Genomic DNA, 91,733 nt, shown 5'->3' on the forward strand with positions numbered 1-91,733 from the left:
AAATAGCTGAAAAAGCTGAACCCACACTGACTCCCCCTCTATACATTTTTTTACAAATCCTTATCATTCAATCTACCTTTTTCCCTCTTATACTCACTAACAAACAATTGTCACTATATCATTCCTTATGTTCTTCCCCAAAAAAACAATACAATACATTTGCCATAAACAGCTCATTAAATGCACTAAAACGCTACTTTTCAAGCAAAGTTATTCTTCTAAAAGTCTATTTTTATATAAAAACTCCCATTATGGAATCGGTGACTAAAAATGGAAATTCATGTTAGGGCTATAATAATAGTATAATTTCTATTGTTCGTTCAAATACAGAGACAGGTGGAAATATTATGAAAAAAGTAACCCATAATGACGTACTGGCGCAAATTGATACTGTGACCAGTCCAGAACAACAACTGAACGCAGGAATAGCACAAGAGCAAGTCAGTTCTGTAAGACAATCAAATTCAACAAAAACAGACGAATCCGCGAGCACAGCAAGCATTTTATTCGGTATGCTCACTCTTTCTAAACGTAAATAACATCCGCTCCAAACAGAGTAGATGTTATCTGTTTCCGTTGACTATCCTAGTTATTTTTGCTATATTTTAATTATAAATCGGAATGTTACCGACGCAAGCCGGGCATAACCAAATATTTTTCTAAGTACAATGTTTCTCTGCATTTATTTAGAAAAGTATTTGGTTTTTTTTTATAGATACTTTAAAATGTAGAAAAGGAGTTTTTAACATGCATACAAATACTGGATTTCCAGCCAACTTTTTATGGGGTGGAGCTGCTGCCGCAAATCAATTCGAAGGCGCTTACAACGTTGATGGAAAAGGACTTTCCGTTCAAGATGTTACTCCAAAAGGCGGATTCGGTCAAATTACTGACGGTCCAACACCAGATAACTTAAAATTAGAAGGAATCGACTTTTATCATCGTTACAAAGACGACGTGAAACTTTTTGCTGAAATGGGCTTCAAGGTTTTCCGTACTTCCATCGCTTGGTCCCGTATCTTCCCAAATGGTGATGAAACTGAGCCAAACGAAGCAGGACTACAATTTTACGATGATTTATTCGACGAACTTCTAGCACATAATATTGAACCGCTAATCACTTTATCTCACTATGAAACACCACTTCACTTATCGAAAACTTACGACGGCTGGGTAAATAGAAAAATGATCGACTTCTATGAAAACTATGTCCGCACTGTATTTAATCGCTACAAAGGCAAAGTAAAATATTGGCTCACTTTTAATGAAATCAACTCGATTTTACACGCACCATTCATGAGTGGCGGTATTTCTACAAGCCCAGATAAATTATCACAAAAAGACCTATACCAAGCTGTCCACCACGAACTTGTGGCGAGCGCGCTGGCTACAAAAATTGGTCACGAAATCATGCCAGAAGCTCAAATCGGCTGTATGGTTCTAGCAATGCCAACTTATCCGCTAACTTCCAACCCAGATGATATTATCGCTGTTATGGAAGCAGAGCGCAAAAACTACTTCTTCTCCGATGTTCATGTTCGCGGCGCTTATCCTGGCTACATGAAACGCTATTTCAGAGAAAATAATATTGAATTAGACGTAACAGAAGAAGACTTAGAAATCCTTAAAAACACTGTAGATTTCATTTCCTTCAGCTATTACATGAGCACAACTGAAACAGCTGACGAGTCGAAACGCAAAGCTGGCGCAGGAAACATCCTAGGAGGCGTGCAAAACCCTTACCTAGAAGCATCCGAATGGGGTTGGCAAATCGACCCTAAAGGTTTACGCGTTGTCCTAAACGAATTCTGGGATAGATACCAAAAACCACTTTTCATCGTAGAAAACGGTCTTGGCGCTATCGACCAACTAGAACAAGACGAAAACGGCAATTACACAGTAAATGACGACTATCGTATTAACTATTTGAGCGCCCATTTATCGCAAGTAAAAGAAGCGATTAAAGACGGCGTTGAGCTGATGGGTTACACTTCATGGGGCTGTATCGACCTTGTTAGTGCCTCCACTGCTGAAATGAAGAAACGTTACGGCTTTATCTATGTCGATCGCAACAACGACGGCACAGGTACGCTAAATCGTTATAAGAAGAAAAGTTTTGATTGGTACAAGAACGTTATTGCTACCAATGGTGAAGATTTATAAAAATGAGAAACCCAGGTTTGCCCTTTTAGGAGGGGGAACCTGGGTTTTTTAATTGCTTGATAACCGATTGGCAATCTTCCGACCGAGTAATCGCTGAAATAACCGATACCCCATCCGCACCTGCTGTGAGAACCTCGGCTGAATTTGTTTCATTAATTCCGCCAATCCCGACAATTGGCAGCTTGATTCCAGCCCGACGAATTTCTTCCAAAATTGCTGTTCCACTTACTGGCTCTGCATCCGCTTTTGAAATTGTGGGGAAAATTGGTCCTACGCCGATATAATCCACCGAGCCAAGTCGTTCTGCCTCCTCTGCTTCACTAACCGAATGAACCGAAAGCCCGATTTTCATTTTCCCGGCGCAACTCGCGATAACTTGGCGAATTTCCTCGTCGTTTTGCCCAACATGGATGCCGTCCGCGCCGATTTCGAGGGCTAGGGCAACATCATCGTTAATAATGAATGGCACTTGATATTTTGCGCATAATTGTTGGCATTCCAGCGCCATTTCTTTTCTTTCGGAGGCAGTTTGGAGTGCGCCTGCTCCTTTTTCGCGATATTGGAAACAAGTAATCCCGGCTTTCAGTGCTTCTTCTAGCACGCTTGGCAATGTTCCACGGACAATGTCTTGCGTTCCAGCGATAAAATATACAGCTAGTTCAGCTCTCATTTCCCATCCTCCAATCGGTAAGCAAAATGGTTGGTTGGACCATGACCGTGACCAATTCCAAGCGGATATTTAATCGCACTCGTGATGAACTCTTTCGCAACTACGACGCTGTCTAAAAGGGAATTCCCTTTCGCAAGTTCAGCCGCAATACATGCCGAAAAAGTGCAACCCGTCCCGTGCGTATGAGGCGTATCAAAGCGTTCGCTCGTCAGCCATTTTGTCATTTCGCCATCATAGTAAAAATCAGACGCCTCACTCATTTCGCTATGCCCACCTTTAATAACAACCACTTTTACACCTAAATCAAAAATTTTCTTAGCAGCTTGTTCGATTTCCGCCTTGGTTGTGATTTTTTCTCCCAGAATTTCTTCCGCTTCTGGAATATTCGGCGTAATGATCGTACCAAGTGGCAAAAGCTCATCTTTCAACACTTGTGTCGCCTCGTTTTCAAGCAAAGCAGTGCCACCTTTTGCAATCATCACGGGATCAATGACGATATTTGGGAAGTTGTGCAAACGTATATTCCGCGCCACTTCTCGGATAATTTCTGCATCCGCAAGCATCCCAGTTTTCACGGCGTTCACTTGGAAATCCTCTGCAATCGCGTCGCACTGTTCGCGAATCATTTCTACCGGGATTTTATGCACTGCTTTTACCCCTAACGTATTTTGCGCCGTAATTGCCGTGATGACGGACATTCCAAAGGTCTTGCGCTCTTGAAACGTCTTGATGTCCGCTTGTATCCCCGCACCGCCGCCAGAATCTGAACCAGCTATCGTTAATACTTGTGGGAAAATCATTTGCGTTCACCACTTTCTTGGATTTTGGCTTTGGCACGCGTTTTTTCGACCGACCAGCTAGCCAGTTCATCTAAAAATAGTGGTCGAAATGAGCCTGGAAGTTTTCTTTCTAACTCGATTTCCGCGTACTCAGAAGCCACCGCATAACTCGCGCACGCTTCGACACTAGCTCGAAAAACGTCTTCCTGAACGGCGATAAAACTACCGCAAACCGCACTCAGCAAACAACCAGAACCAGTAATTCTTGGAAGCAGTGCGCTACCATTAGCCACTTTTGCAAAACGCGTCCCGTCCGAAATCACATCTACTTCGCCGCTAATAATAACAACCGTGCTCCATTCGTTCGCCACTTTTTCAGCAATGCTCAGCACATCCGCCGAACCAACACCCGCATCCACGCCTTTCGCTTCCCAAGCTTCACCAGCAATCGCCGCAAGCTCTCCCGCATTTCCACGAATCGCCGTAAACTGAATTTCTGCCAATAATTCTTGCACCACTTTACGACGGTATGAAGTCGCGCCAACACCGACCGGATCAAGCACAACCGGCGTTCCAGCAACATTTGCCGCACGTCCAGCAATTTTCATCGCTGTAACAAGTTCCCCGTCTAGCGTTCCGATATTAATCACGAGCACATCCGCCATTTTCGCAAGTTCATCCATTTCCTCTTTCGCAGAAGCCATAATCGGTGACGCACCAATCGCAAGCAAGCCGTTCGCCGAGTCATTCGCAACCACGATATTCGTAATATTATGTACCAACGGCCCTTTTTCCCGCACCTTTTCCAACATCATAAAATCAAACATAATTCACACTCCCACGCCAATTTTGTTTTTTATAAGCCATATCAAAAAACGCCCATTCCATTTCCACACTGATTTGAAAAGCCTGCTTCATCAGAGCAAGTTCCCGCGCATCCGCCATACTCGCCGCCTGTTCCACCAACCGTTTCTGCTGCAACACCACTTTTTGATAATTTTCATCCACATAACTATCCAACAACTCTTGATAAAATGGCTCCGAACTCCGCGCCCCTTCGTACATTTTCCCCATATCAGCATAAAGCGCATAACAAGGCAAAAGGGAAGCAATCGTCACCCCAAAACTACCAAAATCCGCCATCCGGTAAAGATGAGAAGTATAATGATAAGCTGTTGGCGCCGGTTTGCGCTCGGAAAAATCGCGCTCCGTTAGCCCAACCCGCGGATAAAACTGTTCGCGCATCAACAACTCCGACTGCTGAAGTCGCACCTGTACTTCCCTCATTTCCGCAGCAAGTTCCACCGTCCCCGCCTGTTCCACACTTTTCTCAATCACCTTCTCAAAATGTGACAAGTAATAATCATCCTGAAGCAAATAATAGTAAAACGCCTCCTTCTCAAGTGTCCCATCCGCCAAACTCCGCACAAATGGATGCCGCAACGTTTCCTGCCATAAATCCCCTACTTCTTCTTGAAAACCGTGAACAAACACTTAAACTCCTCCTTTTTGCACAATAAAAAAAGCGCCCACTGTCCCTTAGCATAAGCAAAGAAACAGCAGCCGCGATAAATTTTCCGGTCACTTTCACATTCACTTCCCTACGCTTGCACTAACAAACAGGTTCAAAGGGTCAGAAAGCATTACCTTTCTATCTCAGCCAGAATCGGCCCCCCTAGTTTTTCTTATTAAGTTGTGTTCATCATAGCATAGAGTTTTACCGCTGTAAATCCCCAAATGTAATAAGCTCAAACCCATTTTCAAGAAGCCAATCCCGCACTCGTACGTCACAAATCGTTGCAAGTTCCCGGCACCGCATCAACGTATAGGAAGAATTATCCAGCACAAATTGATCCAAAAAACCGACATCAAAATGCATCTCAGCAATTTCATCTGGTGCCAGTTTCAGCAATCCGAAATCATCATTTAGGAAGTTTTCAACCGAGACTCCGCCATTTGTATAAGGGAGTGCGCCCGACTCGAGCAGTTTAGTAATTGGCAAATAACCTTCCTGATCTGGCCATTTTTTATCGCCGCTGTATTTTAAAGTGGTGTGAATCCCGAACTCACGCGCAATATCAAAGAAAGCTTGGTCAACCGTTTCATCACCGATTGAGTGGCAGTCAATGTGTTCTGGGTAGTGACCCGTTAGCGCTTTGAACCGTTCCATTTGAGCGATAGTTTCCGTGCGCACATCTTCGTATTGGAATTTGATTTCTGGGTTAGCCCGGTAGTATTTGGAACGATGGAATTCCCCGTTTTCGTCGACGAGTGACGGAATTTCAGCCGGGTCCGCGCACGGTTTTCCGAGTAGGAAGTTTGTGTGTTGCCCGATGAATAGGTCTGGGTGGTCTTTTGCGAGAGCAATCGCGTGATCGGCAGTTTCTAGGTTTGGCATGAGTAAGGTGGATGTGGTGATGCCGGTTTTGTAGCTTTCGATGATGCCGTGGTTGATGGCTTTGGATAGACCGAAATCGTCTGCGTCGATGATTAGTTTTGGCATGGGTGGGTCTCCTTTCCTATTTTAATAATAAATGCTGATATTCAAATACTATTAATTTTAGTATATCTATAATTCATATAAATAAACAAATAGATGCTACTAAACTAAAAATTAAAGATACAAATAATATTTTAACTGCTTTTTTAGGAACCCAAATATTATTTAATAAAAAACTTTGTGCCATTTGATGGAATACATAAAATACTAATCCAAGCATTATAATACCTAAAGTATAATACGAACTTTCAGTGTACATATTAAATAATGGTCTGAAATTCGCTCTCCAATCAAAATATAGCCAAATAGTAGCACCTAGCAGTGCAAAAAGAGTTGTTAAGAATAACTGGATTTTCCGTAAAACTATATAATTATACTCTTTAAAATGAATTAGAAATAATTTAACAAAATTGGAAAGTGAAAAAATCAAAATAAAAGTGGCTAATGTATAAATGGTTTGAAATAACACATTTAATAGATAGGTATTGAAAGATGTTATTTTCATTAAATCAAAATAATAAAATGCCCAAAAACCACCTATTCCCAAACAGACAATATTAATAACTTTTCTTAAATATGAACACTTTTTTCCATATTTAGATTTCTGCTTGTTTTCTTTTTTATCTCCTAAATCATTTAATATTTCTCGATACGCTCTTTCTTGATATTTTGATTGCATAAGAACGTTAGTATAATTAAATGACGCATTATCTCCTTGCGTATTATTTATAATATTATTCGTTTGTTGAATCAAATCATTTTCAGCTTCACTATTTCGATTCTTGCTCTTCTTCTTTTCTGAAATAATAATATATATTGAAACTCCTATTTCTAAAAGAATCCCAATAATATTTAGAATATTTATTGATAATTCCAACGCTGCTTTTCATCTCCTGACATGTGCAATCTTCTAATAGTTAAATTAAATCTTCCAAATATTAACCGCTATCTCAGCCAAACTTTGTTGTCTTTCTTTAATTGTTTTTATATTCCATTCCTCGTAGTCCAATAGCTCTCTCGTCAACTGTACTTGCGAATACTCATATACTTCTTTTTTCTCATTAAATATTTTATTGGTAGATTTTTTATTATATTCCCCACCAAGTAAAGTAAGATTGCCCAGCTTCCATAAATACTCACCATGATCTTCTTTGATAATGTCCCAATCAGTCGCTTTTACAGGCATTATATGTTCAATATGAACTTTATTATTATCATCTAACACAGTAAGTTCCTTCGAGTAACTATCATTAATCTTTTTCAAAATGTATCTTATACTAGGCTTATTTTTGATCTCAAAACTGGAAAAATTATGTAAAAAATCATTATCTGCTACAATATTTCTCCGTAATAAACTCATAATCTCAGCAAAATCTTCAATATCTTCTTGATAAATTCTAAAAGCAATTTTCGAAAACTCTATTTCATATTTATTTGCAACTAATCCTGAAACCACGAAATTTCTTACCACTAAAACTTCTATACATGAGAGAACATCGTATATCTCTTTAAAATCATAACCTTTCTTCACCATCGCTAATATTATAGGATAAAACGATTTAGCTCCAAGTATATTTATATCAGCTAATACTTTTTGAATATTCGTATCAAAGAAATTATCTTCTGCTGGATTAACCATGCCACTATATACTTCAGATAGTTTCAGTAAGTCTTTCATAAAATTATTAGCTTCTAATGGTGTTGTTATTTTTTTCCTTATTACTTTATACAAATCTTTTTCTCTAATAAATAAATTTTGGGAATTCCAAAAATGCCGGATATATTTAGTAGTATCAATCTTTCCAAGAAATTCTAACATTTGTTTCCATTCTTCTTTTACAACATCAATTTTCTTATTCGCAACTCTAAACAAATGATTCTTCAATAAATCAGCTGTTTCTAAATCTCTTCCTCTAGCATTCAATGTTTCAAAAATAATAAAAGCTTCATTTATGTCATCTGTTTCTACAAACATAACAGAGCATTTTTCAGTAAAAGTACTAAAAAACTCTTTTAAAACTGTATATTTATTCTCCAAAGTTTCAGCTGAGTCCATGGATTTTTCTAGTTTTTTATAAAAATAGTCATAAGCAAAATCTATTCTTTTTTGTGAGTTAGTTAACTTTTGCTTCTTTTTTGTTTCTGGCGTCATAAATTGAATTCTATTTGAAAAGTATTCTTTATCATTCTCACCAAGTATTAATTTACGTTCATCTCTAGTTTGAGTATATCTTCCAATAAATTTCGTAGTAATATCTTCAGCATCAAAACGCGCATCTTCCCAACCACAATCATGTATTTTTATAAATAAATCTCTCATTGCTGCTAACAAAATAACCGTCGTACTTGTTCTTTGTTGCCCATCAATAATAAGTTTTTCATCTACTTTTTTATCGATGTGTATTACAATTTGTCCAAAAAAATGACTTTCAGTTTCACCATTTATGATTTGACTTAAATCCATCCATAAGTCTTCTAACTCAGTTTCGTCCCAAGAGTATTCCCTTTGATAATCCGGTATTTTGTAAACATTCTCCATTATGTATGACCCTAAACTTCTAAAATTACTATTAATAATGCTCATACTTCCATCCCCCATAAATTCTTTATTTTAAATTTATCTTCCTAGTTCTATTATAGTAGAAATAACGATTCTAAATGTGACTAATTATTTACATTTGACCATTAAAAATAGCATCAAAAAGATATAAAAACATATTTTTTGTCAAATTAAGTGAAATAATACATAAATAAACTAAAAATTAACTTTTGAATATGTAAAAAAACCAACACACGTTCATGTATTGGCCCACAAGACTAGACTTCGCTTAATTTTTGTCGCTATATTAATCCATTCTGATACTTTCTTTACAAATAACAAGAACCTCTTTTTGCTCTTCCAATTCTTCTTCCCGGATATGCTTCATCCAACTTTGAACAGCTTTTGCAGTTCTGGATTCAAATGCATCCGCTAATTTATCTTGAATAAATTTAAATTCATCTCCAATTTTTTCATTTCCTTTTTGAATTATAGCTATTTCTTCTCTAGCTTGCTGAGTTAGTTTTTCTACTGATTTTTTTGCATCTAGCTTTAAGATTTTCAATTGAACTTGTTTTTTCAAAGTACTTTCTGCTACAAGTAAATTCGAACGTTCTTTGGCAGTTAAATCTTTTTTCTTGAGTTCTCGCTCAATAATTTGAAGTTGATAGCTCAAATCATAAGATATATCCCCAATTGCACGGGCGTATTCACGTTGATAAGTATTGCTATACATTTAATCTCACTTCCTTTTAATTGTTATTAGAAATCCATTCTCCTAAACGCGTATCTGTTTCTCGAAAAGACTGCGCTGCATCAATAAGCTCTATTTGAAAATTTTTCAATAGTCTACGTGTCTGATGATTCATTTCATAATATTTTTCAAACTCATTCGGATTATAAAAGCAATAAACTCCATTTTTATATTTTGTGCATAGTTCTGTTAAAACATCATCTATATCCCAGATAGTCAATTCACTATAAGCTCCACCAATTCTTATTTCTTCCTCTAATTGATTTTGTATTTTCTTGGAACCTATTTGTAGTTTTTCTTCAAGGTTCTCTAAGTCAGCATTATTCGTTTGTAGTGACTGAATAATATCATCAATGTCTTGAGCATGTTTAATAATAGAATCTACATCTACTTTTAATTTCATCGTCCCATCGCTAGAAAAACAGCTTTCAAATGTTTCATTGTAGTGCCCTGGAATGGCTCCAAAAAGCCCCTTGGCTCCAACTTTGACCTTATTTCGCTCGGCTATATATTGGGAACCTATAATAGGTGAATTAAATTGATCAAAAGTTCCAATCATGTCATCATCATGAGTGAAATCAATAATTGAATTATTATAAAAGCCATCACGAACTTTCTTTTGCTTATCTTCAGGTAATAATTGATAAATATTAGGAGCTGCGTATGTAGTCGCATTAAAATCGTATAAAATTGAATTATAATGCGATAGCGCTCCGCCTAAACTATGTCCAGTAGAAGTAGGATTTTTAGGATTAAATTCTTTTAATACCTCTTCTGTCCATTCTTTAGAGACTTGGAAAGGATTTTTTGATTTTCTATCTAAACTAGTTCTAGAATTTTTCCCTGCAAATACATTAATAATATCACTGCCAAAATCTTTTGACTCTTTTGTTCCGCGATAGACAAAAATCATGTTATTATGGTTATAATAGATTTTACCATCTTTTCCTTTTTCTTCTGGAATAACTGCAAAAGCTTGTGTGTTAGTAGCTCTATCATTTAATTTTGACACTACTTTCCAATTACTTTTTGTTCTATCACTTAATTCAATATTAATTTTTTTACTATTTAATGTACCATCTTGATACACCGCTTCAGAAAGCTTGAAATAAGTTTCATCAGTAAAAGTTTTTTTCGTAGCCAATTCAATCATCCTTTCATCTCTGGAGGTCTTCTATGTCAAAACGAACTAAAATTATTATACTAGTTATTGTGCTAATTGTCACAATATTATCTATACTAGGAGGTTATCTTTATATGCAGCATCAAGAGCAAGAAAAAAAAGATCAAGCTTTTTTTAATGAGCAAAAAGAAAAAGTTACACTGTACCTTAAACACAATATTCCAGATTTTAATACAGTTACTTTCACCAATGAAGAATTTAATCCTATTGGAATAAGTATTGATGGATACATAAATAATGATAAAAATCTGAGTTTTACTGCGGGGAAAGACGTCAAAATTTTTAGTTGCTCTGATGAACTTGATAAAATGTTTAAAGAACCTAGAAAAGGTTACAATGAAATTATAGAAAAAGAAGAGACGTCCTTAGAAATGCCCAGAAAAAAAACTAAGTCAATTGATGAAATCCTATCCGATTTAAAATCTTATGAAGATCAAATAATCACTCGAAATAAAATATAATTCCTACTAAAAAAGACAAGCTACTATAGAAAATAGCTTGTCTTTTCATATCCAAATTTATAGTCAAAGTTCCTTTTCCAAACATCCAAAAACTAGTTCTAAATCTTTTGTCGGTATCTCCGCAAACGCATCCCCAACCGAAACCTCAAACGCACAAACATCCGCCGATTTCTCCTGTAAATACCCCGAAATTCCAACCCCAGTATCATCCTGAATCTTCGTCAAAATCGCCCCAACCTCATCAGCCGACTTCTCAAAATAAACATGAAACATATTAGAAACCGGCACTTCCGGCACAGTCTTCACGCCCGAACACGAATTAAAGCGCTCCGCCAATCCTTTCGCTGCCTCAAAATATTCCGCCATTTTCCCAATTCGTTTTTCAAAATAATAATCCGCGGACAAAATATACGGATACAGACTAATCAAATCCCCACCATACCGCCGTTTCCAGATTTTCGCCTCTTGCACAAAATCATCATTCCCAGCCAAAATCGCTCCAGCAATCCCGCCAATCCCCTTGTAAAACGACACATACACACTATCAAACAGCGCACAAATTTCTTCCGCAGACTTCTGATAAAACGGCGTAATTTCCCATAACCGCGCCCCGTCCAGATGCAACGAAATACCCTGTTCATGACAATACTCCGAAATCTTCTCAAGCTCTTCAAAAGAAGGCAACTGTCCTCCAATTTCTCGTTGTGGAAGTTCGATAAGCACGCTAGAAACTGGCTCGCGAAGACTTTTAATATTGTCAATTGTCAAAAGCCGATTCGCCGTTCCAAGTAATAGTGGCGTGATTTGCTGCAATTCTTTTAGCCCATCTTGCTCGTGAATCTCCAAATGAGAGAGCGGATGATATGCTACGCGCCGATTCTCTTTCCGGTCAGCCCAAATTCTTAATGCAATTTGCTGAGCCATCGTCCCACTTGGAAAAAATACCGCAGATTGTTTCCCGAGAATTTTCGCGATTTTTGTTTCAAAACCTTCAATAATTGCGCCGTTTCCGTAAATATCGCTTTCTAGATTATCATCAATATTTTGAAGCGCTTCTGTAAGAACACCAACATTGCGCGGACCGTTTCCGCCTAGTTTATAAGGTGTTTTTTGGTAGCTGGTTTTTAGTGTGGTTGTCATTTTGGTTCACTCCTTTTACGATATACTTGATTGATTGTATAACAATTATATACCCAATATATCTTATAATCTTCAGCTTTTAGTTTATTATAGACTCAACAAATCCTCTCCCGCAACTTCTCCTATCAATCTCCTCCAACACTATTATAATAAAAATTTTGACAATTCTAATTATAATCGCTAAATTAGAAGTACAACATATTATAAAACACAAAAGGACTGAACACATGTTAAAAAACAAAAATTTTAGATATTTATGGTTAGGTCGTTTAATCAGTAATGCCGGCGATAGCATGTATTACATTGTATTATCTTGGTACATTTTAACACTCACTAATAATTCTTTTTGGGTAGGGATAGTTAATTTTGCTATTTTTATACCTAACATTTTTTCCTTTTTATTTGGTCACTGGATAGATACACATTCCAAAAAAAGATCCTTGCTTTTATGCGAATTCGGGCAATTATTTGCGATTTTAATTATGGTTATCAGTATTTTGTTGGATTTTCAAAGTCCTCTGTTATTATGTATTTTAGCATTTTTAGCTTCCCTTTTTGGTATGAATACATATACTATACAAGACGCAATGACCCCGTTTATCATAAAAAAAGAACAGCTAGCAAGTGCTCAATCATATATGTCTGTTGCTTATAATGGTACTGAATATTTATTTAATGCCCTAACAGGATTCTTAATCAATATTTTTTCAACAATTACCCTTTTAGTTGCCAATATATTTACCTTCTTATTCGCAATCTTTTCTTTTTCAAAGATAAAAGAACCCACAGAGGCAAATAATAAAGAACCTGAACCTTTCTTAAAAAATGTATTTAAAGGCTTCATTGAACTATTTCAAAATAAAACCATTTTATTTATCGCTATCGGTGGAGGCATGGCAAATTTTATGTTCGGCGGATTGAATGTCTACCAAGTGTTAATTGCAAAAGAGCAAGGAAGTGCCATTGTGCTTGGACTATTGACATCAACAATGGCCATTGGAACATTGATTGGCTCAACTCTCCTAGCCACCTTATTACTGAAATTCATGGAAATCGGAAAAGTACTAACTTTATGCACACTCATGTTTGGGCTAACAATGTTAATAAGCTCTTATTTTGTAAATTCTTCCCTTATTATTCTTATCTGGGGGATTGCAAGTACTTTTTTAGGAGTCACCCATGTTGTCCAAAAACCTTTTTTCCAAGTATTAATTCAAAAAGAACATTTGGGCAAAGTTTTCAGCGCTCTTTATAGCCTAAGTGTAGCCACATTACCGATAGGAGCATTATTATTTGGTTATTTTAGTAGTCATAGTTTAAATAGTTCTATCTTTCTTCTTATTTTCGGCGGAACCTATTTACTTATCAGTTTCATATATTTCGTAAACAAGCATATTTTTAAATTCACTATCTCAGATAAAATAAAAAAAGGACTTCTATCATAAATACCCCCACTAATCTCATCTAAAATGAAATTAATGGAGGCGTTTATTTTATATTTTTTAAAACAATAGGTGGTTATAACGAATCCCATTTCTTATAGTTTAATTTTTCTTATATGTTTCCTTAATCAAACTGTTCTCTTTGTCATCCACTTTTTTCAAAACTAAATTCTCGCTTTCAAGCTCCATAGAAAGTACATAATCTCTTTTTTCTTTAGTATCCACGCGGTATTCATTTCCTTTTTGTTCACTTTTCGTTATCTCAATACCATCCTGTGCTTCAAGCATTTTAAGGACTTTTTGCACGTTCGCTTTTTCACTTTCTGTTTCATAACCATATACTTTTTTACTAACTACCGGACCATCATATTGGTATTTATCGCCATCTTTTTGTTTTAATTTATAAGAATTCGTTATGGCAACTTCATCATCAATATACAATTCTGTTACATTACCATCTGCATCCATGTCCAGATCCACACTCATCTTACTTGCCATACCTGTATCTTTTAAATTCTTCCCGTCACTCGTACCTACACTAACCGATTCCAACTTCCACTTCCCAGTAAATTTGCTATCAACAACCTCTTTACCACATCCTACTAACAAAAGTAACATTCCTAAAAATATAATACTTACTAACTTTTTGCTCATCTTGTTGCTCTCCTTTTTTTATATAATTAACGGTTAATCCCGTTCCACCTCGATGTAATCCATTGCTTGTGTTTTCTCTTCAAAATACTCATCATGCCATTCAATCAGCACCTTCTTATCCAGCGAAACTCGAACACTTTTTGTTAAATGCGAAAGAGCTTTTATATCTACTCCATCATCATCAAAATTCAATAGCACTGGCACTTGATCACCAAAATTATCTCTATCTCCTAAAATCGCAACCCCGCCAGCTTCATCTTGGTATACTCGTACGTCTAAATTAGATATTATTTCCCATCCGTGTACTGTTTTTTTCATCATCTGTTCATCTCCTATGTAATATATTCTCTCCAACTAACATCATATCCTAGTAACCAATAATTTCCAACCCTAAACCAATTTCCACTTCCAAAGTGGCAAATAATAATTTCACCTCCCCCATTTTTCCAGCTATAGTAAAGACAAATCAAAAGGAGGTCTTTACGTGACAGATAGCAACGAACTAACAACCGAACTCGATTCCATGGCAATCATATTACACGCCGGGAATGCGAAAAGTTGTGCTTTTGAGGCACTGAAAGAAGTAAAACTGCAAAACATCGAAGCTTTCACGCAGAAAATTACTGAAGCGAAAGATGAGATTAAACTGGCGCACCGAGCGCATGCGGAACTTTTACGAAAACTATCTTCAGAGAACCGAATGAGAGAGGTCGACTTACTGCTTGTTCATGCGGAAGGTCACTTGTCTTCTACGGATATTGCCGTGGAAATGATTCGGGAACTGGGAGAAATTTATCAATGGAAATGGAGTTTATCTAATGAATAATAACTTTTTATGGGGAGGTGCAACGGCCTCTTATCAATGTGAAGGTGCTTGGGATGTGGATGGCAAGGCGGAATCGATGTGGGACTACTACTTACACGAAGCAGGTCTTGAAAATGGCGATGTGGCGAGCGATCACTACCACCGCTATGAGGAAGACATTCGGATGATGAAAGAAGGCGGGCAAAATTCCTATCGTTTTTCCTTATCATGGCCGCGAATTATTAAAAATAGGCAAGGTGACATCAACTTAAAAGGGATCGAATTTTATCAAAACTTGCTAGATACGTGTAAAAAATATGATATTGAGCCGTTTGTGACACTTTATCATTGGGATTTGCCGCAATATTGGGAAGAAACTGGTGGCTGGTTGGATCACGACGTTTGTGCCGCATTTGAGCATTATGCCAAGGTTTGTTACGACCACTTTGGCGATAAAATCACGAATTGGACCACTTTTAACGAGCCGAAATGGTTTGTTGCTAACGGATATAAAATCGGCAACTATCCGCCCGGCTATCAAGATACGCAAAAAACAATGATTGCGGCTTATAATGTGATGTACGCGAGTGCTTTAGGCGTGAAGGCTTTTAAAGAAGGCGGCTATCCTGGGCAAATTGGCATTGTTCACAGCTACACGCCAGTTAACGGTGTCGATGAAAGTATCGAAACGAAAATCGCGATGCGCTACGCTGATAACTATTGCAACAACTGGATTCTCGAAACAGCCGCACTTGGTGAATTCCCGGTCGATCTCATTGCCGAACTAGCAAAATCGCACGACATCAGCTTTATGAAAACAGACGAACTACAAACAATTAAACAAAACACCGTCGACTTCATCGGTTTAAATTACTATTCTCGCACGCTCGTTAAACCGTACACTGGTGGCGAAACCCAACTGCAATTTAACCACAGTGGTAAAAAAGGCGAAAGTAAAGTTCTCATCAAAAACTGGTTTGAACAAGTGAAAGATCCCGCCAACGAAACGACCGAATGGGATACAGAAATTTATCCAAAAGGCTTACAAGATGGCTTAATCGAGGCTTACGAACGCTATCAATTACCACTTTATGTGACAGAAAACGGCATTGGTGTTCGCGAAGATGTTTCAGTGCCACAAGTAGATGATGCCTACCGAATCGCCTTTATGAACGACCATATTAACGCCATTTTCAACGCAATCGATGCTGGTTGTGACGTTCGTGGCTACTACGCTTGGTCCCCGTTCGACCTTTACTCTTGGAAAAATGGAGTCGAAAAGCGTTACGGACTTGTTGCCGTTGATTTCGAAAACAACCAAATCAGAAAACCAAAAGCTTCCTACTACTGGTTCAAAGAAATGATTGAAAGTCAGGGAAAACTCATCAAACGAAGAGAATTTTAAAAAAAGGAGCAGGAAAATGAAAAATATCATGTTAGTTTGTAATGCTGGTATGTCTACAGGAATGCTTGCGAAAAAAATCGAAGCCGCTTCTGGCAACACATTAAACGTCACTGCTTATAGTGAATCCGAGTATACCGATTATTTGGACGGTGTCGACCTCGTTCTTATCGGCCCTCAAATCCGTTTCCTTATGCCACAAATTAAACAGGCCGTCAGCGTCCCAGTCCATGCCATTTCACCAGTAAAATACGGCATCATGGACGGCAAAGGGGTTTACGAAGACATCCAGAAATTAATAGGAGGATAAAAACATGCGATTTAATACCATTAGCGAAAAAATGGATCAATATATTTCCCCGCTGGCTAACAAACTTAGCCAGCAACGCCATTTGAAAGCAACCAGAGATGCCTTTATGTCCATGCTGCCAATTACATTGTTTGGTTCAATTCCGATTATTTTGAAAGCGGCTCCAGTCACAGATGATACGAAAAACGGCTTCCTACTTGCCTGGGCTAACTTCGCTGAAAAATATGATTTAATCTTAAACTGGATTAGTGGAATCACACTTGGCGCCATGTCGTTATATATTTGCGTCGGTATCACGTATTATTTATGCAAACATTATCATGAAGATTTCTTACGCCCACTCATGTTTTCTATCGCAGGTTTCTTTATGCTCGTACTTAATCCAATCAAAATGGGTTGGGACGGCAAAGAAGTAGACATTAGTTTCCTTGATGGACGCGGAATATTACTTTCAATTTTCGTCGCCATCGTTACCGTAGAAGGTTATCACTGGATGCGCAAGAAAAATGTCGGTCGAATAACCATGCCCGATAGCGTCCCAGCCTCACTATCTGAGACATTCGCAGCCCTAGTTCCTGGTATTATTTTAATGACCTTTTTCTCGATTATCTTTATCATTTTCAACCTGCTAGACACAACTGCCATCCAATTCTTATATGAAAAAATGGCACCGAGCTTCAAAGCAGCCGATAGCTTACCATTCACGATTCTAAGTATTTTCCTAGTTCACCTATTCTGGTTCTTCGGTGTGCACGATGCCGCACTTGCCGGAATTCTAGGCCCAATTCGTGACGGAAACCTTTCAATCAACGCCGCTGAAAAAATGGCTGGCCAAGATTTGACGAATATTTTCACGACACCGTTCTGGACGTATTTCGTTATCATTGGTGGTTCTGGTTCCGTTCTCGCACTTGCCTTTTTAATGATGCGATCCAAATCCAAACAACTAAGCACCGTCGGGAAAGTCGGCTTCTTACCTTCCATATTCGGAATTTCTGAGCCACTGATTTTCGGAACACCATTAATGCTGAATCCAATTTTCTTCTTCCCGTTCATTTTCACATCCGTATTCAACGGTGTCATCACTTATCTTTGTATGTATTTCGGGATTGTCGGAAAAACGTTCGCCGTCTTCTCTTGGCAAATGCCCGCGCCAATTGGAGCATTTCTATCCACCATGGACTGGCGAGCCATCGTTCTCGTATTCATCCTAATTTTCCTAAACGGTCTAATGTACTACCCATTCCTAAAAGTTTATGAGAAAAATCTCGTTGCTTTAGAAAAAGAAGCCGAAGAAGAGAACATCGCTGCTAATTAATAGCCACTTAAATAGAGATTGGGACAAAAAACTCGTCTCTTTCTCTATTTGGTGTTGTATAATAACAATAGGTTAAGGGAGAATTAGGGGGGATATAATGACTATTTCAGAAAGGCAACGTTCATTGTTAGAAAAGCTTAACGACAGCCAAAAGACAGTAACAGCAAAAGCACTTTCAGAAATGTTAGGCGTTTCTTCCAAAACTGTGCGAAATGACATTATTCAAATTAACCAGTCATTTAGTTCCACAATCATTGCATCAAAAGCTGGAAAAGGCTACTTTCTAACGCCAAATGAGCAGCTTTCACAAATGAATCTAACCAAAAATAACGAAAACTTACATTTTGAATTATTACGCCATATTATCGAACAAGATCATACCAATTTCTATGATTTAGCAGATCAATTTTTCATTAGCGAATCGACGTTATCTCGTATTATTAAAGAGCTCAACACGGTTATCGCTGAAAAAGATGAGTCGCTTTGTATTATTCGAAAAAACAACGAACTACTGACCGAGGGCGGCGAAGAAGAAAAACGACGCATCTTCAATCTGTTCCTCAATCAGGAAATCGAAAACCATCAATTAAGCTTAGACAAATATGCCGATTACTTCGATTACTGCAATTTAAAACAACTTTCCGAGCTTATTATCGCATATCACAAAAAGAACGAGTTTTTTATGAATGACTTTTCAACAATTTCATTCATTTTGCATATTGCTGTTTTAATTGAGCGAATTAGCATGGGTAGTTATATTCAAAGAACAGCTTTAACAGAACAAGATCAAACTAGTCTTGAAATGGCAGAGCAACTAGCCGAAACGTTAGAAAATGAACTGCAAATCAATATTCCAACGCAAGAATTAAGCTATATCGCCCGGCTTTATTCCGGAAAATTAGTTACCACTTCAACCATTGACGCAAAAGTTTTTGGCAGCGTTGTCACTCGGCTCCTTGAAGCAGTGGACCAAAATTTCCATATCGACTTTTCAGCTGACGAAAAAATAGCCACCTATCTAGTGGCCCACATTTCAGCCCTTTACAAAAGAGCCAATCACAAACAATATTTAACCAACCCACTCACCGAAGAATTAAAAAACAAGTTCCCATTTATTTATAACGTCAGTGTTTATGCCTCTGCCTTTATTCAAAAAGAGCTTGCAATCACTTTCCCAGATGACGAAATCGCTTATATTGCGTTACACTTTCTGTCCGCTTCAGAAACAATTAATCACGGCAAAAAGAGAAAGATACTCTTAGTTACCCCATACGGCGCAGGCAGTCAACGCTTAATTCATAATCAACTAAAGAAAATACCTGATTTTTCGATTGATTTACTCGTTTCCCAATCCATTTTCGACATAAAACAATTCACCTTAGACAAAGAAATCCATTTAATTATTACCGCCGAACCATTAAACTTAACAACCGACATCCCAGTCTATCATTACGATTTACTTTTAACAGAAGCAGATTTGCAGAAAATCAAGCATATTTTAGAAACTAAGCCAAAAGCCGATTCGATTTCCAGAAAATTTTTCAAAAAAGAGCTTTTCTTCCCAAAACAAAACTTCAAATCAAAAGAAGAAGTAATTACGTTTCTTTGCGAACAGTTAACTGCATTCGACTACTGCGACTCCGACTATGTTTCAAAAGTGTTCGAACGAGAACAATTATCTAGCACATGCTACGGAAACTACTACGCAATCCCGCACGCCATCCAGCGAAGCGCAAAGAAAAATGCCGTCGCAGTATGCGCACTTGATAAACCGATCGACTGGGGCGGAAATCGCGTCAAACTCGTCCTCCTGCTCACCATGAAAGAAGAACGCGACAACTCTTTTGAGGAATTATTCGGCCAACTCGTAACCATCTTAAACGAACGCAGCTTTGTAAAAAAACTAGCAAAACAAGAAGATTTCCAGCAATTTATCGAACTTTGCGAACAAAAAACCCTAGATTCTTAAACAATCTAGGGTTTTCTAATCCGATCAATTCCAAAAACAACAATCGGCAAATAATTAAAGAAGAAACTAATTCGCTGACAAAATCCAATTTTATCTAAAACCGGTAAATGATTCACAGCAGGAATCCGCGCAAGCCCATAAACACCGGCCGACAGCAAACTAACGATGAGTAAAACTAAATAGATATTGCTGCGGGTTTTATCACCAGTTTTCCGGTAAAGAATGACCAGAAACAACGGAAAAATCAAAAATCCCGCATAACCAAGCCCCGAGCCAATATTATGAACCCAAGTCGAAAATGTCCAACTCGCCTGCTCCGTATCAATACTAAACAACCCGGTAAAAATACAATCGCCAATCCCATACAAACCAATCGCAGAAGCAAGCAAAATCGCCAAAGTCCGCGAGGTTTTAACAACGCTCTGATAAATCGCCGGCAAAGCGAGCACAAAGAACACCCCAGACACCACCGACCAAACTAAAAACGCTCCCCGCACCGGACTAGCCACATCCCCAAACACACTCATAACACGCGTCATTTGGTTTAATTCTGGGTAAAAGATTCCAAGTATGTAAGGCGTTAGAAAATCACTCAAAACGCCGAGTAATAAAAAGTAAAACCCGTATTTTTTTAGAAATTTCATTTGGATCCTCCTTGTATGAAATTTATTTAGGATATATTAGTGTAATTTTAACTCCATATTAATTATACAAATCTATCCCCATCTAATCTAGTTTAAGCTTTCTATGACTAAATAATAGCCCAAATCAAATAAAAAGCCGGAAAAAATACTCTTCCAGCTTTTCATAAATTTAATCCTATTATTTTTTATACACCTTACAACGAAAACCAATTAATCCAATGTAAACCCTTGTTTTTTCAAAAAACCCGCTATTTCTGGTCTTCGTATTTCTTCAAAAAACTCTACATTCTTGTCTCCCCATGAAGTTTGATGCTGATTTTTTTCACGTAAAGCATAATAATCTTTGGTCAATTCCTCATACGCTTTTAAATCTGTAAATTGTTCATGTGGATACTGATTTTCTCCTACTTGATTTTCTAGTAATAGCCGTGGTTTTACTTGGTTTTTATATTCTGGAACGCCTACAGTTAATCCGAAAACAGGTATCGTAAATGGTGGTAAGTTTAGCAATTCAGCTACTTTTTCAATATCATTTCTTATTCCACCGATATAACAGATTCCTAAATCAAGAGACTCCGCAGCAATAACCATATTTTGAGCTGCAATCGTTGCATCTATCACCGAGACGAGTAATGATTCCATATTTCTCAACCCATCCAAAGTTCGATTATTCTCCAGTAAAAGTTTTGATTGTCGGTATAAATCACCTACAAACACATAAAAGGTCCCCGTTTGGTTTACATAAGAAGCACTATTCGTAATTTCAGCTAGTTCCTTTCTTAGCTTTTCATCTGTGATTTCTAAAATAGAAAAAGATTGCACAAAATGCGAACTAGAGGCACTTCTCGCAGCTGTTAATAAATGTTGTTTGGTTTCATCTGATAATCTTTCATTTTTAAATTCTCTTACTGAAACATGTTTAACTAATTGTTGAATTGTTGCATTCATAACATAACCCCCAATTTGAATTTGTACTGTAAATAAAGTATAATCTATCTGTGCCATCATTTGAAATGCGTAAATCATATGCCGGTATCATTATTTTTGATATCAAAAGGAGAAAATTATGGATATTGAAAACATGAAAGCATTTAATAAAGTAGCTGAACTAAAGAGTATTTCTGCAGCAGCGAATGAACTGCATCATTTACAGTCTAATATGTCCAATAAAATAAAAAATATCGAAAAACAGTTCCAAACTCAACTTTTCTTCCGGCACTCGAATGGTGTGGAATTGACTAAAGAGGGCGAAAAAATCTATCAACAATTCAAAAAAATGATTTTATTATGGGAGGAAACGATTGATATTATCAATAATGAAGAAGAAACGATCTCAATCGGTATTACGCAATCTTCTTTGCCTATGGAATTTAACACAATCATTAAAGAGTTCTATCAACAGTTTCCAAATAAAAAATTATCTATCGTTAGCGGAAGTACAAGTGAATTAATACCAAAAATAGCTAACAGAGAACTAACCATCGCTTATGTCGCTGAACTCGAAAAAGAAAATTTATTTCAAGATAGCCAAATCATCTCACAAACGCTCTCATGGGATAAACTAGTTTTCGCAGGCAACACAGCTGGAAAATCAGTCCAAAAAATATTAGCGGAAGAACGATTATACGTCTTCAGCAAACAATGTTATTCATACCGCGCCTTGGCTTCTCTCGTTAACGATTTTAATATCCCAAATGTCTCCATATCAGAGATCAATATTCCTGAAACACTTGTCGAAATCTGCAATAATGAACTTGGCATTGGAATTATTCCTGAAAGCATCGCACTAAACTATCATTTTCTGAACTACGAAACATTACCCACAGATTATGTAGCACTTCGAAAAACATTAATTTATCATGCAAATCATACAATTTCAAATGGTGAAAAATGGCTTATCGAAAAAAGTAAACCAGCTTTCAAAAGTTAAGTTGTTGATTACAACCCTTTCAAGCGGCTAGCTATTTATGATAAGGCTCCCCCCGAACAATCCGAAACGCCCGGTAAACCTGCTCCACCAGCACCAACCTCATCAACTGGTGCGGCAACGTTAACCTCCCAAACGAAATCTGCTCATTACTCCGCTTCAAAACAGCCTCACTGTACGGCGTGGGCAGCCAACGTTTAATTCATAATCAACTTAAGAAAATTGCTGATTTTTCGATTGATTTACTCGCTTCCCAGTCTATCATTACGATTTACTTTTAACAGAAGCAGATTTGCAGAAACTCAAGCACATTTTAGAAACTAAGCCAAAAGTCGATTCCATTTTCCATACAAATTGTTCAGAAATCCCCTTTTCCCGCCTCCAAAAGCTCAATAAAACATGCCAAATTCGGTGACATCCATCTTTTTTTATGATAACTATAAATAGTTGCTATTTCTAGATTATCCAGAGGACTTGGGACTTTACGGATCTGCTCCTTTCCAAGCTCTTCCGTGAACACAAAATCTGGAAAAACTGCAATGCCTAAATTGTTAATCACACATCTTTTAATTGACTCAATACTCCCAGCTTCCATTCTATGCTTAAGCGTTATATTCCGTTTTTTAATCATCGCTTCAAAATGTTTTTGATAAATACTATCCACATCGTTCGATAAAAAAGATACATCAAATTCTTTATTTTCATCAGAAAAATTAATAGAATCTACCTCTTTTTGAGCACTCGCAATTACAGAAATAGCTTGCTCGCCCAATTTACTATTCGTAATCTGGTCACTTTTTTCACCAACATCATAATAAATGCCTAAATCAACTAAACCATTTTCAACTTCATACGGGATTTCAAAGCAATTTAACGTTTTTAAATATAATTTTACATTGGGAGCTTTTTCATGGAATTCCTTTAGAATGGGCTGCATTTGGTAAGTCAATATACTTTCGGGGATAGCAATACGCAAGTCACCTTTTAACTCTGCATTATTCGAAAAGTTCTTCATTTTGTTATACGTTTCAAGTATCTGATTCACAGAAGGCAACAAATCACTTCCCGCAGAGGTTAAAACCATTTTTCGGCCAATTTTATCAAACAATTTCACATGAAGCTCTTGTTCTAGTTGTTGAATTTGCGTGGTTACTGTCGATTGGGCGTAATTTAATTTTCGAGCAGCTTCTTGAAAACTTCCCGTTTCTAAAATCGTTTTAAACGTTAGCAAATTTTTTAAGTCCATTGTTACTCCATGTCCTTTCCAATAGTTCAAAAAAACCGAATCATACATTCGATTTTTTTCGTTATTCAGAACTGTATTTTTGTTGTAGTATAAATTGTACTAAGGGATAAGTCAAATATTACTTAGTATACTAAAAAAGAAAGTTGGGTAACTAATGGAAATTAAGCACTTTGCAAACAATCCTAAACATTTAGCGGAACTAGTCGACTTAATCAACTACTGCCAAAATATCGAAGCAAAACTAGCTATTACCATGGCTGAACAAGCAGATATTTTTGAGATTGAAGATTATTATCAAAAGAAAGGCGGTCAATTTTGGCTTGCCCTGCATGATAATAAAGTTGTTGGTTCAATTGCACTGTTACCATTTGACAAGGAAACAGCTATTCTAAAAAAATTCTTCACCTATCCTGAATTTAGAGGGAATCCAGTGCGTCTTGGTCAGCAGTTATTTGATGCTTTTTATGCGTTCTACACCGCGAATGATTTTTCTCGGATTATTTTGGATACACCTGAAAATGAAAAACGCTCGCATTATTTTTATGAAAAACAAGGATTTCAGCAAATTACTCGAGAAGCATTAGATATTGACTACCCGTTTCCTGACAGAAACTCGAGAATTTATGAAAAAAATAATTCAGAACAAGCTTAAAAGACTATCAATGTCATTTTTCCAAAGCCTGAGCAAAAGATATTGAAGACTCTTTACATTATCCTACTAATTAGCTTTGCAATGTCTTAATTTAGAATAATATTCTTGAAATATGAATAAAATCTGGTCGTATAAGCAATTAAATTTTTAATTGTAGTTTAAATAAGCTTTACTTAAGCTCTAATAAATTTTTCATTTTGAACAACTAAGCTCAACATTTTATAACGATTTATAGTTAAAAAAACTTTTCCTAAACCCTAACAGGAAAACAAATTTTATCCTAATATATTTTTAGACTCTATCGCCTTGATACTTTCCTTTATCTTCACTCTATCTAATTCATATTTTTCTATGATATATTGATAAGCCGATAAAACTTCCGCTGCTGTGAAATCTCTATATGGAAGTCCGGCACAAACTACAAATAATTCTTCATTTGACCAATCTTTTATTTCCTTTTCAGGAAAAACATTTCTCATACTTTGAAAACTTTTCCCAGCAATTTTTGTGTTTGTGTTGTTAAAATAAATAAATAACAAATACTTCTTGTACTCTGATCTATGCTCATATACGTTAGCTTCGTAAAAATTTTTTAAGCTTTGCAAAAATATTTTTGTATAAACTAATTCAAAAATTTTTCGTACTATTTTTTTATTATAGCCAGCCTCAATAAATAATATTCTAATAAGTTGCATCTCTAGAGTCGAATACCCTCTTATATTTTTAGAACGTTTTATAAACTTATAAGCTTTCTTTGCATATTCCATTAAACTCTTCGTATTGCCACTTAATTGCTTATTCTTAATAGAAATAAATTCAAATGATAAAAAACTATATGTCTGTTTTCTTTTAAAATAAGTCTTATCTTCCATATCACTAATCATCTCAAAATAACAAGAGCTAAAATCATTATGAGGTCTTCTATATATAGGATTTGGTGAAAAATATTTTTTAATTACTTCATCCACACTCTTCACTTTAAACTCTTGTGCAGTAACTCTGCTCACACCTAGAACAAAAATTAATATAGCAATAATACTCAAAATATAACTAATTTTTTCAACATCAACCTCCAAAAACCAATTAAAATCTATATTATTCGATAATTCATTTCTAAGAAATATAGGTAATAGTGAAAAAATAATCCAGCCTATATGATATTGAAAAAAAATTATAAAAAAATAATCAAGTAACTTATATCCCAGTTTTACAATAATAATCTGCTTTTCATTATCATTAGAGAGAAATTCTAGGTAAATAAATGTGCTTAACAAAAGAAATACTATACTCATACCCAAATTAAGGATATTTAAAAAAGATAAACCAAACGTCATTAAATACATCAATAAAATCTTCTGATTCTCTTTAAAACTCGCGTAGTTAACTATAGCTATACATGCAAATAAATACACGAAAAAAAGGTTATTATTAAATAAATTCTCCATAAGCAGCTCCCTTTTATAATGCTTATTTCTAGAAGCAACTACTCCTAGAAGCCTCTCAAAAACTATACAGTCTTTAGTGATTAAAAATAATTAAAAATTATCTCTATAAAATATTTACTGAAACTAAAATTCTAATAAAAAACTAACATCGAGTTATTATGATACCCTTCATTTATGATAAGGCTCCCCCCGAACAATCCGAAACGCCCGGTAAACCTGCTCCACCAGCACCAACCTCATCAACTGGTGCGGCAGCGTTAGCCTCCCAAACGAAATCTGTTCATTACTCCGCTTCAAAACAGCCTCACTAAGCCCCAGCGATCCGCCAATCACAAACGCCACCTTACTCTTACCATAAGTCGCCAGTTTATCCAAATCCGCCGCAAATTCCTCACTCGACTTCATTTTCCCATCAATCGCCAGCGCAATCACATGGGCATCGTCCGGAATCTTCGCTAAAATCCGCGCCCCCTCTTTATCCTTCACTTGTTTCATTTCCGCGTCACTCAACACTTCTGGCGCCTTTTCATCCGGAACTTCGACAATTGACACTTTAGCATATGCGCTCAGCCGCTTTAAATATTCAGCAATCCCCTGGACTAGATATTTTTCTTTTAATTTCCCGACCGTCACAATTTGGATATTCATTAACGTCACCCTCATCTTTATTAATACTTTTATCATACCTCAAAGAACACCCGCAACACTAGCCAAAATGAAAAAAAGAAATTACTACAAAAAACTTACTCCACAGGTTATCCCGCCCTTATACACAACTTATCCACAAAAACTATCCACATATCCACAAGCCGATTCTCTATTTTGTGTCCGAACGTATATTCCATACAATATATATGATACCCCATTTTCACTATCCACAGCTTATCCACAAGCAAAAATACTTGTTATTTTGTATCGAAAGTACATTTTGAAAACAAGCTAACCAACTGTGCCACAATCACTCTCATCGATTTATATATTTAATAAAGTTGTTTTCGCTTTCACATTTTCGCCTTATTTATCTTTCAATTGTGGATAAATGGCTTTCTATCCACATTTTTGCTTTTTGACCTATATTTTCGCAAAAAATGTGTTTTTTTCAAAAATAAATCTGAGTTTATTGATTTAATTATCAAAATTGTTCTTTTCCACAAGATATTCACTGCTTACACACAGGTTATCCACAGAAGTTATCCACATATCCACAATAACCGCCTATATTTAGTAGCCGAATTCTTGTTCTCTACCATATCTATATCTGAAAAAAATCACTATCCACAAGTTTTCCACAGAAAAAACCACCCTCTTTTTTAAGAGGATGGTTTTCGTTATCATGTCGTTGTTTTTGCTGCTTCTAATTTAATGTCTGTTGATTGCTCTTTACCGTCACGGTAGTATTTCACTTTGACTTTATCGCCAATTTTCACATCGTTGCCATATAATATTTTGCGAAGTGTCATGGAGTTAGTTACTTTTTCACCGTTTAGTTCAACAATAACATCATATTGTTTAAGTCCTGCTTTGTCTGCTGCTGAGCCAGATACTACTTGTTGTACCATTGCACCGTAATCTACGCTATCTGGTAATTTCAAGATATTTTTTTGTTGTGTTTCTGGAATTGTATCAACATCGCGTAAGGAAACGCCTAGAGAAGGACGCTCTACTTCGCCTTTAGTTTCAAGTTGTTCGATGATTGGCTCTACAGTGTTACTTGGAATCGCAAAGCTAATACCTTCTACATTTTCCATTGAAATTTTCATCGAGTTAATACCGATTACTTGGCCTTCAATATTGATTAAAGCTCCACCACTGTTACCTGGGTTGATTGCGGCATCTGTTTGGATAACATCTGCTTCCCAGTCTTCTGTTCCGTCGCCGTTTGTATCAACTGGTACAGCACGGTTTAAACCGGAAATAATACCTTGTGTTACAGAACCGGAAAATTCAGTTCCAAGTGGGCTACCAATCGCAATCGCTGGCTCACCAAGTTTTAATGAATCAGAATCGCCAAACGTAGCAACTGTGCTAACATTTTTATCATCAATTTCAAGGACAGCTAAATCGTTCCATTCGTCTGTTCCTAGTAATTTTGCTTCTGATTTTTTACCGTTTGTAAATGTTACTTCTAATTTATTCGCATCAGCTACCACGTGATTATTCGTCACGATATATGCTTTTCCATTTGCTTTTTTATAAATAACACCTGATCCTGATGAAGCTTCTTTTTCAGAACTTGTTGTTCCGTCTAAAGATGAAGATGATTGGTAATTCAGTACACTAACTACGGCATCTTGTACTTTATCAACCGCTTTAGTTACATCAGAGGTAGTATTTACAGAAACTTTTTCTACTTTAGTCGGTTTATTATTTGAGTTAGAAGTTGTATCTGCGTTGTCGCCGTTATCCCATGCTACAAAGAATATAATAAGTCCGCCAATGATAACGCCAATAAGTGCAGTTAAAAAGTATCCAAGTAAGTGTTTGTTGCGTTTCGGAGGCTGATTCCCGCTGCCACCGCCGCCGTTATTCACTCTATTCGGTGGAATCGTGCCGCCACCTGCACCACTAGGACGTCTTGGTCCTGGAGCTGGTCTAGCTGGTTCAGGTTCTTTACTACTTGCTTCCTCAAAAAATGCATTGGTAGAGCTTGCCTCAGCAGCTTCTTCTGTTGCTCCGGCAAATTTCTCTCCTTCTGGTGTCACGCCTTCTACTATAGGAGTTTCTTGGACTGGTTGCGAGCTATCTTTTGTATGTAAAGTCTCCTCGACCTCTCTTTTTGGCGTGCTCTCGTTCTCGCTGTTTTCATTTAAATTTTTTTCTTTCTCGTCCATGTCTTCCTTCCTCTCTGCAAATTTCGCATTTATATACTTCCATAGTAAACCGCAAATATGAAAAAACAATGAAAAAGCTTTAAAAAAATGGTGAAACTTAGATAGTGAAGATAGACGTAGCGTTATCAGGATCGGTATCAAAAATCTCTAGCTTGCCACCAACATCGATTCCTTCTGAAATAAGCGTTTGCGTTACGCTCATCCGCGCTAGTTCTTTCATATTGTTGTCTTTACTAAGATGACCTAAATAAATTCGTTTCGTTTGATCTGTAATTACTTCGCTCATTGCTATTGCTGCATCTTCATTACTTACATGTCCCTCGTCGCCAAGAATTCTACGTTTGACATTCCAAGGATAGCGTCCCATTCGAAGCATCTCTACATCATGATTACTTTCAAAAAGGTATGCATCAGCGCCTGCAATATGCCCTTTCATTCGATCACTAACATATCCTGTGTCGGTTATCATTACAAATTTTTTATTCCCCTTATGAAATATGTAAAACATCGGCTCAATCGCGTCATGAGATACACCAAAGGATTCTACTTGCATGCTGCCAAAAGATTTCACTGTTTCCATGTCAAATTGAAACTTCTGTTCAGAAGAAACTTCGCCAATCATATTATCCATTGCTTTCCATGTTTTTGCATTAGCATAAATAGGGAGTTTATATTTACGAGCAAGCACACCTAGCCCTTTAATATGGTCTGAGTGTTCATGAGTAATTAAAATCGCGTCTAAATCATTCATATCTCGACCAACTTGCGCGAATAAACCTTCCATTTTCTTGCCACTTAAACCACAGTCGATGAGAATTTTTTGGTCGCCAGTTTCTACTAGAGTTGCATTTCCTGAACTTCCACTGGCTAATATACTAAATCGGATTTGGTCCGTGTCTTTTTCAGTTAGAATTTTATTTGCGAACATTTTTTATCCCCCTAAAGGCTTATATATCTTCCATTGTAACGCTAATTCGGTAAAATTGCATGCCAATCGGTTGAAAAAGCCAACCTAAATTTTATTGTATTTAGGTTGACTCTGATTTTATTTTGCTTTTTGACGACTGGATAATTCTGTGGTTGGCTCGGTTGTTGTTTTATTTTCGGATTGGTTAATAACTTGTTCATCTTTTGCATTTACAAGAACGTAACTAGTCTCGCCGGAATGTTTCACTTCAAAACACCAAACTGGGAAATAGACATTCCCTGAAGGCAATTGTACAGTCGTATAGTAACCGAAAGTCGCAGAAACAACGTCACTGTCTTGTTTTAACTCACCGTGTTGGTAAACAGCTTCTAACGCATCAGTGGATGACATTAAGTTTGTCTTGTCTTTTAAATCATCTTGTTTGGACATCCACGTTTGCTCGTAAGAAATTACTCGATCATCTTTATCTAAATAAAAGATAATTTGCCCAGCTTCGTCAAAAAGAACCATATTATTATTGATTAATTGATTGAAAGTAAGTGTTCGCGCATCTTTGTCGTAGTTCCAAAACTCATAAGACTCGCCGCGATACACATCGGATTCCATGAATTTTTGAAAATCAGGATTGTTTCCTTTTTTGCCAGCTTTTATGGGTGTTTGTAGGACAGAATATATTTGTTTATTGTTGTCTTTGAGTGTAATTGCTTGTCCTGTCAAATCACTAACATCTTTTGTCGTAAAAGCGGCTTGTTCGGTAGTGAAGATAGCTCCACTAGTTGGCTTGCTTGATAAATCAGGATGAGAAATATTATCTGCTTTTAATCGTTCTTCTAAAGTTTCATTTCCTAGTGTGTCTGGATCATCTGATAATTGTTTATTAAAGAAAATCACTGCTAAAAAGACATTTAAAATGAGGAGCGTTACAATGAAAATCATTTGTGTTTTACGCCAATCCATCTTTATTCACCCGCCTTTTCTGCTTCTGGTTGGAAGATGAACCATTTATCATGATATTTATATAACCAAGTTGGCTCTAATGTAACAATGCGGTTCATGCCAGATGATTCACTTCTTGTCATGTGGTAGCCAGGAACAATATCTTCTATTTCTTCGGCTTTCACATTAGGATTTTCAACTAGTGCATTGTAGACGGAATAAGACGACTCCATAGTTACTTCTTTTTTCTCTCCAGGAACGTCCGTATCTAAACGGAAAAATGGACGCATGTATTTATAAACTGCTTCGAGGCCTTCTGTAACAGAAATATCAGCCATACCATCTTCATTATAAACTTGTAAATTATCTATAAACAAACTAAAATTGGTCGTTGCGCTTTCGGCAGCATAACCGGTGAAATAATAAGCGCCATCCCCAGTCCAACCCGCATGATCATTTACAAAATTGAAACTATCTTGAATCAATCCAGCTCGTTTGACGTTATTTAAATCTTCAGGATTAGTGCGCTCTTGAGAAGGATTTACATATTCTAAAACCTTATTTTCTGTATCCATTTCAATGACGCTAGAGCCGTCTGTATAGGTATTTCCTTCGCTCTTAACTGTACCTGAATCTTGAAATAGCGCTGAGGTAAATAGATTGATTTCAAGCGAATCTGTAATGTATTTTTTGCGATTTAGCTTTGTTTTTTCGGAGCTTAAGAACAGATTGCGTTTGTTGGAAATAACTTTATCGTTTTGCGCGAGTTTACTTTCGTTCTTTTTAACAATTTTTTCAATTTTATCAATATCTTTATTTTGCAAGGAGCTTTGGTAAATATTTTCTTGGTCATCATTGGCAAAATAAACAGAATGAAGCCCAGTATCCGTGTTATTTATATCAAATACAATACGATTAAAGAAGGCAGATTCTAGCCCTTCTCCTTCCACTTGGAAATTTTGAGCAAAAATTGAAAATGGAATATTGTTAGGGAAAATAATCTCTATCGTCCCATTTTTATGGATTAATTTCTCGTATTCTTCATTACTTTTTTTATTGGCAAGAACTACTTCTGAGAAACTAAATGCTTTTCCTTGTGCCATTAACTCATTTAACAAGTCTGAGTCTAAGCTTTGGTAATTAATTTCATTTGCATTAACAGCTAATTTATATGGTTTAAATACTTGTGATGTTGTCATGGTTTTATCAATGGTTGTTTTTTCAACTTCTTTAACGTTAATCGCTTCGTAATCAGGTTGTCCCTTCCAAATAAAGTAGCTTAAGACGATACTGAGCACGACTAGAACTGTTAATAAAAATGAGCGAAATCCTGTTTTTTTCATCATTCCCAATCATCCTCCGGTAAGTCACTGTATGGCAGGGTGAATTTAATTATCGTACCTTTGGACTTGTTGCGTTCTGCCCAAATTCGGCCACCATGAGCTTCGATAACTTCTCTGGCTATCGCTAGTCCTAACCCTGTTCCTCCCATTTCCCGCGAGCGAGCTTTATCAACACGGAAAAAGCGGTCGAATACATTTGCCAAATCTTCATCAGGTACGCCTAAACCTTCGTCAGCTATACTAACTTCAATTTCATCTTCAAATTTTTTCAAGTAGAAAGAGATTCGGCCCCCGTCCGGTGAATATTTATTGGCATTCGAAATAATATTATCTAATACTTGCATTACTTTATCTTCATCAATTTCGATGATAACCGGTTCTTTTGGAATGTGGCGTTTAAACATGATTGTTTCTTTTTTCATCATTTCAAAGCGATCGATAATATGGTTGAAGAAGTCTGTGAAATTCACGAAACTTTTTTCTAATTGCTCTCTTCCTCCGTCCATTCTTGAAAGTTTAAGCAGGTCATTTACAAGACGAATCATTCGTTCTGTTTCGTTTTGAGTCACTTCAAGGAAACGTGGTGCAATTTCTTTATCTTCCCATGCCCCGTCACTAAGAGCCTCTAAGTAACTATGCATACTTGTAAGTGGAGTTCTTAATTCGTGCGACACATTAGAAACGAAATCGCGGCGTTCTTGATCAACTTTTTCTTGATCGGTAATATCGTGTAATACTGCAATAACGCCATTATTAAATCCAGTTTCTCTTTGAATAACGGAAAAATTAGCGCGCAGTACGTATGGTTTATCAAGCGTACTACGGTCCATCGTTAATGAACCATCGACTTCCATTAAATCTTCAAATTGATAGGTATCGCCAATATCTAGTACATCAATAATTGATCGACCATTGGCACTCTCATGCTTAACGCGTAACATTTTTTCGGCTGGCGTGTTAATAAGAATAACTTTTCCACGGCGGTCTGTAGCAATTACTCCATCGGTCATATAGGCAAGTACGGAGGAAAGTTTGCGCCGTTCTCCTTCTGTCATGGCCTGTGCTTCTTGAACACGTTTTGTTAATGTATTGAAGGAATCTGCTAGTTCGCCAATTTCATCCACACCATAGACTTTAACTTTCCGGCTGTAGTTTCCTCGCGCCATCGCATAGGCTTGACGTTTCATTTCAATAATTGGCTTCGTAATCGTTCTGGATAGTAAAATTCCAAGTACCGCTGTAATGATCATGGCAATCAAAGTACCAGTAATGAAAATGTTCGTAATATCATCCACTTGTTTATATACACTTTCAATATCGGCGACAAGATAAATAGCCCCTATCACTTGTCCTTTATTTTTGATGGAGGATACGTTCACCCAGACACGGTTATTTTTATTTGATTCGTCTTTATAAATTTTATCCTCAGATGTAGTTCCGAGTGATAAGGTTCGTTTAACAAGGGGATCGTTACTTTTTTGCCCAACGATGCCTTGATTATCTAAATTGGAAGTCCCGAGAATTTTGCCTTTATCATCTACTATTCTTACTTCGATTATGTTGCTGCTTGCACGCGAATAGTCGACCAAAAGCTCTCGAATATCATTTTGTAGCTTCACTGAGTTATCGCTATTTTTTATGATTTCTTCTCTAGCATTATAATCCAGCAACGTGATGCTATTCGTGATGGAATCTTGAAAATTCTTCTCCAGTTGCCCTTCCAGCTCACGTACAAAATACGCGCCGATTACTTGCATTGCTACAATAATTAATAGCAAATACATAATAACTAACTTAAATTGTACAGACTGAAAAAATCTCATTTTATGCATAAGTCTTTCTACTCCTATTCGGGGTAATATATTTAAATTAGTATACCATATGTTATGGGGTAGACGTATTGTTTTTCCTGTTATTTGGGTCAATTTATTTATAAAAATAATTATTAAGTATGCGGATATACCCAAAAAAAGTGGTCCTCCAAGTTTTTTACTTGGCGACCACTTCTTGTTTATTTATTCTTGTTCTGGATTGCGTAAATAATAACCAACGCCGCGTCTTGTAACTAACCACGCTGGATGGCTTGGATTATCTTCAATTTTTTCGCGTAGACGTCGAACAGTAACATCGACCGTACGAACATCACCGAAGTAATCATAGCCCCAAACTGTTTGAAGTAAATGTTCTCTTGTCATGACTTGACCCATATGTTTAGCTAAATAATGAAGTAATTCGAATTCACGATGCGTAAGTTCGATTGTTTCGCCACGTTTTGAAGCAACATATGCGTCTGGATGAATAATTAATGAACCAATTTCTAATTCACTGTTTTCTTCTTCCTCGGCAGCGTTTGAGCTTACTTGGCTATGACGGCGCAAGTTGGCTTTCACACGAGCGATTAATTCGCGGTTACTAAATGGTTTCGTAACGTAATCATCGGCACCAAGTTCAAGTCCGATAACTTTATCAATTTCGGAATCTTTTGCAGTTACCATAATTATTGGCATATCATACTTCTTACGTACTTCACGACATACCTCAATACCATCACGACCTGGAAGCATAATGTCCAGTAAAATCAAATCTGGCTGAACTTCTTCTACAAGTTCTAACGCTTCATCGCCATCATAGGCGCAATATACATCAAAGCCTTCTTTATTTAGATTAAACTTAACTATATCCGCAATCGGTTTTTCGTCATCTACTACAAGAATTTTCTTTTCTGCCATTTTTTTACAGTCCTCTCATTCCTGGATTTCGCCGGCTTTAACCGGGACAGATACTTTTTATTTAATGCAAAAAAATCTCACTAAATACTTTAAATTCCGGCCTGTCTTCATAAAACAACATGCTAAGAATAGACTTACTAATCAATTATAACACATACAGTTAATTATCTGAATTATTACAAGCTATTTTCTCTTAAAATCACATAATCTCTTAATTTTGTGCCACTTTATCAAATAAATGTAGCTTGGAAATTCGCGCCACTGCCTCTTCTAATCGTCTTTCATCCATTAAAAGTCCTACGCGTACATAACCCTCACCGAAAGTCCCGAAACCACTTCCGTCAGCAACAGCTACACTAACTTCATTTAATAAGTAATCCGCGAATTCACTACTTGTAAACTCTTTTGGAACGGGCATCCATGCAAAAAAAGAGCCCGCTGGAGCAATTGCTTCCCAACCAATTTTATCACAAGCAGCTATAAATGCATTTCTACGGCTTTCATAACGAGCATTTAATTCTTGTACACAAGTTTGATCGCCTGTGAGAGCCTCAATTGCAGCATCTTGAATACCTGGGAATAAACTTACATACATATGATCTTGAATGAGGTTGATTGCTTCGACAACGTCTTTATTCCCAACAGCAAATCCTACGCGCCAGCCAGCCATATTATATGTTTTCGAAAGCGTATAAAGTTCGATTCCAACCTCTTTCGCCCCTGGAGTTTCTAAAAAGCTAATCGGTTTCTTCCCATCAAAACCAATACCACCATAAGCAAAATCATGTGCAATCGTAATATTGTTTTCTTTAGCAAAAGCAACCGTTTCTTCAAAAAAGTGAGTCGTAGCAACCGCGCCAGTGGGGTTATTCGGATAATTTAAATACATCAACTCCGCTTTTTTTGCGATTTCTTCAGGAATTTTATTAAAATCTGGTAAAAAGTTATTTTCAGCAATAAGTGGCATTGTTTCGAACTGAACTTCTCCTAAAACTGCTCCTGATAAATAATCTGGGTAGCCCGGATCTGGTAAAAGCATTACATCACCTGGATCCATTAAACACATTGGCAGTTCAACAAGCCCTGTTTTCGTCCCAAATAAAATGACTACTTCTGTATTTGGATCAATGGTTACATTATATTCACGCGCATAAAAATCAGCCGCGGCTTGTTTAAGTTCCTGTTTTCCACGAAACAACGAATATTTATGATTGATTGGATTTTCTGAAGCTGCTTTCATTGCTTCCACGATATGCTTGGGTGTTGGCTGGTCTGGATTTCCTTGACCTAGATTAATCACGTCATAACCTTCTGCCACTTTCTTTCCCACTTTTTCTACAAGGCTAGAAAAAAATTGATCTGGTAAATTTTGCAAGCGTTTGGAAATTTTCATTTGGCACCCGTCCTTTTCAAGTTTCATTGATTAAAATAGTAAAGTTTTCTGAAGTATTTGTCCAGTATGATTTTTTTTAAACTTAAAAAAGCATTGACAAATTATCTTAAAATGCGTATATTTTTAACTAACAGGTTTTTCTAAAATATTTTCTCTTATCGAGAGCGGCAGAGGGACTGGCCCGATGAAGCCCGGCAACCTAACTTTATTTAAGCGTAAAGTGAAGGTGCTAATTCCAGCAAAATGGTGTATTCCGTTTTGGTAGATAAGAGGAGCTGGATATGTTCGACTTTCCACTTCTCTATTCTAAATAGAGAAGTTTTTTTATTGCTTTCATGAATAAATCTGGATAAATAATCAACATACTAGGGAGGAAAAAAAGATGAGAAAATTAACAAAAGGGTTAGGAATTTTACTTGCATCAAGCCTTATTCTAGGGTTAGCAGCATGTGGAGGCGGAAGTGACGATAAAGCCTTAAGCACAAAAGAAATCACCATTGGAACAACAGCAGGACCTCACCAACAAATCGCTGAAGAAGTTCAAAAATTAGCGAAAAAAGACGGCCTTGAAATCAAAATCAAAACTTTTGATGATTATAATACACCAAATACAGCTTTAAACGACGGTGACCTCGATGCGAATAACTACCAAACAATCCCGTTCTTAGAGCAACAAAAGAAAGATAAAGGCTACAAATTAGACGTTGCTTTTAAAACAGTAGCATTCCCAATGGGTGTTTACTCTAACGATATTAAAGACTTAAAAGACCTGAAAAAAGGCGACAAAATTGCCGTTCCAAACGATCCAAGTAACGAATACCGTGGTTTAAAACTATTTGAAGATGCTGGCATTATTAAATTAAAAGATGGCGTGGAAGAAAAAGCAACGAAAAAAGACATTGCTGAAAACCCACTTGACCTTGAAATCGTTGAACTGGAAGCTTCTCAAATCCCTGCACAATTAGATGAAGTTGCAGCAGCAGCTATTAATACTAACTTCGCAATGGGTGCTGGACTTTCTATTAATAAAGACGCAATTTACCATGAACCAACAAAAGACAATCCATATCCAAACGTATTTGTTATCCGTAGCGAAAACAAAGATGATGAAGTCGTTAAAACATTAGAAAAATACTACCATTCTGATGACGTAAAAGCATTTATTGAAAAAGAATTTAATGGGTCTGTAGTACCTGCATTCTAGGGAGTTGTTTTATTTTGATCGAATTACATCAAGTTTCAAAGTCATTTAACGTAAATGGAAAAACCGTAGAAGCCGTCAAAAATGTTTCTATTACAGTCGAAAAAGGAGAAATTTTCGGTGTCGTTGGTTACAGTGGCGCCGGAAAAAGTACCCTCGTTCGTTGCATCAACTTGCTTGAACGTCCTGATGCCGGCCAAGTTTTAATTGACGGGAAGAATTTGTCTACCCTCTCAAGTAAAGAACTTCGTGTCGCTCGTCGGAAAATTGGTATGATTTTCCAAGGATATAACTTACTTAAAACCGCAACTGTCTATGATAACATTGCCAAACCGTTAAAATTAGAAGGTGTTCCAAAAGACGAAATCGAGATTCGCGTAAATAAATACTTGTCGATTGTTGGCTTAGAGGATAAAAGAAACAATTATCCAAGTCAGCTTTCTGGCGGTCAAAAACAACGTGTTGCGATTGCTCGTGCTCTTGCGCATGAACCAGAAATTCTTTTAAGCGATGAAGCGACAAGTGCTTTGGATCCTGAAACAACAGAAGCAATTTTGCAGTTGTTACTTAAGATTAACGCTGAGCTTGGCATTACGATTTTCTTAATTACACATGAACTTGATGTCATTCAACGTATTTGTGACCGGGTTGCTGTGATGGAAAATGGCCATTTAGTAGAGCAAGGTACCGTTCTTGATATTTTCACCAAAGCAAAACACGCGACAACAAAACGCTTTGTTGGCTCGGAAGCTAGTTTCGACATCCCGCAAGATTTGCTTGAAAAATATATCGCGACCGGAAAATTAGTTTCGCTTCATTTTATTGGTGATGAGGCTGATGAACCTGCGCTCGCTCTTGTATCACGCAAATTCGACGTTCTTCCAAGCATTTTAGCTGGTGGAATAGATCATTTGAAAAACGGAACACTTGGAAAACTACTCGTTCATTTAAAAGGGGACGAAGCCGAATATAGTAAAGCTATTGCTTATTTGAAAGAATCTGGAGTCGTTGTTGAGGAGGTCGAGTTACTATGAGTTTGTTTTTTGAAGAATGGGGACCGATACTTTGGCAAGGATTTTTAGAAACTCTTACAATGACTGGGATTACACTTGTAATTTCACTAGCAATTGGGTTGCCACTTGGCGTATTTTTAACATTAACGCGTAAAGGCGGTCAATCAGAAAATCTGGTTGTATATAGTATTTTGAACTGGGTAATTAATATTTTACGTTCGCTACCTTTCATTATTTTATTATTCTTAATGATTCCGGTAACTCGCTTTGTTGTTGGTACTACTATTGGGATTCAAGGTGTGATTATGCCACTTGTTGTATTCACCGCGCCTTATATCGCTCGCTTGATGGAGTCTGCCCTACTTGAAGTTGATCGTGGTGTTATTGAAGCCTACCAAGCAATGGGGATTTCAACGCCAAAAATCATTTGGAGCGTAGTTATTCGCGAAGCTCGGTCTGGTATCGTTCTCGGTTTAACGATTGCTACAATTGGTCTTATCGGCGCAACTGCAATGGCTGGACTTGTTGGGGCTGGCGGACTTGGAACGATTGCATATCAATATGGTTTCCAGCGTTTTGAGCCGACTGTCATGTATACAACCATCATTATTTTAATTATCATGGTACAAGCACTACAATCATTCGGAAATTTCTTATCTAGACGTCTTAAAAAAGATTAATTTTACTACTAAGAGCTTGGTGCGTAGTGTTCCGGTATGGACTCGCCACCAAGCTTATGTTATTTTTAAAAGAAAAAGGGAGCGAAGAACATGTGGAAGTTGGCATTATGTCAAACCGATGTAGTTTTTAAATATCCGGATGCAAACTATGCGCGGATTGAAAAAGCAATTGTTGAAGCTGCTGAAAATGGGGCCGATATAGCAGTTTTACCTGAAATGTGGAATACAGGTTATGCTTTAAATGAATTAGCTGGGGTTGCTGATTTAAATGGGGAGAGAACAAAAGAATTTTTAGCTGGCCTTTCAGAAAAACACCAAATCGCTATAATTGGCGGCTCGGTTTCTATTTCAGAAGGAAGCAAGTTTTCCAACACGATGTACGCTTTTGATAAATATGGCGGACTACTTTCTTCATATAAAAAGGTACACTTATTCCAACTTATGAATGAACACTTATACTTAGAACCTGGAAATGATAAAAACCTATTTCGACTAGATGGTATTTCTTGCGCAGGGTTCATTTGTTATGATATTAGATTTCCTGAATGGATTCGCAAACATACTTCAGAAGGCTCAGAAGTTATTTTTGTTTCTGCACAGTGGCCAGCTGAACGCATTAAACAATGGGAACAACTACTTATTGCTCGTGCGATTGAAAACCAAGCTTTTGTTGTTGCTGTCAATCGGGTTGGCGATGATCCAAATAATCATTTTAACGGTCATTCGCTTGTTATTGATCCACTAGGAAATGTTATTGTTCATGGTGGCGAAGAGGAAGGCAATATTTATGCTGAAATCGACTTGAATTTAGTCGCTGAAACTAGAGGGATAATTCCTGTTTTTACCGACCGTCGTCCTGAACTATACTAAAATCAGAATAGCGTTTTTTTACAATTTCTCATTAAATCTTCAAATTTCCACCAATAAAGTGGCAATTTGGTATCATTTATGTGGATTAAATTTTGTTAATTTTGTTATTATATATTATAGTTAACGAAAGAGTAAAGGAGCTGCTAACAATGGATGCACTATTTAACCACAAAGAATTCATTCGGTTATCTCACGAAGGTAACATCAACTACGAAAAATTAAAAGTTCCAAAAAATACTGAATTAGTTAATACAGCCGACCAAAGAAATAGTCATGTCTATTTAATTATCGACGGATTTGTTTCCATTTCTATGAACCCAGAATCAAACAGTATTTACACGATTCTTGGAAAAGGCTCCTTCGTCAATTACTATAGTCTATTCCAAGGAAATGTAGATGACTTTTTATTTAAAACGATATCAACTTGTACGGTTTATAAATACACGTTTAAAGATTTAGAGTATTTTCTTTCAATGTTTCCAGAGAACTTTGGTTTTCAATTTTTCATTATGCGTGACTTGGCTCGCCATGCTTTCTTCAAAAGCCTTTCATCCGAAACAAGTTCCTCCGATAAGTTAGAGTTATCTTTTATCAACATCGGAAAACTTCACGGCACTCCATATGAAAAAGACAGTGTCATTTTACCAAAAGAAATGCGCACTAGTGTTATAGCCGCTTACAGTAATCTTTCAAAAAGCAGTTTTTACAAACAATTAGCGCGTTTAAAAGACCAGGGAAAAATATGGAAAAACGATAGAGAATGGGTTCTTAAGAATAAAGAGGTATATGATTATTTAAAAGCAAGAGAAATTGATGTATAACAAAAATCCGCCCAGGAAAATAGGCGGATTTTTGTTTTGCTATAGATATTTTTTTCATTTAATCATTTCAACTGTCTTAATGCTTTTTTCCTCAGCATCATTGTAAAGATTCCATATATTGCTATCGTAATTAAGATGGTAAATATTAACTGGAATGTCATTGTTTGCTCCATGAAAAAGGGTCTTTGTGTCATCATTAAATAAAATATGATTGGATGTAAGATATAGGGTAATAAGGTGTCGCTACCAACTATGTCCATTATCGTTCTTTTAGTTGGGACGATAGCGATTAATAAAAATATCCATAAAAAGGCTAAGAAGAACGACGCCATAACATTCACTATATAACCTACTGTAGTGACGCTAAATGCCGTTTTATTTAAAAAGCCATAAAATAAATTAAGGAATTCATCTGGTTGTGTAGAAAACAGATTATATAAGACTATGACTAATACCAGAGTAATTATGCCACATATGTACTTGTACTTTTTTAAAAATATACGTAATTTGTTAAAACCGCTTCTATCCAGATAGAAACCTGCAATGAAATACGGGAAAAAGCTAAGGATTCTTGTAATAGTTAAAAATTGCGTGCCATAAAAGTATCTATTTGTAATTGCAACAACGAGTAAAACTAAAACGATCAGTAATACATCTACCGCATATTTGCCTCGTTTATTTGCATACATGGCGAACAGCATCCATACTGCCAGCGCTAACAAATACCATAAATGAAATGCTGGGGTAATTAACATTTTTAAATCGATGTTTTTATAGTAGCCCGTCAGTAGTCCTAATAGTAAAAATAATGGCTGGAACATAATAAATAATCCTAACAACCTACCTATTTTCTTAAAGGTAACTTTTTGACTAAATATCCCATTAATAAAAATAAAAGCTGGCATATGAAACGAATAAATAACGTCAATTACTGCTACTTCTTTAGGTCCCATTACTAACAAAAAATGACCGAACATCACTAGAAATATCAAAATACCTTTTATGTTTGATAGCTGATAATCATACTCTTTTTCTTTCAATAGATCACCTCGATGAATTTATAATAAAACTATGTATGAAATTAGTATTCTTGTCAACTTAAAAATTAGCATCTCCCCTGCTTACTTGGCTAAAGTCTAAAAAAGAAGTTCTTTATTATCTAAAGAACTTCTTTTTTTCACAATTCATATAACACTACTTCATCAGCAGCAAGTGATTTTTGTACGTCAATAATTCGTTGGTTGCTGGAACCGCGGAATGCTAAGTTTGGATCGAATAGCTTTTGTTCAAAGCGGCCATCTACAAGGACATCTATTAAGGATAAAAGTTCGAGTTTGTCAGTTGTTTCTTGCATCATTTCATCCCAAGTGTAGCCTGTCCATGACCAAATGTCTTTCGTTTTCCCATATGTCGCGCGGATTCGTTTCACGACAGATAGGCATGTGGCGGTATTTAAAAATGGTTCCCCGCCAAGCAACGTCAGACCTTGAACGCTCTCATGTCCGATGTCTTTTAGAATATCGTCTTCTAATTCTTTTGTGTAAGGTTTGCCGTATTTAAATGATTGCGCGGCCTTGTTGTAGCAGCCTTCGCAGTGGAAAGGACATCCAGATACATATAAACTGCACCGGACGCCCTCCCCGTCGACAAAGTTGAATGCTTTATAGTCGGCGATATACCCTCTGGATAATTCATTCGACTTCCATTCGCACGGTTTTGGATTATTCACCTAAGTTCTCCATATGTTTCACACGATTGCTAATTTCTACGTGGCGTCCATGAACCATTGGACGTTTCATCGGATTACCTAAATAACCACAAGTACGTTTTACAACATCTGCTTTTTCAGGATCAGTGTTTCCACAGCTTGGGCATTTAAAGCCTTCTTCTGTAGGAACAAATTCACCTTCAAAATCACATTCGTAACATTTATCAATTGGTGTATTTGTACCAAGGTAAGCTACACGATCATAGGAGTAATCCCATACAGCCTCAAGTGCTTTCGTATTGTGAACCATTTTTGGATACTCACAATAATGAATGAATCCGCCAGAGCAAAATTCTGGATAATCTTTTTCAAAATCGATTTTTTCAAATGGTGTGATTTTTTTACGAACATCATAATGGAAAGAGTTTTGATAATAGTCTTTATCTGTAATGTCTTTAATTACGCCATATTTTTCTTTGTCTAAACGGTTGAAACGGTCCGTTAAGCTTTCACTTGGAGTAGAATATACGCTAAACCAGTAGCCATATTCATCTTTCCAATTATCAGCATAGGCTTTTAGTTCTTTCACAATATCAAGCGTAAAGTTTTTTGCTTCTTTGTCGCCTTCCCATTCGCCGCCATAAAATACAGTTGCAGCTTCGTAAAGACCGATATAGCCGATCGAAATCGTAGAGCGTTCTTTATTGAATAGTTGATCGACATTTTCACCGTCTTGTAGTCGTTTGCCAAAAGCTCCATATTTATAAAGAATTGGCGCGTTTTCTGGACGAGCTTGACGGACACGGTTTAAACGGAAAAGTAGCGCATCTTTGACTGTTTTCATGCGCTCGTGGAAAATTTCCCAGAAACGTTCTTTGTCCCCACCACTTTGAATGGCGATTCGCGGAATATTAAGCGTTACAACCCCAAGATTGTTTCTTCCCGCGTTAACATGTTCTCCGTTTTCATTCTTCCAAGCTGGTAAAAATGAACGGCAACCCATTGGTACTTTGAAATCGCCTGTTAAACGAACGAGTGAATCGTAGTTAAGTACATCTGGATACATCCGTTTTGAGGAACATTCCAGCGCTAATTGTTTAATGTCATAGTTCGGATCTTCCGCATTTAAATTAGTTCCACGACGAATCGAAAATACTAATTTCGGGAAAATGGCAGTATGTTTATCTTTACCAACCCCGCCAATACGAACTTTTAAGATTGCTTTTTGAATTTCGCGGGCAAACCAATCTTCCCCAAGACCAAAGCCTAGTGTGACGAATGGAGTTTGGCCGTTACTTGTATATAATGTATTGATTTCATATTCTAAGCTTTGCATCGCATCGTAAATATCTTTGCGTGTTTTTTCCGCTGCGTAGCCTTCTTGTTTTTCTGGAACGACCCATTCTGTCGCATCTTTTTTGTGTTTTTCAAAGTTTAAACGAGCGTAAACGGATAATACTTCATCAATTCGGTCAACTGAGCAGCCGCCGTACTGTGAACTTGCTACGTTTGCAATGATTTGAGCAATTTGTGCTGTAGCTGTTTGGATTGATTTCGGGCTTTCTACGTTGGCATTACCAATCGTAAATCCTTTTGATAACATTCCTTCGATGTCGATTAAACAACAGTTTGTCATCGCATGGTATGGACTGTAGTCTAAATCGTGAAAATGAATTTCCCCTTTTAAATGAGCGTTCGATACGTGTTTTGGTAGCATGTATTTTAAGGCATAGCTTTTTGCTACGGCTCCTGCTGTCAAATCGCGTTGTGTATTGAAAACAGTCGCATCTTTATTTGCATTTTCGTTCACTACTGTTTTATCTTTTTGTAGTAATTTTTCTACGCTTTTGTGCATATCTGTGATGTTTTCGCGCTCGTGATCCCGGTCGTGACGATACTCTATGTAAGCCCTCGCTACATCAGGATACGTCGATTTCATTAAAGTGTTTTCGACGCATTGCTGGATTTCATCGATGGTCATATCTGTCTTGTTAGGTAATTCACTTACAACCTCAAGCAAAATCTCTTCTAAAAAAGTTTCGTCCTCTAATTCAATTGCTTTCATGGATGCTTCAACGGCATTACGAATTTTAATTAAATCAAAGTTTGCTTTGCGGCCATCCCTTTTTATCACCATTTGTTCATTAAGTTGTTCCACGTACATGATAATCCCCCACTAACTATATATTGTGTCTGCTATAATAATATAACACAATATAAAGTTTTTTTGTAATGATATCTGGGGATTTTTTTGAATTGGGACTAAAGAATTAAAAGCCATGAAAAATCTTTCACATAAAAGGTCTTTTGTCACTTTACTTCTTTTTATTTTTTTGCTACTTATGCAAGTTGCCCAACAGATGAATTTTTTCTTTGTGCAAATTGCCATAGTTTTTGTAAAGCGTTTTCATATACAATAAACACAAGTTAAAAAATAGAAAGAGGCGAAGTAAGTTGGCACAATTATCATTAGAACATATTTATAAAATTTACGATAACAAAGTAACTGCGGTATCTGACTTTAATTTAGAGATCGATGACAAAGAGTTCATCGTTTTTGTAGGACCATCTGGTTGTGGTAAATCTACAACTTTACGTATGATTGCTGGATTAGAAGAAATTTCTAAAGGCGAACTATCTATTGATGGTAAAGTAATGAACAATGTTGCGCCAAAAGACCGCGACATCGCAATGGTATTCCAAAACTACGCATTATATCCACATATGACTGTATATGATAATATGGCATTCGGTTTAAAACTTCGTAAAATGCCAAAAGACGAAATTAAAAAACGTGTTGAGCATGCAGCAAATATTCTTGGCTTAACTGAATACTTAAAACGTAAACCAAGTGCACTTTCCGGTGGTCAACGTCAACGTGTTGCTCTAGGTCGTGCAATCGTTCGTGATGCAAAAGTCTTCCTAATGGATGAACCACTTTCCAACTTGGATGCGAAATTACGTGTGCAAATGCGTGCGGAAATCACAAAACTTCACCAACAATTAGATACTACCATGATTTACGTTACCCATGACCAAACAGAAGCAATGACAATGGCAACTCGTATCGTTATCATGAAAGACGGTGTTATCCAACAAGTTGGTTCACCAAAACAAGTTTACGATCACCCAGTGAATATGTTCGTAGCCGGCTTTATTGGTAGCCCAGCAATGAACTTCTTCAAAGGTCGTTTAGAAGGTTCTAACTTTATCGGTGATGATTTCACTATCGCTGTTCCAGAAGGTAAACTTAAACTTCTTAAAGACAGAGGATTTGACGGTAAAGAAATCGTTTTCGGTATTCGTCCAGAAGACATTCATGATGAACCAATCGTTATTGAAGCAAACCCAGGTTACACTTTCAAAGCGACTACTATTGTTGCCGAGCTTACTGGTGCTGAATTCATGCTTCATAGCCGCGTTGGTACACACGAATTCGTAGCTCGTGTTGATGCTCGCTCTGAACACCAACCAAATGAAGTATTAACTTTAGCATTTGAAATGTCTAAATCTCACTTCTTTGACCCAGAAACAGAAGATAACTTAACTGACTAATATACTTAAAAAATCCCCGCCACATGTGGCGGGGATTTTCTTATTTTTCAAAAGGAAATTTAATTCCCCACTGCGACCTAACATCACTCATAATCGCGATAACATCATTCGTTAATTGATAGGTTGTATTTTCTCCAGTTGCAATACTTTCTTCCATTGCTGTAATTTCATATTCTAATGCTTTATCTGTTTCACCCGCTTTGATTTCTTCTACTTTTCCTGTCGCGGTGTATGTAACCGTTGCTCGGTCTGCCCGCGGATACTCATCTACAGTGATAAATCCTTCTTCACAGGCTATAACACCGCGTTTTGGTACTTTAGCTCGGAAAGAAAGCGACACTACGGCCAACTCTTCTTCTTTATTTTTCAGTAAAATACCTGATTGTTCGTCCACGCCCGTCTCGAATTTCTTCATCGTCGTTAATACTTCATCAGGTGCCGCGCTTAAAAAGTAACGCGCGAAACTCAATGCATATGTACCAATATCAAGTAATGCCCCACCAGCTAAATCCATATTATAGAAACGATTTTTCGGATCCTTTTCCTTAGCACTGCCGAAAGCTACTTGGATAATTTTAAGTTTACCAATTACGCCTGAATCAACTATTTCTCGTAATTTCTTATAAAGCGGCATATGGAAAATCGTCATGGCTTCCTTAACAATTAGCCCTTTTTCCTTAGCTAATGCATTTATTTCATTCAATTCCGCACTGCTTACAGTAATCGCTTTTTCTGCTAAAACATGTTTCCCATTATGTAAACTTTTCATAATAAATTCGTAGTGGTTAGAATGAGGTGTAGCAATATACACTACATCAATCATAGGGTCTGTAAGCATCGCATCAAAATCATCGTATACCTTTTCAATCCCGTATTGATTTGCAAAAACTTGTCCCTTCTCTAAACTTCGTGCTCCTACTGCATAGATTTCGCGATTTAACCCTTGCATTCCTTCCGCAAATTGGTGCGCAATCGAACCTGGTCCAAGAATTGCCCAGTTAAGCTTTTTCATCGTGGAATTCCCCCAAATATTTATTTTCGAACTTGTCAAAAACTATTGTATCATATATAACTATTCCGATTCGCACATGGTATACTTATGTTATTAACTAAAAAGGATGATTTTATTTGACTAATAAATATTTAATTTGTTCGGATATTGATGGTACACTACTGCGCCAAGATCAGACTGTTTCTGAGAAAACCCGTGATTTAATTCAAACTTTAGAAAATGACGGTCATATTTTTTCAATTTCTACTGGACGGATGTATCGTTCCGCCCGGGAAGTAGGTTTTCAAGTTAGTAAGTCTGGTCATGTTATTGCATCCAATGGTTCTTACGCAGCCATTCGTGACGAAGAGTTTCTTAAAACCACTTTAGAAGAAAAAGCCATTCGTGAAACATATGATATTATGCGCGATTTTGATTTACCACTATTTTTCTTCTCTACAAATACATTATTCTACACAAAAGAACCACCTGAGTTTTTCCGAGAGCTTGCTGATAAAAGCCGACTCGATACTGGACATAATAGTTTTTCACTCGTTTCTATTAATGATTCGCATGTTTTTGATGAAAACATGAATCAATTTTTAAACGCCATCGTAGTTTCAGAGGACGATACGTCTCGACTAGCCGATGTGCGTCAAGCGTTAAATCAAGCAAATGGAATTCGCGTACTTTCCTCTCACCATAATAATTTAGAGATTCTCCCTGCTAATTCTGACAAAAAAACTGCTGTAGAAGCGCTTGGAAAATATTACGGTATTCCTAGAGAAAGAATTATCACATTTGGTGATGGTGAAAATGATATTGGCATGCTACAATATGCAGGAACTGGTGTTGCAATGGCTAACGCAAGCGATAATGTCAAAGCAGCAGCAAATCAACTTACAGACACGAATGAAGCAGACGGGGTTTACAAATTTCTAAAAGAATTCATTTCATAGGAAAAGAGGAAAAGGGATGAAAAAAGGGATTTTAAAGTTGTTTCTAGTGTTAGCTTTAGTAGCTGGTATTTCGGTACCAAGCTCCATTCAAGCCGAAGCCGCAACACCAACGATAAAAGTGCATTTCATTGATGTTGGTCAAGGGGACGCCATTTACATCAAGGCTCCTAGTGGCGAAGATATTTTAATCGATGCCGGCAACAAAGGAAAAGGGAAGATTGTAGTTAATTATTTGAAGAAATTAAAAGTAAAAGATATTGAAGTCATGGTTGCTTCTCACCCAGATGCAGATAATATTGGCGGTCTGCCCGAAGTGATGAATAGCATTAAAGTCAAAAGCCTTTATGCGCCAAATTCCACAAACACAACAGCTGCTTACAAAGATTTTGTCAATACAGCCAAAAAGAAGAAACTACCAATCAAAACGGCAAAAGCTGGTGTAAAATTACCAATTAAAGGTGTAAACGCACAATTTGTAGGTCCTGTAAAAACATACGGAAAAACAGATCGCAATAATTGGAGCGCCGTCCTTCACCTAACTTATAAAAAAAATACCTTTCTTCTCACTGGAGATGCTCAAACAAAAGCAGAAACAGATATGATAAAAGCGAAGAAAACTTTACGAGCTGACGTGTTAAAAGTAAGCACTCAAGGCTCAAAAACAGCTACTAGTAAAGCTTTCGTCAATGTTGTAAAACCAAAATATGCGATAATAAGCGTTGGTAAAAACGGCTACGGCCACCCTACCTCGCAAACGGTTACCACATTAACCAAAGCAAAAGCAAAAGTTTACCGAACAGACCGCAACAAAACCATCGTTGTTACTGGTAATGGCGCTAATTATACAATAGGAAAATAAATTATTTAAAAGAGCTAGGAATGCACAACTGCTGTTATTCCTAGCTCTTTACTGTTATTTATTTTTTTAGACGTTTTACCTCACAAATGTGGCAAAAATATTACGATTACTTTTCTCACAAACGGGTAATTGCATAAGACAAGCTATTTAAAGGGTCTTTTTTTAGTACCTTTATTCACTTGTACGATGATACAATATACTTGTGTACATACAACTGAACCTGAAGGAGACGAAATAAAAGATGGCCTATCCATTTAATCACAAAGAATTTGTTACAATGATGGAACAGTACAATTTAAAATCCAACAGCATTACTATACCAGAACACACGGTACTAAATGATTTAGTTCTCGAAAATAAAGACTGCGTTTATTTATTAAAATCCGGTATATTAGCAGGATATATCGATTTTGACAATGATAAAATTTATTCTATATTTACTTCTAATTTTTTCATGGGTTACTACACCATTTTCCAAAATAGACCTCTTGTTTTGACGTACCAAACTTTAACAGAATGCGAAATCATCATCTACAAGAAAAAAGACATTGAGTATTCTCTTTCCCTATTCCCTGAAAACTTTGGCTTCCAGTATACAATTATGCGATCCATTGCTAAACACGGCTATTATAAATCACTTCTACAATATCGTGATAAAAAAGACCAATTAGCTTTTGTTTTTGAAATGCTTATTAAAATCCTGGATATACAACCTGAAGACGGCGTGGCGATAATCCCTAAAGCAGTCAGCACAACCGTTATTAAAAACTACTGTACGCTTTCAAAAGCATTTTTCTATTCTCAATTAAAAGAATTAAAAGAAGCTGGTATTATTTCAAAAGTAAAACTACAATGGCATGTTAATATGGAAGCACTTCTAGAAAGAAATAATGATGCTATAAGATAAGTAAAAGGATGCAGCATATACGCTGCATCCTTTTTTATTTAATATCAATAGTGTAAATATCAACTTCTTGCTCTTTTTCACCATATGTCGCTTGTTTCGTTTCTTGTTTCGAATAACCTAGATGCTCGAAAAATCCGCGTCCTTTTTCATTTTCAGCTAGAACTCCAAGTGCTAAGGAATCGGCTCCACCATCATTTGCCCATTCTTTAATAGTTTGGTGAAGTACTTTTCCAAGGCCATTGCCACGAGCGTCTGGTGTTAATAATAATAGGCCAATAAACCAGCGACCTTTTCTCGGATAATCAGAAACAATATCTACTAAGCCGATTGGTTTTTCATTTTCATCCAATACCGCCAGTATAAATTTATCGAATCTCGTTTTCCCGTCTGGAATTTCTGTGATAATTTTTAATGCATCGCTTTTTGATGCGGGTTTATTTTGTTCAATTAAATAATAATCTTCTGATGCCGCGCAAACTGCCTCTGCAAGTTCTACATCTTTTTCATTTAAAAATTTCACATGATAATTACGTTTCATTATTTCACTCTTTTCTTTTATCAAGTTTCCATGTCAATCATGCCATAAATTCCCTGTCGTTTCAATAGATAGCCGGAAATCTGTCCTAATTTATGCTATACTAGAATGAGTTTATGATGGAAAAGGAGCTAGTATATTGTATAAATTAATTGCTATTGATATTGATGGAACACTACTGACAGATGATCATAAGGTTACGGATGAAGTAAAAGAAGCCATTCGCCAAGCAAAATTAAAAGGTGTAAAAGTGGTTCTTTGTACTGGACGCCCGCTCGTTGGTGTAGAAAATTATTTAACTGACCTTGAATTACGTGAAGAAGGCGATTACGTGATTAGCTTTAACGGCGCGTTTGTTCAAGATACGTATACAAAAGAAGTTATTTCTCACTTAACGCTTGGCATCGACGACTTAAAAGAAATTTATCAAGTGAGCTTAGATAGTAATTTGCACATGCATTTCTTTGATGACAAAGCGCTTTACACGCCGAACCGAGAAATCGGGAAATACACAATTGTCGAAGCCTATCTTACTGGAAGCCAACTGATTTATAAAGAAATCGAAAACGTTCCAGAAGATTTTATTATGTCGAAAGCAATGTTTATTGAAGAAGCACCCGAACTGGAAGCTGGTATTGCGAAAATGCCTGAATCCTTCCGTGAAAAATACCATTTAGTCCGCAGCACCCCTTTCTACTTAGAAATTCTAAATCGCGACGCTAGTAAAGGCAACGCGGTCAAAGAACTTTCCGAAAAACTAGGGATTAAGCAAAGCGAAGTTATCTGTATTGGCGACCAAGAAAATGATGTAACGATGCTTGAATTCGCTGGACTTGGAATTGCAATGGGCAATGCGCCAGAAAGAATTAAGCAATTAGCTGACTATACAACCGCATCGAACAATGATAGTGGCGTAGCAAAAGCAATTCAAAAATTTGTGCTGGATAAATAATATAAAAACGCAGATTCCTTTCCGAATCTGCGTTTTTTAACTATCTTTTTAAAAGAATATACTTTAAAATATATTAGTAGAGTTTTTTAATAAAAATCGCTTTAATGGAGGTTATATTAAATGGAACATCAAAAACGTTCACCATTCCCGAAAGATTTCTTATGGGGTTCTGCATCGGCAGCTTATCAAATCGAAGGAGCATGGGACGCAGACGGCAAAGGTAAATCAGTTTGGGACGAGTATGTTCGTATTCCTGGAACTACTTTCAAAGGTACAAATGGCGATGTAGCTGTTGACCATTATCACCGTTATAAAGAAGACGTAAAATTAATGGCAGAAGCTGGCCTAAAAGCTTACCGTTTCTCCATTGCTTGGACTCGTATTTTTCCAAATGGTAAAGGCGAAGTGAATGAAGCTGGGTTGAAATTTTATGATAACTTAATTGATGAGTTGCTTAAATATGACATCGAACCGCTTGTAACCTTGTATCACTGGGATATCCCGCAAGCATTATTTGATGAATATGGTGGTTGGGAATCTCGCCAAGTGATTGAAGATTTCACAAATTATTCCACAACACTATTCAAACGTTACGGCGACCGCGTTAAATATTGGGTTTCCTTGAACGAACAAAATATCTTTGTAGGCATGGGTTACAGTCAAGCACTTCATCCACCAAAAGTTAGCGATCCAAAAAGAATGTACGCAGTAAACCACATTGCGAACTTAGCTAATGCTAGTGTTATCAAAGCTTTCCACGAAATCGTTCCTGATGGAAAAATCGGACCAAGTTTTGCTTACACACCACATTATCCAATCGACACAGACCCTAAAAATGTTCAAGCTGCTGATGATGCAGAAGAATTAAACAGTTATTTCTGGATGGATATGTATGCTTTTGGGCGCTATCCGAAAGCGGTTTGGAAATATTTAGAAGAAAACGATATTGCGCCAGTTATTGAAGACGGCGATATGGAACTTCTTGCTTCTGCAAAACCAGATTTCATGGGCGTAAACTATTACCAATCCGCAACTGTTGCTTACAACCCGCTTGATGGCGTTGGTCAAAATAACGAAATGAACTTCACTGGTAAAAAAGGGAGCACGAAAGAAACTGGTGTCCCTGGCGTTTACAAAAAAGTTGTTAATCCTTTCGTGAAAACAACCAACTGGGATTGGACAATCGATCCAAAAGGCTTACAAATTGCGCTTCGTCGTATTAATAGCCGCTATGCTTTACCAATTTTAATTACCGAAAACGGTTTAGGTGAATTTGATAAATTAGTGGACGGAGAAGTAAATGATGACTACCGCATTGACTACCTGAGCGCGCACGCAACCGCTATTCGCGATGCAATCAGTGATGGTGTTGATATGTTAGGATATTGTACTTGGAGCTTCACAGACCTTCTAAGCTGGTTAAATGGCTATCAAAAACGTTACGGTTTTGTTTATGTTGATCGTGATGTGGAAGATGATGCGCCAATGACACGTATTCCGAAGAAAAGTTATTACTGGTATAAACAAGTGATTGAAACTAATGGAGCAGATTTATAAATGATGGCTGACCTTCAAGATCGGCTAGCTAGAATCCAAGCAAAAATCACTGCTTTAAAAGAAAAAGATCCCGATTTGAATTTATTTGGCTCAGAAAGCCACGCCTATAAACTCAACGAACCTTTATCTAATCAAACTCTTACCACGTTTGAAAATGAGCATCAAATTACGTTACCTCCAGATTATCGTGCTTTTCTAGAACAGATCGGTAACGGCGGAACGGGCCCTTATTATGGTTTAGAAACGCTTGAGGACGGACTTTGTTCATCACTTGATTACAAGGATAAAAAGTACGGGGTGCAAACGCTAAGTGAGCCTTTTCCACATACAGATGACTGGATTGCGCCTGGTTATAAAGAAGGAATGTCCGATGAAGATTATGACGCTTGGCAAGAACTATGCTTCCAAGATAAAGAAGTTTTTGGACTTCTGCGCATCGCTAATTTTGGTTGTGGCGTTTCGATTAACCTTGTTGTAAATGGCCCTTCTTATGGAGAAATTTGGGTGGATGACAGAAATAATGACAATGGCGTCTATCCTGATTTTTACTTTGGCAATGAAGAACGTTTAGGCTTTCTTGAATGGTATGAGGTATGGTTAGATAAGTCTATAGAGGAATTTGAATAAAGAAAAAAACCGCTAAAAAGAAGCATACTCTTTTTAGCGGTTTTTTATGCAATGTTCATATCTGATTGCTTTTTATTTTCAAATAATTTGCATGCTATACTCCATTTATATTATAGAAAAGGAGTAGGATGACATGAAAAAATTTATTCTAGCAAGTCTTGCATGTACGGCCTTGATTAGTTTTAGTCCTTTAGCAGAGCAAGTCGAAGTAAATGCTGCTACAACAAACATTGCAACTGCCCCAGAAAAAAATTTACAAGAAGCTCCTCCAGCCACGGTTGATCAAATTTTCCCAGATGATGCTCTAGCTTTTAAAGTCGCACAGGAACTAGGTGTTTCCCAGGATACAGTCGTCACCCAAGAACAACTAGATACTATTGAAACAATGGTATATATAGCTTTCGGTGTGGAAGATTTAACAGGGATGGAATATTTACACAACTTAAAACTTGTAGATTTAAGCCAAAATAACATTAGTAACTTAGATAATCTCGCTAATTTAACAGAACTAGAAATAGTATCACTTAACTACAATCAAATTACAGATATTACTCCGCTAATGAACTTACCTAAGTTAAATAACTTAGAATTAGGTGTTAACCAGATCTCCACCTTACCATCCTTCGAAAATTTAAGTAATTTAAAAATATTAAACCTAAGTAGCAATCAACTAAAAGATATTTCGGCGCTAAAAGATACTCCTCTATTAACTAATTTATCTATTTCAGCAAATAATATATCAGACATCAGTGTGCTTTCAGAATTCGATAATCTCCAACTTTTTTATGCCGAAAGCAATCAACTGACTTCTATTGAGCCATTAAGAAATAAAACACAACTAGAATACTTCGATGCTAATTTTAATCAAATTAAAGATGTTACACCTCTCAGTACCATTCCAACAATTAAGTCAATAAAAATTGAAGAAAATCAGATTAGTGATTTCAGCTCATTGGCAGGTCATCGCTTAGAACTGTTTGAAGCTGCTGGACAAAATGTATACCTTCCAGATGTTGCGCTCGGTGATTCCACTAATATTGTAATTAAAGATAACTTCGGAGTAACATTACATGATTGGGTTTGGTACACTCCAGGAACTTACTCAAATGATACACTTACTTGGGAAAATGCAGGCGATAATTCCGCTTACTTTTTAAATAAACAATATCCAACTATCCCTTCTGTCACAGTCACTGTCTATCAAACAGTCACTCCATAAATAATAAAAGCCTAGTTCTTTTATAGAACTAGGCTTTTTTACTTTCTTCTTCTCTTTTCAAAAGCGAATTTGCCATCATTTGGAAACAAAGAATTAAAATCATAAATACAAGTAATGGCGGTAAAATTATCCAGAATTGGTGGTTGGCGAACACGAATTTCGCATTAGCGATTAAACCAGATAATTCAGGAATAACTGGGTTGAGCATGCCGTCATCCGCTCCCATGATTGCCCCACCGATGAAAATTCCAAAGATAGCTAGATGGACAAACATCTGCAACGTTTGAATGAGTTGTTCAATCCAAATTAGAATTAATTTCGACCAGATTTGTGGATTGATGTGCTTGGTTAAAATCCAGCGCGCATTTCCGCCAAAAACGAGTGCACTCAGGACGAACTCTTTTTTCAACACTTGGGAAATTTCGCTGCTGATTCGGTTGGCTGTAATTGGTAAAACGATGACAACCATGATTAAAATTTGGAAGGTTATGCGTGTAAATAGGCTGGTTTCGAAAACGCCAGAATAGCTAATAAATTCGTTGACCATGATAATAAAGACGAGCAGGGACAGTGGTAAATAATGCATCCCGTCCGCTATCGCTTGAACAAAATTGCGGGTTCGTGGCTTGCTAAAAAACGCGAGCGGTACTGCCAAAATATAGCCAATCACGACACGTAGCGTTGCAATGATGACCGCTATAAGTAGCGTGTACTTGATGCCGACTAGCAATTGGTCGAGAATGGAGTTGCCGGCTTGGTCGGTGCCTAGCCATACTTGCGCGTTTGGCTTGAAAGGCGCCATATCGGTTACTCGTCCGGTCGCATCACTGATAAATTTGAGCGAATTGATTTTGTCTCCCATAAGCCCGTAAATAAGGCTTGCGATTAGTAAGATGCTAAGTGTTGCCAGCGGTATGCTGAAAGATGGGCGTTTTAGGAGCTGCCCGGTCGTTACTACAAAGTTGCGCCATTTGCTTTTAAGGTTTACTTTTTCCGTAAAGGTCTTCTGGAAACTATTCCAGTGTAGCGGAACTCGAGTCACGTTTGCGCTCTCGGTATTTTTCCCGCGGCTAATCCATAGGTCTATTAGTGCGTAAAAGAAGTAAAATGGGGTGAACACGAGTGCTAATACTAGGAAAATATTTAATGGGCTAAATCCCGCTAGTAAGTAGTAGAGCACGCCTTCGATACCGAATAAAAATTCTACAACGAGGTAGGCGCTTAAAATAAACCAAACGATGGTTTTGGATTGATAAAACAGGCTTTGCATCATATTGGGTGTGGCATGGCGAAGTAGTATCGCTCTATCGGTTAAGCCTTTCCCGCGAGCCAGTTGGATGTAGTCAGCTTGCCATTCATTTTCCATAAGGAGCATCATCATTTTGTAAAAGAGCACGGTTGGTATGATGGACAAGCAGACGATTGGTGCTGCATAAATTTGCTCGCCGTTTAAGCTGTAAAAGTTCAAGGTGAACACGCCGGTTTGTTGATATATGTAGACGACGGCCATTTGAATAAGGAAAATAAAGGAAAAATCTGGAAACGCTTGAAGTATCGATAGGAATCCGCTTAAGCCTCGGCGCAACCATTTTGGTCCGCGAAATGTTGCAATTACTAGCAAATAGGCAATGAGCGCTGAAATTAGCAAGCTCGCTACGATAATTTTCATGGAGTAGAAATATGGTCCGGTGATAAAATCTGCCAACGACACATGAAAAACTTCTGCGCTTCCTTGGTAACTAATTTCCCATTTGGTTGGGTGGAAAATTGCTGTAAAAATCGACTTAAGAGCCTCCCAGTAAGTACTTGATGACCACGAAGTTACTTTGCTAAATATCGCTGGAACACAGCTGATTAAAATAATTCCTAAAATTCCTAAAAAATAATGTAGAAAAATTTTGACAATTCTCTTCATATGTATGTTTTCTCCCTTTTTCTAGCTTTCTCTTATGTATAAATCTAGGACACACCTCCAATGAGATATGCCCAAGATTCTACTTATTTTAAGTCTAAATGACCAACTTCATTTAATTTTTTAAGAGAAAATTCGCCGTTTTGGTATTCTACGATGCTAATACTTGTGTTCAAGATTCTTGGTGCTTCTTTGCGATGATCTTCAATGGTTCCGCCTTGTAGCAAGTATAATAATAACGTAAGTGACATGCCGTGAGAAACGACGAGAATGTTGCCACTTGGATTTTCTGCAATGATTTTTTCAACGCCTTCTAACAGTCGTTCTGCAAGCTCATAATAAGTCTCGCCGCCGTTCACTTCGGCTTTGTAGGTTTCTGGACTATGAAGAATTTTCGCACGTTCTTCAGGGTATTGTTCATCAATTTCAGTTACTCTAATGCCTTCCCACGTTCCAAAGCTCATTTCTTTTAGTTCTTCCAGAGGTTGAATTTCGATTTCGCGGTCGCCAAGAATGTAAGCCGCGGTATCTTGCGTGCGTTTACTTGTACTTGTATAAACGGCATCAATTGGTGTATCTTTCAACACTTCACCGACTGCTTTTGCCCCGTCAATACCTTCTGCAACTAGCGGAGAATCGCCCCAGCCTTGCATTTGTCCAGTCATATTCCACTCTGTTTTACCATGTCTTACAAAATAAATCGTTCGTAAACCCTCTGCCAAAATTCTGCCTCCTAATTACACATTCTTCTAAAATTGTATCATGAATGGGCATATTTTCAAGGTTTTCTTATTATTTATCCGTATCAAGTGGTTTTAAATGCGCCAAAATATCTTCGCGACGTTCTTCTAAATGTGGCGGTAAATCTACATAGGTTCCATGCTCTTTCGTGAAATCGGTTTGGAAACCTGGTTCATCGGTTGCAAGTTCAATTAAAATGCCATTGCTTTCGCGGAAATAAAGAGAGTGGAAATAAAAACGATCCACATAGCCCGAATTTTTATAGCCAAGGTCTTGTATCATTTCTGTCCAACCAATTAAATCACCATCAGTCGGTACACGAAACGCCACATGATGAATCCCGCCAGCGCCTAAATTGCCTTGTTCTAGATCAGGTCGCGACTCCACATGCACTTCGCCGCCAAGTCCAACGTCGCCAGTTTTGAATACTGTAACTAATTTATCATCATCTTCATAGGCACCAACCCGCTCAAAGCCTAATATTTTTGTCAAAAGACGATCTGTTTTTTCTTTTTTGAAAACGGAAAAGCGCACTGGGCCAAGTCCGCGAATGGCATATTCTGCTGGAACCGGGCTATCTTCCCAAGGGCTCACCTCGGTTGCTTGTGTGCTTGTTTCATCGGAAATCAAATTGACCGGTAAGCCATCTGTGTCTTTTAGACGAATAATTTTGCGCCCGAATTGGTCGATTGGTTTGCTGTGGAAAATGCGATGCTCATCGAGTCTTTTATCCCAGTAGTGCAAAGCCTCATCATTTGGCACGCGCAAACTAAGTCCAGAAATCGCATTGCGTGATGGGTGGTTTTTCGCCATATTTGGAACTTCAAAGAACGTCAGCGCTGTTCCCGGTGAACCGATTTCGTCTCCGTAATATAAATGATACGTATAAGGATCATCTTGGTTAACCGATTTTTTCACTAACCGCAGCCCCATTATTTTAGTATAAAAGTCAAAGTTAGCTCGTGCATTCGCTGTAAAAATAGATACATGGTGAATTCCCGCTAATTTCATTGATAATCACTCTCCTAATTTTTTTAATAACTTGAGTAGTTCTTTTTGTTCGTCTCTTGTTAATTTATCAAATTGAGATTGCTGAAAAGCTTCTTGTTTTGGCACGTTTTCGCGGTAACACGCTTGGCCTTTTTCGGTGAGGACAATATGTTTCTCGCGCCCCGTTTTTGTTCGCGTAATATAGCCTAATTGCTCTAATTTTGCGAGGAGTTGGGTGACATTTCCCTTCGTTACAACTAATTTTTCGGCAAGCTGTTGCTGCGTAATCTCGTTGTCCAAACCAATCTGGGCAATGCAATCAAACTGCGCCGTCGAAATCCCTGCTGCTCGCAAATTCTGATTGGTCAGCTTCATATTCCGATTATAAAATCGACTAAATCGAAACCAAAGCAAAACCCCTAGCCGTTCTTCTTTCTTAACCATGCTCGTCCCCTCCTCTTGATACTATTAGTTTAGTACTAAACTTTATTAAAAGCAAGAAAAAAGCCTAGCACCTGTTTACAAACAAATACTAGACTTTTATTTAATTGCGTAGTTTGTGAAGCGAAATAATCCCTGTACCAAGCAGAAACAGTCCCATGAAAATAACTAATGGGTTTTGACTATCGCCTGTTTTTGGTAGTGATATATTTACATTTACCTCAGCAGGTGGTTCTGAACTATCCAAAGAATGCACCGCGTCTCCATCGTTTATAGCAGGGTCATTTGGTGTATCTTTGTCAGTATCATCATCTGCTGGGCCTTTATCCTCACTAAACTGAGCATATAAGGTAATATCTTTCGCCGGCATTTTATCCGTTTCAAAATCCCATTTAGTACCGTTTGTTTTTGCATCATACCAGCCTGTGAATGTGTAACCTTCTTTTGTTGGCGGTGTTGGTTCGGTTAGTAGGGTATCTGCCTCTAATGTCTCGTTAGTTGTTACTCCATCCACATCAAAAGTCACAGTATATAACTCTAATGGCTGTGTTACTGTCCCATTGAAAGTTTCTGTGGCACTACCAATCGTTACCTGTTGTGAAAAAGTATAACTCACTTTATTAACATAATCAGCTAGATTCCAAACAACATTAGAATTGTCATAGGTTCCTTCATTACTTATTACAAGTGGTGCGATAACATCATTTTTATTATTTTTCACATTGTTAGGAATAGCAATATTGCTGTGATAAGGTATTGGATTGTTGGTTATTTGCTGACCTGATAAATACATTCTTGTTAAATTAGTTAAATTTGCAATTGGAGTTAAGTCGCTTATTTGATTATTATGCAAACCCACGAAAGTTAAATTGGTCAAATTCGCTATTGGCGTTAAGTCACTTATTTGATTATGGTCTATACTCAGACCATCTAAATTGGTTAAGTTCGTCAGTATACTTATGTCGCTTATTTGGTTATAACCCAAACTCAAACTAGATAGATTGTTTAACCCAGCAACTGCGCTAATATCACTTACTTGATTATCAGTAAACCATAACTTATTTAGCTTACTTAGAGTTGACACTGCACTAATATCACTTATTTGATTATAAGCTAAGTTTAGTTCCACTAAATTAGTCAAATTTCTTACGGGACTTATATCCGCTATCTGATTATCATGTAAGTCTAAATCTGTTATGTTCGTTAGGTTTTCCAAAACGTTTATATCACTAATATTATTCTGATACATTTCTAACTTTGTTAATTTTGTTAGATCTTTCAAAGCACTTATATCACTTACTTCTGCATTACTTATATTTAATTCTGTTAAATTTGTCAGATACTGAATTCCCTCAATTGAAGCTATGGGTAAATTAGATCTCAATTCGGTCAGGCTATCCAATTCACTTTGCGAAACAAGATCTGTAACATTTGTTTTCCCGAGTTCTACCTCCATTGTTAAAGCCATTTGAGGATCAGGAAACACTTCATTAATCGGTGTCGGTTGTGCAAGGCTTGCTGCTTGAGCGTCAATTCCCGGACTCGTGCCTAGCCACAAACTAATTCCTAAAGCCATAGTTAATATTACTCCAACACGAACTAGTAAAGTTCTTACGTTCATAGTAGTCTCCTATCTAATAATTAATGTACTAAGTTATTGCATTTAAAACTAATATTAACACGAGGAGCAACATTATTTTTTGCTAAAAAAAGACCTTTCAGAGCATAATTCTCTTTAAAAGTGACGATTTTTCGTCCGTTTATTCTTTTAAAAAACTAAAATGTGTTTTAATTAAGATTCAGTTTATCGCCAAAAGCACTGTCAGAACTAGTTTTCGCAGCATTTATAAAAATTCTATCGCAATTCGTTTGTACACATCCACCATCTCTAAATAATTCTCTACAGAAACATTTTCATTTACTTGGTGAGGCGTTTCGTTTCCTGGTCCAAAAATAATTACTGGAAATGCTTTTTTGGCTTTCGTGAATTCTGCTGCATCGGTTGTTCCGGAAATACCGAGTAAAGGGATTTCTTCTTTAACAATGTCACTTGCTACACGCTTAGCAACATTTACTAAATCCGAATTTTTATCACTAAATACTGGTTGTTTGTCATAATCAAATATTAATTCCAGATTCACATTTTCTTGTTTGTTTAACTTATTGATAATCTTCACTAGCACTTGTTTCACTGTTTCATTATCCATTTCTGGAATCGAGCGGATATTCCCTTGCAGTTGCGCTTTTTCAGGAATACTATTGACTTGATTTCCACCATCAATTACAGTGACATTATGAATAAAATCGCCTAATATTTCGTTAGTAGCATCAATTGATTTCACAAACTTTTCTACTTCATTATAAAATAGCAGCAAGTTATCAATCGCATTAACACCAAATTCCGGCATCGAACTATGCGCATTTTTACCAGTGGATTTAACGGTATAATTAATGGAACCTTTATGCGCATAAACGATTCTGTGTCCGCTCGGTTCGCCGATAATCAAGCCATCTAAATCATCTGCGTAACCTTTTTGCGTTAGTTGTTCGGCTCCAAGTTCACCGACTTCTTCACCAACTGTTGCTAATAATTTAATTTTACCGTTTAGTTTTTGTTTTTCTTCATGAAGCTCAATCATTGCAATAACCATCGCCGCTAGACCTGATTTCATATCCGTCGCGCCACGTCCGTATATTTTCCCTTCATGCTCCGTTGCTTCAAAAGGCGGGAACTTCCATTTAGATACATCGCCAGCATCAACCACATCCATATGCCCTGAAAACGCCAAAACTTTGCCATCATTAGAACCAATTTCACTAACAAGACTAGCTCGGTCTACATCATATTGCACCTTTTCAGACTCAATACCATACTCAGCAAACAACTTCTGTAAGTAGTTCGCAACCTGTTCCTCATGCCCATTAGTCGAATCAATATTCACAATGTCCTTTAAGATTTGAATTTTTCTTTCTCGTTCCATGTTTACGCCCTCTTTCTTTGAATTCCATCCTATGTTTTCCCGTTATGGAAAAAGGCAAACGTCTACATCACTATATATCCCGGGGGTTATCTTAGCTCTCATCCCATTAATTGATATAAAAATAAAAAACAGCCCCGCCAAAGCGGGACTGCTAACTTTCTATTAATCTAAATCTTCACCATTTGTTTCAATTACTTTTTTATACCAGAAGAATGAATCTTTTCGAGAGCGTTCTAATGTTCCTTTGCCCCAGTCATCTTGGTCTACGTAGATGAAGCCGTAGCGTTTGGACATTTCGCTTGTGGAGGCACTTACTAGGTCGATTGGACCCCAGCTTGTGTAACCCATTAAATCTACGCCATCAGCAATTGCTTCTTTCATTTGTTCGATATGTTTGCGCAAGTAGTCAATTCGGTAATCATCATGGATTTTGCCGTCTTCTGCTACTGTATCATAAGCGCCTAAGCCATTTTCCACGATGAAAAGTGGTAATTCATAGCGGCTATATAGATCGTTTAATGTCCAGCGTAAGCCTTTCGGGTCAATTTGCCAACCCCAATCGGAGGACTCCAAGTATTCATTTTTCACGCCACCCATTAAGTTCCCAGCAGAGCGGTCGCCTTCTGGGCTAGCTGTTGCGGATAGGGACATGTAGTAGCTGAATGAGATGAAATCAACCGTGTGTGCTTTTAAGATTTCGTCGTCGCCAACTTCTTTTACGATGTTAATGTCGTTTTCTTGGAAGAAGCGGTTCATGTAGCTTGGGTATTCACCGCGAGCATGAACATCTGTGAAAAATAGGTTTTGTTGGTTTTCGTATTGTGCTTTTAAGATGTCATCAGGGTTGTTAGTCGCAGGATATGTCGCCATACGCGCTAGCATACACCCAACTTGTGATCCTGGAATAATTTCATGCGCCAATTTTGTAGCAAGTGCGCTGGCTACAAATTGGTGATGTCCTGCTTGGTAAGAAAGTTCAAGTGGATTCTTCGCGTCTTCTAACAGCACGCCACCACCAGTGTATGCGCTAAGTGAAATAACATTGATTTCGTTAAAAGTTAGCCAATATTTCACTTTGTTTTTATAACGTTTGAAAACTGTTTCTGCGTAGTTCGTGAAAAATCCGATAACGCGACGATCAGCCCAGCCGTTATATTTTAAAGTAAGATTTAGTGGCGTTTCATAGTGAGAAAGTGTCACAAGTGGCTCAATGTCATATTTTAATAATTCATCAAACACTTTATCATAAAATTCAAGACCTTTTTCATTCGGCTCTTTGTCATCACCGTTCGGGAAAATACGTGCCCAGTTTAGTGATAGTCGGAATGTTTTAAAGCCCATTTCGGCAAATAATGCGATGTCTTCTTTATAGTGATGATAAAAATCAACGCCATCACGTTTAGGGAATCTTCCTTCTACTTTCCCTGCAATAATTGCTTCGATTTCTGCTTTAGATACGTCTAATGCATGATCTTGTGTACGTTCTTCTTTTGGAATGAATTTGACCATATCTGCTGTGGAAAGGCCTTTCCCATCTACATCGTAAGCGCCTTCAACTTGGTTCGCAGCAGTTGCTCCACCCCATAAAAATCCTTTTGGAAATTGTTTTTTCACTTCAGTCATTTCGTTCGCCCCTTCCGGCTAATTTCTTCTACTTTTTTAGTTTACTCTGTGTAATGCATTACAGGTCAAGCAGAAATTTTCTTTAATAGTAAAAGGGCTTCGGGAACATCAGCTAAGTCCCAAACTGGGATAATAAATGGCGGCGCGACAAGAGGCAGGCGCTCATCTTGCAAACAAACTTCTGGATTTTGGAGCCATATCGCATGGATTCCCGCACGATTTGCGCCAATAATATCACTTTCGAATGTATTCCCGACCATGACTGCTTCCGTTTTATCAATTTGAAGGGCATTTAGTGTGAAATCAAAAATAGTTTTGTCTGGCTTTTCCATTTTCCCTGGTTGTAACTCGGAATTGGATGCGTAAATGAAATCAAAATAATCGATGATGTCGAAATTGGTTAGTACGCGCTTAATTACTTCTGTGTCGCTCGTTGCAGTGTTGCTGAGGATTGCTTGTTTGAATCCGAGTTGCTTTACTTTTTCGAGGGTTTCTTTGGCGTCTTTGCGCAGCACTACTTCCGGGTAAGTATCGAGAGGATGATGGTCGTATCTGGTGTTTGGTACGGTATTTAATGTTTCACCCATATCCCAAATAACGTGTGTAATCAAATCACTTCACTCCTTTTTCTAGAGTATAACAAAAAAAGCCAAGTGCGCGCGAACGGCACACTTGGCTTTGTAAAATTAAATATTTGTGATTTCGTCAGTTACTTCAGCTGTTTCCTTGATAACTTCGGATTTCAGTTTGCGGTAACGACCAATACCTGTACCAGCTGGAACAAGTTTACCTAGGATAACATTTTCTTTAAGTCCTAGAAGTTCGTCACGTTTTCCTTTGATTGCAGCATCTGTCAAGACACGAGTTGTTTCTTGGAATGATGCAGCAGACAAGAAGGAATCAGTTTCAAGGGAAGCTTTTGTAATCCCTAGAAGAACTGGACGACCTGTTGCTGGTTGGCTACCACTTAAGATAGCATCGCGGTTGGCTTCTGTAAACGTATGAATATCCATTAATGTACCTGGTAAGATGTTTGTATCACCAGTATCCATTACGCGGATTTTACGTAACATTTGACGAACCATTACTTCAACGTGTTTATCGCCAATTTCTACCCCTTGCATACGGTAAACTTTTTGTACTTCAGCAAGTAGATATTCTTGAACGGATAATACGTCACGAACACGAATCAAGGCTTTAGGATCCACAGAACCTTCAGTTAGAGCTTCCCCACGTTCAACAATACTTCCTTCTTCTACACGCAAGCGAGCAGTGTAAGGAATGTTGTAAGAACGGCGGTCATCTGTACCTTGGATAGTGATTTCTTGTTGACGATCACGACCTTCTTCGATAGAAACAACTTCACCGCCAACTTCAGTGATGATAGCTTGCCCTTTCGGATTACGTGCTTCAAAAATTTCTTGAATACGTGGAAGACCTTGCGTGATATCGTCTCCGGCAACCCCACCTGTATGGAATGTACGCATAGTAAGCTGAGTTCCTGGTTCCCCGATAGATTGGGCAGCGATGATACCAACTGCTTCTCCAACTTCGACTTCTGTACCAGTTGCCAAGTTTTTACCATAACATTTTTTACATACGCCGTGTTTTGTATTACATGTGAATGCAGAACGGATAGTTACTTCTTCAATACCAGCGTCAACGATTTGAGTGGCAATTGCTTCTGTAATTAAGTCGTTTTCACGTGCAATAACTTCTTTTGTTTCTGGGTGACGAATTGTTTTACGAGAATAACGACCTTCCAGACGTTCTTCAAGTGGTTCGATGATTTCAGTACCTTCACGGATAGCCTTAATTGTAAGACCGCGGTCAGTGCCACAATCGTCTTCACGAATGATAACATCTTGAGCCACGTCAACAAGACGACGAGTAAGGTAACCGGAATCGGCTGTTTTAAGGGCTGTATCGGTAAGACCTTTACGCGCACCATGGGTAGAAATGAAGTACTCTAAGACCGTTAAACCTTCACGGAAGTTAGATGTAATCGGCAATTCTACGATACGTCCGGATGGGTCAGCCATCAGTCCACGCATACCAGCTAGCTGTGTAAAGTTGGAAATGTTACCACGAGCTCCGGAATCTTGCATCATGAAGATTGGGTTTAAGCGGTCCAAACTCAAGATCAGTTTTCCTTGGATTTCGTCTTTGGCAGCATTCCATACACCGATAACGCGTTCGTATCTTTCATCATCTGTAATCAAACCACGACGGAATGATTTAGTGATTTTTTCAACAGTATCATGTGCTTTTTCAAGAATTTCATGTTTTTCTTCAAGTGTTAGAATATCCGCAATACCTACTGTCATGCCGGCCTTAGTCGAGATTTTGAAACCAAGATCTTTCATACGGTCAAGCATTTTTGAAGTTTCGGTAATATGGAATTTCTTGAAGACTTCCGCGATAATGTTACCGAGGATTTTCTTCTTGAATGGATCGATTAGTTCTTGTGCCGCAATATGAGCACGAACATCAGTTGTTGTATCAACGAAATATTTCGCTGGTGTTTCGATTTCTAAGTTGAATTTCGTTGGTTCATTAATATAAGGGAACGATTTTGGTAAGATTGTGTTGAAAATCAGTTTACCAACAGTCGTAATTAATAATTGGTTACGTTGTTCATCAGTGAAACGTTCATTTGGAATCGAACCAGCAAATACAGCAATACGTGAATGTAAGTGTACATAGCCGTTTTGATACGCAAGTTGCGCTTCATTGATGTCTTTGAAGATAGTACCTTCGCCGACAGCATTTTCACGTTCTAAAGTAAGGTAGTAGTTACCTAGCACCATATCTTGGGAAGGTGTTACAACTGGTTTACCATCTTTAGGGTTCAAAATGTTTTGAGCTGCAAGCATTAAAATACGTGCTTCTGCTTGTGCTTCTGCGGATAAAGGAACGTGAACCGCCATTTGGTCACCATCAAAGTCAGCGTTGTAAGCTGTACATACAAGAGGGTGAAGACGGATTGCGCGACCTTCAACTAGCGTTGGTTCAAATGCTTGAATACCAAGTCTGTGAAGCGTAGGCGCCCGGTTAAGTAGTACCGGATGTTCACGGATAACTTCTTCTAATACGTCCCAAATTTCTGGAGCCATACGTTCGATTTTACGTTTAGCGCTCTTAATGTTGTGTGCTAAACCGCGTCCAACTAGTTCTTTCATAACAAATGGTTTGAATAATTCAAGAGCCATTTCTTTTGGAAGACCACATTGGTACATTTTTAAGTTAGGTCCAACTACGATAACGGAACGACCAGAATAATCGACACGTTTACCTAGTAAGTTTTGACGGAAACGACCTTGTTTCCCTTTAAGCATATGAGAAAGGGATTTAAGCGGACGGTTACCTGGACCTGTTACTGGACGACCACGACGACCGTTGTCAATTAAAGCATCGACAGCTTCTTGTAGCATCCGTTTTTCATTTTGCACGATAATGTTTGGTGCACCTAAATCAAGAAGGCGTTTCAAACGGTTGTTCCGGTTGATTACCCGACGATATAAGTCATTCAAATCACTTGTTGCAAAACGGCCACCTTCAAGTTGTACCATTGGACGAATTTCTGGTGGGATAACTGGTAGCACGTCAAGTACCATCCAGCTTGGGTTGTTGCCGGAATTACGGAAAGCTTCCATAACTTCCAAACGACGAATTGCACGAGTACGACGTTGACCTTGTGCAGATTTTAGTTCTTCTTTTAAATCATTTGTTTCTTTTTCTAAGTCGATATCGGCTAAGATTTTTTTGATAGCTTCTGCGCCCATACCAGCTGAGAAACCTTTACCATATTTTTCGCGATAAACGCGGTATTCACGTTCAGATAAAAGTTGTTTCTTTTCAAGTGGAGTATCGCCTGGTTCTGTAACCACGTAAGATGCAAAATAGATAATTTCTTCTAATGCACGTGGGGACATATCCATAACAAGACCCATACGGCTTGGAATTCCTTTGAAGTACCAGATGTGAGAAACAGGAGCTGCGAGTTCAATATGGCCCATACGTTCACGACGGACTTTTGATTTCGTTACTTCTACTCCACAACGGTCACAAACTACGCCTTTATAGCGAACACGTTTGTATTTACCACAAGAACATTCCCAGTCTTTCATTGGTCCAAAAATTCTTTCACAGAATAAGCCGTCACGTTCAGGTTTAAGCGTTCTGTAGTTGATGGTTTCAGGTTTTTTTACTTCACCGTGAGACCATGAACGAATTTTATCTGGAGATGCCAGACCGATTTTCATATACTCAAAATTATTAACATCTAACAAGTGCCCAACCTCCTAAATTAGTTTGGAGCATTCGCTTTAGGAAGCGCTTGGGGATTCCCGCACACTTCCCAGACTTTTAGGGAAAGTCTTAGCGATCGCTTAATTTTATATTTTGCAAAAAACAAATCATTGTTTCTTATTGTTTTGGAGTCTCAATTATCGAACCGAATTACTCAGTCTTTTCAGTGGCTGCATTTTCCGGTTGTACGATATTGAAGGCATCATTTTGATTAGTAAAGTCGTCATCATCCATGTCACGCATCTCGATTTCTTCTTCGTCTGCGGAAAGCATTTTAACATCCATTCCAAGACTTTGAAGCTCTTTGATGAGTACTTTGAAGGATTCTGGCACACCAGGTTCTGGAACGCTTTCGCCTTTAACAATCGCTTCGTAAGTTTTCACACGACCAACCACGTCATCGGATTTAATCGTTAGGATTTCTTGAAGTGTATAAGCGGCACCATATGCTTCAAGTGCCCATACTTCCATTTCCCCAAAACGTTGTCCACCAAATTGTGCTTTACCACCAAGCGGTTGTTGCGTTACTAGAGAGTAAGGTCCAGTTGAACGCGCATGAAGTTTATCATCAACCATGTGGGCAAGTTTGATCATGTACATTACACCTACAGAGATACGGTTATCAAATGCTTCACCAGAACGTCCGTCGTAAAGAACTGTTTTCGCATCGCGGGCCATACCGGCTTCTTCCACAGTGCTCCATACATCTTCTTCATTCGCTCCATCAAATACTGGAGTTGCAACGTGAATTCCTAAAGCACGAGCAGCCATACCTAAGTGTAGCTCAAGTACTTGTCCGATATTCATACGAGATGGTACCCCAAGTGGGTTAAGCATGATGTCAACAGGTGTTCCGTCTGGCATAAATGGCATATCTTCTTCAGGTAAAATACGGGAGATAACCCCTTTGTTACCGTGACGTCCGGCCATTTTATCGCCTTCGTGGATTTTACGTTTTTGTACAATATAAACACGTACTAATTGGTTTACACCAGGTGGTAGTTCGTCGCCAGCTTCACGTGTAAAGATCTTCACGTCAAGCACGATTCCGCCGCCGCCATGAGGTACACGTAATGAAGTATCACGAACTTCACGTGCTTTTTCACCAAAGATAGCGTGTAATAAACGTTCTTCTGCAGTTAATTCAGTAACTCCTTTTGGTGTTACTTTACCAACTAGAAGGTCGTTGTCTTTTACTTCAGCACCGACACGGATAATTCCACGTTCGTCAAGGTCGCGTAAAGCGTCTTCCCCAACATTTGGAATATCACGAGTCATTTCTTCAGGTCCGAGTTTTGTATCACGAGCTTCTGATTCAAATTCTTCAATATGAATCGAAGTATAAACGTCATCTTTTACAAGACGTTCACTCATGATGATTGCATCCTCGTAGTTATAACCATCCCAAGTCATGAACGCAACTAGTACGTTACGACCAAGAGCAAGTTCACCGGAATCCATTGATGGACCGTTACCAAGGATTTCTCCTTTAACAACGCGGTCACCTTCTGCTACGTTTGGACGTTGGTTATAACAAGTACCTTGGTTAGAACGAACAAATTTACGTAATGTATATTTATCAATTCCGCCAGTTACTTCTTTGCCATCCACTAGAGATACACGACGAACCCAGATTTCGCGAGCTTCAACGTGTTCTACAATACCGTCATGTTTGGCAGTTACAGCTGCACCAGAGTCTTTTGCAGATACGTGTTCCATACCTGTTCCAACAAATGGAGCTTCAGGGTGCATAAGAGGAACTGCTTGACGTTGCATGTTCGCTCCCATTAGCGCACGGTTACTATCATCGTTTTCAAGGAACGGAATACATGCTGTCGCAACAGATACAACCTGTTTAGGCGATACATCCATGTAGTCAATACGTTCTTTTTCTACCGCTAAGTTTTCTGAACGGAAACGAGCCATAACTTCTTCTTCTGTGAAAGTACCTTGTTCGTCTAATTTCGAGTTCGCTTGCGCTACTACGTAATTATCCTCTTCATCCGCAGTTAGATAATCAATCTTATCAGTAACACGGTTTGTTTCAGGATCTACGCGGCGGTAAGGCGTTTCGATAAAGCCGAATTTATTTACCTTCGCAAAGGAAGAAAGGGAGTTGATCAAACCAATGTTTGGTCCCTCTGGCGTTTCAATCGGACACATACGACCATAGTGAGAGTAATGCACGTCACGTACTTCATAACCAGCACGTTCACGCGTCAAACCACCAGGTCCAAGCGCTGAAAGACGACGTTTATGCGTAAGTTCGCCAAGTGGATTTGTTTGATCCATGAACTGAGATAACTGCGAGCTACCAAAGAATTCTTTGATAGAAGCAACTACTGGGCGAATATTAATCAATTGTTGTGGTGTAATTGTAGTCATGTCTTGAATAGACATACGCTCACGAACTACACGTTCCATACGGGATAAACCGATACGGAATTGGTTTTGTAAAAGTTCACCAACAGAACGAAGACGACGATTACCTAGGTGATCGATGTCATCTGTATCGCCAACACCATGTAGCAAGTTAAAGAAGTAGCTAATGGATGAAATAATATCAGAAGGCGTGATGTTTTTTACATTCTCTTCAATATACGCGTTACCAATGATGTTGATTTCTTTTTCGTCATCATTTGGTGCGTAGATTTTAATAGATTGAACGAGTACGCTATCTTCCATAACTCCATCAGTTGGACGAAGTGTGCGGAAACCTACACCGTTTTCTAAATTAGGAATAATTTGATCTAAATTACGACGATCCAAAATGTCACCTTTAGAAGCGATAATTTCACCAGTTTCTGGATCCACTAAAGTTTCTGCTAATGTTTGGTTGAATAGACGGTTTTTTAGATGTAATTTTTTGTTGATTTTATAACGTCCAACGCTTGCAAGATCGTAGCGTTTTGGATCAAAGAAACGAGAAACTAGTAAGCTTCTAGCGTTATCAACTGTTGGGGGTTCACCCGGACGTAATCTTTCGTAAATTTCTAGAAGTGCTTTTTCAGCATTGTCAGTATTGTCTTTTTCAAGCGTGTTGCGCAAGTAGTCATTGTCCCCGATTAAATCAATAATTTCTTGATCGGAACCAAAGCCTAGTGCACGAAGTAAAACAGTTACTGGTAATTTACGTGTACGGTCAATACGAACGTGTACAACGTCTTTAGCATCTGTTTCATACTCAAGCCAAGCCCCACGGTTAGGGATGACAGTAGAACCAAAGCCTTTTTTACCATTTTTGTCTAGTTTTCCATTGAAGTAAACACCTGGAGAACGAACTAATTGGGAAACGATAACACGTTCTGCCCCATTAATAATGAACGTACCCATTTCAGTCATTAGTGGGAAATCACCCATAAATACTTCTTGGTCTTTTACTTCGCCGGTTTCTTTGTTGATTAGGCGCAACTTCACGCGTAGTGGAGCCGCATAGTTTGCATCACGGTTCTTAGATTCTTCTACCGAGTATTTCGGTTCTCCAAGATCGTAATCAATGAATTCTAAAGATAAATTACCCGCAAAATCCTCAATTGGCGAAATATCGCGGAACATCTCACGTAGCCCTTCATCTAAGAACCATTGGTAAGAAGCTGTTTGAATCTCAATTAAGTTTGGTAATTCAAGTACTTCACTGATTCGCGCAAAACTTCTACGCGTACGATGCCGTCCATATTTTACATCATGTCCTGAATGTCCTGACAAACTATTCACCCCTCAAATTAATTAAAAAATTTATAAGCACACTGACTTCTCTTTTAGGCACAAAAACAGTGGAACCCCCCGCACCCGATGTTTAAGTTAAATCGTTCAAAAGTAAGTACTTCCATACTCCTTCATCAGCCTTAAACATCGTTCATCAAAAGTTTCCTGCTACCTTGTGTACATCTGATTCGCATAATCGCAATCAGACAAAACCTAGGTCGAAATCAAGTGGAACTTCAAAAAGAAAAAATTGCTGCTTTAGACAAAAAGAAAGCGGATTTCATCAACTATTTCTGAAAACCACATCCATGTTTATTTATAGCACCAAAAACCGCGTAAACGCTTCATTTTTTGTCATATTTTGAAATAAAATGCAGCGCAAAAAAACGGTATAGATTCTTTTGGCATTATACTATAATACAACATCTCTCCACCTATGTCAAATATTTTTCTAGAAAAATAAGAAGCGACATGTTATAATATTTGCCGCTTCTTTTTCATTATGTTTTGAAATTTAATTAGCACTCATTAATTCAAGTATTTTGCAAAATTCCATAACTACCTGAATTTTAGTTTTTAACGCTTCTAAAAATAAAATACCCTTTATCTCTCGCCACTGTTTCAACGTTACCGAAAACTTCTTCCATTTTCTTTTCAGCAGATGGACCGCCTTGTTTCTTTTGAATAACAATCCAGAGTTCTCCGGTTTCTCGCAAGTGATCGTAAGCACCTTCTAAAATCGCGTGAACTATTCTTTTCCCTGCTCGAATTGGCGGATTACTAATAATCGCTTGGTAATCGTTCGCAGTTACGTTATCATAAACCGAACTTTCATAGATATGCGTGTTCGTAATTTTATTGATTTCCGCATTTTCTTTCGCAAGTTCCAGTGCGCGCAAATTAACATCTACCATTTCAATTTGGCTATCAGGGAACGCTTTCGCTACCGTTAACCCCATCGGACCATAACCACAACCAACATCCAAGATTTTCCCTATTTTCGTTTCTAACTCAAAAGATTCAATCAATAATTTCGAACCAAAATCGACCGTATTTTTGGAAAACACGCCATTGTCACTTGTAAAACTCATATTAAAACCTTTTAACATCACTTGCCATGTTTTTCGGTTGTGTTTAATTGTTTCGTCGTTTGTGTAGTAATGATTGTTAGTCAAGAACCGCACCTTCCTTTCGTATCTCTAGCTATTTTAGCATAAAATCTTACTCGGATGTAGCATTTTTGGTAACTCATCTTAAACTTGATTAATTGCAATAAAAAAGACCTTAGATAACAAGTATCTAAGGTCTTTAAGTTAATTACTTAACTTCTACGTTAGCGCCAACTTCTTCAAGTTTAGCTTTGATTTCTTCAGCTTCGTCTTTAGCAACGCCTTCTTTAAGAGCTTTAGGAGCGTTGTCAACTAATTCTTTAGCTTCTTTTAAGCCAAGACCAGTGATTTCACGAACCACTTTGATTACTTTGATTTTAGAATCTCCAGCAGAAGCTAGTTCTACAGTGAATTCAGTTTGCTCAGCAGCACCGCCACCAGCAGCAGCTACAGCTACAGGAGCAGCAGCAGTTACGCCAAATTCTTCTTCGATTGCTTTTACTAAATCGTTAAGTTCTAATACAGATGCTTCTTTTACGGAAGCAATGATTTCTTCAATGTTTAAAGCCATTTTGAAATTCCTCCAATAATATAATTTTTTCGGATTTAACCGAGATTTGTTTGTAGGGTTTCCCCTGGGTAGAACAGATTATGCTTCTTGTCCTTCTTTTTGGTCAGCAACAGCTTTAGTAGCGATAGCAAGACCGCGAACTGGAGCTTGAAGTACGTTGCAAAGCATAGATAGCAATCCTTCGCGTGATGGAAGTGTTGCAAGTGCTTTAATTTCTTCAAGAGAAGCAACTTTACCTTCAATAACACCGGCTTTGATTTCTAGTGCTTCGTGATCTTTAGCGAAATCGTTAAGGATTTTCGCAGGCGCAACTACGTCTTCATTACTGAATGCGATTGCGTTAGGACCAGTTAGAGCTCCTTCTAAACCTTCGTAACCGTTAGCTTCAACAGCACGGCGAGTTAGTGAGTTTTTGTAGACTTTAAATTCAATACCAGCATCACGCAATTGTTTACGTAAGTCAGTGATTTCGCCAACGTTTAAGCCGCGGTAATCAACAATTACTGTAGACGCACTAGCTGATAATTTAGTTTTAATTTCTTCAACTGCACTTTGTTTAGCTTCAAGAACTTTACTCATTTTTCCACCTCCGTCCAACAATTAAATCTAATTAAACAGACACTAGTTCCGTTTGATCAGCAACAAAAAACCTCTGACACCGTAGACGCCAGAGGTTTTTGTGAAATGCGCGCGAACGCACACTTCAAAAGAAATCCCTCGGGTGGCATATTTAAGCGATAAACGCGCCAACTGTCTACGGTAAGGATATTTGATTGTTTCAACTAGCCTATCTTATCAAAAGACAAGGGGCTGGTCAAGTTAAATTTTATAAGCTAGCTGGGTCGACTTTGATTCCAGGTCCGAAAGTAGTTGTTACGGAAAGATTTTTCACGTAAGTACCTTTCGCAGCAGCAGGTTTTGCTTTTTGTAGAACGTCATTCACAGTACGGAAGTTTTCTACTAGTTTAGCAGCATCAAAAGATACTTTACCGATTGCAGCGTGGACGTTACCAGCTTTATCAACACGGTATTCTACTTTACCAGCTTTAATTTCGTTTACTGCTTTAGTTACGTCCATAGTTACTGTACCAGTTTTAGGGTTTGGCATTAAACCTTTTGGTCCAAGGACACGGCCTAATTTACCAACTTCACCCATCATGTCAGGTGTAGCAACGATAACGTCAAATTCAAACCAACCTTGGTTGATTTTTTCAACGAATTCAGATTCACCAACGTAATCAGCTCCAGCAGCCTCAGCTTCTTTAGCTTTTTCACCTTTTGCGAATACTAATACGCGTTGAGTTTTACCAGTACCGTTTGGTAATACAACAGCACCACGGATTTGTTGGTCCGCTTTTTTAGGGTCAACGCCAAGACGGAATGCTACTTCAACAGTTGCATCGAATTTAGCGAAGTCAATTTTTTTAGCAAGTTCTACTGCTTCTTCTGCAGTGTAAACTTTGTTTGCATCAATTTGTTTTAAAGCATCTTGATACTTTTTGCCTTTCTTAGCCATTTCTTTTCCTCCTTAATTGTCAAATTGTGAAACACACGATTAGTCTTGGATAGTGATACCCATAGAACGTGCAGTACCTTCAACCATTAGCATTGCAGATTCAACATTTGCAGCGTTAAGGTCTGGCATTTTTGTTTCAGCAATTTCCTGTACTTGAGCGCGAGTTACAGATGCAACTTTTGTTTTGTTTGGTTCACCGGATCCTTTTTCCACTTTAGCTGCTTTTTTAAGTAATACAGCTGCTGGTGGAGTTTTAGTGATGAACGTAAACGAACGGTCTTCAAATACAGTGATCACAACAGGAATAATAAGACCAGCTTGATCGGCTGTGCGAGCATTAAACTCTTTACAGAATCCCATGATGTTTACGCCAGCTTGACCTAATGCAGGTCCAACTGGAGGTGCAGGATTTGCTTTACCTGCTGGAATTTGAAGTTTAACTTCTTTAATCACTTTTTTTGCCACGAGACATACCTCCTTAAGTCCGTGATGTGGTTGACTGGGGCTGATATTTCCCCTCCCACGTTAAAACATACGCCAAAAACGTACTTATATATGATACCATCTTAAACGTTTCGTTGCAAGATTTTTTTAGAGATTTACTTTGAATTCCATGGTCGTTTTATCGAAATAGACGTTTTGGTTTTTCCGCCATAAGTTCAAATACGCTGTGTAACCTTGCGCAGCCTTATCAATCCAAGCTGGGTTTACTGTTTTTAATAACTGCAATGTTTTTTCAAAAGCGATTTTACGGGTATCCGTTTCAAGGATGTTATCGTCGCGTTTGATGTCTTCTTTACGATGGCGCAGTTCAAATTCCATCCCCATATACCAACAAATATGCAGGAAAACTTCATATTTAAACTCTTCAAAATCTGTTGTTTTGAATTCACTGTTTCGTTCGCCGCGTTCATAACTGTAAAGCATATAGCCATCTTGTTCGCTATAATCCATACAAAGTTCACCGCACCCTGGACCATTACCTAAGAATAAAGGGAAATCGAGGTCTAAAAATATAGCTTCTCGTTTAAAATCCAAATATATCTGCTTAGCCTTGTCCATTTGTTCGCCTCCTTAACAAAACAACCTCCACAAATAATGTAGAGGTTGTAAGTTTTAAAGTTTTTCGATTTGGTTGAAATCCACTTCGACTGGAGTTTCACGACCGAACATGTTAACCATGACTTTCGCTTTACCTTTGTCGTTGTCCATTTCATCCACTTTACCAGAGAAGTCAGCGAATGGCCCTTCTTTGACCATAACTGTTTCACCGATTTCAAAGTCAGCTTCAGCGCGTTTTTCGACCATACCCATGCTTTTCAGAATACGATCTGCTTCTTCTGGAAGTAATGGTGTTGGTTTCGAGCCAGAACCTGAAGAACCAACAAATCCAGTAACTCCTGGAGTATTACGCACGACATACCAAGAATCATCTGTCATAACGATTTCTACTAATACATAACCTGGGAAAACTTTACGTTTGATTGTTTTTGTTTTACCATTTTTTACTTCTGTTTCTTCTTCTTCCGGTACAATAACTCGGAAAATTTTATCTGACATGCCCATTGATTCTACACGTTTTTCTAGGTTTGCTTTGACTTTATTTTCATAACCGGAGTAAGTATGAACTACATACCAATTTTTTTCCATTGTTTAGTTGGCAGCAATCCTATTTTGCCGCCATCCTCCTTTTAGTATAATCCAAAATAAAAAACCCGAAAGTTGTACGGGTTTTGTCTCAAGTAATAGTATATCATTATCTTTGTAAAATTCCTAGCACTACACGATAAGTTTAATAATTTGTTCGATACCAAAATCAATTAACATAAAGAATAAAGCAAATAAAATAACTGTAATAACTACTGTTACTGTGTATGTTAAAAGTTCTTTTCTAGTTGGCCATGTAACTTTATGCATTTCGGATGAAACGTTCCGAAAGAATCTTGCTATTGCAGACATACCAAAACCTCCATATCGTCTATTTTGTTTCTCGATGTAATGTATGTTTATTGCAGTGTCGACAGAATTTCTTCACTTCTAAGCGAGTTTCTTTCTGCGTCCCGCTAACATTGACTGTATAGTTTCTTGAACCACACTCAGAACAAGCGAGGGATGTTTTCTTCTTCATAAATTATCTCAACTCCGCAATCATTAAATATGCCATGCCAAAAAGTAGGCACATTTCATCCATATAAATATAACACTTGGCTCTTGGCTAGTCAATTATTTTTTCATTCAAACTGCTTCATCATTTTCTTTTTTACTCGTTGCAATGCATTATCGATAGCTTTCTCTTTTTTATTGAAGAAAAGCGCCATTTCTTGATAGCTTTTGCCTTCTAAATATTGTTTTAATACTTCTTTTTCAAATTCGCTTGTGACTTGTTCAAGTTGACGCGCTACATGTGTTAAATCTTCATTTTTAATTAGAAAATCTTCTGGGGTTTCGGCCGCTTTTTCGGAAATGACATCTAGTAAAGTCCAGTCTACATCATCTTCAGCCATTGGTGTGTCGAGCGAAACTGAATTGTTTAAAGGGATATTCTTCTGCCTAGATGCCCGCTTCACCGCCGAAAGAAGTTGCCTATTTATACACATTTCCGCAAAAGAACGGAACGAGGCTTCTTTTGACTCATCGTAATCACGAATTGCTTTGAAAAGCCCAATCATTGCTTCTTGGATTAAATCATCTCGCTCTGCACCTTGTAAAAAATATTGCGTCGATTTCCAGTAAATAACCGACTGATACCTACTGAAAAAATACTCTAACGCGTCCGTATCACCGCTTCTAGCTAGTTCAAGCATCGCCATTTCTTCTTGATTTACTGAATTCTCCACTAGGCTAATCGGCTCCTTTTCGACAGGATTTCTTCTTTGGTTGCTTCATTATACATAGTCAGAAACAGCCCGTCAATCCCTTATTCCTCGCCTCTTCTCCACTTTTCAAGCTGGGAAATAATATCAGAATCTAGATTGAGGTTTGATTTTGGCATTTTTTCCTGAATTCGTTTGATTTTCTGTCCGATTTGTTTACTCATTTCTTGAATTTCAAAAAGTAGTTCACGTGAAGAAATCCGAAGCGCACCTTGTCCAAAAATAGCCCACTGTTCTGTATAATCAGATGTCGCTACAATAATTTGCGTCCGCGCATTTTTCCATTCAATTGCTTTTTGCTCAATATATTCGTCTGCCGTTTCATCTTCATGCGTAAACACTACCTCAACTTGATGCTTCTTGCTTTTTCGCTTTACTCCACGAACAAACTGCGCATCAAATACAACTACAACTCGGTATCCCGTATAGCTTTGGTACTCCGCCATCCACTCAATTAGCTTATCTCTCGCCGCTTCCAAATCGCGATCTTTTAAGAAACTCAATTCTGGCCAAGCTCCAATCACATTATACCCGTCAACAAGCAGAATTTGTTCCATCATTATTTCTCCAGTGGGAAACGTTTCCGATAAACTTCATAAAGTAACAAACTTGCAGCAACAGAGGCATTAAGTGATGTCACTTTTCCGCGCATTGGTAAATGAACAAGGAAATCACATTTTTCACGGACTAAGCGGCTCATTCCGAATCCTTCACTTCCAATAACAATAGCAAGCGGCATATCCACATCCATTGTCCGGTAATCGCTACTACCTTTCGCATCGGTTCCAAAAATCCATAGTCCCCGTTTTTGTAATTCTTCCATTGTCCGCACCATATTCGTCACGCGCACCACTGGAACATACTCCATCGCACCAGTACTAGCTTTAGCTACCGTTTGAGTTAAGCCAACAGAGCGGCGTTTCGGAATAATAATCCCGTGCGCACCAACAGAATCTGCCGTACGCATAATAGATCCTAAATTATGCGGATCTTCTAACTCATCAAGAATAATGAAAAACGGCATTTCGTCTTTTGCTTCAGCTGCTGCAAATAAATCATCTAGTTCAGCATATTGATAGGCCGCGACTTGAGCTGCAACCCCTTGATGTGCGCCACTTACAACCTTCTCAATTTTTTGTTTTGGTACAAATTGAACTTGAATTTTACGTTCTTTTGCTAAAGTTAATACTTGTTTTAAAACGCCTTTTTGCGAACCTTCTTGTACATAGATTTTGTGAATATCTCTATCAGATCGTAATACTTCAAGGACAGGATTTCTCCCACCAATCCACTCTTGCTCATTTTCTTGTTCCATTAGTTATTTTCCACTCCTTTTTCTACTATTTCTAGCGCTTTTTCCATCCATTCTTGAAGTCGTTCCATGTCACCCGCTAAATAAAGATAACCAAGTACAGCTTCAAAAGAAGTAGACATGCTATACGTTCCAGGATCTGTATTTTTTGGTATTGTATAAGATTTGGCATTTCGGCCACGTTTGGCAATCCGATCCTCTTCATCTGTCAAAAAACCTTCTGCAATCATCGCTTTAAGCGCCACAGCTTGCCCTTTTGCAGAAACGAATTTTGTCGCAGTTTTATGCAGTTGATTCGGTTTTGTTTTACCAGCAGCAAGTAAATATTCGCGGATAAATTTCTCGTACACCGCATCGCCCATGTAGGCAAGCGCGAGGCCATTAAGTTGCTTGTAGTCTTTCACTTCTGCCATGATTTACCCCCGTCTAAACCGCGTACCTTGCGCAGTATCTTCCAAAATAATATCTTTTTCTTTTAAAATGTCACGAATTTCGTCAGCTCGTGCAAAATTACGTTCATTTCTCGCTTGCAGACGCTCTTCAATTAATGCTTCTACTTCGCTATCATCCAGTGAATCAGTTTGCGTATTTTCTAATTTCAAACCTAGTACTTCTGCAAATAAACGCATCATACTTAAAAATTCACGCAAAACATTAATGGAAACTGTTTCTTTTGAAAGATAAATATTCGCTCGTTTCGCAAGCTCATGGAAAGTAGTAATCGCATTGGCAGTATTAAAATCATCATCCATATCATCTTCAAATGCTTGTTTTAATTCTGTCAGTTGCTCCAACCATTCATCTTCGTGGGTTTCTTCCACGTATTCCCCGTCATCTGTTTGAATACGGTGGTCAATGTTTTGATAGGCAATCATTAAACGCTCTAAGCCATTTTTTGCATCTTCTAAAATAGCATCATTTAATGTAATCGGCTTACGGTAATGCACGGACAACATGAAGAAGCGAATCACATTTGGATCATTGTCTTTTAGCACATCATGAAGCGTAATAAAATTCCCAAGCGATTTAGACATTTTTTCCCCGTCAATATTTAAAAAGGCATTGTGCATCCAGTATTTTGCGAACGTTTTTCCAGTCGCCGCTTCGGATTGAGCAATCTCATCCTCATGGTGAGGAAATACTAAATCTTGCCCGCCCGCATGAATATCAATCGTGTCACCAAGATATTTTTTCGCAAGCGCCGAGCATTCTATGTGCCAACCAGGACGACCATTTCCAAACGGACTTTCCCAGAAAATTTCACCCGGTTTAGCAGCTTTCCAAAGTGTGAAATCAAGTTCATCTTGTTTGCGCTCATTATATTCAACCCGCGCTCCGTGTTGTAGTTCCGATAATTCTTGCCCAGATAGTTTCCCGTAATCTTTGAATTTTTTCGTACGGAAATATACATCGCCAGCTGACTCATAAGCATAACCTTTTTCGATTAGGGTGCTGATTAATTGAATAATTTCATCCATATTTTCTGTTACACGCGGATTCACAGTCGCTTTCGCCACATTCAGTTGATCCACATCATCAAAGTAAGCCCCAATAAAACGATCCGCCACTTCAGGAACCGTCAATTTCAACTCATTTGCCGCACGAATCAATTTATCATCCACATCCGTAAAATTAGACACGAATTTCACATCGTAGCCACGGTACGTAAAATAACGTCGAACTGTATCGAAAACAATAATTGGCCGCGCATTTCCGATATGAATGTAGTTGTACACAGTTGGTCCGCAAACATACATTTTCACTTCGCCATCTTTGAGTGGTTTAAAAGGCTCTTTCTCTCGTTTTAACGTATTAAAAATTTGTATCGACAATCAGATCTACTCCTTTTCCTTCAAAAGTTTTTCTACTATATTTTCTAATTCTGCAATTCGTAACGTCAGTTCATCCATTTTAGGAACCGCGTGCCCTACCGTGCGCCCATTAAGCCGAACAACTTTAGCTGGAATACCGACAACAGTTGCGCCGGGTGGTACGTCTTTTAAAACAACCGCACCCGCACCAATTCGCGCATCTGCTCCAATATCAACTGGTCCAAGTACTTTGGCTCCCGCTGAAACAAGCGCTCTATCACCGACCGTTGGATGGCGTTTCCCGCAGTCTTTCCCGGTTCCACCAAGCGTAACTCCGTGAAATATCGTAACATCATCACCAATTTCAGCAGTTTCTCCAATGACAATCCCTGCACCGTGATCTATAAAAAGCCTTCTACCAATTGTTGCGCCGGGATGAATTTCTATATTAGTCCAGAAACGAGCAGTCTGCGATAATACTTTTCCAAACAAAACCATTTTGTGACGATAAAAAAAGTTGGCCACACGATGCCACCAAAGTGCGTGCAATCCCGGATTCGTTAAAAAAGCATCAAAAAAAGTCTTCGTCGCAGGGTCATTCTTTATAATTGTTGCAATATCTTCTTTTAAGCGAGTTGGCATTTTGTTGCCTCCTTATTCAAGTTCGTACATTTTTTCATTGAACCTACGCCAACAAAAAAAGCCCCTCTAATACAGAGACGCTTTGCGCGGTTCCACTCTGACTTGAGTATTGCTAATTTTAGCAGATACTCCAACTCTAGGGGTGGGGGTAACGACCCACATTTCGTCTGACGATACTAAATTTCCCATCAGAATTCAGGGAGGCATTTCAGGAGTGTTCAGCTAAGTCGCTTCCAGCCGCGGCGACTCTCTCTTTAAGCTTAGAATTCCGTACTTCTTCCCATCAGCACTTTTTCCGTATATTTAGTTCTATTATAACAGCAATAAAATTCCTTGCAACTGAAATATATCAAAATAAAAAAGTGCCCCGTAAATAGCCGAGGCACTTTTATTTAAAATTAATTATTTTGCAACCATGTATCTAAACGATTTAGTACTTTTTCAAGACCAAGAACTTCGATTGCAAGTGGCAATTCAGGACCATGCATTTCGCCAGTTGTCACGATACGAATTGGCATAAATAAACCTTTACCTTTTACGCCAGTTTCTTTTTGAACACGTTTGATGGCAGCTTTTACTTCCGCCGCTTCAAGTACATCTAGCGCTTCTAATTCTTTTTTGAAGGCAGAAATAACTGTCGGCACTGTTTCTTCGGCAAGGACAGCCTTTTCTTCTTCGTCAAAAGTAATCGATTCAGCATCAGCGAAAAACATTTCTGAAAGTGGCACAATTTCAGCACCATAACTCATTTGCTCGTGATAAAGCGAAACTAATTTGTGCACCCAGTCAAGTTCTGCTTGATCTAAATCAGCAGATACAACACCGGCTTTTTGTAAATGCGGTAAAGAAAGTTCTACTACATCATTTAGCGGTAATTTTTTCACATATTGGTTATTAACCCAAGTCAATTTAATATTATCGAACAATGCTGGTGATTTAGATAAACGCTTCGGATCAAACATTTTAATAAATTCTTCTTTAGAGAAAATTTCTTCTTCCCCTTCAGGAGACCAACCAAGCATTGCAATAAAGTTAAATAACGCTTCTGGTAAATATCCAAGGTCACGATACTGCTCGATAAATTGAATAATCGAACCGTCACGTTTACTTAATTTACGTCTGCTTTCATTCACAATAAGTGTCATATGACCGAAAATTGGAGGTTCCCAGCCAAAAGCATTATAAATTAAAATTTGTTTTGGTGTATTCGAAATATGGTCATCACCACGAAGAACATGCGAGATTTCCATTAAATGATCGTCCACTGCTACAGCAAAATTATAAGTAGGAATTCCATCTTTTTTCGCAATAACAAAATCACCAATACCATTCGATTCAAAAGAAACATCATCTTTAACCATATCGTTAAAAGTAATTGTTTCATTAGCTGGTACTTTGAAACGAATACTTGGTTTAAAACCTTGTGCTTCTTTTTCTGCTTGTTGCTCTTTTGTTAAATGACGGCATTTCCCGCTATAACGCGGCATCTCACCATTTGCTTTTTGTTTTTCACGTTCTGCTTCTAATTCTTCTTCCGTACAATAACATTTATACGCCAAGCCTTTATCTAAAAGTTGTTGAATTAGTGGTTCATAAATTGATTGACGTTCTGATTGACGGTAAGGACCATATTTCCCAGGAACATCAACACCTTCATCCCAGTCCATACCTAGCCATTTTAGGTTTTTCATTTGACTTTCTTCGCCATCAGCTACGTTACGTTTCGCATCCGTATCTTCAATTCGAATAATAAAGTCTCCATCGTTATGTCTTGCAAATAAATAGTTAAATAAGGCAGTACGCGCATTCCCAATATGCAAAAATCCAGTTGGACTCGGCGCATAACGAACACGTACTCGTTTTGTTTCACTCACAATTATTCACTCCTTTAATTATTTTTCAAGTAAGACTACCGCTAAACTAGCGATTCCTTCTTCTCTACCTGTAAATCCTAATTTCTCCGTCGTGGTTGCTTTTACATTTACTTGGGATGGTTCTGCATGAAGTAACTCAGCAATCCGGCGTTTCATCAACTCTACATAAGGAGCCATTTTCGGTTTTTCAGCGATAATAGTCGCATCTAAATTCCCAAGCTTGAACCCCTCTGCTTCCACCTGTCGCCAAATTTCCGCAAGTAGCTCTGCTGAATCCGCATCTTTATAAGCCATATCCGTATCCGGGAAAAAATGACCAATATCTAAAGCACCAATTGCACCAATGATTGCATCTGTAATAGCATGAAGAAGTACGTCGGCATCACTATGACCTAGCAAACCTTTTTCGTATGGAATCTTAATCCCGCCAATAATCAGTTCACGGTCATAATCAAGTTTATGTACGTCATATCCTTGGCCAATCCTAATCATTTACTTTCCCTCCAAGTTCTCCTAAAATCGCCTTTGCAAGTGGCATATCTTCAGGAGTTGTCAGCTTTATATTATAATAGCTTCCTTGGACAATAGCAACAGGGTATGGAATCCGCTCGACCAAACTAGCTTCATCAGTTCCTAGAAATTGGTCTTTTTTTGCGAGACGATGTGCCTTTTGTAAAATGTGTAATTCAAAAGCTTGTGGCGTTTGAACCTGCCAGAGATTATCACGATCAACTGTTTCCTTTACAACATCGTGAATAACTCGCTTTACAGTATCTTTCACTTGAACAGCACAAATAGCAGCTTTATTTTGTTTCACACCTAATAACAGACGATCAATAATATCTAGCGTCACAAAAGGCCTAGCTCCGTCATGCACAAGTACTACGCTCTCTAAACCACAACATTCAAGTCCAGCAGCTACACTATACTGACGCTCACTTCCGCCTTTTACGACCTCGACTCTATCTTCTGCAACATCAAGTTGTTGCATCAACTTTCTCACATGTTTTCTTTCCGTTTCTTGGCACACGACAATCACCTTCGAGCAACGATTATCCGCCAAAAAAGGACGCAGGGCATGAATGAAAATTGGTTCACCAACTAAATCCAGCCACATTTTATTTTTTTCCGCGTTCATACGTTTGCCTTGTCCTGCTGCTAAAAAAATCAGCTCATAATTCATGCTTGTTTACTCCTTCCAATCAGGATGGTTTAGCAAAAATCATTCTTCCTGCTGACGTTTGAAGCACACTTGTTACTTCTACTTGAATGGTTTCATTAATAAATTTACGCCCATCTTCTACAACAATCATCGTTCCATCATCTAAATATGCAACGCCTTGATTATGCTCCTTACCATCTTTCACCATAAGAACAGTCATTTTCTCACCTGGTAATACAACAGGTTTTACTGCATTTGCCAAATCATTAATATTTAAAACAGGTACATTTTGAAATTCGCATACTTTGTTTAAATTATAATCATTGGTTACGACAATCCCGCCCATTACTTTAGCAAGTTTTACAAGTTTGCTGTCCACTTCTGGCGTATCCTCAAAGTCACCTTCATACATTTCCACTTGGATAGAGTCTTCTTTTTGAATTCGATTTAAAATATCTAATCCGCGTCGACCTCTTGTCCGTTTTAAAGTATCAGAAGAGTCAGCGATGTGTTGAAGCTCAGCTAATACAAAGAGTGGTATAACAACCGTTCCATCTAAAAATCCAGTAGCTAAAATATCAGCAATACGACCATCAATAATAACACTCGTATCCAAGATTTTATAGGTTTTCTTAGATTTCTCCTCGGTTTGCTCTTCTTCTGGCGTTTTCTTCTTCGCATTTCTGTTGTTAACAAAATTCCCAAATTCATTGCGACGACTAATTCCAATACGGAACCCTAAATAACCTAGTACTAACGTTAAAATAACTGGTACTACCGAATTTAAAAGCGGTATATTTGTTTGACTTAAAGCATTGCTCGCGAAAAACGCAATAACTAAACCAACAAATAAACCTAACCCCCCGTAAATAAGCGTTGCAATAGCAATTTTAGCTAATTTTTCCTCCAACCAATTAAGTGCGGCTTCTACATATTTCACCGCCCAGAAAGTAATAAGATAAAATATAAGTGCACCAATCAAAGCATCAGTATAAGGATTGTTAATTAGCAAAATGTGTCCTATCCCAAGTTTCACCCATAGTGCTGGTAGTGAAAAGACTCCCGTAGTCCCGCCAAGGATTAAAAAACACACTCGAATTACCCATGTAAGCATTTAGTTTCCCCCTTTCCATTTTTATATTTATACATATAATCGGGCTATTACCAAACATACATATAGCACTATTCTACACTATTAAAAGACTATACCGCAAATAGTACTCATGGAATCGCTGAAGTATTTATTTTCAGTCTGGTAAAGCCTTCTTCAATGCTTCTCCAATCGTTTCTACGCCAACCACTTGCACGTCTTTTGGTACTTTCCAAGTGCCTTCATTATTTTTAGGGATAAAAATTCGTTTGAAGCCTAGTTTGGCAGCTTCTTGTACGCGTTGTTCAATTCTTGCAACACGGCGAATCTCACCAGTTAGACCAAGTTCTCCAATAAAACAATCCGTACTTCTTGTCGGTTTATCACGATAACTAGAAGCCACACTAACAGCTACCGCCAAATCAACTGCTGGTTCATCCAATTTAACTCCACCAGCTGCCTTCAAATAAGCATCTTGATTTTGTAACATTAAACCTACTCTTTTTTCTAAAACAGCCATAATCAAAGAAACTTTATTATAATCAATTCCAGTTGCCATCCGTTTTGCATTCCCAAACATGGTTGGCGATACAAGTGCTTGAATCTCTACAAGCACAGGACGAGTCCCTTCCATCGAAGCTACAACTGTTGATCCCGAAGCTCCTTCTAGACGTTCCTCTAAGAACACCTCAGATGGATTGGCAACTTCCACAAGACCAATATCACGCATCTCAAATATCCCCATCTCATTTGTCGAGCCAAAACGGTTTTTTACTGCGCGTAAAATTCGATAAGCATGATGACGTTCTCCTTCAAAATAAAGCACTGTATCTACCATATGTTCAAGTAAACGCGGTCCAGCAATCGCGCCTTCTTTCGTCACATGACCAACGATGAAAATAGCAATATTTTGCATTTTAGCGATCCGCATTAAAGCAGCCGTACATTCTCGAACCTGTGATACACTTCCCGCAGCACTCGTGACATCAGGGTGATAAACAGTTTGAATAGAGTCAATGACAACAAAATCTGGTTTTACAAAGTCGATTGTTTCTTGAACCGCTTCTAAATTAGTTTCTGCATAAACGTACAAATTATCACCGGAAACTTGTAGCCGCTCCGCACGAAGTTTTGTTTGCTTAATTGATTCTTCCCCGGAAATATATAATACTTTCTTATTAGTAAGTGTAAGTTGTGCCGACACTTGTAGTAAAAGCGTGGATTTACCAATACCAGGATCGCCACCAACAAGTACCATAGATCCCGGAACAACTCCGCCACCAAGCACTCTATTTAATTCAGGCATATTAGTTTCTACCCGAGCTTCTTCTTCACTTGCAATTTGAGTTATTGGAGTCGCCTTTGAAGGTTCTCCTGTATGATTAAAAGCTGAGCGTGATTTTTTCGATGGCTCTAATGCCTCTACCATCTGATTCCACTCATTGCAATTCGGACATTTACCCATCCATTTTGCCGATTCATACCCACATGACTGACACACAAATTTGGTCGTCCTTTTTGCCTTAGCCATTTCTACATCCCTCCATATATATGCTTCATTTTACCACAGATCATCTGTTCGCGTTAAGCCTTTTAGCCAAATTCGTATTTTCAAGCTTCTTTCTATCTTTTTAGCCCTTATTCAGAAAAAAACCTTCCTTAAGTATTTAAGGAAGGTCCATCATTTATTTCGATTTTACTTTTTTGGGAGCAGCTTTCTTTTTAGTCGCTGCTTTTTTCCTAACTTCTAATTTTCCGTCTTTCACACCAATTTCAACGTTATCGCCTACCTTGATATTGCCACGAAGTAATTCTTCAGAAAGCATATCTTCTACTTCTTTTTGAATTGCTCGTTTCAAAGGACGCGCCCCGTATTCTGGGTCATAACCATCTTTGGCAATTTTAGCTTTTGCACCTTCTGTTAATTTCACATGAATATCACGTTCAGCTAGGCGTTTAGTTAATTGAGAAGTCAGAAGCGTAACAATTTGTTTCAATTCTTTTTCTTGTAGAGAATGGAATACAATTGTTTCGTCAATCCGGTTAATAAATTCTGGGCGGAAAGCTTGTTTTAAATCTTGTAAAACACGATGTTCCATTGCTTTATGATCTTTAAGTGGATCAATCACATTAAAGCCCATGGATTTATCTTGTTTCATTTCTTGAGCACCGATATTAGAAGTCATAATAATAACTGTATTTCTAAAATCAACCACGCGACCTTTAGAATCAGTTAAACGACCATCATCAAGCACTTGTAAGAGCATATTAAATACGTCAGGATGTGCTTTTTCAATTTCATCTAGAAGCACTACAGAATAAGGTTTTTGACGAACTTTTTCTGTCAGCTGGCCGCCTTCTTCATAGCCAACATAACCTGGAGGAGCCCCAACTAAACGAGCAGTTGAGAATTTCTCCATGTACTCGGACATATCAATCCGAATCATTGAATCCTCATCACCAAACATGGACTCCGCAAGCGCACGTGCAAGCTCAGTTTTACCAACACCAGTAGGACCAAGGAAAATGAAAGAACCAATCGGACGTTTCGGATCTTTAAGTCCTGCACGAGCTCGGCGAACAGCGAGAGATACAGCTTTTACCGCTGCATCTTGGCCAATAACTCGCTCATGTAAAAGTTTTTCCATATTAAGAAGTTTGTTTGTTTCCGTTTCAGCCAGTTTAGCAACCGGAATTCCAGTCCAACTAGCAACTACTTCAGCAACAATATCTTCTGTTACTTCACTATGATCAAGACCTTGCTTCTCTTGCCAGTTTGCTTTTGTTTCTTCTAATGATTTCTTGAGTTTCTGTTCTTTATCACGTAATGCTGCTGCTTTTTCAAACTCTTGTCCTTGTACAGCGGCATCTTTTTCTTTTTTCAATTCTGATAAATTGTTTTCCATTTCTTTTACATTTTTTGGAGTTGTAAAAGATTTTAAACGAACTTTTGAGCCAGATTCATCAATAACATCAATCGCTTTATCAGGTAAGAAACGGTCTGAAATATAGCGATCAGATAAACGAACAGCAGCCTCAAGAGCTTCATCCGTAATCGCAACTCGGTGATGCGCTTCATAACGATCACGCAACCCATGTAAAATTTGGATAGACTCTTCTACAGTCGGTTCATCAACTTTAATCGGTTGGAAACGTCTTTCAAGCGCTGCATCTTTTTCAATGTATTTGCGATATTCATCTAAGGTTGTTGCACCAATACATTGCAATTCACCACGAGCTAGAGGTGGCTTCAAGATATTGGATGCATCAATCGCACCTTCCGCTCCACCAGCGCCAATTAACGTATGCAGTTCGTCAATAAATAGAATTACATTTCCAGCTTGACGAATTTCATCCATTACTTTTTTCAAACGGTCTTCAAATTCACCACGATATTTTGTACCTGCTACAACAGTTCCCATATCAAGCGTCATAACACGTTTTCCGCGCAAGGTTTCAGGTACTTCATTGCGGACAATTTGCTGTGCTAGACCTTCTGCAATGGCTGTTTTACCAACACCAGGTTCACCAATAAGAACTGGGTTATTTTTTGTCCGACGACTAAGCACCTCAATCACACGTTGAATTTCCTTAGAACGACCAATCACTGGGTCCAAATTCTCTTCCCGAGCAATAACCGTTAAATCACGTGCCAAACTATCTAAAGTTGGTGTCGCCTGCGTATTTGTTTGTCGACCAGCACCTGTAGCATCTCCGCCCCCAAGAAGCTGTAAAACTTGTTGACGCGCTTTATTTAAACTAATACCTAGATTACTTAAAACGCGAGCTGCAACGCCTTCTCCTTCACGGATAAGCCCAAGTAAGATATGTTCTGTTCCAACGTAAGTATGCCCTAGTTTCCGAGCCTCATCCATCGAAAGTTCAATTACTTTTTTCGCGCGAGGAGTATATTGAATCGTTGTCACAGCTTTTTCCCCATGACCAATTAAGCCTTCCACCTCTTGCTGCACTTTTTCAGAACTAATCCCAAGTTCATAGAGAGCTTTCGCCGCAATTCCTTCGCCTTCTCTTACAAGGCCTAGAAGTATATGTTCTGTTCCTAAATTACTATGATTCAAACGCATCGCCTCTTCTTGTGACAACGCGAGTACTTTCTGAGCTCTTTGCGTAAACCGTCCAAACATCATTGTTGTTTCCTCCTTATCATGAGCCTAATTATTTATCGCCCAAAATCTCGCGAATCACTTTGGCCCGTATTACTTTCTCTTCTAATTCATCCATATCTCGTCCTGCTTCTTTTCTCAAAAAAGCTGGTTGCGAGAATAGTACCAATTCATTCATTTTTTGGCGAGAAATATGCTCGAAAAACCCTAATTCCACACCAAGTCTAATATCAGAAATAGCATCCGAAGCTTCTTGCATAGATATAATTCGACAATTCATTAATAAACCATATGATCTAAAAACCCTATCTTCAAGTGCAATGTGAAATTTTTGCTTCAAAGTAGTCCTAGCCACACGTTCTTGCATAATGATTTGTTCCATGACTTGCGTTAAATCTTCCACGATTTCCGTCTCAGTTTTGCCTAAAGTCACTTGATTAGAAACTTGAAAAATACTACTAGCGGGCATGCTACCTTCCCCGTATATACCTCTTACCACAAAACCGAGGCTCCTAATCGCTTCAATCACACTTTTAATTCTTTTCGTAGTAACAAGCCCTGGCAAATGCACCATTACAGAAGCTCTCATCCCAGTTCCAATATTCGTCACACAACTCGTTAAATAACCAAACTGTTTATCAAAAGCATAAGTTAATTTTTCTTCCACATATCCATCAATTTGCAATGCTGCCTCTAAAGCATCAAACAACCTTAATCCCGGTGTCATGCATTGTATCCGCAAATGATCTTCTTCATTTAACATAATACTCACATTTTCTTCTTCATTTAAGAGAACTGCACCATATTCACTTTTATTCATCATATAAGGACTAATTAAATGCTTTTCAACTAAAAGAGCCTTTTGCAACTTAGAAATCTGATTCATTTTGATTAAAGTGAAATTATCATCAAATACCTCCGCGATATTATCAACAACCTCTTCCTTTTGGTCATAAATAGGAAACTGCTCATCTTTTAAATTTCTAGCAAGTCTAATACGTGAGCTCAGGACAACATCATCATCATCACCAGCATTTTCTAACCAAGAACTGAGCCGAGGTTCAAATACATTCATTTATCCTCACCCCCAGCTTTCAAAGCCCTTATTTCATCACGAATAACTGCAGCTTCCTCAAATTCTTCATTTTTCACTAAGTCCGCCAACTTATCTTGAAGACGGTTTATCTCATTCTGCACATCTTCCGCACGTTCAATTTCCACAGGTACTTTTCCAACATGCTTTTTATAACCATTTTGCACTCGACCAATAATCGGAACTAATTGCTCCTCAAAAGCCGAATAACACTCCGCACAACCAACCCGATTAGTTTGTAAAAACTCCTCAAAGCTTAGATTGCAATTTTCACAAACCACTTTTTTCTGAGCAGATTCTTCTTTTTGTAATAACGTCAAAAAATCCAGAGCTACTTCACTAAAAGTATCCATTGCTTTAACAAGGTCTTTTTCAGAAGCAAGCGCCTCCTTAGTAGCACAATTCTCGCACAAGTATAACGACTCCACTTTCCCAGCTTCATTTAACTGTTGAAGCGCAATTATCGCCTTGTTTTCCCCACACTTTTGACAAATCATAGCCATCACACCTTAATCATATTTCAAAGCAACTAACATTGATTCGAGTATCCTACTACGCAAAATATCTCTATCTGGCAGAGGCAAAATTAAAACCTCACGATCAAGTGCAGCAACCATCAGTCTTGCTTCTTTCTTCGTTATAACATCTTCTTCAAGTAACCTTAAAATTACATCTTCAGAAAAAGATTGAGATACCTTTTTATCATGAACCATAGATATAATAGCTTCTAATAATTGAAGCTTATCATTCATTTTCACTTTGATGATCCGAATATATCCGCCGCCACCACGTTTACTTTCAACAATATACCCTCGTTCCATTGTAAATCTAGTGTTGATTACATAGTTGATTTGAGAAGGCACACATTCAAACTTATCCGCGATTTCACTTCTTTTAATTTCAACTGCTTCACTAGACTCCAGTACTTGCTTTAAATAAGCTTCTATAATATCAGAAATATTTTTCATTATAAGGAATCTCCTTTCCATATTTTCCAAATCACTGACTTTGACTATTTTTGACTTTAATTATACTAGATACCTGTACCTTTTAGCAATTTATTTATCTTTTTATAACAAAAAAAGCCCTAAATAATTAGGACTTTTACTATTGCCCGGCAGCGACCTACTCTCGCAGGGGGAAGCCCCCAACTACCATTGGCGCAGAGAAGCTTAACTACCGTGTTCGGGATGGGAACGGGTGTGACCTTCTCGCCATAACTACCAGACAATATG

88 protein-coding genes, 1 rRNA gene, 2 pseudogenes, 2 riboswitches and 2 other annotated features (1 of these 95 cut by a window edge) are annotated in these 91,733 nt (G+C 37.9%); of the genes and pseudogenes, 25 read left to right on the plus strand and 66 right to left on the minus strand.

The features are described 5' to 3' along the window. Positions 1-25: the 5' end (the start) of a GAP family protein gene (locus AC4PG0_RS06760; protein WP_010990349.1), read on the minus strand. It extends 635 nt beyond the left edge of the window; 25 of the gene's 660 nt are visible here — the first part of the coding sequence; the start codon lies at positions 23-25; its stop codon lies off the left edge, out of view. Positions 26-347: 322 nt separating this feature from the next. Between AC4PG0_RS06760 and AC4PG0_RS06765 the strand changes: the two genes are divergently transcribed. Continuing rightward, positions 348-539, plus strand: coding sequence for a hypothetical protein (locus AC4PG0_RS06765; RefSeq protein WP_003770250.1), 192 nt, complete (start codon positions 348-350; stop codon positions 537-539). Positions 540-747: 208 nt separating this feature from the next. Then, on the plus strand, positions 748-2,163 hold the full coding sequence (locus tag AC4PG0_RS06770; RefSeq protein WP_203574294.1) for a glycoside hydrolase family 1 protein: 1,416 nt from the start codon (positions 748-750) through the stop codon (positions 2,161-2,163). A 25-nt stretch (positions 2,164-2,188) separates the two neighbouring features. Here AC4PG0_RS06770 and thiE read toward each other — a convergent pair whose 3' ends face one another. From thiE to AC4PG0_RS06815, 9 genes are all read right to left on the minus strand, one after another. Further along, on the minus strand, positions 2,189-2,833 hold the full coding sequence (gene thiE, locus AC4PG0_RS06775; RefSeq protein WP_010990347.1) for a thiamine phosphate synthase: 645 nt from the start codon (positions 2,831-2,833) through the stop codon (positions 2,189-2,191). Continuing rightward, positions 2,830-3,633: a bifunctional hydroxymethylpyrimidine kinase/phosphomethylpyrimidine kinase gene (thiD, locus tag AC4PG0_RS06780; RefSeq protein ID WP_185550372.1), complete on the minus strand. Its 804-nt coding sequence runs from the start codon at positions 3,631-3,633 to the stop codon at positions 2,830-2,832. Before thiD ends, thiE begins: the two co-directional genes overlap by 4 nt. Beyond that, positions 3,630-4,439: a hydroxyethylthiazole kinase gene (thiM, locus tag AC4PG0_RS06785; protein ID WP_492167807.1), complete on the minus strand. Its 810-nt coding sequence runs from the start codon at positions 4,437-4,439 to the stop codon at positions 3,630-3,632. Before thiM ends, thiD begins: the two co-directional genes overlap by 4 nt. Beyond that, positions 4,432-5,106 carry a thiaminase II gene (gene tenA / locus AC4PG0_RS06790; protein ID WP_207578614.1) on the minus strand — a complete coding sequence of 225 codons (675 nt, stop codon included), beginning with the start codon at positions 5,104-5,106 and terminating at the stop codon, positions 4,432-4,434. Before tenA ends, thiM begins: the two co-directional genes overlap by 8 nt. A gap of 87 nt (positions 5,107-5,193) precedes the next feature. Further along, positions 5,194-5,299, minus strand: a riboswitch (TPP riboswitch). Between the two features lie 30 nt (positions 5,300-5,329). Continuing rightward, entirely contained in the window at positions 5,330-6,115 is a 786-nt protein-coding gene (locus AC4PG0_RS06795; RefSeq protein WP_492167806.1) for a ChbG/HpnK family deacetylase, read from the minus strand. Between the two features lie 73 nt (positions 6,116-6,188). Then, entirely contained in the window at positions 6,189-6,989 is an 801-nt protein-coding gene (locus AC4PG0_RS06800; protein ID WP_112120211.1) for a hypothetical protein, read from the minus strand. Between the two features lie 45 nt (positions 6,990-7,034). Further along, positions 7,035-8,696: a DUF262 domain-containing protein gene (locus AC4PG0_RS06805; protein ID WP_492167805.1), complete on the minus strand. Its 1,662-nt coding sequence runs from the start codon at positions 8,694-8,696 to the stop codon at positions 7,035-7,037. 262 nt (positions 8,697-8,958) lie between these two features. Continuing rightward, entirely contained in the window at positions 8,959-9,387 is a 429-nt protein-coding gene (locus AC4PG0_RS06810; protein WP_492167804.1) for a hypothetical protein, read from the minus strand. Between the two features lie 16 nt (positions 9,388-9,403). Continuing rightward, positions 9,404-10,549: a DUF6792 domain-containing protein gene (locus tag AC4PG0_RS06815; RefSeq protein WP_492167803.1), complete on the minus strand. Its 1,146-nt coding sequence runs from the start codon at positions 10,547-10,549 to the stop codon at positions 9,404-9,406. Between the two features lie 113 nt (positions 10,550-10,662). On the opposite strand from AC4PG0_RS06815, the gene AC4PG0_RS06820 reads away from it, so the two are divergent. Next, complete coding sequence (locus AC4PG0_RS06820; RefSeq protein WP_492167843.1) at positions 10,663-11,049, plus strand: DUF1433 domain-containing protein; 387 nt, start codon at positions 10,663-10,665, stop codon at positions 11,047-11,049. Between the two features lie 63 nt (positions 11,050-11,112). Here AC4PG0_RS06820 and AC4PG0_RS06825 read toward each other — a convergent pair whose 3' ends face one another. After that, positions 11,113-12,189, minus strand: a complete 1,077-nt coding sequence (locus tag AC4PG0_RS06825; RefSeq protein WP_492167802.1) for a threonine aldolase family protein — start codon at positions 12,187-12,189, stop codon at positions 11,113-11,115. Between the two features lie 227 nt (positions 12,190-12,416). Here AC4PG0_RS06825 and AC4PG0_RS06830 point away from each other — a divergent pair, with 227 nt between their 5' ends. Further along, positions 12,417-13,634, plus strand: a complete 1,218-nt coding sequence (locus AC4PG0_RS06830; RefSeq protein ID WP_492167801.1) for an MFS transporter — start codon at positions 12,417-12,419, stop codon at positions 13,632-13,634. Positions 13,635-13,733: 99 nt separating this feature from the next. Here the strand turns inward: AC4PG0_RS06830 and AC4PG0_RS06835 are convergent, their stop codons facing one another. Both AC4PG0_RS06835 and AC4PG0_RS06840 read right to left on the minus strand, forming a co-directional pair. Next, complete coding sequence (locus AC4PG0_RS06835; protein WP_492167800.1) at positions 13,734-14,285, minus strand: hypothetical protein; 552 nt, start codon at positions 14,283-14,285, stop codon at positions 13,734-13,736. Between the two features lie 33 nt (positions 14,286-14,318). Beyond that, a complete protein-coding gene (locus AC4PG0_RS06840) occupies positions 14,319-14,603 on the minus strand; it encodes a hypothetical protein (RefSeq protein ID WP_492167842.1) in 285 nt (94 codons plus the stop codon). A gap of 166 nt (positions 14,604-14,769) precedes the next feature. On the opposite strand from AC4PG0_RS06840, the gene AC4PG0_RS06845 reads away from it, so the two are divergent. The 5 genes from AC4PG0_RS06845 to AC4PG0_RS06865 all read left to right on the plus strand — a co-directional run bounded on the left by AC4PG0_RS06845 (position 14,770) and on the right by AC4PG0_RS06865 (position 20,089). Further along, a complete protein-coding gene (locus AC4PG0_RS06845) occupies positions 14,770-15,111 on the plus strand; it encodes a PTS sugar transporter subunit IIA (RefSeq protein WP_003724232.1) in 342 nt (113 codons plus the stop codon). Continuing rightward, the gene (locus AC4PG0_RS06850; protein WP_492167799.1) at positions 15,104-16,495 is read left to right on the plus strand and encodes a glycoside hydrolase family 1 protein; all 1,392 of its coding nucleotides are present in this window, start codon (positions 15,104-15,106) and stop codon (positions 16,493-16,495) included. The genes AC4PG0_RS06845 and AC4PG0_RS06850 overlap by 8 nt, the downstream gene beginning before the upstream one ends. Positions 16,496-16,511: 16 nt before the next feature. Beyond that, positions 16,512-16,802, plus strand: coding sequence for a PTS sugar transporter subunit IIB (locus tag AC4PG0_RS06855; protein ID WP_003722919.1), 291 nt, complete (start codon positions 16,512-16,514; stop codon positions 16,800-16,802). Positions 16,803-16,806: 4 nt separating this feature from the next. Beyond that, positions 16,807-18,120 carry a PTS sugar transporter subunit IIC gene (locus AC4PG0_RS06860; protein WP_003724230.1) on the plus strand — a complete coding sequence of 438 codons (1,314 nt, stop codon included), beginning with the start codon at positions 16,807-16,809 and terminating at the stop codon, positions 18,118-18,120. Between the two features lie 97 nt (positions 18,121-18,217). Next, a complete protein-coding gene (locus AC4PG0_RS06865) occupies positions 18,218-20,089 on the plus strand; it encodes a BglG family transcription antiterminator (RefSeq protein WP_492167798.1) in 1,872 nt (623 codons plus the stop codon). 5 nt (positions 20,090-20,094) lie between these two features. Here the strand turns inward: AC4PG0_RS06865 and AC4PG0_RS06870 are convergent, their stop codons facing one another. Continuing rightward, positions 20,095-20,733 (minus strand): DUF998 domain-containing protein, encoded by a 639-nt coding sequence (locus AC4PG0_RS06870; RefSeq protein WP_003770224.1) that lies wholly within the window; start codon positions 20,731-20,733, stop codon positions 20,095-20,097. A 210-nt stretch (positions 20,734-20,943) separates the two neighbouring features. Continuing rightward, the gene (locus AC4PG0_RS06875; protein ID WP_194317711.1) at positions 20,944-21,681 is read right to left on the minus strand and encodes an NADPH-dependent oxidoreductase; all 738 of its coding nucleotides are present in this window, start codon (positions 21,679-21,681) and stop codon (positions 20,944-20,946) included. A gap of 118 nt (positions 21,682-21,799) precedes the next feature. Between AC4PG0_RS06875 and AC4PG0_RS06880 the strand changes: the two genes are divergently transcribed. Continuing rightward, complete coding sequence (locus tag AC4PG0_RS06880) at positions 21,800-22,663, plus strand: LysR family transcriptional regulator (RefSeq protein ID WP_194317708.1); 864 nt, start codon at positions 21,800-21,802, stop codon at positions 22,661-22,663. Between the two features lie 31 nt (positions 22,664-22,694). On the opposite strand, the pseudogene AC4PG0_RS06885 reads toward AC4PG0_RS06880, so the two are convergent. After that, positions 22,695-22,835 (minus strand): annotated as a pseudogene (locus AC4PG0_RS06885) (23S rRNA (pseudouridine(1915)-N(3))-methyltransferase RlmH); the annotation flags it as partial. Between the two features lies 1 nt (position 22,836). Between AC4PG0_RS06885 and AC4PG0_RS06890 the strand changes: the two are divergent. Further along, a pseudogene (locus AC4PG0_RS06890) lies at positions 22,837-23,003 on the plus strand (hypothetical protein); the annotation flags it as partial. Positions 23,004-23,018: 15 nt separating this feature from the next. Here the strand turns inward: AC4PG0_RS06890 and AC4PG0_RS06895 are convergent. Then, entirely contained in the window at positions 23,019-23,906 is an 888-nt protein-coding gene (locus AC4PG0_RS06895) for a LysR family transcriptional regulator (RefSeq protein WP_033837838.1), read from the minus strand. Positions 23,907-24,060: 154 nt separating this feature from the next. Between AC4PG0_RS06895 and AC4PG0_RS06900 the strand changes: the two genes are divergently transcribed. Further along, positions 24,061-24,558, plus strand: coding sequence for a GNAT family N-acetyltransferase (locus tag AC4PG0_RS06900; protein WP_003770215.1), 498 nt, complete (start codon positions 24,061-24,063; stop codon positions 24,556-24,558). Positions 24,559-24,833: 275 nt separating this feature from the next. Here the strand turns inward: AC4PG0_RS06900 and AC4PG0_RS06905 are convergent, their stop codons facing one another. The 9 genes from AC4PG0_RS06905 to AC4PG0_RS06945 all read right to left on the minus strand — a co-directional run bounded on the left by AC4PG0_RS06905 (position 24,834) and on the right by AC4PG0_RS06945 (position 36,163). Then, on the minus strand, positions 24,834-26,003 hold the full coding sequence (locus AC4PG0_RS06905; RefSeq protein WP_492167981.1) for a hypothetical protein: 1,170 nt from the start codon (positions 26,001-26,003) through the stop codon (positions 24,834-24,836). Positions 26,004-26,171: 168 nt separating this feature from the next. Next, positions 26,172-26,651: a 23S rRNA (pseudouridine(1915)-N(3))-methyltransferase RlmH gene (gene rlmH, locus AC4PG0_RS06910; protein ID WP_185550402.1), complete on the minus strand. Its 480-nt coding sequence runs from the start codon at positions 26,649-26,651 to the stop codon at positions 26,172-26,174. Positions 26,652-27,334: 683 nt separating this feature from the next. Further along, positions 27,335-28,834 (minus strand): serine protease HtrA, encoded by a 1,500-nt coding sequence (htrA, locus tag AC4PG0_RS06915; RefSeq protein WP_033837837.1) that lies wholly within the window; start codon positions 28,832-28,834, stop codon positions 27,335-27,337. A 97-nt stretch (positions 28,835-28,931) separates the two neighbouring features. After that, complete coding sequence (locus AC4PG0_RS06920) at positions 28,932-29,762, minus strand: MBL fold metallo-hydrolase (protein WP_010990327.1); 831 nt, start codon at positions 29,760-29,762, stop codon at positions 28,932-28,934. A 117-nt stretch (positions 29,763-29,879) separates the two neighbouring features. Next, positions 29,880-30,719 carry a two-component system regulatory protein YycI gene (locus AC4PG0_RS06925; RefSeq protein ID WP_003760196.1) on the minus strand — a complete coding sequence of 280 codons (840 nt, stop codon included), beginning with the start codon at positions 30,717-30,719 and terminating at the stop codon, positions 29,880-29,882. A 2-nt stretch (positions 30,720-30,721) separates the two neighbouring features. Further along, positions 30,722-32,044, minus strand: a complete 1,323-nt coding sequence (yycH, locus tag AC4PG0_RS06930; RefSeq protein ID WP_010990326.1) for a YycH family regulatory protein — start codon at positions 32,042-32,044, stop codon at positions 30,722-30,724. Continuing rightward, positions 32,041-33,873, minus strand: a complete 1,833-nt coding sequence (gene walK, locus AC4PG0_RS06935; protein ID WP_003770200.1) for a cell wall metabolism sensor histidine kinase WalK — start codon at positions 33,871-33,873, stop codon at positions 32,041-32,043. The genes yycH and walK overlap by 4 nt, the downstream gene beginning before the upstream one ends. Positions 33,874-34,056: 183 nt before the next feature. Further along, entirely contained in the window at positions 34,057-34,770 is a 714-nt protein-coding gene (gene yycF / locus AC4PG0_RS06940) for a response regulator YycF (protein ID WP_003724221.1), read from the minus strand. Positions 34,771-34,981: 211 nt separating this feature from the next. Further along, entirely contained in the window at positions 34,982-36,163 is a 1,182-nt protein-coding gene (locus AC4PG0_RS06945) for a pyridoxal phosphate-dependent aminotransferase (protein WP_492167796.1), read from the minus strand. Between the two features lie 152 nt (positions 36,164-36,315). Continuing rightward, positions 36,316-36,435, plus strand: a riboswitch (SAM riboswitch). Between the two features lie 110 nt (positions 36,436-36,545). Between AC4PG0_RS06945 and AC4PG0_RS06950 the strand changes: the two genes are divergently transcribed. From AC4PG0_RS06950 to AC4PG0_RS06970, 5 genes are all read left to right on the plus strand, one after another. Next, complete coding sequence (locus AC4PG0_RS06950) at positions 36,546-37,367, plus strand: MetQ/NlpA family ABC transporter substrate-binding protein (protein WP_003770196.1); 822 nt, start codon at positions 36,546-36,548, stop codon at positions 37,365-37,367. 14 nt (positions 37,368-37,381) lie between these two features. Continuing rightward, positions 37,382-38,398 (plus strand): methionine ABC transporter ATP-binding protein, encoded by a 1,017-nt coding sequence (locus AC4PG0_RS06955; RefSeq protein ID WP_003765155.1) that lies wholly within the window; start codon positions 37,382-37,384, stop codon positions 38,396-38,398. Further along, positions 38,395-39,057 carry a methionine ABC transporter permease gene (locus AC4PG0_RS06960; RefSeq protein WP_003760183.1) on the plus strand — a complete coding sequence of 221 codons (663 nt, stop codon included), beginning with the start codon at positions 38,395-38,397 and terminating at the stop codon, positions 39,055-39,057. Before AC4PG0_RS06955 ends, AC4PG0_RS06960 begins: the two co-directional genes overlap by 4 nt. A gap of 90 nt (positions 39,058-39,147) precedes the next feature. Further along, complete coding sequence (locus AC4PG0_RS06965) at positions 39,148-39,927, plus strand: carbon-nitrogen family hydrolase (protein ID WP_003760181.1); 780 nt, start codon at positions 39,148-39,150, stop codon at positions 39,925-39,927. Positions 39,928-40,076: 149 nt separating this feature from the next. Then, positions 40,077-40,748, plus strand: coding sequence for a Crp/Fnr family transcriptional regulator (locus tag AC4PG0_RS06970; protein ID WP_003770192.1), 672 nt, complete (start codon positions 40,077-40,079; stop codon positions 40,746-40,748). A 62-nt stretch (positions 40,749-40,810) separates the two neighbouring features. Here the strand turns inward: AC4PG0_RS06970 and AC4PG0_RS06975 are convergent, their stop codons facing one another. The 3 genes from AC4PG0_RS06975 to nrdD all read right to left on the minus strand — a co-directional run bounded on the left by AC4PG0_RS06975 (position 40,811) and on the right by nrdD (position 44,620). Continuing rightward, the gene (locus tag AC4PG0_RS06975) at positions 40,811-41,788 is read right to left on the minus strand and encodes an acyltransferase family protein (RefSeq protein ID WP_492167795.1); all 978 of its coding nucleotides are present in this window, start codon (positions 41,786-41,788) and stop codon (positions 40,811-40,813) included. 137 nt (positions 41,789-41,925) lie between these two features. Further along, positions 41,926-42,477: an anaerobic ribonucleoside-triphosphate reductase activating protein gene (gene nrdG, locus AC4PG0_RS06980; protein WP_003770189.1), complete on the minus strand. Its 552-nt coding sequence runs from the start codon at positions 42,475-42,477 to the stop codon at positions 41,926-41,928. Next, positions 42,470-44,620, minus strand: coding sequence for an anaerobic ribonucleoside-triphosphate reductase (gene nrdD / locus AC4PG0_RS06985; protein WP_003770188.1), 2,151 nt, complete (start codon positions 44,618-44,620; stop codon positions 42,470-42,472). Before nrdD ends, nrdG begins: the two co-directional genes overlap by 8 nt. Positions 44,621-44,910: 290 nt before the next feature. On the opposite strand from nrdD, the gene AC4PG0_RS06990 reads away from it, so the two are divergent. Beyond that, a complete protein-coding gene (locus tag AC4PG0_RS06990; RefSeq protein WP_003770185.1) occupies positions 44,911-46,011 on the plus strand; it encodes an ABC transporter ATP-binding protein in 1,101 nt (366 codons plus the stop codon). A gap of 40 nt (positions 46,012-46,051) precedes the next feature. On the opposite strand, the gene AC4PG0_RS06995 is transcribed toward AC4PG0_RS06990, so the two are convergent. Beyond that, positions 46,052-47,023, minus strand: a complete 972-nt coding sequence (locus tag AC4PG0_RS06995; protein WP_492167794.1) for a Gfo/Idh/MocA family protein — start codon at positions 47,021-47,023, stop codon at positions 46,052-46,054. 116 nt (positions 47,024-47,139) lie between these two features. Here AC4PG0_RS06995 and AC4PG0_RS07000 point away from each other — a divergent pair, with 116 nt between their 5' ends. From AC4PG0_RS07000 to AC4PG0_RS07010, 3 genes are all read left to right on the plus strand, one after another. Then, complete coding sequence (locus tag AC4PG0_RS07000; protein ID WP_003770182.1) at positions 47,140-47,961, plus strand: Cof-type HAD-IIB family hydrolase; 822 nt, start codon at positions 47,140-47,142, stop codon at positions 47,959-47,961. A gap of 16 nt (positions 47,962-47,977) precedes the next feature. After that, positions 47,978-48,820 (plus strand): ComEC/Rec2 family competence protein, encoded by an 843-nt coding sequence (locus AC4PG0_RS07005; protein ID WP_033533509.1) that lies wholly within the window; start codon positions 47,978-47,980, stop codon positions 48,818-48,820. A 241-nt stretch (positions 48,821-49,061) separates the two neighbouring features. Then, positions 49,062-49,727 (plus strand): Crp/Fnr family transcriptional regulator, encoded by a 666-nt coding sequence (locus AC4PG0_RS07010; RefSeq protein WP_003760153.1) that lies wholly within the window; start codon positions 49,062-49,064, stop codon positions 49,725-49,727. A gap of 34 nt (positions 49,728-49,761) precedes the next feature. Here the strand turns inward: AC4PG0_RS07010 and AC4PG0_RS07015 are convergent, their stop codons facing one another. Beyond that, a complete protein-coding gene (locus AC4PG0_RS07015) occupies positions 49,762-50,265 on the minus strand; it encodes a GNAT family N-acetyltransferase (RefSeq protein WP_492167793.1) in 504 nt (167 codons plus the stop codon). A gap of 136 nt (positions 50,266-50,401) precedes the next feature. Here AC4PG0_RS07015 and yidA point away from each other — a divergent pair, with 136 nt between their 5' ends. The 4 genes from yidA (at position 50,402) to AC4PG0_RS07035 (ending at position 54,617) form a co-directional block, all read left to right on the plus strand. Then, on the plus strand, positions 50,402-51,214 hold the full coding sequence (gene yidA / locus AC4PG0_RS07020; RefSeq protein WP_003770177.1) for a sugar-phosphatase: 813 nt from the start codon (positions 50,402-50,404) through the stop codon (positions 51,212-51,214). A gap of 120 nt (positions 51,215-51,334) precedes the next feature. After that, complete coding sequence (locus AC4PG0_RS07025) at positions 51,335-52,771, plus strand: glycoside hydrolase family 1 protein (protein WP_492167792.1); 1,437 nt, start codon at positions 51,335-51,337, stop codon at positions 52,769-52,771. A 3-nt stretch (positions 52,772-52,774) separates the two neighbouring features. Next, positions 52,775-53,398, plus strand: coding sequence for an SMI1/KNR4 family protein (locus AC4PG0_RS07030; protein ID WP_187984141.1), 624 nt, complete (start codon positions 52,775-52,777; stop codon positions 53,396-53,398). Between the two features lie 133 nt (positions 53,399-53,531). Continuing rightward, the gene (locus tag AC4PG0_RS07035; RefSeq protein WP_187983962.1) at positions 53,532-54,617 is read left to right on the plus strand and encodes a leucine-rich repeat domain-containing protein; all 1,086 of its coding nucleotides are present in this window, start codon (positions 53,532-53,534) and stop codon (positions 54,615-54,617) included. Positions 54,618-54,645: 28 nt separating this feature from the next. On the opposite strand, the gene AC4PG0_RS07040 is transcribed toward AC4PG0_RS07035, so the two are convergent. The 35 genes from AC4PG0_RS07040 to rrf form a co-directional block, all read right to left on the minus strand. Next, a complete protein-coding gene (locus AC4PG0_RS07040; RefSeq protein WP_492167791.1) occupies positions 54,646-56,532 on the minus strand; it encodes an ABC transporter permease subunit in 1,887 nt (628 codons plus the stop codon). 83 nt (positions 56,533-56,615) lie between these two features. Then, complete coding sequence (locus AC4PG0_RS07045) at positions 56,616-57,251, minus strand: histidine phosphatase family protein (protein WP_033533513.1); 636 nt, start codon at positions 57,249-57,251, stop codon at positions 56,616-56,618. Between the two features lie 70 nt (positions 57,252-57,321). After that, positions 57,322-58,281, minus strand: coding sequence for a ring-cleaving dioxygenase (locus tag AC4PG0_RS07050; RefSeq protein ID WP_045553267.1), 960 nt, complete (start codon positions 58,279-58,281; stop codon positions 57,322-57,324). A 6-nt stretch (positions 58,282-58,287) separates the two neighbouring features. Continuing rightward, on the minus strand, positions 58,288-58,704 hold the full coding sequence (locus AC4PG0_RS07055; protein ID WP_492167790.1) for a MarR family winged helix-turn-helix transcriptional regulator: 417 nt from the start codon (positions 58,702-58,704) through the stop codon (positions 58,288-58,290). A gap of 100 nt (positions 58,705-58,804) precedes the next feature. Continuing rightward, positions 58,805-60,277, minus strand: coding sequence for a leucine-rich repeat domain-containing protein (locus tag AC4PG0_RS07060; RefSeq protein ID WP_492167982.1), 1,473 nt, complete (start codon positions 60,275-60,277; stop codon positions 58,805-58,807). Between the two features lie 268 nt (positions 60,278-60,545). Next, entirely contained in the window at positions 60,546-61,682 is a 1,137-nt protein-coding gene (locus AC4PG0_RS07065; protein WP_045553269.1) for an ArgE/DapE family deacylase, read from the minus strand. A gap of 162 nt (positions 61,683-61,844) precedes the next feature. Next, on the minus strand, positions 61,845-63,305 hold the full coding sequence (locus AC4PG0_RS07070; protein ID WP_033533515.1) for a glycoside hydrolase family 1 protein: 1,461 nt from the start codon (positions 63,303-63,305) through the stop codon (positions 61,845-61,847). Between the two features lie 65 nt (positions 63,306-63,370). Further along, positions 63,371-63,916, minus strand: coding sequence for an HAD family hydrolase (locus AC4PG0_RS07075; RefSeq protein ID WP_033533516.1), 546 nt, complete (start codon positions 63,914-63,916; stop codon positions 63,371-63,373). 75 nt (positions 63,917-63,991) lie between these two features. Continuing rightward, positions 63,992-67,597 (minus strand): DNA-directed RNA polymerase subunit beta', encoded by a 3,606-nt coding sequence (rpoC, locus tag AC4PG0_RS07080; RefSeq protein ID WP_033533517.1) that lies wholly within the window; start codon positions 67,595-67,597, stop codon positions 63,992-63,994. A 169-nt stretch (positions 67,598-67,766) separates the two neighbouring features. Continuing rightward, the gene (gene rpoB / locus AC4PG0_RS07085; RefSeq protein ID WP_492167788.1) at positions 67,767-71,321 is read right to left on the minus strand and encodes a DNA-directed RNA polymerase subunit beta; all 3,555 of its coding nucleotides are present in this window, start codon (positions 71,319-71,321) and stop codon (positions 67,767-67,769) included. A gap of 569 nt (positions 71,322-71,890) precedes the next feature. Next, positions 71,891-72,496, minus strand: coding sequence for a class I SAM-dependent methyltransferase (locus AC4PG0_RS07090; protein ID WP_185325036.1), 606 nt, complete (start codon positions 72,494-72,496; stop codon positions 71,891-71,893). Between the two features lie 142 nt (positions 72,497-72,638). Beyond that, positions 72,639-73,001 (minus strand): 50S ribosomal protein L7/L12, encoded by a 363-nt coding sequence (gene rplL, locus AC4PG0_RS07095; protein ID WP_003729189.1) that lies wholly within the window; start codon positions 72,999-73,001, stop codon positions 72,639-72,641. 78 nt (positions 73,002-73,079) lie between these two features. Further along, entirely contained in the window at positions 73,080-73,580 is a 501-nt protein-coding gene (gene rplJ, locus AC4PG0_RS07100) for a 50S ribosomal protein L10 (RefSeq protein WP_003732833.1), read from the minus strand. Between the two features lie 55 nt (positions 73,581-73,635). Then, positions 73,636-73,779 (minus strand) — a sequence feature (ribosomal protein L10 leader region). A gap of 48 nt (positions 73,780-73,827) precedes the next feature. After that, positions 73,828-74,517, minus strand: a complete 690-nt coding sequence (gene rplA, locus AC4PG0_RS07105) for a 50S ribosomal protein L1 (RefSeq protein WP_003726838.1) — start codon at positions 74,515-74,517, stop codon at positions 73,828-73,830. A 39-nt stretch (positions 74,518-74,556) separates the two neighbouring features. After that, positions 74,557-74,982, minus strand: a complete 426-nt coding sequence (gene rplK, locus AC4PG0_RS07110; protein ID WP_003718336.1) for a 50S ribosomal protein L11 — start codon at positions 74,980-74,982, stop codon at positions 74,557-74,559. Positions 74,983-75,108: 126 nt separating this feature from the next. After that, positions 75,109-75,579, minus strand: a complete 471-nt coding sequence (locus AC4PG0_RS07115) for an Imm63 family immunity protein (RefSeq protein WP_492167787.1) — start codon at positions 75,577-75,579, stop codon at positions 75,109-75,111. 54 nt (positions 75,580-75,633) lie between these two features. Beyond that, entirely contained in the window at positions 75,634-76,167 is a 534-nt protein-coding gene (gene nusG / locus AC4PG0_RS07120) for a transcription termination/antitermination protein NusG (RefSeq protein ID WP_003760101.1), read from the minus strand. Positions 76,168-76,296: 129 nt separating this feature from the next. Next, the gene (gene secE, locus AC4PG0_RS07125; RefSeq protein WP_003765079.1) at positions 76,297-76,476 is read right to left on the minus strand and encodes a preprotein translocase subunit SecE; all 180 of its coding nucleotides are present in this window, start codon (positions 76,474-76,476) and stop codon (positions 76,297-76,299) included. 19 nt (positions 76,477-76,495) lie between these two features. Then, positions 76,496-76,645, minus strand: a complete 150-nt coding sequence (rpmG, locus tag AC4PG0_RS07130) for a 50S ribosomal protein L33 (RefSeq protein ID WP_003728079.1) — start codon at positions 76,643-76,645, stop codon at positions 76,496-76,498. A gap of 103 nt (positions 76,646-76,748) precedes the next feature. Then, positions 76,749-77,354, minus strand: a complete 606-nt coding sequence (locus AC4PG0_RS07135) for an RNA polymerase factor sigma-70 (RefSeq protein ID WP_003760097.1) — start codon at positions 77,352-77,354, stop codon at positions 76,749-76,751. 80 nt (positions 77,355-77,434) lie between these two features. Further along, positions 77,435-77,947: an NYN domain-containing protein gene (locus tag AC4PG0_RS07140; RefSeq protein ID WP_010990304.1), complete on the minus strand. Its 513-nt coding sequence runs from the start codon at positions 77,945-77,947 to the stop codon at positions 77,435-77,437. Positions 77,948-77,949: 2 nt separating this feature from the next. Continuing rightward, on the minus strand, positions 77,950-78,705 hold the full coding sequence (gene rlmB / locus AC4PG0_RS07145; RefSeq protein WP_003724085.1) for a 23S rRNA (guanosine(2251)-2'-O)-methyltransferase RlmB: 756 nt from the start codon (positions 78,703-78,705) through the stop codon (positions 77,950-77,952). Beyond that, positions 78,705-79,115 (minus strand): Mini-ribonuclease 3, encoded by a 411-nt coding sequence (locus tag AC4PG0_RS07150; protein WP_003760089.1) that lies wholly within the window; start codon positions 79,113-79,115, stop codon positions 78,705-78,707. The genes rlmB and AC4PG0_RS07150 overlap by 1 nt, the downstream gene beginning before the upstream one ends. Before the next feature lie 3 nt (positions 79,116-79,118). Next, positions 79,119-80,534: a cysteine--tRNA ligase gene (cysS, locus tag AC4PG0_RS07155; RefSeq protein WP_010990303.1), complete on the minus strand. Its 1,416-nt coding sequence runs from the start codon at positions 80,532-80,534 to the stop codon at positions 79,119-79,121. Between the two features lie 6 nt (positions 80,535-80,540). Continuing rightward, the gene (epsC, locus tag AC4PG0_RS07160) at positions 80,541-81,155 is read right to left on the minus strand and encodes a serine O-acetyltransferase EpsC (RefSeq protein WP_003760085.1); all 615 of its coding nucleotides are present in this window, start codon (positions 81,153-81,155) and stop codon (positions 80,541-80,543) included. 70 nt (positions 81,156-81,225) lie between these two features. After that, positions 81,226-81,451 (minus strand) — a binding site (T-box leader). Positions 81,452-81,553: 102 nt separating this feature from the next. Then, complete coding sequence (gene gltX, locus AC4PG0_RS07165) at positions 81,554-83,029, minus strand: glutamate--tRNA ligase (protein WP_492167786.1); 1,476 nt, start codon at positions 83,027-83,029, stop codon at positions 81,554-81,556. A gap of 18 nt (positions 83,030-83,047) precedes the next feature. Further along, positions 83,048-83,521, minus strand: coding sequence for a 2-C-methyl-D-erythritol 2,4-cyclodiphosphate synthase (gene ispF / locus AC4PG0_RS07170; RefSeq protein ID WP_003770122.1), 474 nt, complete (start codon positions 83,519-83,521; stop codon positions 83,048-83,050). Next, positions 83,514-84,212: a 2-C-methyl-D-erythritol 4-phosphate cytidylyltransferase gene (gene ispD, locus AC4PG0_RS07175; RefSeq protein ID WP_112120235.1), complete on the minus strand. Its 699-nt coding sequence runs from the start codon at positions 84,210-84,212 to the stop codon at positions 83,514-83,516. The genes ispF and ispD overlap by 8 nt, the downstream gene beginning before the upstream one ends. Before the next feature lie 19 nt (positions 84,213-84,231). Continuing rightward, entirely contained in the window at positions 84,232-85,305 is a 1,074-nt protein-coding gene (locus AC4PG0_RS07180) for a PIN/TRAM domain-containing protein (RefSeq protein WP_003770118.1), read from the minus strand. A 133-nt stretch (positions 85,306-85,438) separates the two neighbouring features. Next, positions 85,439-86,812 (minus strand): DNA repair protein RadA, encoded by a 1,374-nt coding sequence (gene radA / locus AC4PG0_RS07185; RefSeq protein ID WP_003760072.1) that lies wholly within the window; start codon positions 86,810-86,812, stop codon positions 85,439-85,441. Positions 86,813-86,966: 154 nt separating this feature from the next. After that, positions 86,967-89,429: an ATP-dependent Clp protease ATP-binding subunit gene (locus tag AC4PG0_RS07190; RefSeq protein ID WP_003770116.1), complete on the minus strand. Its 2,463-nt coding sequence runs from the start codon at positions 89,427-89,429 to the stop codon at positions 86,967-86,969. A 28-nt stretch (positions 89,430-89,457) separates the two neighbouring features. Beyond that, positions 89,458-90,480: a protein arginine kinase gene (locus tag AC4PG0_RS07195; RefSeq protein ID WP_010990301.1), complete on the minus strand. Its 1,023-nt coding sequence runs from the start codon at positions 90,478-90,480 to the stop codon at positions 89,458-89,460. Continuing rightward, a complete protein-coding gene (locus AC4PG0_RS07200; protein ID WP_003765052.1) occupies positions 90,477-90,995 on the minus strand; it encodes a UvrB/UvrC motif-containing protein in 519 nt (172 codons plus the stop codon). Before AC4PG0_RS07200 ends, AC4PG0_RS07195 begins: the two co-directional genes overlap by 4 nt. Before the next feature lie 12 nt (positions 90,996-91,007). Next, entirely contained in the window at positions 91,008-91,466 is a 459-nt protein-coding gene (locus AC4PG0_RS07205; protein ID WP_003760062.1) for a CtsR family transcriptional regulator, read from the minus strand. A 144-nt stretch (positions 91,467-91,610) separates the two neighbouring features. After that, positions 91,611-91,726, minus strand: a 5S ribosomal RNA gene (gene rrf, locus AC4PG0_RS07210). Positions 91,727-91,733 lie beyond the last annotated feature (7 nt).

It is taken from the genome of Listeria sp. MAN/IMW/UF464, from assembly GCF_058683955.1.

Bases quoted from the DNA above. Each gene is read 5' to 3' on its own strand.
- yycH (WP_010990326.1), bottom strand. From the start codon at position 32,044: ATGATGAAAAAAACAGGATTTCGCTCATTTTTATTAACAGTTCTAGTC.
- AC4PG0_RS06825 (WP_492167802.1), bottom strand. From the start codon at position 12,189: ATGACAACCACACTAAAAACCAGCTACCAAAAAACACCTTATAAACTA.
- AC4PG0_RS06805 (WP_492167805.1), bottom strand. From the start codon at position 8,696: ATGAGCATTATTAATAGTAATTTTAGAAGTTTAGGGTCATACATAATG.
- rplJ (WP_003732833.1), bottom strand. From the start codon at position 73,580: ATGAGTAAAGTTCTTGAAGCTAAACAAAGTGCAGTTGAAGAAATTAAA.
- AC4PG0_RS06950 (WP_003770196.1), top strand. From the start codon at position 36,546: ATGAGAAAATTAACAAAAGGGTTAGGAATTTTACTTGCATCAAGCCTT.
- AC4PG0_RS06830 (WP_492167801.1), top strand. From the start codon at position 12,417: ATGTTAAAAAACAAAAATTTTAGATATTTATGGTTAGGTCGTTTAATC.
- AC4PG0_RS06795 (WP_492167806.1), bottom strand. From the start codon at position 6,115: ATGCCAAAACTAATCATCGACGCAGACGATTTCGGTCTATCCAAAGCC.
- AC4PG0_RS07015 (WP_492167793.1), bottom strand. From the start codon at position 50,265: ATGAAACGTAATTATCATGTGAAATTTTTAAATGAAAAAGATGTAGAA.
- thiM (WP_492167807.1), bottom strand. From the start codon at position 4,439: ATGTTTGATTTTATGATGTTGGAAAAGGTGCGGGAAAAAGGGCCGTTG.
- walK (WP_003770200.1), bottom strand. From the start codon at position 33,873: ATGCATAAAATGAGATTTTTTCAGTCTGTACAATTTAAGTTAGTTATT.
- AC4PG0_RS07035 (WP_187983962.1), top strand. From the start codon at position 53,532: ATGAAAAAATTTATTCTAGCAAGTCTTGCATGTACGGCCTTGATTAGT.
- AC4PG0_RS06970 (WP_003770192.1), top strand. From the start codon at position 40,077: ATGGATGCACTATTTAACCACAAAGAATTCATTCGGTTATCTCACGAA.
- rplL (WP_003729189.1), bottom strand. From the start codon at position 73,001: ATGGCTTTAAACATTGAAGAAATCATTGCTTCCGTAAAAGAAGCATCT.
- yycF (WP_003724221.1), bottom strand. From the start codon at position 34,770: ATGGCAGAAAAGAAAATTCTTGTAGTAGATGACGAAAAACCGATTGCG.
- AC4PG0_RS07115 (WP_492167787.1), bottom strand. From the start codon at position 75,579: ATGGACAAGGCTAAGCAGATATATTTGGATTTTAAACGAGAAGCTATA.
- AC4PG0_RS07025 (WP_492167792.1), top strand. From the start codon at position 51,335: ATGGAACATCAAAAACGTTCACCATTCCCGAAAGATTTCTTATGGGGT.
- AC4PG0_RS06765 (WP_003770250.1), top strand. From the start codon at position 348: ATGAAAAAAGTAACCCATAATGACGTACTGGCGCAAATTGATACTGTG.
- AC4PG0_RS06860 (WP_003724230.1), top strand. From the start codon at position 16,807: ATGCGATTTAATACCATTAGCGAAAAAATGGATCAATATATTTCCCCG.
- AC4PG0_RS06945 (WP_492167796.1), bottom strand. From the start codon at position 36,163: ATGAAAATTTCCAAACGCTTGCAAAATTTACCAGATCAATTTTTTTCT.
- rlmH (WP_185550402.1), bottom strand. From the start codon at position 26,651: ATGAATATCCAAATTGTGACGGTCGGGAAATTAAAAGAAAAATATCTA.
- AC4PG0_RS07190 (WP_003770116.1), bottom strand. From the start codon at position 89,429: ATGATGTTTGGACGGTTTACGCAAAGAGCTCAGAAAGTACTCGCGTTG.
- AC4PG0_RS06875 (WP_194317711.1), bottom strand. From the start codon at position 21,681: ATGAATGCAACAATTCAACAATTAGTTAAACATGTTTCAGTAAGAGAA.
- AC4PG0_RS07180 (WP_003770118.1), bottom strand. From the start codon at position 85,305: ATGCTTACATGGGTAATTCGAGTGTGTTTTTTAATCCTTGGCGGGACT.
- AC4PG0_RS07205 (WP_003760062.1), bottom strand. From the start codon at position 91,466: ATGAAAAATATTTCTGATATTATAGAAGCTTATTTAAAGCAAGTACTG.
- AC4PG0_RS06895 (WP_033837838.1), bottom strand. From the start codon at position 23,906: ATGGACTTAAAAAATTTGCTAACGTTTAAAACGATTTTAGAAACGGGA.
- AC4PG0_RS07195 (WP_010990301.1), bottom strand. From the start codon at position 90,480: ATGAATGTATTTGAACCTCGGCTCAGTTCTTGGTTAGAAAATGCTGGT.
- htrA (WP_033837837.1), bottom strand. From the start codon at position 28,834: ATGGACGAGAAAGAAAAAAATTTAAATGAAAACAGCGAGAACGAGAGC.
- AC4PG0_RS07030 (WP_187984141.1), top strand. From the start codon at position 52,775: ATGGCTGACCTTCAAGATCGGCTAGCTAGAATCCAAGCAAAAATCACT.
- AC4PG0_RS06920 (WP_010990327.1), bottom strand. From the start codon at position 29,762: ATGTTCGCAAATAAAATTCTAACTGAAAAAGACACGGACCAAATCCGA.
- nrdD (WP_003770188.1), bottom strand. From the start codon at position 44,620: ATGTACGTGGAACAACTTAATGAACAAATGGTGATAAAAAGGGATGGC.
- rlmB (WP_003724085.1), bottom strand. From the start codon at position 78,705: ATGGAACAAGAAAATGAGCAAGAGTGGATTGGTGGGAGAAATCCTGTC.
- AC4PG0_RS06850 (WP_492167799.1), top strand. From the start codon at position 15,104: ATGAATAATAACTTTTTATGGGGAGGTGCAACGGCCTCTTATCAATGT.
- AC4PG0_RS06810 (WP_492167804.1), bottom strand. From the start codon at position 9,387: ATGTATAGCAATACTTATCAACGTGAATACGCCCGTGCAATTGGGGAT.
- AC4PG0_RS06960 (WP_003760183.1), top strand. From the start codon at position 38,395: ATGAGTTTGTTTTTTGAAGAATGGGGACCGATACTTTGGCAAGGATTT.
- thiE (WP_010990347.1), bottom strand. From the start codon at position 2,833: ATGAGAGCTGAACTAGCTGTATATTTTATCGCTGGAACGCAAGACATT.
- secE (WP_003765079.1), bottom strand. From the start codon at position 76,476: ATGTCTGCAATAGCAAGATTCTTTCGGAACGTTTCATCCGAAATGCAT.
- AC4PG0_RS06965 (WP_003760181.1), top strand. From the start codon at position 39,148: ATGTGGAAGTTGGCATTATGTCAAACCGATGTAGTTTTTAAATATCCG.
- epsC (WP_003760085.1), bottom strand. From the start codon at position 81,155: ATGCCAACTCGCTTAAAAGAAGATATTGCAACAATTATAAAGAATGAC.
- AC4PG0_RS07060 (WP_492167982.1), bottom strand. From the start codon at position 60,277: ATGGCTTTAGGAATTAGTTTGTGGCTAGGCACGAGTCCGGGAATTGAC.
- AC4PG0_RS07140 (WP_010990304.1), bottom strand. From the start codon at position 77,947: ATGGAACAAATTCTGCTTGTTGACGGGTATAATGTGATTGGAGCTTGG.
- AC4PG0_RS07200 (WP_003765052.1), bottom strand. From the start codon at position 90,995: ATGATTTGTCAAAAGTGTGGGGAAAACAAGGCGATAATTGCGCTTCAA.
- AC4PG0_RS07005 (WP_033533509.1), top strand. From the start codon at position 47,978: ATGAAAAAAGGGATTTTAAAGTTGTTTCTAGTGTTAGCTTTAGTAGCT.
- AC4PG0_RS06820 (WP_492167843.1), top strand. From the start codon at position 10,663: ATGCAGCATCAAGAGCAAGAAAAAAAAGATCAAGCTTTTTTTAATGAG.
- AC4PG0_RS06870 (WP_003770224.1), bottom strand. From the start codon at position 20,733: ATGAAATTTCTAAAAAAATACGGGTTTTACTTTTTATTACTCGGCGTT.
- AC4PG0_RS06865 (WP_492167798.1), top strand. From the start codon at position 18,218: ATGACTATTTCAGAAAGGCAACGTTCATTGTTAGAAAAGCTTAACGAC.
- AC4PG0_RS07010 (WP_003760153.1), top strand. From the start codon at position 49,062: ATGGCCTATCCATTTAATCACAAAGAATTTGTTACAATGATGGAACAG.
- AC4PG0_RS07150 (WP_003760089.1), bottom strand. From the start codon at position 79,115: ATGGCAGAAGTGAAAGACTACAAGCAACTTAATGGCCTCGCGCTTGCC.
- AC4PG0_RS06995 (WP_492167794.1), bottom strand. From the start codon at position 47,023: ATGAAAAAGCTTAACTGGGCAATTCTTGGACCAGGTTCGATTGCGCAC.
- AC4PG0_RS06855 (WP_003722919.1), top strand. From the start codon at position 16,512: ATGAAAAATATCATGTTAGTTTGTAATGCTGGTATGTCTACAGGAATG.
- AC4PG0_RS06880 (WP_194317708.1), top strand. From the start codon at position 21,800: ATGGATATTGAAAACATGAAAGCATTTAATAAAGTAGCTGAACTAAAG.
- thiD (WP_185550372.1), bottom strand. From the start codon at position 3,633: ATGATTTTCCCACAAGTATTAACGATAGCTGGTTCAGATTCTGGCGGC.
- rpmG (WP_003728079.1), bottom strand. From the start codon at position 76,645: ATGAAGAAGAAAACATCCCTCGCTTGTTCTGAGTGTGGTTCAAGAAAC.
- nusG (WP_003760101.1), bottom strand. From the start codon at position 76,167: ATGGAAAAAAATTGGTATGTAGTTCATACTTACTCCGGTTATGAAAAT.
- rplA (WP_003726838.1), bottom strand. From the start codon at position 74,517: ATGGCTAAGAAAGGCAAAAAGTATCAAGATGCTTTAAAACAAATTGAT.
- AC4PG0_RS07050 (WP_045553267.1), bottom strand. From the start codon at position 58,281: ATGAAATTAGCGGGAATTCACCATGTATCTATTTTTACAGCGAATGCA.
- AC4PG0_RS07040 (WP_492167791.1), bottom strand. From the start codon at position 56,532: ATGAAGAGAATTGTCAAAATTTTTCTACATTATTTTTTAGGAATTTTA.
- AC4PG0_RS06925 (WP_003760196.1), bottom strand. From the start codon at position 30,719: ATGGATTGGCGTAAAACACAAATGATTTTCATTGTAACGCTCCTCATT.
- ispD (WP_112120235.1), bottom strand. From the start codon at position 84,212: ATGAATTATGAGCTGATTTTTTTAGCAGCAGGACAAGGCAAACGTATG.
- AC4PG0_RS06840 (WP_492167842.1), bottom strand. From the start codon at position 14,603: ATGAAAAAAACAGTACACGGATGGGAAATAATATCTAATTTAGACGTA.
- AC4PG0_RS06835 (WP_492167800.1), bottom strand. From the start codon at position 14,285: ATGAGCAAAAAGTTAGTAAGTATTATATTTTTAGGAATGTTACTTTTG.
- AC4PG0_RS06900 (WP_003770215.1), top strand. From the start codon at position 24,061: ATGGAAATTAAGCACTTTGCAAACAATCCTAAACATTTAGCGGAACTA.
- AC4PG0_RS07065 (WP_045553269.1), bottom strand. From the start codon at position 61,682: ATGGAACGAGAAAGAAAAATTCAAATCTTAAAGGACATTGTGAATATT.
- AC4PG0_RS07070 (WP_033533515.1), bottom strand. From the start codon at position 63,305: ATGACTGAAGTGAAAAAACAATTTCCAAAAGGATTTTTATGGGGTGGA.
- AC4PG0_RS07055 (WP_492167790.1), bottom strand. From the start codon at position 58,704: ATGGTTAAGAAAGAAGAACGGCTAGGGGTTTTGCTTTGGTTTCGATTT.
- radA (WP_003760072.1), bottom strand. From the start codon at position 86,812: ATGGCTAAGGCAAAAAGGACGACCAAATTTGTGTGTCAGTCATGTGGG.
- AC4PG0_RS06770 (WP_203574294.1), top strand. From the start codon at position 748: ATGCATACAAATACTGGATTTCCAGCCAACTTTTTATGGGGTGGAGCT.
- AC4PG0_RS06905 (WP_492167981.1), bottom strand. From the start codon at position 26,003: ATGGAGAATTTATTTAATAATAACCTTTTTTTCGTGTATTTATTTGCA.
- ispF (WP_003770122.1), bottom strand. From the start codon at position 83,521: ATGATTAGGATTGGCCAAGGATATGACGTACATAAACTTGATTATGAC.